Annotated in this window: 114 protein-coding genes (1 of these 114 only partly in view); 67 read left to right on the forward strand and 47 right to left on the reverse strand. The window is 53.0% G+C overall.

Annotation, left to right across the window (positions count from 1 at the left end; genetic code table 11):
- Nucleotides 1–35 precede the first annotated feature (35 nt).
- The gene (gene rne / locus VH187_RS13700) at nt 36–3413 is read right to left on the reverse strand and encodes a ribonuclease E (protein ID WP_329702004.1); all 3378 of its coding nucleotides are present in this window, start codon (nt 3411–3413) and stop codon (nt 36–38) included.
- A gap of 552 nt (nt 3414–3965) precedes the next feature.
- Between rne and rluC the strand changes: the two genes are divergently transcribed.
- Nucleotides 3966–4928, forward strand: a complete 963-nt coding sequence (gene rluC / locus VH187_RS13705) for a 23S rRNA pseudouridine(955/2504/2580) synthase RluC (RefSeq protein WP_329702005.1) — start codon at nt 3966–3968, stop codon at nt 4926–4928.
- An 8-nt stretch (nt 4929–4936) separates the two neighbouring features.
- Here the strand turns inward: rluC and VH187_RS13710 are convergent, their stop codons facing one another.
- Nucleotides 4937–5518 (reverse strand): Maf family protein, encoded by a 582-nt coding sequence (locus tag VH187_RS13710; RefSeq protein ID WP_329702006.1) that lies wholly within the window; start codon nt 5516–5518, stop codon nt 4937–4939.
- A 141-nt stretch (nt 5519–5659) separates the two neighbouring features.
- Between VH187_RS13710 and yceD the strand changes: the two genes are divergently transcribed.
- The 14 genes from yceD (at nt 5660) to ptsG (ending at nt 18057) form a co-directional block, all read left to right on the forward strand.
- Entirely contained in the window at nt 5660–6181 is a 522-nt protein-coding gene (yceD, locus tag VH187_RS13715) for a 23S rRNA accumulation protein YceD (RefSeq protein ID WP_329702007.1), read from the forward strand.
- A gap of 16 nt (nt 6182–6197) precedes the next feature.
- The gene (gene rpmF, locus VH187_RS13720; protein WP_329702008.1) at nt 6198–6371 is read left to right on the forward strand and encodes a 50S ribosomal protein L32; all 174 of its coding nucleotides are present in this window, start codon (nt 6198–6200) and stop codon (nt 6369–6371) included.
- A gap of 79 nt (nt 6372–6450) precedes the next feature.
- Nucleotides 6451–7485 carry a phosphate acyltransferase PlsX gene (plsX, locus tag VH187_RS13725; RefSeq protein WP_329702009.1) on the forward strand — a complete coding sequence of 345 codons (1035 nt, stop codon included), beginning with the start codon at nt 6451–6453 and terminating at the stop codon, nt 7483–7485.
- Between the two features lie 6 nt (nt 7486–7491).
- On the forward strand, nt 7492–8445 hold the full coding sequence (locus VH187_RS13730) for a beta-ketoacyl-ACP synthase III (protein ID WP_329702010.1): 954 nt from the start codon (nt 7492–7494) through the stop codon (nt 8443–8445).
- Nucleotides 8446–8459: 14 nt separating this feature from the next.
- Entirely contained in the window at nt 8460–9389 is a 930-nt protein-coding gene (gene fabD, locus VH187_RS13735) for an ACP S-malonyltransferase (RefSeq protein ID WP_329702011.1), read from the forward strand.
- 19 nt (nt 9390–9408) lie between these two features.
- Entirely contained in the window at nt 9409–10143 is a 735-nt protein-coding gene (fabG, locus tag VH187_RS13740) for a 3-oxoacyl-ACP reductase FabG (RefSeq protein ID WP_329702012.1), read from the forward strand.
- A 210-nt stretch (nt 10144–10353) separates the two neighbouring features.
- Nucleotides 10354–10590, forward strand: a complete 237-nt coding sequence (gene acpP / locus VH187_RS13745; protein ID WP_000103754.1) for an acyl carrier protein — start codon at nt 10354–10356, stop codon at nt 10588–10590.
- A gap of 88 nt (nt 10591–10678) precedes the next feature.
- Nucleotides 10679–11920 carry a beta-ketoacyl-ACP synthase II gene (fabF, locus tag VH187_RS13750; protein ID WP_329702013.1) on the forward strand — a complete coding sequence of 414 codons (1242 nt, stop codon included), beginning with the start codon at nt 10679–10681 and terminating at the stop codon, nt 11918–11920.
- 113 nt (nt 11921–12033) lie between these two features.
- Nucleotides 12034–12849, forward strand: coding sequence for an aminodeoxychorismate lyase (gene pabC, locus VH187_RS13755; RefSeq protein WP_329702014.1), 816 nt, complete (start codon nt 12034–12036; stop codon nt 12847–12849).
- On the forward strand, nt 12846–13868 hold the full coding sequence (gene yceG / locus VH187_RS13760; protein ID WP_329702015.1) for a cell division protein YceG: 1023 nt from the start codon (nt 12846–12848) through the stop codon (nt 13866–13868). The genes pabC and yceG overlap by 4 nt, the downstream gene beginning before the upstream one ends.
- Nucleotides 13858–14499 carry a dTMP kinase gene (gene tmk / locus VH187_RS13765; protein ID WP_329702016.1) on the forward strand — a complete coding sequence of 214 codons (642 nt, stop codon included), beginning with the start codon at nt 13858–13860 and terminating at the stop codon, nt 14497–14499. Before yceG ends, tmk begins: the two co-directional genes overlap by 11 nt.
- Entirely contained in the window at nt 14496–15500 is a 1005-nt protein-coding gene (holB, locus tag VH187_RS13770; protein WP_329702017.1) for a DNA polymerase III subunit delta', read from the forward strand. The genes tmk and holB overlap by 4 nt, the downstream gene beginning before the upstream one ends.
- Before the next feature lie 26 nt (nt 15501–15526).
- Entirely contained in the window at nt 15527–16321 is a 795-nt protein-coding gene (locus VH187_RS13775) for a metal-dependent hydrolase (RefSeq protein WP_329702018.1), read from the forward strand.
- Between the two features lie 299 nt (nt 16322–16620).
- Nucleotides 16621–18057 (forward strand): PTS glucose transporter subunit IIBC, encoded by a 1437-nt coding sequence (gene ptsG / locus VH187_RS13780; protein ID WP_329702019.1) that lies wholly within the window; start codon nt 16621–16623, stop codon nt 18055–18057.
- Between the two features lie 59 nt (nt 18058–18116).
- On the opposite strand, the gene fhuE is transcribed toward ptsG, so the two are convergent.
- Nucleotides 18117–20303: a ferric-rhodotorulic acid/ferric-coprogen receptor FhuE gene (fhuE, locus tag VH187_RS13785; protein ID WP_329702020.1), complete on the reverse strand. Its 2187-nt coding sequence runs from the start codon at nt 20301–20303 to the stop codon at nt 18117–18119.
- A gap of 297 nt (nt 20304–20600) precedes the next feature.
- Between fhuE and hinT the strand changes: the two genes are divergently transcribed.
- The 8 genes from hinT (at nt 20601) to VH187_RS13825 (ending at nt 26667) form a co-directional block, all read left to right on the forward strand.
- Nucleotides 20601–20957, forward strand: a complete 357-nt coding sequence (gene hinT, locus VH187_RS13790) for a purine nucleoside phosphoramidase (protein ID WP_329702021.1) — start codon at nt 20601–20603, stop codon at nt 20955–20957.
- A gap of 4 nt (nt 20958–20961) precedes the next feature.
- On the forward strand, nt 20962–21336 hold the full coding sequence (locus tag VH187_RS13795; protein ID WP_329702022.1) for a YcfL family putative periplasmic lipoprotein: 375 nt from the start codon (nt 20962–20964) through the stop codon (nt 21334–21336).
- A 23-nt stretch (nt 21337–21359) separates the two neighbouring features.
- Nucleotides 21360–21989: a penicillin-binding protein activator LpoB gene (lpoB, locus tag VH187_RS13800; protein ID WP_329702463.1), complete on the forward strand. Its 630-nt coding sequence runs from the start codon at nt 21360–21362 to the stop codon at nt 21987–21989.
- Entirely contained in the window at nt 21970–22794 is an 825-nt protein-coding gene (gene thiK / locus VH187_RS13805; RefSeq protein WP_329702023.1) for a thiamine kinase, read from the forward strand. The genes lpoB and thiK overlap by 20 nt, the downstream gene beginning before the upstream one ends.
- Nucleotides 22795–22805: 11 nt before the next feature.
- Nucleotides 22806–23831 carry a beta-N-acetylhexosaminidase gene (gene nagZ / locus VH187_RS13810; RefSeq protein WP_329702024.1) on the forward strand — a complete coding sequence of 342 codons (1026 nt, stop codon included), beginning with the start codon at nt 22806–22808 and terminating at the stop codon, nt 23829–23831.
- A 37-nt stretch (nt 23832–23868) separates the two neighbouring features.
- Nucleotides 23869–24411, forward strand: a complete 543-nt coding sequence (ycfP, locus tag VH187_RS13815; RefSeq protein WP_329702025.1) for an alpha/beta hydrolase YcfP — start codon at nt 23869–23871, stop codon at nt 24409–24411.
- Between the two features lie 238 nt (nt 24412–24649).
- Complete coding sequence (locus tag VH187_RS13820; RefSeq protein ID WP_329702026.1) at nt 24650–25954, forward strand: NAD(P)/FAD-dependent oxidoreductase; 1305 nt, start codon at nt 24650–24652, stop codon at nt 25952–25954.
- A 173-nt stretch (nt 25955–26127) separates the two neighbouring features.
- The gene (locus VH187_RS13825; RefSeq protein WP_329702027.1) at nt 26128–26667 is read left to right on the forward strand and encodes a glycine zipper 2TM domain-containing protein; all 540 of its coding nucleotides are present in this window, start codon (nt 26128–26130) and stop codon (nt 26665–26667) included.
- A gap of 70 nt (nt 26668–26737) precedes the next feature.
- On the opposite strand, the gene VH187_RS13830 is transcribed toward VH187_RS13825, so the two are convergent.
- Nucleotides 26738–27373, reverse strand: a complete 636-nt coding sequence (locus VH187_RS13830; protein WP_329702028.1) for a TetR/AcrR family transcriptional regulator — start codon at nt 27371–27373, stop codon at nt 26738–26740.
- A gap of 244 nt (nt 27374–27617) precedes the next feature.
- Between VH187_RS13830 and bhsA the strand changes: the two genes are divergently transcribed.
- A complete protein-coding gene (gene bhsA / locus VH187_RS13835; RefSeq protein ID WP_329702029.1) occupies nt 27618–27875 on the forward strand; it encodes a multiple stress resistance protein BhsA in 258 nt (85 codons plus the stop codon).
- Between the two features lie 90 nt (nt 27876–27965).
- Here bhsA and ldtC read toward each other — a convergent pair whose 3' ends face one another.
- The 3 genes from ldtC to VH187_RS13850 all read right to left on the reverse strand — a co-directional run bounded on the left by ldtC (nt 27966) and on the right by VH187_RS13850 (nt 33705).
- A complete protein-coding gene (ldtC, locus tag VH187_RS13840) occupies nt 27966–28931 on the reverse strand; it encodes a L,D-transpeptidase LdtC (protein WP_329702030.1) in 966 nt (321 codons plus the stop codon).
- A gap of 149 nt (nt 28932–29080) precedes the next feature.
- Entirely contained in the window at nt 29081–32530 is a 3450-nt protein-coding gene (gene mfd, locus VH187_RS13845; protein ID WP_329702031.1) for a transcription-repair coupling factor, read from the reverse strand.
- Between the two features lie 110 nt (nt 32531–32640).
- Nucleotides 32641–33705, reverse strand: a complete 1065-nt coding sequence (locus VH187_RS13850; protein ID WP_329702032.1) for an acyltransferase family protein — start codon at nt 33703–33705, stop codon at nt 32641–32643.
- Between the two features lie 194 nt (nt 33706–33899).
- Here VH187_RS13850 and lolC point away from each other — a divergent pair, with 194 nt between their 5' ends.
- The 5 genes from lolC (at nt 33900) to cobB (ending at nt 38925) form a co-directional block, all read left to right on the forward strand.
- Nucleotides 33900–35099, forward strand: a complete 1200-nt coding sequence (gene lolC, locus VH187_RS13855; RefSeq protein WP_329702033.1) for a lipoprotein-releasing ABC transporter permease subunit LolC — start codon at nt 33900–33902, stop codon at nt 35097–35099.
- A complete protein-coding gene (gene lolD / locus VH187_RS13860; protein WP_329702034.1) occupies nt 35092–35793 on the forward strand; it encodes a lipoprotein-releasing ABC transporter ATP-binding protein LolD in 702 nt (233 codons plus the stop codon). The genes lolC and lolD overlap by 8 nt, the downstream gene beginning before the upstream one ends.
- Complete coding sequence (gene lolE, locus VH187_RS13865; protein WP_329702035.1) at nt 35794–37038, forward strand: lipoprotein-releasing ABC transporter permease subunit LolE; 1245 nt, start codon at nt 35794–35796, stop codon at nt 37036–37038.
- 140 nt (nt 37039–37178) lie between these two features.
- A complete protein-coding gene (gene nagK, locus VH187_RS13870) occupies nt 37179–38090 on the forward strand; it encodes an N-acetylglucosamine kinase (RefSeq protein WP_329702036.1) in 912 nt (303 codons plus the stop codon).
- Between the two features lie 13 nt (nt 38091–38103).
- Entirely contained in the window at nt 38104–38925 is an 822-nt protein-coding gene (cobB, locus tag VH187_RS13875; RefSeq protein ID WP_329702037.1) for a Sir2 family NAD+-dependent deacetylase, read from the forward strand.
- A 53-nt stretch (nt 38926–38978) separates the two neighbouring features.
- Here the strand turns inward: cobB and potD are convergent, their stop codons facing one another.
- From potD to potA, 4 genes are read right to left on the reverse strand one after another with little or no spacing between them, the layout of a single operon-like run.
- Nucleotides 38979–40013: a spermidine/putrescine ABC transporter substrate-binding protein PotD gene (gene potD, locus VH187_RS13880; protein ID WP_329702038.1), complete on the reverse strand. Its 1035-nt coding sequence runs from the start codon at nt 40011–40013 to the stop codon at nt 38979–38981.
- Nucleotides 40010–40801 carry a spermidine/putrescine ABC transporter permease PotC gene (potC, locus tag VH187_RS13885; RefSeq protein WP_329702039.1) on the reverse strand — a complete coding sequence of 264 codons (792 nt, stop codon included), beginning with the start codon at nt 40799–40801 and terminating at the stop codon, nt 40010–40012. Before potC ends, potD begins: the two co-directional genes overlap by 4 nt.
- Nucleotides 40798–41655: a spermidine/putrescine ABC transporter permease PotB gene (gene potB, locus VH187_RS13890; protein ID WP_329702040.1), complete on the reverse strand. Its 858-nt coding sequence runs from the start codon at nt 41653–41655 to the stop codon at nt 40798–40800. The genes potC and potB overlap by 4 nt, the downstream gene beginning before the upstream one ends.
- Nucleotides 41639–42775: a spermidine/putrescine ABC transporter ATP-binding protein PotA gene (gene potA, locus VH187_RS13895; RefSeq protein WP_329702041.1), complete on the reverse strand. Its 1137-nt coding sequence runs from the start codon at nt 42773–42775 to the stop codon at nt 41639–41641. Before potA ends, potB begins: the two co-directional genes overlap by 17 nt.
- Before the next feature lie 255 nt (nt 42776–43030).
- Here potA and pepT point away from each other — a divergent pair, with 255 nt between their 5' ends.
- The gene (pepT, locus tag VH187_RS13900; RefSeq protein WP_329702042.1) at nt 43031–44254 is read left to right on the forward strand and encodes a peptidase T; all 1224 of its coding nucleotides are present in this window, start codon (nt 43031–43033) and stop codon (nt 44252–44254) included.
- A gap of 44 nt (nt 44255–44298) precedes the next feature.
- Here pepT and VH187_RS13905 read toward each other — a convergent pair whose 3' ends face one another.
- From VH187_RS13905 to phoP, 3 genes are all read right to left on the reverse strand, one after another.
- The gene (locus VH187_RS13905; protein WP_329702043.1) at nt 44299–45420 is read right to left on the reverse strand and encodes a ribosomal protein uL16 3-hydroxylase; all 1122 of its coding nucleotides are present in this window, start codon (nt 45418–45420) and stop codon (nt 44299–44301) included.
- 93 nt (nt 45421–45513) lie between these two features.
- The gene (gene phoQ, locus VH187_RS13910) at nt 45514–46977 is read right to left on the reverse strand and encodes a two-component system sensor histidine kinase PhoQ (RefSeq protein WP_329702044.1); all 1464 of its coding nucleotides are present in this window, start codon (nt 46975–46977) and stop codon (nt 45514–45516) included.
- Nucleotides 46974–47648 (reverse strand): two-component system response regulator PhoP, encoded by a 675-nt coding sequence (gene phoP, locus VH187_RS13915; RefSeq protein WP_329702045.1) that lies wholly within the window; start codon nt 47646–47648, stop codon nt 46974–46976. Before phoP ends, phoQ begins: the two co-directional genes overlap by 4 nt.
- A gap of 468 nt (nt 47649–48116) precedes the next feature.
- On the opposite strand from phoP, the gene VH187_RS13920 reads away from it, so the two are divergent.
- On the forward strand, nt 48117–48347 hold the full coding sequence (locus tag VH187_RS13920) for a putative hemolysin (RefSeq protein ID WP_329702046.1): 231 nt from the start codon (nt 48117–48119) through the stop codon (nt 48345–48347).
- 116 nt (nt 48348–48463) lie between these two features.
- On the opposite strand, the gene purB is transcribed toward VH187_RS13920, so the two are convergent.
- The 4 genes from purB to VH187_RS13940 are packed head-to-tail and all read right to left on the reverse strand — an operon-like array spanning nt 48464 to nt 52131.
- On the reverse strand, nt 48464–49834 hold the full coding sequence (gene purB, locus VH187_RS13925) for an adenylosuccinate lyase (RefSeq protein WP_329702047.1): 1371 nt from the start codon (nt 49832–49834) through the stop codon (nt 48464–48466).
- A 3-nt stretch (nt 49835–49837) separates the two neighbouring features.
- Complete coding sequence (hflD, locus tag VH187_RS13930) at nt 49838–50479, reverse strand: high frequency lysogenization protein HflD (protein WP_329702048.1); 642 nt, start codon at nt 50477–50479, stop codon at nt 49838–49840.
- Between the two features lie 30 nt (nt 50480–50509).
- Complete coding sequence (gene mnmA / locus VH187_RS13935) at nt 50510–51616, reverse strand: tRNA 2-thiouridine(34) synthase MnmA (protein WP_329702049.1); 1107 nt, start codon at nt 51614–51616, stop codon at nt 50510–50512.
- Between the two features lie 41 nt (nt 51617–51657).
- Nucleotides 51658–52131 (reverse strand): NUDIX hydrolase, encoded by a 474-nt coding sequence (locus tag VH187_RS13940; protein ID WP_329702050.1) that lies wholly within the window; start codon nt 52129–52131, stop codon nt 51658–51660.
- Between the two features lie 114 nt (nt 52132–52245).
- Here VH187_RS13940 and VH187_RS13945 point away from each other — a divergent pair, with 114 nt between their 5' ends.
- On the forward strand, nt 52246–52743 hold the full coding sequence (locus VH187_RS13945; protein WP_329702051.1) for a methylglyoxal synthase: 498 nt from the start codon (nt 52246–52248) through the stop codon (nt 52741–52743).
- Here the strand turns inward: VH187_RS13945 and rluE are convergent.
- The gene (gene rluE / locus VH187_RS13950; RefSeq protein WP_329702052.1) at nt 52735–53391 is read right to left on the reverse strand and encodes a 23S rRNA pseudouridine(2457) synthase RluE; all 657 of its coding nucleotides are present in this window, start codon (nt 53389–53391) and stop codon (nt 52735–52737) included. The genes VH187_RS13945 and rluE overlap by 9 nt on opposite strands.
- A gap of 172 nt (nt 53392–53563) precedes the next feature.
- Here rluE and icd point away from each other — a divergent pair, with 172 nt between their 5' ends.
- The 3 genes from icd (at nt 53564) to VH187_RS13965 (ending at nt 56144) form a co-directional block, all read left to right on the forward strand.
- The gene (gene icd, locus VH187_RS13955) at nt 53564–54814 is read left to right on the forward strand and encodes an NADP-dependent isocitrate dehydrogenase (RefSeq protein ID WP_329702053.1); all 1251 of its coding nucleotides are present in this window, start codon (nt 53564–53566) and stop codon (nt 54812–54814) included.
- Between the two features lie 494 nt (nt 54815–55308).
- Entirely contained in the window at nt 55309–55572 is a 264-nt protein-coding gene (locus VH187_RS13960; RefSeq protein ID WP_329702054.1) for a hypothetical protein, read from the forward strand.
- A gap of 287 nt (nt 55573–55859) precedes the next feature.
- On the forward strand, nt 55860–56144 hold the full coding sequence (locus VH187_RS13965) for a superinfection immunity protein (RefSeq protein ID WP_329702055.1): 285 nt from the start codon (nt 55860–55862) through the stop codon (nt 56142–56144).
- A 123-nt stretch (nt 56145–56267) separates the two neighbouring features.
- Here VH187_RS13965 and VH187_RS13970 read toward each other — a convergent pair whose 3' ends face one another.
- Nucleotides 56268–56510, reverse strand: coding sequence for a DinI family protein (locus tag VH187_RS13970; protein WP_329702056.1), 243 nt, complete (start codon nt 56508–56510; stop codon nt 56268–56270).
- 196 nt (nt 56511–56706) lie between these two features.
- On the opposite strand from VH187_RS13970, the gene VH187_RS13975 reads away from it, so the two are divergent.
- Nucleotides 56707–57138, forward strand: a complete 432-nt coding sequence (locus tag VH187_RS13975; RefSeq protein WP_329702057.1) for a glycine zipper 2TM domain-containing protein — start codon at nt 56707–56709, stop codon at nt 57136–57138.
- Between the two features lie 97 nt (nt 57139–57235).
- Here VH187_RS13975 and VH187_RS13980 read toward each other — a convergent pair whose 3' ends face one another.
- The gene (locus tag VH187_RS13980) at nt 57236–57469 is read right to left on the reverse strand and encodes a YnfU family zinc-binding protein (protein ID WP_329702058.1); all 234 of its coding nucleotides are present in this window, start codon (nt 57467–57469) and stop codon (nt 57236–57238) included.
- A gap of 268 nt (nt 57470–57737) precedes the next feature.
- Between VH187_RS13980 and cspG the strand changes: the two genes are divergently transcribed.
- The 3 genes from cspG to VH187_RS13995 all read left to right on the forward strand — a co-directional run bounded on the left by cspG (nt 57738) and on the right by VH187_RS13995 (nt 58453).
- Nucleotides 57738–57950, forward strand: coding sequence for a cold shock protein CspG (cspG, locus tag VH187_RS13985; RefSeq protein WP_329702059.1), 213 nt, complete (start codon nt 57738–57740; stop codon nt 57948–57950).
- A 10-nt stretch (nt 57951–57960) separates the two neighbouring features.
- Entirely contained in the window at nt 57961–58149 is a 189-nt protein-coding gene (gene ymcF, locus VH187_RS13990; RefSeq protein ID WP_329702464.1) for a cold shock small protein YmcF, read from the forward strand.
- Between the two features lie 76 nt (nt 58150–58225).
- Nucleotides 58226–58453 carry a hypothetical protein gene (locus VH187_RS13995; RefSeq protein ID WP_329702060.1) on the forward strand — a complete coding sequence of 76 codons (228 nt, stop codon included), beginning with the start codon at nt 58226–58228 and terminating at the stop codon, nt 58451–58453.
- Nucleotides 58454–58518: 65 nt separating this feature from the next.
- Here VH187_RS13995 and VH187_RS14000 read toward each other — a convergent pair whose 3' ends face one another.
- Entirely contained in the window at nt 58519–58914 is a 396-nt protein-coding gene (locus VH187_RS14000; RefSeq protein WP_329702061.1) for a YidB family protein, read from the reverse strand.
- 63 nt (nt 58915–58977) lie between these two features.
- Between VH187_RS14000 and VH187_RS14005 the strand changes: the two genes are divergently transcribed.
- On the forward strand, nt 58978–59451 hold the full coding sequence (locus tag VH187_RS14005; RefSeq protein WP_329702062.1) for a DUF2534 family protein: 474 nt from the start codon (nt 58978–58980) through the stop codon (nt 59449–59451).
- A gap of 89 nt (nt 59452–59540) precedes the next feature.
- Nucleotides 59541–61028 carry a GGDEF domain-containing protein gene (locus tag VH187_RS14010; RefSeq protein WP_329702063.1) on the forward strand — a complete coding sequence of 496 codons (1488 nt, stop codon included), beginning with the start codon at nt 59541–59543 and terminating at the stop codon, nt 61026–61028.
- Here VH187_RS14010 and VH187_RS14015 read toward each other — a convergent pair.
- A complete protein-coding gene (locus VH187_RS14015) occupies nt 61004–62011 on the reverse strand; it encodes a GGDEF domain-containing protein (protein ID WP_329702064.1) in 1008 nt (335 codons plus the stop codon). The two genes, VH187_RS14010 and VH187_RS14015, sit on opposite strands and share 25 nt — an antisense overlap.
- A gap of 302 nt (nt 62012–62313) precedes the next feature.
- On the opposite strand from VH187_RS14015, the gene VH187_RS14020 reads away from it, so the two are divergent.
- Together VH187_RS14020 and VH187_RS14025 are read left to right on the forward strand one after the other, a co-directional pair.
- Nucleotides 62314–62556 (forward strand): putative hemolysin, encoded by a 243-nt coding sequence (locus VH187_RS14020; protein ID WP_329702065.1) that lies wholly within the window; start codon nt 62314–62316, stop codon nt 62554–62556.
- Between the two features lie 69 nt (nt 62557–62625).
- The gene (locus VH187_RS14025) at nt 62626–62931 is read left to right on the forward strand and encodes a hypothetical protein (RefSeq protein ID WP_329702066.1); all 306 of its coding nucleotides are present in this window, start codon (nt 62626–62628) and stop codon (nt 62929–62931) included.
- Here the strand turns inward: VH187_RS14025 and VH187_RS14030 are convergent.
- Entirely contained in the window at nt 62921–63271 is a 351-nt protein-coding gene (locus VH187_RS14030) for a DUF488 domain-containing protein (protein ID WP_329702067.1), read from the reverse strand. The genes VH187_RS14025 and VH187_RS14030 overlap by 11 nt on opposite strands.
- A gap of 165 nt (nt 63272–63436) precedes the next feature.
- Here VH187_RS14030 and VH187_RS14035 point away from each other — a divergent pair, with 165 nt between their 5' ends.
- Entirely contained in the window at nt 63437–64144 is a 708-nt protein-coding gene (locus tag VH187_RS14035; RefSeq protein ID WP_329702068.1) for a CTP synthase C-terminal region-related (seleno)protein, read from the forward strand.
- A gap of 41 nt (nt 64145–64185) precedes the next feature.
- On the opposite strand, the gene VH187_RS14040 is transcribed toward VH187_RS14035, so the two are convergent.
- Nucleotides 64186–65370: a CynX/NimT family MFS transporter gene (locus VH187_RS14040; RefSeq protein WP_329702069.1), complete on the reverse strand. Its 1185-nt coding sequence runs from the start codon at nt 65368–65370 to the stop codon at nt 64186–64188.
- 100 nt (nt 65371–65470) lie between these two features.
- Between VH187_RS14040 and VH187_RS14045 the strand changes: the two genes are divergently transcribed.
- Nucleotides 65471–66265 (forward strand): AraC family transcriptional regulator, encoded by a 795-nt coding sequence (locus tag VH187_RS14045; protein ID WP_329702070.1) that lies wholly within the window; start codon nt 65471–65473, stop codon nt 66263–66265.
- On the opposite strand, the gene VH187_RS14050 is transcribed toward VH187_RS14045, so the two are convergent.
- From VH187_RS14050 to VH187_RS14060, 3 genes are all read right to left on the reverse strand, one after another.
- Nucleotides 66249–66695, reverse strand: coding sequence for a DUF441 domain-containing protein (locus VH187_RS14050; protein ID WP_329702071.1), 447 nt, complete (start codon nt 66693–66695; stop codon nt 66249–66251). The genes VH187_RS14045 and VH187_RS14050 overlap by 17 nt on opposite strands.
- Before the next feature lie 112 nt (nt 66696–66807).
- Nucleotides 66808–68844 (reverse strand): glycoside hydrolase family 31 protein, encoded by a 2037-nt coding sequence (locus tag VH187_RS14055; protein WP_329702072.1) that lies wholly within the window; start codon nt 68842–68844, stop codon nt 66808–66810.
- A 15-nt stretch (nt 68845–68859) separates the two neighbouring features.
- Complete coding sequence (locus tag VH187_RS14060; RefSeq protein ID WP_329702073.1) at nt 68860–70194, reverse strand: glycoside-pentoside-hexuronide (GPH):cation symporter; 1335 nt, start codon at nt 70192–70194, stop codon at nt 68860–68862.
- Nucleotides 70195–70491: 297 nt separating this feature from the next.
- Between VH187_RS14060 and yoaI the strand changes: the two genes are divergently transcribed.
- Nucleotides 70492–70596, forward strand: a complete 105-nt coding sequence (gene yoaI / locus VH187_RS14065) for a small membrane protein YoaI (protein ID WP_329702074.1) — start codon at nt 70492–70494, stop codon at nt 70594–70596.
- A 9-nt stretch (nt 70597–70605) separates the two neighbouring features.
- Here the strand turns inward: yoaI and VH187_RS14070 are convergent, their stop codons facing one another.
- From VH187_RS14070 to yeaG, 3 genes are all read right to left on the reverse strand, one after another.
- Nucleotides 70606–71115: a YbaK/prolyl-tRNA synthetase associated domain-containing protein gene (locus VH187_RS14070; RefSeq protein WP_329702075.1), complete on the reverse strand. Its 510-nt coding sequence runs from the start codon at nt 71113–71115 to the stop codon at nt 70606–70608.
- Nucleotides 71116–71219: 104 nt separating this feature from the next.
- Nucleotides 71220–72500: a YeaH/YhbH family protein gene (locus tag VH187_RS14075; protein ID WP_329702076.1), complete on the reverse strand. Its 1281-nt coding sequence runs from the start codon at nt 72498–72500 to the stop codon at nt 71220–71222.
- A 132-nt stretch (nt 72501–72632) separates the two neighbouring features.
- Nucleotides 72633–74567, reverse strand: coding sequence for a protein kinase YeaG (gene yeaG, locus VH187_RS14080; RefSeq protein WP_329702077.1), 1935 nt, complete (start codon nt 74565–74567; stop codon nt 72633–72635).
- A gap of 429 nt (nt 74568–74996) precedes the next feature.
- On the opposite strand from yeaG, the gene VH187_RS14085 reads away from it, so the two are divergent.
- The gene (locus tag VH187_RS14085; RefSeq protein WP_329702078.1) at nt 74997–75746 is read left to right on the forward strand and encodes a MipA/OmpV family protein; all 750 of its coding nucleotides are present in this window, start codon (nt 74997–74999) and stop codon (nt 75744–75746) included.
- 81 nt (nt 75747–75827) lie between these two features.
- On the opposite strand, the gene VH187_RS14090 is transcribed toward VH187_RS14085, so the two are convergent.
- Both VH187_RS14090 and gapA read right to left on the reverse strand, forming a co-directional pair.
- On the reverse strand, nt 75828–76712 hold the full coding sequence (locus tag VH187_RS14090) for a D-hexose-6-phosphate mutarotase (RefSeq protein WP_329702079.1): 885 nt from the start codon (nt 76710–76712) through the stop codon (nt 75828–75830).
- A gap of 87 nt (nt 76713–76799) precedes the next feature.
- Nucleotides 76800–77795, reverse strand: a complete 996-nt coding sequence (gene gapA, locus VH187_RS14095; RefSeq protein ID WP_329702080.1) for a glyceraldehyde-3-phosphate dehydrogenase — start codon at nt 77793–77795, stop codon at nt 76800–76802.
- Nucleotides 77796–78134: 339 nt separating this feature from the next.
- Between gapA and msrB the strand changes: the two genes are divergently transcribed.
- Nucleotides 78135–78548 carry a peptide-methionine (R)-S-oxide reductase MsrB gene (msrB, locus tag VH187_RS14100; protein ID WP_329702081.1) on the forward strand — a complete coding sequence of 138 codons (414 nt, stop codon included), beginning with the start codon at nt 78135–78137 and terminating at the stop codon, nt 78546–78548.
- Nucleotides 78549–78590: 42 nt separating this feature from the next.
- Nucleotides 78591–78869 carry a YeaC family protein gene (locus tag VH187_RS14105; RefSeq protein WP_329702082.1) on the forward strand — a complete coding sequence of 93 codons (279 nt, stop codon included), beginning with the start codon at nt 78591–78593 and terminating at the stop codon, nt 78867–78869.
- Nucleotides 78870–78964: 95 nt separating this feature from the next.
- Here the strand turns inward: VH187_RS14105 and pncA are convergent, their stop codons facing one another.
- The 3 genes from pncA to sppA form a co-directional block, all read right to left on the reverse strand.
- Nucleotides 78965–79606, reverse strand: coding sequence for a bifunctional nicotinamidase/pyrazinamidase (pncA, locus tag VH187_RS14110; RefSeq protein ID WP_329702083.1), 642 nt, complete (start codon nt 79604–79606; stop codon nt 78965–78967).
- A 9-nt stretch (nt 79607–79615) separates the two neighbouring features.
- Nucleotides 79616–80632 carry an asparaginase gene (ansA, locus tag VH187_RS14115; RefSeq protein WP_329702084.1) on the reverse strand — a complete coding sequence of 339 codons (1017 nt, stop codon included), beginning with the start codon at nt 80630–80632 and terminating at the stop codon, nt 79616–79618.
- 139 nt (nt 80633–80771) lie between these two features.
- Nucleotides 80772–82625 carry a signal peptide peptidase SppA gene (gene sppA / locus VH187_RS14120; protein WP_329702085.1) on the reverse strand — a complete coding sequence of 618 codons (1854 nt, stop codon included), beginning with the start codon at nt 82623–82625 and terminating at the stop codon, nt 80772–80774.
- Nucleotides 82626–82787: 162 nt separating this feature from the next.
- Here sppA and VH187_RS14125 point away from each other — a divergent pair, with 162 nt between their 5' ends.
- The gene (locus VH187_RS14125) at nt 82788–83339 is read left to right on the forward strand and encodes an NAD(P)H nitroreductase (protein WP_329702086.1); all 552 of its coding nucleotides are present in this window, start codon (nt 82788–82790) and stop codon (nt 83337–83339) included.
- Nucleotides 83340–83384: 45 nt separating this feature from the next.
- On the opposite strand, the gene phoC is transcribed toward VH187_RS14125, so the two are convergent.
- A complete protein-coding gene (gene phoC / locus VH187_RS14130; RefSeq protein WP_329702087.1) occupies nt 83385–84131 on the reverse strand; it encodes an acid phosphatase PhoC in 747 nt (248 codons plus the stop codon).
- A gap of 258 nt (nt 84132–84389) precedes the next feature.
- On the opposite strand from phoC, the gene selD reads away from it, so the two are divergent.
- From selD to VH187_RS14145, 3 genes are all read left to right on the forward strand, one after another.
- Nucleotides 84390–85433 (forward strand): selenide, water dikinase SelD, encoded by a 1044-nt coding sequence (gene selD, locus VH187_RS14135; protein WP_329702088.1) that lies wholly within the window; start codon nt 84390–84392, stop codon nt 85431–85433.
- Between the two features lie 4 nt (nt 85434–85437).
- Nucleotides 85438–87381: a DNA topoisomerase III gene (locus VH187_RS14140; protein ID WP_329702089.1), complete on the forward strand. Its 1944-nt coding sequence runs from the start codon at nt 85438–85440 to the stop codon at nt 87379–87381.
- 86 nt (nt 87382–87467) lie between these two features.
- The gene (locus tag VH187_RS14145) at nt 87468–87740 is read left to right on the forward strand and encodes a YnjH family protein (protein ID WP_414713948.1); all 273 of its coding nucleotides are present in this window, start codon (nt 87468–87470) and stop codon (nt 87738–87740) included.
- Here VH187_RS14145 and VH187_RS14150 read toward each other — a convergent pair.
- Nucleotides 87700–88116, reverse strand: coding sequence for a pyrimidine (deoxy)nucleoside triphosphate diphosphatase (locus VH187_RS14150; protein WP_329702090.1), 417 nt, complete (start codon nt 88114–88116; stop codon nt 87700–87702). The genes VH187_RS14145 and VH187_RS14150 overlap by 41 nt on opposite strands.
- 78 nt (nt 88117–88194) lie before the next feature.
- Here VH187_RS14150 and VH187_RS14155 point away from each other — a divergent pair, with 78 nt between their 5' ends.
- Nucleotides 88195–88761 carry a carboxymuconolactone decarboxylase family protein gene (locus VH187_RS14155; RefSeq protein WP_329702091.1) on the forward strand — a complete coding sequence of 189 codons (567 nt, stop codon included), beginning with the start codon at nt 88195–88197 and terminating at the stop codon, nt 88759–88761.
- Nucleotides 88754–89365, forward strand: a complete 612-nt coding sequence (locus VH187_RS14160; RefSeq protein ID WP_329702092.1) for a CDP-alcohol phosphatidyltransferase family protein — start codon at nt 88754–88756, stop codon at nt 89363–89365. Before VH187_RS14155 ends, VH187_RS14160 begins: the two co-directional genes overlap by 8 nt.
- Before the next feature lie 39 nt (nt 89366–89404).
- Here the strand turns inward: VH187_RS14160 and VH187_RS14165 are convergent, their stop codons facing one another.
- The 6 genes from VH187_RS14165 to xthA all read right to left on the reverse strand — a co-directional run bounded on the left by VH187_RS14165 (nt 89405) and on the right by xthA (nt 95733).
- Entirely contained in the window at nt 89405–90712 is a 1308-nt protein-coding gene (locus VH187_RS14165) for a rhodanese-like domain-containing protein (protein WP_329702093.1), read from the reverse strand.
- A 75-nt stretch (nt 90713–90787) separates the two neighbouring features.
- On the reverse strand, nt 90788–91420 hold the full coding sequence (locus VH187_RS14170) for an ATP-binding cassette domain-containing protein (RefSeq protein ID WP_329702094.1): 633 nt from the start codon (nt 91418–91420) through the stop codon (nt 90788–90790).
- Nucleotides 91420–92955, reverse strand: coding sequence for an ABC transporter permease subunit (locus VH187_RS14175; RefSeq protein WP_329702095.1), 1536 nt, complete (start codon nt 92953–92955; stop codon nt 91420–91422). The genes VH187_RS14170 and VH187_RS14175 overlap by 1 nt, the downstream gene beginning before the upstream one ends.
- On the reverse strand, nt 92928–94091 hold the full coding sequence (locus VH187_RS14180; RefSeq protein ID WP_329702096.1) for an ABC transporter substrate-binding protein: 1164 nt from the start codon (nt 94089–94091) through the stop codon (nt 92928–92930). The genes VH187_RS14175 and VH187_RS14180 overlap by 28 nt, the downstream gene beginning before the upstream one ends.
- A gap of 2 nt (nt 94092–94093) precedes the next feature.
- Nucleotides 94094–94777 (reverse strand): TVP38/TMEM64 family protein, encoded by a 684-nt coding sequence (locus tag VH187_RS14185; protein WP_329702097.1) that lies wholly within the window; start codon nt 94775–94777, stop codon nt 94094–94096.
- Between the two features lie 149 nt (nt 94778–94926).
- Nucleotides 94927–95733 (reverse strand): exodeoxyribonuclease III, encoded by an 807-nt coding sequence (gene xthA / locus VH187_RS14190; protein ID WP_329702098.1) that lies wholly within the window; start codon nt 95731–95733, stop codon nt 94927–94929.
- A gap of 1042 nt (nt 95734–96775) precedes the next feature.
- Between xthA and VH187_RS14195 the strand changes: the two genes are divergently transcribed.
- On the forward strand, nt 96776–99967 hold the full coding sequence (locus VH187_RS14195) for an autotransporter outer membrane beta-barrel domain-containing protein (RefSeq protein ID WP_329702099.1): 3192 nt from the start codon (nt 96776–96778) through the stop codon (nt 99965–99967).
- A 39-nt stretch (nt 99968–100006) separates the two neighbouring features.
- On the opposite strand, the gene VH187_RS14200 is transcribed toward VH187_RS14195, so the two are convergent.
- A complete protein-coding gene (locus tag VH187_RS14200; protein WP_329702100.1) occupies nt 100007–101401 on the reverse strand; it encodes a mercuric reductase in 1395 nt (464 codons plus the stop codon).
- Between the two features lie 397 nt (nt 101402–101798).
- Here VH187_RS14200 and VH187_RS14205 point away from each other — a divergent pair, with 397 nt between their 5' ends.
- From VH187_RS14205 to ves, 7 genes are all read left to right on the forward strand, one after another.
- Complete coding sequence (locus VH187_RS14205) at nt 101799–103019, forward strand: aspartate aminotransferase family protein (RefSeq protein ID WP_329702101.1); 1221 nt, start codon at nt 101799–101801, stop codon at nt 103017–103019.
- On the forward strand, nt 103016–104050 hold the full coding sequence (gene astA, locus VH187_RS14210; protein WP_329702102.1) for an arginine N-succinyltransferase: 1035 nt from the start codon (nt 103016–103018) through the stop codon (nt 104048–104050). Before VH187_RS14205 ends, astA begins: the two co-directional genes overlap by 4 nt.
- Complete coding sequence (astD, locus tag VH187_RS14215) at nt 104047–105525, forward strand: succinylglutamate-semialdehyde dehydrogenase (RefSeq protein WP_329702103.1); 1479 nt, start codon at nt 104047–104049, stop codon at nt 105523–105525. The genes astA and astD overlap by 4 nt, the downstream gene beginning before the upstream one ends.
- Nucleotides 105522–106847 (forward strand): N-succinylarginine dihydrolase, encoded by a 1326-nt coding sequence (gene astB, locus VH187_RS14220; RefSeq protein ID WP_329702104.1) that lies wholly within the window; start codon nt 105522–105524, stop codon nt 106845–106847. The genes astD and astB overlap by 4 nt, the downstream gene beginning before the upstream one ends.
- A gap of 10 nt (nt 106848–106857) precedes the next feature.
- On the forward strand, nt 106858–107817 hold the full coding sequence (gene astE, locus VH187_RS14225; protein WP_329702105.1) for a succinylglutamate desuccinylase: 960 nt from the start codon (nt 106858–106860) through the stop codon (nt 107815–107817).
- 339 nt (nt 107818–108156) lie between these two features.
- A complete protein-coding gene (gene spy, locus VH187_RS14230; RefSeq protein WP_329702466.1) occupies nt 108157–108657 on the forward strand; it encodes an ATP-independent periplasmic protein-refolding chaperone Spy in 501 nt (166 codons plus the stop codon).
- 300 nt (nt 108658–108957) lie between these two features.
- Nucleotides 108958–109560 carry an environmental stress-induced protein Ves gene (ves, locus tag VH187_RS14235; protein ID WP_329702106.1) on the forward strand — a complete coding sequence of 201 codons (603 nt, stop codon included), beginning with the start codon at nt 108958–108960 and terminating at the stop codon, nt 109558–109560.
- On the opposite strand, the gene cho is transcribed toward ves, so the two are convergent.
- Both cho and nadE read right to left on the reverse strand, forming a co-directional pair.
- A complete protein-coding gene (gene cho / locus VH187_RS14240) occupies nt 109516–110388 on the reverse strand; it encodes an excinuclease Cho (protein WP_329702107.1) in 873 nt (290 codons plus the stop codon). The two genes, ves and cho, sit on opposite strands and share 45 nt — an antisense overlap.
- A gap of 145 nt (nt 110389–110533) precedes the next feature.
- Nucleotides 110534–111361 (reverse strand): ammonia-dependent NAD(+) synthetase, encoded by an 828-nt coding sequence (gene nadE, locus VH187_RS14245; protein WP_329702108.1) that lies wholly within the window; start codon nt 111359–111361, stop codon nt 110534–110536.
- A 221-nt stretch (nt 111362–111582) separates the two neighbouring features.
- Here nadE and osmE point away from each other — a divergent pair, with 221 nt between their 5' ends.
- The 4 genes from osmE to chbA form a co-directional block, all read left to right on the forward strand.
- On the forward strand, nt 111583–111921 hold the full coding sequence (gene osmE / locus VH187_RS14250; RefSeq protein WP_329702109.1) for an osmotically-inducible lipoprotein OsmE: 339 nt from the start codon (nt 111583–111585) through the stop codon (nt 111919–111921).
- A 296-nt stretch (nt 111922–112217) separates the two neighbouring features.
- Nucleotides 112218–112538, forward strand: coding sequence for a PTS N,N'-diacetylchitobiose transporter subunit IIB (chbB, locus tag VH187_RS14255; RefSeq protein ID WP_329702110.1), 321 nt, complete (start codon nt 112218–112220; stop codon nt 112536–112538).
- 90 nt (nt 112539–112628) lie between these two features.
- Nucleotides 112629–113987, forward strand: coding sequence for a PTS N,N'-diacetylchitobiose transporter subunit IIC (gene chbC, locus VH187_RS14260; RefSeq protein ID WP_329702111.1), 1359 nt, complete (start codon nt 112629–112631; stop codon nt 113985–113987).
- A 54-nt stretch (nt 113988–114041) separates the two neighbouring features.
- Nucleotides 114042–114117, forward strand: partial view of a PTS N,N'-diacetylchitobiose transporter subunit IIA gene (chbA, locus tag VH187_RS14265; protein ID WP_329702112.1) — the start only. It continues 272 nt past the right edge of the window; the window shows 76 of its 348 coding nt (coding positions 1–76); its start codon is at nt 114042–114044; the stop codon falls past the right edge of the window.

Here is a 114117-nt window from a genome sequence, read left to right on the forward strand (position 1 = left end):
CCGATTGGCGGGTTTTTTTATCGGAGCAGATTAACTTAATCGTTAACCGGCTGCGGTTTGGTTGCCGGTGCGGTGGCCTGGTTTGCTGCCGCATGACCACCCGCAGAACCTTTGCCTTCGAAGTTGAAGGAAGGGCGCTGCCAATCACTTTGCTGCTGCTGTTCCGGTACATAGTCCGGCGCAGGAGCCTTGGTCATTGGCGCAGTGGCGATGTGCTTATACAGCACATCTTGCACCGGCGCTGGTTGCTGTTGCACAACCGGCGCTTTTTCTTCGACCACTACCGGGGCAGCAACTTCCTGCACTGGTGCGGCTTCAACGACGGGCTCAACGAACACCGGAGCGGGTCCAGCGACAGTTTCTTCCGCAACGGTTGCTGCTGGAACGACTGGCGTTTCTTCAACCACTGGGGCAGGTTCAACCGCAGGGGCTTCCTCTACCACCGGTGCCGCTTCAACCACCGCGGTTTCTTCTACTACTGCAGGTACTGCAGGCGCTTCAGCAACCGGTGCTGGTGGAGTTTCTTCTGCCTGGGCAGCGATGACCGGCTCAGCGGCTTCAACAACCGGTTGGGCTGGTTCTTCTGCCGGAGTCACAACTTCTGGCTCGCTCACTGGCGCAACGGCTTGGGCAATAACCGGAGCGGCTACGCTGACGGCTTCCTGTGCCATGACGTTGTCGGCGGCGATCTCAACAGCTTCAGTCTGAACTTCTGCTTCTTCAATCACTTGCGCGGCTTGTGTGACAGGGTAACTCACCCATACCTTGCCGGAAGCCATTTCTGGAGAGGCGAAAGCACCTGCCAGCGGCATTGGGGACTGGGTAGGGTAACGCTCGTCACGGTAACGACGACGACGTTGACCGCTAACACGCAGGTGGCGCGGAGAACGACGTGAACGGCGTGGCATGCCGTTTTCGCCATTAGCGCGGTTGTCCTGTGCATCATCTTCGGCCGGTGCCTCAAGGGTTTCCGGCAGCAGTTTAACACTGTCTTCAACCTGGGCAGGCTTCACGTCCTGGGCTTTCTCTACCGGTGCTTTTGGCGCCAGCAGTTCTTCCGCTGCACGATGCAGTTCTTCTTCCGCAGACAGCACGCGAACTTTCTGCGACAGAGGACGACGCTGACGGCGCTGCATGTTCTGCATCTGACGTTCTTCGAGATCTTCGTCAACGCTGGCGTTGGCAGGGGTTGCGGTTTCTACGCTTTCCAGCGCGGCCACTTCCTGCTGAGCCTGACGTTTCTCTTCCTGACGACGACGCTGGCGATCGGCACGTTGGTCACGGCGCTGTTGTTGCTCTTCGCGCTGTGCCTTGGCGGCTTCTTCAGACAGCGGCTCTTCGGTTACGGCAGCAGTGGCTTGTGGCGCATTGCGGCGGTTACGACGCTGTTCATCACGCACTTCACGTGTTTCACGGCCTTCACGGTTGTCGCGAGGTTCGCGATTTTCACGCGGCTCACGATTATCACGACCTTCACCGCGCTCTTTACGCTCGCCACGTTCTGGACGATCGCCACGCTCACCACGTTCTCCGCGCTCACCTCGATCTTTACGACCGGTGCCCTGACGACGTTGACCACGACGATCCTGACGGCGGTTTTCACCGTTGCCTTCAGACTTCGGCGCCTCAACTACAGGCTTGGCTTCGACAACCGGTTGTTCTTCACCGGCAAACAGCGCTTTCAGACCACCGAACAGACGGCCCAACAGGCCCGGCTTGGCAGCGGCTGGCGCGGGTTGTTTGGTAGTAGTAGCGGCGACGGTAGCTTGAGCCACAACAGGTTCTTCTGCAGGTGGTGGGGCGTCTGCAGCCAGAGAGAATGAAGCCAGTGCCGGTTGTTCCGGACGCTTGCGCTCCATCGGTGCATCTTCCAGCGGCTGGGCCATCTCTTCTTCGTGCAGTTTCGGCAACAGGTAGCTCAGGGTTGGTGTTTCTTCGCCCTTACGCACGCGCAGTACCGAGTAGTGCGGGGTTTGCATCTGATCGTTCGGCACGATGATCGCTTTCACGCCACCCTGACGTTTTTCGATCGCGCTCACCGATTCACGTTTTTCGTTCAGCAGGTAAGAGGCAACCTGGACTGGCACGATGGCGTGAACTTCTTTGGTATTTTCTTTCAGCGCTTCTTCTTCGATCAGACGAAGAATGGAAAGTGCCAGCGATTCGTTATCACGGATGGTGCCGGTGCCGTTACAGCGCGGGCAGACGTGATGGCTGGATTCACCCAGTGATGGGCTGAGGCGCTGACGCGACATCTCAAGCAGGCCGAAACGGGAAATGCGACCGATTTGGATACGTGCGCGGTCCTGACGGACGGCGTCACGCAGACGGTTTTCCACTTCACGTTGATGGCGAACCGGGGTCATATCGATAAAGTCGATAACGATCAGGCCGCCAAGGTCACGCAGGCGCAGCTGGCGAGCGATCTCGTCCGCTGCTTCCAGGTTGGTGTTGAACGCAGTCTCTTCGATATCGCCACCGCGGGTTGCTCGCGCGGAGTTGATGTCGATAGCGGTCAGCGCTTCGGTGGAGTCGATAACGATCGAACCGCCGGAAGGCAGGCGAACTTCACGCTGGAAAGCGGATTCAATTTGGGATTCGATTTGATAGTGGCTGAACAGCGGGATTTCGCCGCTGTACAGTTTAATCTTGCTGCTGAAATCCGGACGGCCCAGGGCAGCGATGTGCTCTTTGGCCAGATCGAGAACTTTTGGATTGTCGATCAGGATTTCGCCGATGTCCGGGCGCAGATAGTCACGGAATGCACGCACGATAACGTTGCTTTCCTGATGGATCAGGAATGGCGCAGCGCGGCCTTCAGCGGCTTTTTTAATCGCTTCCCAGTGCTTCAGGCGGAATGACAGATCCCACTGCAGCGCATCGGCAGATTTGCCCACGCCCGCGGTGCGAACAATCAGACCCATGCCATCTGGCAGTTGCAGGGAAGAAAGTGCTTCTTTCAGTTCGGTGCGATCGTCACCCTCAATGCGGCGTGAAATACCACCGGCACGTGGGTTGTTCGGCATCAGCACCAGATAACTGCCGGCCAGGCTGATGAAGGTGGTCAAGGCTGCGCCTTTGTTACCACGTTCTTCTTTATCAACCTGAACGATCACTTCCTGGCCTTCGCGCAGCACATCTTTGATGTTTGGGCGACCATGAGAAGAGTAGTTACTTGGGAAATATTCGCGAGAGATTTCTTTAAGAGGGAGGAAACCATGTCGTTCGGCGCCGTAATCAACGAACGCTGCTTCAAGACTTGGTTCTATACGAGTGATTTTGCCTTTGTAAATATTCGCTTTTTTCTGTTCATGACCCGGACTTTCAATATCCAAATCATACAGCCGCTGTCCATCTACCAAGGCAACACGCAACTCTTCCTGCTGAGTTGCGTTAATCAACATTCTTTTCATCTTAACTTACTCGTTATTTTTACATTATCGACAAAGCTGCGGGCAAAATAACCTCATGGCCGGATTAAAACCGAAAACCCCGTGTCTTCTCGCAAAGCCGTCAACCTCACGGTTGTCGCCTGCATAGGGGCGCATTATCTCGGTAAGCCTGTATTTCTTTGTGAAAAACAGCACTTTTACTAGGGGAATAGCCTCTGATTTACGTCGACAGATCTGATTCCGTTTGCCGGCCAAGCTGCAACCCGCAGCCCGCTAATTGTTTGATTTCACATTACGTCTTACGCCATTGCTGCGTTTTTGTGCAATCAGACAAACTTTATAATTCCACAGTTTTCCCTGTTTAACGAGAATCAACGTGGAAAGTAAACGCATTATTCCACTGCTGATACTGTTATAGCAAGGTGACTTTTCCTTAACTGCGGTAGAAATCGCAAACGTTCAAACCGGCTTGCTGCCTTATTGTTCGCTGGGATTTCGCCTGCAGTCAGAGAGACAGTTAAGCACATAAAAAGAAGTGGCGCTATTTACGCGCTCTATTTAGAATCCTGCCCCATGAAAACGAACATTCCTGCAGTACAACTAATCACGATTTCTGACGACGAAGCCGGTCAGCGAATCGACAACTTTCTGCTTGCCCGCCTGAAAGGCGTGCCGAAGAGCATGATTTATCGCATCGTGCGCAAGGGCGAGGTGCGCGTTAATAAAGGACGTATCAAGGCGGAGTACAAGCTGGCGCCCGGTGATGTGGTACGTGTGCCGCCGGTGCGTGTTGCCGAGCGTGAAGAAGCGCCGGTCTCGGCCAAACTGGATAAAGTGGCCGCGTTGGCCAATTGCATTTTGTATGAAGATGACCACCTGCTGTTGCTGAATAAACCTTCCGGCACGGCGGTGCATGGCGGTAGCGGCCTGAGCTTTGGCGTCATCGAAGCCCTGCGTGCGTTGCGTCCGGAAGCCCGCTTCCTGGAGTTGGTTCACCGTTTGGACCGCGATACCTCTGGCGTGCTGCTGGTGGCAAAAAAACGTTCTGCGCTGCGCTCTTTGCATGAGCAACTTCGCATGAAAGGGATGCAGAAGGATTATTTGGCGCTGGTACGCGGTGAGTGGCAGTCGCATTGCAAAGCGGTGCAGGCACCGTTGCTGAAAAACATTCTGCAGAGCGGTGAACGCATCGTGCGTGTCAGCAGTGAAGGCAAGCCATCGGAAACCCGCTTCAAGGTGGAAGAGCGTTTTGAGCATGCGACGCTGGTCAAGGCCAGCCCGATCACCGGGCGTACTCACCAGATCCGCGTTCACGCACTGCACGCCGGCCATCCAATAGCCTTTGACGATCGTTATGGCGATCGTGAGTTCGATCGCCAATTGGCTGGCACCGGCCTCAAACGTTTGTTCCTGCACGCAGCGGCGTTGCGGTTCGAACATCCGGGCACCGGCGAAACCATGCGTATCGAAGCACCGATGGACGCAGAGTTGCGCCACTGCCTGCAGGTATTGCGCAAGCAGTCCAAACCGCAGTAAACCGTATTTTATGCCAGCGGGTTGATGCCTTCAGCCCGCAGCATCTCCAGTAGCGCGATCAGCGGCAGGCCGATCAACGCATTCGGATCCCGCCCCTCCAGTTTTTCGAACAGCGCGATGCCCAAACCTTCGCTTTTAAAGCTGCCTGCACAGTTGAGCGGTTGCTCAAGGCGAATATAGGCGGCGATTTCAGCGTCACTCAGCGCGCGGAAATGCACGTGGAAGGGTTCGCAAAGCACCTGCAGGTGTCGGCTATGGCTGTTGTATAACGCCAGGCCGGTATAAAAAGTGACCCTTTGGCCGCTGGCCTGGCGTAATTGCGCGCGGGCATTTTCTTCGGTGTGTGGTTTTCCGGTGATTTTACCGTCGATCACGCAGACCTGATCGGAGCCGATAATCAGGTGGTCGGGGTAGGCGGCGGCCAATGCCTGGGCCTTTGCCGTTGCCAATCGCAGCACCAGCGCTTCGGCGCTTTCCCCGGCCAGTGGGGCTTCATCGACCTGGGGAGCATCACAGATAAAAGGCAGATGCAGTTTTTCCAATAGCATCTTGCGGTAGGTCGAGGTGGAGGCAAGCAGGAGTCTTTGCATAATTTTTTTCGTAAACCGTAGCGTAAATAGAGTAGGCATTTTAAACTGTCCGCCGCTGAGGAAGCGAATATTGGTGAAAGGTGCCGTTTTACGGCCTTTTTCTTTGACTCTAAGTCGTTACAAAGTTAATATGCGCGCCCTATGCAAAAGGTAAAATTACCCCTGACTCTTGATCCGGTTCGTACGGCTCAAAAACGCCTTGATTACCTGGGTGTCTACACCCCGGAACAGGTAGAGCGTCTTACCGAGTTTGTAGTCAGTGTGGACAGCGACGTGGAATGCGATATGACATTCGCCATCGACAACCAGCGTCTCGCCGTTCTTAAAGGCGATGCAAAGGTTGCGGTGACTCTCGAGTGCCAGCGCTGCGGGAAACCGTTCCCACATGCCGTCTACACAACGTATTGTTTCAGCCCGATCAAAAATGATGAACAGGCCGAAGCACTCCCGGAAGCGTATGAACCGATTCAGGTTAACGAATTTGGTGAAATCGATCTGCGGGCTTTAGTAGAGGATGAAATCATTCTCTCTTTACCTGTAGTTCCGGTGCATGATTCTGAACACTGTGAAGTGTCCGACGCGGACATGGTTTTTGGTGAATTGCCTGAAGATGCGCAAAAGCCAAATCCATTTGCCGTATTAGCCAGCTTAAAGCGTAAGTAATTGAGGAGTAAGGTCCATGGCCGTACAACAGAATAAACCAACCCGTTCCAAACGTGGCATGCGTCGTTCCCATGACGCGCTGACTGCAGTTACCAGCCTGTCTGTAGACAAGACTTCTGGTGAACAACACCTGCGTCACCACATGACTGCCGACGGTTTCTACCGCGGTCGCAAGGTTATCGCTAAGTAATCACGCGCAAGCGTGATGAAGCTTAGTGAGGATTTCCCCGCGTAAGCGGGGAGACACCGAGCCGAGCGGCGACGAAACCTTGACACGTCTGACCTTAGCGTTAGATGTCATGGGGGGCGATTTTGGCCCTTCCGTGACGGTGCCTGCAGCACTGCAGGCACTGCACGCTAACCCACAACTCTCACTTCTTCTCGTCGGTGACACCGACACCATAACGCCATTACTCGCCAAAGCTGACTTCGAACAACGTTCACGTCTGCAGATAATCCCTGCCCAGTCAGTTATTGCCAGTGATGCACGTCCGGCTCAGGCTATTCGCAATAGCCGTGGCACCTCTATGCGTATTGCGCTGGAGTTGGTGAAAGAGGGAAGGGCGCAGGCCTGTGTCAGTGCTGGAAATACCGGGGCACTGATGGGACTCGCAAAATTATTGCTCAAACCCATTGACGGGATTGAGCGTCCGGCGCTGGTGACGATTCTGCCGCATCAGCAAAAGGGCAAAACCGTGGTGCTCGATTTAGGCGCTAACGTAGATTGTGACAGCACAATGCTGGTGCAGTTTGCGGTGATGGGGGCAGTGATGGCCGAAGAAGTAGTCGGCATTACAAAACCTCGCGTTGCGCTACTCAATATTGGTGAGGAAGAGAACAAAGGGCATGAGAGCATCCGTGATGCGTCGACGATGCTAAAAAATGTTTCTTCCATCAACTATATTGGTTATCTCGAAGCCAACGAATTACTGACCGGTAAAACAGATGTGTTGGTGTGTGACGGCTTTACCGGAAATGTCACATTGAAAACCATGGAAGGCGTTGTCAGAATGTTTCTCTCTTTGCTGAAATCGCAGGGAGAGGGGAAAAAGCGGCCGTGGTGGCTGAAAATTTTGAAACATTGGTTACAAAAAAGCCTCTCACGGCGATTCAGTCACCTCAACCCCGACCAGTATAATGGCGCCTGTCTGTTAGGATTGCGCGGCACGGTGATTAAGAGTCATGGTGCAGCCAATCAGCGCGCATTTAGCGTGGCGATTGAACAGGCAGTGCAGGCGGTGCAGCGTGAGGTCCCACAGCGGATCGCCGCTCGCCTCGAATCTGTATTACCACCAAAAGACTGAGCGTACATGTATACGAAGATTATAGGTACCGGCAGCTATCTGCCTGAACAAGTGCGTACGAACGCCGACCTGGAAAAAATGGTAGATACGTCTGACGAGTGGATTGTCACGCGCACAGGTATCCGTGAGCGTCGTATTGCCGCGCCAGATGAATCTGTATCCACAATGGGCTTCGAAGCCGCGAAACGCGCGCTGGAAATGGCTAACATTGATGCTGAACAGATTGGCCTTATTGTGGTTGCGACCACCTCAGCGACCCATGCTTTCCCAAGTGCGGCTTGCCAGATCCAGTCTATGCTGGGCATTAAAGGCTGCCCGGCGTTTGACGTTGCCGCAGCCTGTGCTGGTTTTACCTATGCGCTGAGCATAGCGGATATGTACGTAAAATCTGGCGCAGTGAAACATGCGCTGGTGATCGGCGCTGATGTGCTGGCTCGTACCTGCGATCCGACCGATCGCGGCACGATCATTATTTTTGGCGATGGCGCAGGCGCTGTCGTTCTGGGAGCTTCTGAGCAACCAGGGATTATTTCCACGCATCTGCATGCTGACGGTAATTACGGTGAATTGCTCACCCTGCCGAATGCCGATCGTGTTCACCCGGAAAACAGCGTTCACCTGACAATGGCAGGGAATGAAGTGTTTAAAGTCGCGGTGAGAGAGCTGGCAAACATCGTAGAAGAGACGCTGGCCGCAAACAATCTTGACCGTTCGCAACTGGACTGGCTGGTTCCGCACCAGGCTAACCTGCGAATTATCAGCGCAACGGCGAAGAAGCTCGGTATGTCGATGGACAACGTTGTGGTGACACTTGATCGCCATGGCAACACGTCGGCCGCTTCTGTACCTTGTGCACTGGATGAAGCCGTGCGTGACGGGCGTATCAAAGCCGGTCAACTGGTGTTGCTCGAAGCCTTTGGCGGCGGGTTCACCTGGGGTTCTGCGCTGGTTCGTTTCTAATTAAGGATTATAAGATGACGCAATTTGCATTTGTGTTCCCAGGACAAGGTTCTCAGACTGTCGGCATGTTGGCTGAAATGTCTGAGACTTATCCGGTTATCAAAGAAACTTTTGCTGAGGCCTCTGCAGCGCTGGGTTACGATCTGTGGGCTTTGACTCAACAGGGTCCGGCTGAAGAACTGAACAAAACCTGGCAAACTCAGCCTGCGCTGTTAACCGCTTCTGTCGCGTTGTATCGCGTGTGGCAACAGCAGGGCGGTAAAGCACCTGCATTACTGGCCGGTCATAGCCTCGGCGAATATTCTGCGCTGGTGTGTGCAGGCGTAATCGCCTTCGCCGATGCAGTACGCCTGGTTGAACTGCGCGGTAAATTCATGCAGGAAGCGGTCCCTGAAGGCACGGGTGGCATGTCTGCTATCATTGGTCTGGACGATGCCTCTATCGCTAAAGCGTGTGAAGAATCTGCCGAAGGGCAGGTGGTTTCTCCGGTGAACTTTAACTCCCCGGGGCAGGTTGTTATCGCAGGCCATAAAGAAGCCGTTGAGCGTGCGGGTGCTGCGTGTAAAGCCGCAGGCGCAAAACGTGCGCTGCCATTGCCGGTTAGCGTGCCGTCTCACTGCGCGCTGATGAAGCCTGCTGCTGAGAAACTGGCTGCTGAACTGGCAACTATCACGTTTAACGCACCGCAGATTCCGGTTATCAATAACGTCGATGTGAAATGCGAAACCGCCGCAGACGCCATTCGCGATGCGCTGGTTCGTCAACTTTATAGCCCGGTACAGTGGACAAAAACCGTTGAGTTTATGGCTTCCCAGGGCGTTGAACACCTGTATGAAGTGGGCCCGGGTAAAGTCCTCACCGGCCTGACAAAACGTATTGTTGACACCCTGACTGCTTCGGCCATTAACGAGCCTGCGGCAATGTCAGCGGCGCTTGAGCAATAAAAAGAGGAAAAGCAAAACCATGAGTTTTGAAGGAAAAGTTGCACTGGTTACTGGTGCAAGTCGCGGCATTGGCCGCGCTATCGCTGAAACTCTCGTCGCCCGTGGCGCGAAAGTTGTCGGTACAGCTACCAGCGAAAGCGGTGCTCAGGCCATCAGCGATTATTTAGGTGCGAACGGTAAAGGTCTGATGTTGAATGTGACCGACCCGGCATCTATCGAATCTGTTCTGGGAAATATTCGTGCAGAGTTTGGTGAAGTGGATATTCTGGTTAATAATGCCGGGATCACTCGTGATAACCTGTTAATGCGAATGAAAGATGATGAGTGGAACGATATTCTCGAAACCAACTTGTCATCAGTTTTCCGTCTGTCAAAAGCGGTAATGCGAGCTATGATGAAGAAGCGTCATGGTCGTATTATCACTATCGGTTCTGTGGTGGGTACCATGGGAAATGCTGGTCAAGCCAACTACGCTGCGGCGAAAGCGGGTTTGATTGGTTTCAGTAAATCGTTGGCGCGTGAAGTCGCGTCCCGCGGTATTACTGTGAACGTTGTTGCTCCGGGCTTTATTGAAACGGACATGACGCGTGCGCTATCTGACGATCAGCGTGCGGGTATTCTGGCGCAAGTTCCTGCGGGTCGTCTCGGCGATGCAAAAGAAATCGCCAGTGCGGTTGCATTCTTAGCTTCTGACGAAGCAGGTTACATCTCTGGTGAAACCCTGCACGTTAACGGCGGAATGTACATGGTCTGACCGTAGTTTGCACAAAAAGCTCAGGATCCGCACAGTCTGTGCGCTTCTGAGTAATATTTCGTGCAAAATGATTTGCGTTATTAGGGCAAACACCCTCAAAATAGCGTAAAATCGTGGTATGACCTGCCGGGATTTAGTTGCAAATTTTTCAACATTTTATACACTACGAAAACCATCGCGAAAGCGAGTTTTGATAGGAAATTTAAGAGTATGAGCACTATCGAAGAACGCGTTAAGAAAATTATCGGCGAACAGCTGGGCGTTAAGCAGGAAGAAGTTACCAACAATGCTTCCTTCGTTGAAGACCTGGGCGCTGATTCTCTTGACACCGTTGAGCTGGTAATGGCTCTGGAAGAAGAGTTTGATACTGAGATTCCGGACGAAGAAGCTGAGAAAATCACCACCGTTCAGGCTGCCATTGATTACATCAACGGTCACCAGGCGTAAGTGAACATCTCCAGGCGGTCATTCGACCGCCTGAGTTTTATCTTTTAGTCCCACATCTCTCTTTTTTATCCCTCCCTGGAGGACAAGCGTGTCTAAGCGTCGTGTAGTTGTGACCGGACTTGGCATGTTGTCTCCTGTCGGCAATACCGTAGAGTCTACCTGGAAAGCTCTCCTTGCCGGTCAGAGCGGCATCAGCCTAATCGACCATTTCGATACTACCGCCTATGCAACGAAATTTGCTGGCTTAGTAAAGGATTTTAACTGTGAAGACATCATCTCGCGTAAAGAACAACGCAAGATGGATGCTTTCATCCAATATGGAATTGTTGCAGGCTGGCAGGCCATGCAGGATTCTGGCCTTGAAGTGACGGAAGAGAACGCGACACGTATCGGAGCTGCAATTGGCTCTGGCATTGGCGGTCTTGGCCTCATCGAAGAAAACCACAGTTCTCTGGTTAATGGCGGCCCACGTAAGATCAGCCCCTTCTTCGTCCCGTCTACGATTGTTAACATGGTGGCCGGTCATTTGACCATCATGTTTGGTCTTCGCGGCCCGAGTATTTCTATCGCCACGGCGTGCACCTCTGGTGTACACAACATCGGTCATGCGGCACGAATGATTGCCTATAACGATGCTGATGCCATGCTGGCGGGTGGAGCTGAAAAAGCGAGTACGCCACTGGGTGTAGGCGGTTTCGGTGCAGCGCGTGCGCTGTCGACCCGCAATGACAACCCACAGGCTGCAAGCCGTCCATGGGACAAAGATCGTGATGGTTTCGTGCTGGGTGACGGCGCGGGCATTATCATGCTCGAAGAGTACGAACACGCGAAAAAGCGTGGTGCAAAAATCTACGCAGAAGTTGTCGGTTTTGGTATGAGCAGCGATGCCTACCATATGACCTCTCCGCCAGAAAACGGCGCAGGTGCTGCACTGGCAATGGTGAATGCTATTCGCGATGCGGGTATCAGTCCGAGCCAGATTGGCTACGTCAACGCGCACGGAACCTCCACGCCAGCGGGCGATATCGCCGAAACGCAGGCGGTGAAATCCGTGTTTGGTGACGCGGCGAGCCGCATCATGGTGAGTTCCACCAAATCTATGACCGGTCACCTGCTTGGTGCTGCGGGTGCTGTTGAGTCGATTTACTCGATTCTGGCGCTCCGTGATCAGGCTGTTCCGCCAACCATCAACCTGGATAACCCGGAAGATGGCTGCGACCTCGACTTCGTTCCGCACGAAGCGCGTCAGGTCAGCGGCATGGAGTACACACTGTGTAACTCCTTTGGCTTTGGTGGCACCAACGGGTCGCTGATCTTTAAAAAGGTCTGATGCTCCGTTTTCGATGAAAAAGGCCTGCCATGCAGGCCTTTTCTTTAAGGTTTCTCCTCTTGAGAATCACCGTTCCCCCTGCCAGACTAACGGGCCACTGATAAGGAGCCGCTATGTTCTTGATTAATGGTGTGGAACAGGATTCGCTCGCCGCCAACGACCGCAGTGTCCAGTTTGGCGATGGCTGCTTTACGACCGCTCGTATACGCAACAGCACCCCTGAGTTTTTTGAAAAACACCTCCAGCGCTTGCAGGCGGCTTGTCGTGCGTTAATGATCCCCTTTAACGAGTGGACGATGCTCGGCAATGAGATGCTGTCATTGGCGCAAAAGCATCACGACGGGGTGTTGAAAGTGATTCTGACACGCGGTAGCGGTGGGCGAGGGTATAGCCCTGCAGCTTGCCAGAATCCGACGCGGATCCTCTCGGTTTCTCCAGCACCCGCGCACTATTCCCTTTGGCAGCAGCAGGGTATAACCCTGACCCTGAGTCCGGTTCGACTTGGGCGCAATCCGATGCTTGCAGGTATAAAACACCTGAATCGCCTGGAGCAAGTCTTGGTCCGTGCGCATCTGGAACAGACCGATGCCGAAGACGCCCTGGTGCTTGACAGTGATGGGTGGGTTACGGAATGCTGTGCGGCGAATTTATTCTGGCGAGCAGGCGATACTGTTTTTACGCCGCGCCTGGATCATGCTGGCGTCAACGGCATCATGCGTCAGCACTGTCTTGCTTTGCTGGCACAAAGTCGGTTTCGCGTTGTCGAAATCAATGCGCGGGAAGAGGCGGTTCGCCAGGCTGATGAAGTGCTGGTGTGCAACGCGTTAATGCCCGTCGTTCCCGTCAATCAATTTGCTGACGCTCGCTATCTTTCACGCGAGTTGTTTGAATTTTTAGCCCCCCTTTGTGAGCCATCGAATAAGTCATGAAGAAAATGTTTCGATTTGTCCTCCTGCTGTTAGTGGCGTTTGCGGTTGCCGCAGGCGTTGGAATGTGGAAAGTCCGCGAGCTCGCGAACAGCAAAATCCTGATTAAAGATGAAACCATCTTTACCCTTAAAGCGGGTACGGGCCGTCTGGTGCTGGGTGATTCGCTTTATGCTGAGAAAGTCATTAATCGCCCGCGTGTGTTCCAGTGGTTGCTTCGTGTCGAGCCAGAGTTGTCGCACTTCAAAGCCGGGACCTATCGTTTAACGCCGGGGATGAGCGTGCGCGAAATGCTGCAATTGCTCGCTAGCGGGAAAGAGGCTCAATTCCCACTGCGCTTTATCGAAGGTATGCGGGTCAGCGATTATCTCAAACAGCTTCGTGAAGCGCCGTACGTCAAACACACGCTGAAAGATGATTCGTATGCAACGCTCGCAGAAGCGTTGAAAATGGAACATGCAGACTGGGTTGAAGGCTGGTTTTGGCCGGATACCTGGATGTACACCGCTAACACCACCGATTTGCAGATCCTTAAGCGCGCCCACCTGAAAATGGTCAATGCTGTGGAAGCCGCGTGGAAAGACAAAGCGGATAACCTGCCGTATCAAAATCAAAACCAACTGGTGACGATGGCCTCGATTATTGAGAAAGAGACTGCTGTTGCCGGTGAGCGTGACAAAGTGGCTTCAGTGTTTATCAACCGCCTGCGGATTGGCATGCGTCTGCAAACCGATCCGACGGTTATTTACGGCATGGGTGAGAGCTATAATGGCAAGCTGAGCCGCAAAGATCTTGAGACACCAACGGCGTACAATACTTATGTGATTGCCGGTATGCCGCCAGGACCGATCGCAACTCCGGGCGAAGCGTCGCTTAACGCGGCAGCGCATCCGGCAAAAACGCCGTATCTCTATTTTGTCGCCGACGGTAAAGGCGGTCACTCGTTTAACACCAATCTGGCGAGCCACAATCGTTCAGTACAGGATTACCTGAAAGCACTTAAGGAAAAAAATGCACAGTAAGTATATCGTCATCGAAGGCCTGGAAGGCGCAGGCAAAACCACCGCGCGTAATCTGGTGGTGGAAACCCTCGAGCAGATGGGTGTGCGTGAACTGGTGTTTACCCGCGAACCGGGCGGTACGGTGCTTGCGGAAAAGCTCCGCAGTTTGGTGCTGGATATTAAATCTGTCGGTGATGAGGTCATCACGGATAAAGCGGAAGTGCTGATGTTTTATGCGGCGCGCGTGCAGCTCGTTGATACGGTGATTAAACCGGCACTGGCAGAAGGCAAATGGGTGATTGGCGACAGGCATGATCTGTCGACACAGGCCTATCAGGGCGGCGGTCGCGGTATCGATCAACATTTGCTCGCCACTTTGCGTGATGCGGTGCTGGGCGATTTCCGTCCGGACCTGACGTTGTATCTGGATGTCACGCCGGAAGTGGGCCTTAAACGCGCGCGCGCGCGTGGCGATCTGGATCGTATCGAACAAGAGTCCTTTAACTTCTTCCACCGTACCCGCGCCCGTTATCTTGAGCTGGCAGCGCAGGATCCTTCCATTCGTACCATTGATGCCACCCAGTCACTGGAAAGCGTGGCACAGGCTATCCGCAGTACGCTGAAAACCTGGGTTGAGGAGCAGGGCGCATGAAATGGTATCCGTGGTTGCGCCCACCGTTTGAACAACTGGTCGGAAGCTATCAGTCCGGACGCGGCCATCATGCATTGTTAGTCCAGGCTCTGCCGGGCATGGGTGCGGACGCGCTGGTTTATGCGCTGGTACGCTTTCAAATGTGCCACACGCCTGACGGACAGAAAAGCTGCGGAAAATGCCACAGCTGCCAACTGATGCAGGCGGGAACACACCCGGATTACTACCATTTAGTGCCGGAAAAAGGCAAAAACACCCTCGGCGTCGATGCAGTGCGCGAAATCACTGAGAAGCTCTATGAGCATGCCCGCTTGGGTGGCGCTAAAGTGGTGTGGGTCAGCAATGCGGCATTGCTGACGGAAGCGGCGGCCAATGCCCTGTTGAAAACGCTTGAGGAGCCGCCAGAAAATACGTGGTTCTTCCTGCAATGCGAGGAGCCCGCGCGTCTGTTGGCCACATTACGAAGTCGCTGCCGTCATTTCCATCTGGCACCTCCGGCTGAAAACTATGGCATGGCGTGGCTTGGCAGGGAGGTGACAACGTCACAAGAAAACCTGCTGACAGCGCTACGCTTAACGGCAGGCGCACCCGCTGCCGCGCTGGAACTGCTGGCAGAATCGCGTTTTGCGCCACGCCAGCAACTCTGCGCTGCGCTTGATGCGGCACTGCAAAGCGGCGACTGGTTGTCACTGTTGCCTGTTCTTAATCATGATCAGGTTGCGGAGCGCCTTTACTGGCTTTCATCGCTACTGCTGGATGCACAGAAACTCCAGCAGGGTATAACGCTTTTGACCAATGTGGATGCATGGGCGCTGGTGCAGCGGGTGGCGAGTCACCTTTCCGCTGCGCGGTTACAGGCGATGACGCACGATGCCTGTGAGTGCCGTGAACAACTGCTCAACGTAACTGGCCTTAACCGTGAACTGATGCTCAACGATCGCTTATTACGCTGGGAGCACTGGCTGCAATCCGCAAGCCGGTTACCGATCCCCCATCCGTAAGACGTACATTTCTTAAGAGAAACAATATGCTTTTAGTCGACTCACACTGCCACCTTGATGGCCTGGATTATCAATCGCTGCATAAAAATGTGGACGATGTACTGGCGAAAGCCGCTGCGCGGGATGTGAAGTTCTGCCTGGCCGTGGCGACGACGTTGCCGGGTTACCGCTCGATGCGCGATTTAGTAGGGCAGCGCGATAACGTGGTGTTCTCCTGCGGCGTTCATCCGCTCAATCAGGACGAAGCCTACGCGGTAGAAGACCTGCGTCGGATGGCGGCAGAAGAGGGCGTGGTGGCGATGGGCGAGACCGGTCTCGATTATTATTACACGCCGGAAACTAAAGTCCGTCAGCAGGAATCTTTTGCAGATCACATCCGCATTGGCCGTGAACTGAATAAGCCAGTGATCGTGCATACCCGCGATGCCCGCGAAGATACGCTGGCGATTCTGCGTGATGAAAAGGTGACGGATTGCGGTGGCGTACTACACTGTTTCACTGAGGACACAGAGACGGCGGGGAAACTACTCGATCTGGGCTTTTATATCTCGTTCTCTGGCATTCTGACGTTTCGTAATGCAGAACAACTGCGCGAAGCGGCGCGCTATGTCCCGCTGGATAGAATCCTGGTCGAGACTGATTCACCGTATCTGGCGCCTGTTCCGCATCGCGGGAAAGAGAACCAGCCGGCGATGACGCGTGATGTCGCAGAGTATATGGCTGTACTGAAAGGGGTTACGCTCGAAAAACTGGCGCAGCAGACCACCGAAAACTTCGCCACGCTGTTCCATATAGACCCCGCCCGCCTGCAATCTGCCTGATTAGCCAGCTTATTTTAAAGCTCGTAATTAATAATCAAAGCGAGTAAAGTTCACCGCCGCAAAAGGGGTGGTGAACACTCTCTTTGTAACCAACAGAAACAACTTTTGTAAAATAGTGCAAGGTTTTCAGGATTTGCTAACCGAAGTGTGATGGTTATCAAACAAAAACAAATCGAATTATTTTACTCTGCGTAATAAATAAAAGGACACTTAGATGTCCTGTATACGGCAAGGTTCTCCCCCCTCGCCAATGCGTGAAGCGTAAAAAAAAAGCACAAATACTCAGGAGCACTCTCAATATGTTCAAGAATGCATTTGCTAACCTGCAGAAGGTCGGTAAATCGCTGATGCTGCCAGTATCCGTACTGCCTATCGCAGGTATCCTGCTGGGCGTCGGTTCTGCAAACTTCAGTTGGCTGCCAGCCGTCGTCTCTCATGTTATGGCTGAAGCAGGTGGTTCTGTTTTCGCAAACATGCCACTGATCTTCGCTATCGGTGTAGCCCTCGGCTTTACCAATAACGATGGCGTATCAGCCCTGGCTTCCGTTGTCGCGTACGGCATCATGGTGAAAACCATGGCGGTGGTTGCGCCTCTGGTTCTGCATTTACCTGCTGAAGAGATCGCAGCAAAACACCTGGCTGATACCGGTGTTCTCGGCGGCATCATCTCCGGTGCGATTGCGGCGTATATGTTCAACCGCTTCTACCGCATCAAGCTGCCTGAGTATCTGGGCTTCTTCGCGGGCAAGCGCTTTGTACCGATCATCTCCGGTCTCGCGGCTATCTTTACCGGCGTTGTACTGTCCTTTATCTGGCCACCAATTGGTACAGCTATTCAGGACTTCTCTCAGTGGGCTGCTTACCAGAACCCGGTTGTCGCGTTCGGTATCTACGGCTTCATTGAGCGCTGCCTGGTACCATTCGGTCTGCACCACATCTGGAACGTTCCTTTCCAGATGCAGATTGGTGAATACACCAACGCAGCCGGTCAGGTATTCCACGGTGACATCCCACGTTACATGGCAGGCGACCCAACTGCAGGCAAACTGTCTGGCGGCTTCCTGTTCAAAATGTACGGTCTGCCAGCTGCTGCGATCGCTATCTGGCACTCAGCAAAACCTGAGAACCGTGCGAAAGTGGGCGGCATCATGATCTCCGCAGCGTTGACCTCGTTCCTGACCGGTATCACCGAGCCAATCGAGTTCTCGTTCATGTTCGTTGCGCCGATCCTGTACATCATCCACGCGATTCTGGCTGGTCTGGCATTCCCAATCTGTATTCTGCTGGGTATGCGTGACGGTACGTCCTTCTCGCACGGCCTGATCGACTTTGTCGTTCTGTCCGGTAACAGCAGCAAGCTGTGGCTGTTCCCAATCGTGGGTCTGTGCTACGCAGCGGTGTACTACACCGTGTTCCGTGTGCTGATTAAAGCACTGGATCTGAAAACCCCAGGTCGTGAAGACGCGAGCGAAGATTCCAAAGGCGCAACTGCCAGCGGCGAAATGGCTCCGGCTCTGATCGCGGCATTCGGCGGTAAAGAAAACATCACTAACCTCGACGCCTGTATCACGCGTCTGCGTGTCAGCGTTGCCGATGTGGCAAAAGTTGACCAGCCAGGCCTGAAAAAACTGGGTGCGGCAGGTGTGGTCGTTGCAGGTTCCGGCGTTCAGGCTATTTTCGGTACTAAATCCGATAACCTGAAAACCGAAATGGATGAATACATCCGCAACAGCTAAGACGTGATGTTGGGGAGACTAAGGCAGCCGAATGGCTGCCTTTTTTATTGTCTGATTGATTAGAAATCGTAGCTGGCGGACACCGAGAAATTCAGCGGCGCGCCGTACACGAGGTAGGAACCCACGTAGTCGTAATACTCTTTGTCGAACAGGTTATTCACGTTGGCCTGCAGGGCAAAGTTCTTCGTGACCTGATAGCGGCTGAAGAGGTTAACCAGGCCGTAGCTGCCCTGATCGATATAATCACGGCCGCTCGGACCGTCACTCACATTGGCCCAGGTTTTATTCTGCCAGTTCATGCCACCACCCACGGAGAGTTCTGGCAGCATCGGCAACTGATAGCGAGTAAACAGTTTCAATGTGGTACGCGGCTGATCGGAGCTGACCGCATTGCCGTCTTTGTCTTCTGCCACGTAGCGGGTCGCGCCGAATGTCAGTTGCCAGTTATCGGTTAGTGCGCCGTTCAGTTCAAATTCCACACCCTGGCTGACGACACCATCAAGCGATTCGTAAATGGACTCACCGCTCGGCAGATAGGTGTAGGTATTGTTGGCAACGCTATCCTGTTCGATACGGAACACTGCCAGAGATGTCGTCAGACGCGTGTTAAACCAGTCGGCTTTAACGCCTGCTTCGTAACTCTTGCCCGTGGTGGGATCGAGATAGCGGCCGTCGGCATCGCGCTTGTCCTGCGGCTGGAAAATGTTGGTGTAGCTGACATACGCAGACCAGTCTTCGCTGATGTCATACACCAGCCCCGCATAAGGTGTAATGTCGTCTTTGGTGCTTTCCAGACGGGTATCCGGCGCTCCTGCCGGGTTGTATTTGATGTTGTAGTTGGTGTAACGCGCGCCGAGAATTAAGTGCAGCGGATCAGCCAACGAGAAGCGGGCTGAGGTATAAGCCGAAGATTGATTGATATCGTCTTTACTGTAGAGCTTCCACGGGGTCCATTGTGGATCGGCGATATTGCTGTTCCAGTTATTGAAGCTGCCGATATCAACCATGGCATACAGTGAATCTGGCAGTGAGTTATCGTAGTGATTTCGTTGCTGGCTGAGGCTGCCGCCAACCATCATTTCATGTTGACGACCAAACAGTTCAAAACCGCCGCGAACAAAGGCATCTACTGCATCTTGCTTGCGCTCACCACGGTTCCAGCCGCCGTAACCGACCATGCCGTTGCCGGTTTCTTTATCCGGATAGCCGTACATGTACATCATTTTGCTATCGAAGTTAGTGTCGGCGTGCATTCCGTTGATGTGCGCTTCCCAGCCATTATCAAAGCGTTGGGTAAAGTTGGCGAAGACTTTGGTGCTGTCTTTGTCGGAATAAGCCCAGTCCGGCGCTACGGTGTCACTGCGGTTGTAATGGGTTTTGCTGCCGTCGGCGTACCATGTTGGCAGGCCGCCCCAGGTCGGATCGGCAGTATTGCTTTCCTGGTATTCATAACCGAGTGAAAGGGTGGTGCTGTCGGTGAGGTCAGCATCGATCACGCCGTACAGGAATTTTTTGCGATAGTGATAGTTATCCATCCATGAGTCGTTGTCCTGATAACCGGCAATCACCCGTCCGCGTACGTTACCCGATTCCACCAGCGGTGCCTGCAAATCAAGAACGTAGCGCTGTTTATCCCAACTGCCGTAGCTGACGCTGGCATTGCCCTGGAATTCACGACTGTCGGCGTGTTTACGTACCATATTGACGTAAGCTGCCGGATTACCTGTTCCGCTCATCAAGCCCGTCGCGCCGCGTACGACTTCGATGCGGTCATAAATCGCGGTGTCGGTGGCGGTATCGCCAAAGTTCCATACTTCGCTGATCGACGTCGGCAAATCGTCATAGGCATAGTTGCTGACGAAGAAACCGCGAGAATAGAACACTGTGCGGTCACTGTCCTGAACCTGTGCCGTTACGCCGGTCGTGTTGGTCAACACCTGGCCGATGGTTTGCAGGTTCTGATCTTTCATACGCTGCTGGCTAATAACGCTCACGGATTGCGGGATATCGCGCGGAACCAGCAACAGTTTTGTTCCGGTGGTAGTGGTTTTTACGCTGTAGTCCTGAGCCTCAGCATTATCAGAAACGCTGTCGTCAGCGCCTTCAACCACGATAGTTTCTTCATTGTTTTTTTCTGCTGCATGAACCGCTGTGGGCAGTAAAGCGAAGGTGATACAAGCGGCGAGCAGTGATGGTGAGGCGAGCAGTCTTTGCTGCTTATGCCTGGTGTCAAAAGTGCAAGACATCAGTAAACCCTTATGTTGGCTGTTGTTATTGTTGCGGTTTTATTGCATGGAAATGCAAATGCGAAATATACGCATTCATATTATCGGTGTAAACAAATGTAAGGGGACATTTGAAACTTTGTTTCAGTCAGCGCAAAGGCGTGTGAGGGAAAGGAGTGTTCAAGCAAGCAGCAAAAATACATTAATGATGAAGAAAAAAGAGCGTTCAGGTTGAAAGAGATGAAGTAAGTCGCTCATACTCTTACGTTGTCAGATGACGACCTGCGTCATACGGTAATTTATAAAAAGGAACAAGCCATGGCAGAAGAAACGATTTTCAGCAAAATCATTCGTCGCGAAATTCCGGCGGATATTGTTTTTCAGGATGAACTGGTGACCGCCTTTCGTGATATCTCGCCACAGGCCCCAACGCATATCCTTATTATTCCTAACATCCTGATCCCAACGATAAACGACGTTAAGACGGAACATGAGCTGGCGTTAGGGCGCATGATGACGGTTGCCGCAAAGATTGCCGCCGATGAAGGCATTGCTGACGACGGTTATCGCCTGATCGTCAACTGTAATCGCCACGGCGGTCAGGAGGTTTATCATATTCACATGCACCTGCTCGGTGGCCGCGCATTGGGCCCGATGCTGGCGCATAAAGGATAATCAAATGAAAGGTGGCCGAATTGCCGCTCTGCTGGCGGGGATGTTACTTGCGGGCTGCGGATCCCATCCGGAAATCCCGGTGGGCGAACAACAAACGCTGGTGATGGAAGCCAATGTGCTGGCCTCCGGGATCAGCGCCGATAAACCCGAACTCACCACCTCTGAGATTCAGGCAACGGCATCCTCACCGCTTTATAACGAACGAACCATGCCGGTCACTATCCATTATCGTTTTTACTGGTATGACGCCAGAGGACTGGAAATGCATCCGCTGGAAGCCCCGCGTACGGTGACTATCCCGGGACGGTCTTCGGTCACGCTTTACGGCAGCGCAAACAGTCTGGGTGCGCATAAAGTCCGGCTTTATCTTTATCTTTGAGGGGTAAAAAAGTCATGAATAAATTGAGTCGCTATGCAGTTATCGCGGCAGTTGCTGTCTTCCTGGCCGGTTGCGTGGGAAACCGTGAACAGCCAGCACCGGTAGAAGAAGCAAAACCAACGCCAGAACAGCCACAAACGCCTCCACCGACAGTTCCGGCGGTGCCGACGGTTCCTGCCCAACCAGGCCCGATTGAAAGCGGTACTGTCCAACCGGAACAGCCCGCTCCGCGTGTTCGTCATTACGACTGGAACGGTGCCGCACAGCCACTGGTCGGCAAAATGTTGCAGGCTGATGGCGTAACCGCTGGCAGCGTGTTGTTGGTCGATAACGTGAATAACCGGACCAATGGCTCGCTGAATACGGCAGAAGCGACCACAGCGCTGGCGAGCGCATTAAAAGGCAACAACAAATTTACCCTTGTGTCGTCTGAACAGCTTGCCGTCGCCAAGCAGCAATTGGGGCTTTCGGCGCAGGACAGTCTGGGTTCCCGCAATAAAGCCATGGGCCTGGCGCGTACCGTTGGCGCTCAGTATGTGCTTTATTCCAACGCGACGGGCAACGTTAATACACCGACGCTTTCTATGCAGTTGATGATGGTTCAGACCGGCGAGATCCTTTGGTCAGGTAAAGGTGCGGTTGCGCAACAGTAATCTTTCGCGTGACGAATGCCTGTCACGCTACTTTCCCGGCTATCAACCCCTTGCTCACTCCGCTACGGCGGGGCTGAGTGGGGGAAGCACCATTATTGAACGTCAGGGGCATCGCATAGTGCTGCGCAAGCATCACGATCCCTCGGCCCCTAATTTTTATTTCCTGCGTCAGTATCGCGCACTCAGCGCATTGCCTGCCTCGCTGGCACCGGCTCCACTAGGCTATTTCCCTGGCTGGATGGCGGTTGAATTTCTTGAGGGTGCGATCCCTCCCACACTCCCGGATGCACACGCCACGGCGGCGTTGTTGTATCATCTGCATCAGCAAAAAAACTTCGGCTGGCGGGTATCATTATTACCTTTGCTGGAACGCTACTGGCAGTTCAGCTCCCCACGACGGCGCACGCTACGTTGGCTCCGTGCGTTGAAACGGCTGCGACGGCTGGGTGAACCGCAACCGCTGCGGCTGGCCCCGTTGCATATGGATGTTCATACGGGCAACATTATTGATACGTCAGCAGGGTTAAGGCTGATTGACTGGGAATATGCCGCAGACGGGGATATCGCCCTTGAACTGGCTGCGGTGTGGACGGAAACGGCTCAACAACAGGCGGCATTGATCACGGCGTATGCCAGAGTCGCCCATCTGGACGAAGATGTTTTGGCCCGACAGGTCAAAAAATGGCAGCCTTGGACGCAGATGTTGATGACCACCTGGTATGAATATCGCTGGCAACAGACCGGCGACCAACAATTTATTGCGCTGGCCGATGCAGGCTGGCGTCAGTTTTCGCACAAAGGATAAGAGAGGCAAATGTGGGCCCAGTGATGTTAGATGTTGAAGGGTATGAACTGGATGCAGAGGAACGGGAGATTCTGGCGCATCCATTGGTTGGCGGGTTGATCCTGTTCACCCGTAATTACCACGATCCGGCGCAGTTGCGTGAGCTGGTTCGTCAAATCCGCAGTGCATCAAAAAACCACTTAGTCGTCGCGGTCGATCAGGAAGGTGGGCGCGTGCAACGTTTCCGTGAAGGCTTCACTAGCCTACCTGCAGCCCAATCTTTTGCCGAACTGTTGGGAATGGAGCAGGGCGGCGAGTTGGCGAAAGCGGCGGGCTGGTTAATGGCATCTGAAATGATCGCCATGGATATCGACATTAGCTTCGCACCCGTGCTGGATGTCGGTCACATCAGCGCCGCGATTGGCGAACGTTCTTATCATGCGGACCCGCAGAAAGCGCTAGCGATGGCGCGTCATTTCATCGACGGCATGCATGATGCTGGCATGAAAACCACCGGGAAACATTTCCCGGGTCACGGCGCGGTAACGGCAGATTCTCACAAAGAAACGCCGCACGATCCGCGTGCAGAGGCGGAGATACGCGCCAAAGATATGGCGGTGTTCCAGACGCTGATCACTGAAAATCGCCTTGATGCGATTATGCCTGCGCATGTTATCTACAACGACGTAGACCCACGTCCGGCCAGCGGTTCGCCGCACTGGTTGAAAACCGTGCTTCGCGGAGAGCTAGGCTTTGACGGTGTGATTTTCTCTGACGATCTGTCGATGGAAGGCGCGGCCATAATGGGCAGCTACGCGGAACGTGGTCAGGCTTCACTCGACGCAGGTTGCGATATGATCCTGGTCTGCAATAATCGTAAAGGCGCAGTCAGCGTGCTGGATAACCTGTCACCGATCAAAGCAGAACGTGTTACGAAATTGTATCATAAAGGTTCATTTACCCGTCAGGAGCTGATGGATTCCGCTCGCTGGAAGACGGTCAGCGCGCAGCTGAATGAACTGCACGAACGCTGGCAGGCCCATAAAGCCGCTCAATAACCTCCCGAAACGGGATTGGCAGTGTTGTGAGGATGGAATGATAATTTATTTGCACGGTTTCGACTCGAACAGCCCCGGAAATCACGAAAAAGTGCTGCAACTGCAGTTCATTGATCCGGATGTTCGCCTGATAAGCTATAGCACGCGTCACCCGAAACATGACATGCAGCATCTGCTCAAAGAAGTCGACAAGATGTTGCAGCTGAGCGCGGACGAGCGTCCGTTGATTTGCGGCGTTGGCCTCGGCGGCTATTGGGCCGAGCGAATTGGCTTCTTGTGCGACATTCGTCAGGTGATCTTCAACCCCAATCTGTTCCCGGAAGAGAACATGGAAGGGAAGATTGACCGCCCGGAAGAGTATGCTGACATCGGTACAAAGTGCGTCAGTAATTTCCGCGAGAAGAATCGCGATCGCTGTCTGGCGGTGCTTTCCCGTCAGGATGAGGCGCTGAATAGCCAGCGTTCTGCCGACTTGCTCCATCATTACTATGAAATTATCTGGGATGAAGTGCAGACGCATAAATTCAAGAATATTTCTCCGCACTTGCAACGTATCAAAGCCTTCAAAACTCTCGGTTAATCCCGTTCTGCACCCGGTGACATCCTGCTCACCGGGCGCACAATCCTTTTGCGCATCAACTACACTTGCTCAACTTTTCAGCTGGAAAGCTTGATCCATATCAATTTTGGTATGACCAATGCACCTTGCGTGATATTCTTCAAATCAATCTTCGTTTTTGTACGGATAACTTGTTGTTAATTAAAGGCTATTTCGATAACTTTTAATTAACAATTGGTTAATAATTTAGGGGGTCACGTTGACTACGCCATTGAAAAAGATTGTGATTGTGGGTGGTGGTGCCGGCGGGCTGGAGTTGGCTACTCAGTTGGGTAGAAAGCTTGGCCGTGGCAAAAAAGCGAAAATCACGCTGGTGGACAGGAATCATAGCCATCTGTGGAAACCGTTGCTGCACGAAGTGGCGACCGGTTCACTGGATGAAGGTGTGGATGCGCTGAGCTATCTGGCTCATGCCCGTAATCATCATTTCCAGTTCCAGCTTGGTTCTGTTGTCGATATCAACCGTGACACCAAAACCCTGACCCTCGCAGAGCTTCGCGACGAGAAAGGCGAATTGTTGGTGCCGGAGCGTAAGCTGCCGTACGACACGCTGGTCATGGCGCTGGGCAGTACTTCCAACGATTTCAACACGCCGGGTGTGAAGGAAAACTGCATTTTCCTCGACAACCCACATCAGGCTCGTCGTTTCCATCAGGAAATGCTGAACCTGTTCCTGAAGCACTCCAGCAATCTGGGTGTCGACGGCAAAGTGAATATTGCCATTGTAGGTGGCGGGGCGACCGGGGTAGAACTTTCGGCAGAACTGCACAACGCTGTTAAACAGTTGCACAGCTACGGCTACAAAGGACTCACTAACGAAGCGCTGAACGTCACGTTGGTGGAAGCGGGCGAACGTATTCTGCCTGCGTTGCCGCCGCGAATCTCCAGTGCTGCACACAGCGAACTGACCAAAATGGGCGTGCGCGTTCTGACGCAAACCATGGTGACCAGCGCCGATGCGGGTGGTTTGCACACGAAAGAAGGCGAGTACATCAACGCTGACCTGATGGTATGGGCGGCAGGGATTAAAGCGCCGGACTTTATGAAAGATATCGGCGGTCTGGAAACTAACCGTATCAACCAGTTGGTCGTGGAGCCGACGCTGCAAACGACCCGCGATGCGGATATCTATGCCATCGGCGATTGTGCATCATGCGCGCGTCCGGAAGGCGGTTTTGTGCCACCGCGCGCACAGGCGGCGCATCAGATGGCGAGTCTCGCGCTGCACAATATTCTGGCGCAGATCAAAGGTAAACCGCAGAAGACTTACACCTATAAAGATCACGGTTCACTGGTGTCATTGTCGAACTACTCCACGGTCGGCAGCCTGATGGGTAACCTGATGCGCGGCTCAATGATGGTAGAAGGGCGTATTGCACGCTTCGTCTATGTTTCGTTGTATCGTATGCACCAGGTCGCACTGCACGGTTACTTCAAAACCGGATTGATGATGTTGGTGGGCAGTATTAACCGCGTTATACGCCCGCGTATGAAGCTGCATTGATTGTCACTGCCTGACCTACAAGGCCTGGACTCTGTCCGGGCTTTTTTGCTTAGGACTTTTCTGAATAAGGGGTTCTTCCCCCGTTGTTGCTCTCTTTTTGATCCCTTTTCTTATAGGCAGCAGGTCGTTGCCGTTGCAAAATTGTTACTAACAGCAACAAAGGAGGAATTCCCGTGAATAAATCTATGGTGGCGGGTATAGGGATTGGCGTAGCTGCTGCGCTGGGCGTGGCGGCAGTAGCCAGTCTGAATGTCTTCGATCGCGGGCCGCAGTATGCGCAGGTTATTTCTGCAACCCCGATTAAAGAGAGCGTCAAAACGCCGCGTCAGGAGTGCCGTAACGTCGCGGTTACCCATCGTCGTCCGGTACAGGATGAGAACCGTATCGCGGGCTCAGTGCTGGGTGCTGTAGCGGGTGGGGTGATTGGTCACCAGTTTGGTGGCGGTCGCGGTAAAGACGTGGCAACCGTCGCGGGTGCGCTGGGTGGCGGCTATGCCGGTAACCAGGTGCAGGGCGCGATGCAGAATAATGACACTTACACTACTACGCAGCAGCGTTGTAAAACGGTGTATGACAAGTCTGACAAAATGTTGGGCTACGACGTGACCTACAAAATTGGCGATCAGCAGGGGAAAATCCGAATGGATAAAGATCCTGGCTCTCAGATCCCACTCGACAACAATGGACAGTTGGTTCTGAATAACAAAGCGTAAAAAAGCATTGCTTACGTGTTAATTGGCCCCTCAATCGCTCAGGCTGAGGGGCCTTTTTTATGGCGCAGTGTCAGATTTTCAGCATCTGCGGCCACAAGCGCATCGTGGTATCCGTGATTTGCAGCAGCGTTTCAAGGCTTGCGCCTTCGCGTGCGCTGATCGACATCCCTTGCAGAATGCAGCTCAAAAACTGCGCCAGCTCGCTGATACATTTGTTGGCTGGGATCTCACCGCGCGCCTGGCGCTGAGTCAGGAATTCGCAGAGTGTTTTTTCCTGCATCGCATGACGCGATTTGATAGTGTGGGCTATCTCTTTCGACGAGGCAGCAAGCGTTGCCGATGTATTAATCATAAAGCAGCCCGCAGGCGTGTCTTTGCTGGTAAAGCAGGTGGCTACCGCGCTGAAATAGTCACGCAGTGCTGACTCCACTGATTTATCTTCGCAAAACAGCTGTGCTTCATGCTTATCCGCAAAACGCGAAATGTATCGATCCAGAACGGCCCGGAACAGGCCCTCTTTATTAACGAACTCCGCATACAGCGTCGGTGCTTTCGCCCCGGTGGCTTCGACTAAATCCGCGAGCGATGTCGCTTCATAGCCGTGCTGCCAGAAGAGTGTCATGGCCTTATCAAGCGCCACTTCCCTGTCGAACACTTTTGGTCGGCCACGGCTTTTTTTTGTGCAACTTGCTACTTCAGTTGTCATGTGCCGTTGTACCTCTGTGATGGTGTTGAGCCTTCATTATAAAAATAAACCCCCTGCATAACCAGCGGGTAATCGCACAAAATAAAATAATCCTATAGATATGAAAAATAAGAGATTAATAAATAATATAATAATCGTTATAAAAAGAATTTGACCTGTGATGAAGATCACATTATGATTTACCTATCGATCGTTAAGTTAATCATAACGACCACACAAATTCATCTGCATAGGTATAAAAATCATGAAAAGCATCAAAACCCTGGCCGTTGCTGCTGTACTCAGTTCTCTGTCATTCGCGAGCTTTGCCGCTGTAGAAGTCCAGTCCACCCCGGTTGACCAACATAAAGTGGGCGTGATTTCTGCTGACGCCGGCACCAACCTGGGTTCGCTGGAAGATCAACTGGCACTGAAAGCTGAAGCGGCGGGTGCTAAATCATTCCGTATTACCTCAGTTACCGGTCCTAACACCCTTCACGGGACTGCGGTAATTTATAAATAAGGCCCTCCTTATTTAACCCTCGGCAATGCCACTGCCATAAAAGAGCACCGCGACAAATGTCGCGGTGTTTTTTTTTGCTTTCGATTCTTATTACAGGTTCTGAATCGGTGGTTCAGCGTGACGAGTGACATTCACCGGCATGCCAGAACGGACTTCCATCACCTGTTCCATGACTTGCGCATCTGTCTGTGGTGATTCCTTAAAGGCCGTCATGGCGCTATTCAACATAATGGGGAGTACCTGCGGATCGTCATCAAGTTGTTTTGACAATGGCTGATGGACTTCAACCAAATGCACGCCGCCAGGTTCTATCGACGCTTTGATTGGCGTATTGATAATGTTCACTTTGGTGCCCGGTGTGACCTGCTTAAACAGAGTTTCGATATCACCGTCGCGCAGACGAATACAGCCTGAACTTACGCGCATCCCGATGCCAAAATCGGCATTAGTACCATGAAGCAAATACACGCCGCCGTAGGCCGACAAGCGAATGGCGTGATGACCCATCGGGTTGTCTGGCCCGGCAGGGACAACGGCGGGTAAATCAATGCCGTTGGCTTTATAGCGCGCGCGAATATTCGCGGTAGGTGTCCAGGTCGGGTTTGCGCGTTTATCGGAAACCGTAGTCACCATGGTTGGGGTCAGCGTATCGCCGCCGAGCTGACCAATGCCAATCGGGTACACGGTGACGCTGTTTTTACCCGGCGGATAGTAATAGAGACGCAACTCCGCAAGATTCAGGACCATGCCTTCACGCGGCACATCTGGCAACAACGTTTGCAGCGGGATCGTCAGAACGCTTCCCGCACGGGGAACGTAAGGGTCAACGCCCGGATTGGCCTGAAGCAGCGCTAAAAAACCGACGTTGTATTTCTTAGCGATATCCTCAAGTGAACCGCCATTGTCTTCGACAACATGTACGCGGTTTTCACCTACCAGACGGCTGCCGGTAGGGGGAAGAGGCCAGGTATTGGCGCGAGCAGGGAGCGCCATTGCGACGGTCGCGAGTACAGACAGCAAAGCCAGTAAACGCAGGAAACGCGATTGAATCATCATCACAGCACATCCATAACGGTGATTGAGCAGGGAAAACCCTCATTATGGCGGCTGTGCGTGTCTGGATGTTTCAGCGGTTTGCAAAGAGTGTGTAAATTACGGCGAAGCGGCAAACCCGGCGACGAACGCCGCCGGGGCAAAGCAAGAGATTACGCGACCGCGTTTTCTTCCAGTTGCTGCATAAAGTTGCGCACCCACTCCATCCGGGTTTTGCGCTCGGCCAGTTCCTGGAAGAACTTCAGTCGGGTTGGCCCATCAAGGCGATAATGCTGCGGCTGTTTTTGTAACAGGCCAATCAGCCACGCCGGGTTAACGTGATTTTTCTCATTGAATTCAATCACGCCGCCTTTTTCGTTGCCTTCCAGCTTACGAATGCCTAACTTTTGCGCTTGCTGGCGAAGACGGGCGATATCCAGCAGATTGCGCGCTGCATCGGGCAGCAGGCCGAAGCGGTCGATCAGCTCCACTTTCAACTCATCCAGCGCCTGTTCGCCTTTGGCGCTGGCAATACGCTTGTAGAATGACAGCCGCGTGTTCACATCGGGGATGAAATCGTCCGGCAGCAGCGACGGCATACGCAACTCGACTTCCGTTTGCTGGCTGGTCAAATCTTCAAGAGACGGCTCGCGTCCGGCTTTCAGTGCATCCACCGCGTTTTCCAGCAGTTCCATGTACAGTGAGAAGCCGATGGTTTCCATCGACCCGCTCTGATCTTCCCCGAGCAGTTCACCTGCACCACGGATTTCCAGATCGTGCGTTGCAAGCGCGAAACCAGCCCCTAAATCTTCCAGAGAGGCGATGGCTTCGAGGCGTTTTTGCGCGTCGGTGGTCATCGCTTTCGGGTGTGGCGTCAGCAGCCATGCGTAAGCCTGATGATGCGAACGTCCGACGCGACCGCGCAACTGGTGCAATTGCGCCAGGCCGAAGTGATCTGCGCGCTCAATAATAATGGTGTTGGCGGTCGGAATGTCGATCCCGGTTTCAATAATGGTGGTACACACCAGCACATTAAAGCGCTGGTGGTGGAAATCATTCATCACCCGTTCCAGCTCGCGTTCACGCATCTGGCCGTGACCGATGGCAATGCGCGCTTCTGGCACCAGTTCAGCTAACTTATCAGCCGCTTTCTGAATGTTTTCAACGTCGTTAAAGAGGTAGTAAACCTGGCCGCCGCGCAGCACTTCACGCAGGATAGCTTCACGCACGACCAGATTATCGTATTCACGAACGAAGGTTTTGACCGCCAGACGACGGGCAGGCGGCGTAGCGATAATCGACAGGTCGCGCATTCCGCTCATCGCCATATTCAGCGTGCGTGGGATAGGCGTGGCGGTTAACGTCAGAATATCAACGTCAGCACGCATCGCTTTGATGCGTTCTTTGTGACGGACACCGAAACGGTGCTCTTCATCGACAATCAACAGGCCCAGATCGCGCATCTTCACATCGCTTTGCAGCAACTTGTGGGTGCCAATCAAAATGTCGATTTTGCCTTCACTTGCCTGCTCGAGAATTTGGGTTTGTTCTTTCGCACTGCGGAAACGTGAGAGCATCTCAATGCGTACCGGCCAGTTGGCAAAACGGTCGCGGAAGTTGTCGAAATGCTGTTGAGCCAGCAGGGTGGTGGGCACCAGCACTGCTACCTGTTTGTTATTTTCGACCGCAAGGAATGCCGCGCGCATGGCGACTTCGGTTTTCCCGAAGCCGACATCACCGCATACCAGCCTGTCCATCGCCAAAGGCTGGCACATATCGCTCAATACCGCATTGATGGCTTGCGCCTGATCCGGCGTGGTTTCAAACGGGAAAGTGTCGCAGAACAGTTGATATTGTTCGCGGTCATGCTTGAATGCAAAGCCCGATTTCGCTGCGCGTTGAGCGTAGATATCCAACAATTCTGCCGCCACGTCACGTACTTTTTCTGCCGCTTTTTGTCGAGCCCGCGACCAGACGTCACCGCCCAATTTATGCAGCGGGGCGTTATCTTCTGCGCCACCCGCATAGCGGCTAATTAGATGCAAAGACGAAACCGGCACGTAAAGTTTGGCATCGTTGGCGTAGATCAGCATCAGATATTCAGCAGTGATCCCTCCGGCTTCCAGGGTTGTCATCCCGGCATAGCGGCCCACGCCGTGCTCCAGATGCACAACCGGCTGGCCTTCATGCAGTTCCGCGAGATTGCGGATCAGCGTATCCGGGTTGATGGTGCGACGTGAATCCTGACGACGACGCGCCACACGTTCACCGAGCAGATCGCTTTCGCAAATCAGCGCCCGGTTACGTAGCGAATCAATGTAGCCATGTTCGGCGGAGCCGATCATCAGGTAGCGGCCTTTACCATCACATTCATCCAGACGCTGAATGCGTTTTGGTGCGACTTTAATACGCGACAACAATTCGCCAAGCGCTTCACGGCGGCCTTCACTTTCTACCGAGAAAATCACCGGGCCGTCGAAGGCTTCAAGGAACCGACGCAGATTATCCAGCGGTGCTTTCTGCTGCGCTTGTACGGCCAGATCCGGCAGGGTGTGATAGCCGAGATTAACGTTTGCCGCTTTATCGGCTAACTGCTCGGTTTTCAACTGTACGCGCGGCCATTTTTTTAGCTCGCCGAACAGTTCATCGTGACGCAACCACAGCAATTCAGGCGCAAGCAGGGGGCGCATCGGATCAACACCGCGGTTCTCAAAACGCGCACGGGTGTCGGTCTCAAAACGTTGGGCGCTGGCTTCCAGATCGCCGGTATTGATAAGCAACGTATTGGCCGGGAAATAGCTGAATAGCGGCGGCAGCGGCTCGCTGAAGAACAACGGTTGCCAGTACTCGATTCCCGCAGGCAGCGTCCCTTTGCTCACCTGCTGATAGATATGTTCGGCTTCGCGTTTGACGTCGAACTTATCGCGCCACTGGCTGCGGAACAGTTCGATGGCGGTTTTGTCGGTCGGGAATTCGTGGGCGGGCAGCAGATTGATGGCCTCGACCTCTTCCAGCGTGCGCTGCGTGTCGGCGTCAAACAGACGCAAACTGTCGATTTCATCATCGAAAAAATCCAGACGGTAAGGCTTATCGCTCCCCATTGGGAACAGATCCAGCAGCGCGCCACGCGTGGCATATTCGCCGTGCTCCATAACCTGATCAACGTGACGATACCCGGCGCTGTCGAGTTGCGCACGCAGCGCATCACGCGACAAGCGCTGGCCTTTTTGCATCACCAGCGCGTGACCGTGCAAATAGCTGTGCGGACAAACGCGTTGCATTAGCGTATTAACGGACACAATCAGTACACCGCGCTGCATGGTGGGCAACTGGTAAAGCGTCGACAGGCGCGAAGAGATGATTTCCTGGTGCGGAGAGAAGCTGTCGTACGGCAGCGTTTCCCAGTCGGCAAGATTCATCACCAACTCATCGGTAAACTGGCTGATTTCGTCGTGCAGTCGCAGGGCATTTTGCATGTCCGGGGCGATGAGCACCACCGGGCCGCGATGGCGCTCGACAATCTGCGCAACTTCCGTTGCGCAGGCCGCTCCGGTGAGTTCTCCAAGCAGACGCTGTTCGCCCGCTTTGGCCGGTAGGGCGTATCGTTGTTGTGCTTCAGGCATAGATAATGTCGGGGTCCCGTAAAGGTTTACCCCTAATTATGGGGGCAAACCGCCGCTCTTCAATGACGTTATTATCCTTGAAAGGCCGACATTAGCAAATGACAAGCGGGCTATTGACGCGCAGATGCCAGAGCAGGCGGGGAAAAGAAGATATCTCCCGCCAGACGCTGCGACAGGCTCCGAGCCAGCATCCCTGTGGCGATACAAAGCAACAGGCTGATGAACGGGTAGATCAACAAAATCACAAATTCTACCGACGGAGAACGGGCCTGAGCACTAAACCAGCCGATCAGTAACAAACTGAATATTTCGACCAGGATCCGGTGAGTGGTATAGATAGCGATGGTATTCGAACCCACCACATTCAGCAGTGAACGTTCCGATGGCGGGTAGCGACGGCCCACCGCGTAGAACACTTTCATGATCGCGAAAATCGACAGCAACGAGAGAAACAGCGGGGTGCGCTTAAACCAGAGCGCAACGGCAAAAAGTGCAAATCCGGACAGCAGCAGCCAATGGCGGCGAACATTGAACGCTTTCATCCACGCCATCAACGACGTGCCGTACCAGGCACCCAGCGCATAATAGATGACGTTACGCAACACGCTGTTCATGCCCCACCACGGCGTGGGCAGGAAATTGATGGCAATGCTGAGCAAGGCCAGAGCGCCGATCATAACGGCTTTGCCACGAGAGGTAAGTTTACAGAACACGAAGTAGGCAATCAGCGCGTACAGATACCACAAGCTGGTGCTGGCGGTGAGCATCGCCTGCACAAATTCGCCAAAGCTATCGGCATAGGCCGCGTTAGCGCTGGTGCTGACATCACGTTCTGGTGCCAGCCACGCGGTGATATGACTCAACGCCTGCCATTGCAACACGCCCCAAAGTGCCAGTACCCAAAGGATATTACCGACCCGTTTACCGAGGCTGTCACGCCATGAAACGCCGTCGATATAACGCTGGATCAAAAAGCCAGAGATAAAAAAGAACACGGGCATGCGAAACGGTGCCAGATAGAGATTGAAGTACACCCAACACTTCGACAAGGTTTCTGACCAAGGGTGCTGGAAGGCACTGAGCTGCGGGTAAAAGGTGATCACCGAGTGGTAAAACACCACCAGACAGATGCATAGCCCCTTGATTTGATTGATCCATAGCGATTTTTCTTTCATGACGAACCACATTTTTCATTACTGATAACAGAACGCTATCCTCAGGGGCTTTATCCGCAGAGTAACGGGTAACATTCTGTATTTGATTCATTTTCGGAAAAAGATCAGGGTGCGGCTATCTGACTTCACGCATTTACGCTCCGCGCTTTCGCTTATATACTCGGGCTCTAGCTAACAGCAACCAGACGGATTACATGTATCAACCTGTCGCACTATTCATTGGCCTGCGTTATATGCGTGGGCGCGCAGCGGACCGCTTCGGTCGCTTTGTCTCCTGGCTCTCGACCATTGGTATCACGCTTGGCGTGATGGCACTGGTGACCGTGCTTTCGGTCATGAATGGCTTTGAGCGCGAGCTGCAAAACAACATTCTTGGGCTGATGCCACAGGCGGTGCTGAGCGCCGAAAAAGGGTCGTTGAATCCGCAGCAAATGCCGGAAAGCGAAGCCAAATTGAAAGGCGTGACTCGCGTGGCACCCCTCACGACAGGCGATGTGGTTATCCAAAGCCCGCGCAGCGTGGCGGTGGGCGTGATGCTCGGAATCGATCCGAACCAGAATGATCCGCTGACGCCGTATCTGGTCAACGTCAAACAAACCGCGCTTGAAACCGGACAATACAACGTCATTCTTGGCGAACAACTGGCAGGCCAGTTGAGCGTAAAACGTGGCGATCAAATTCGTATTATGGTGCCGTCTGCCAGCCAGTTCACACCGATGGGCCGCGTGCCGAGTCAGCGTTTATTCAACGTGATTGGCACCTTTGCGGCGAACAGTGAAGTGGATGGCTATCAGATGCTGGTCAACATTCAGGACGCCTCGCGCCTGATGCGCTACCCACTCGGCAATATCACCGGCTGGCGTTTGTGGCTCGATAAGCCGCTGGAAGTCGACACGCTCAGTGCGCAGAAATTGCCAGAAGGCACCCATTGGCAGGACTGGCGCGATCGCAAAGGTGAACTGTTCCAGGCCGTGCGCATGGAAAAAAACATGATGGGGCTGTTGCTGAGCCTGATTGTTGCCGTCGCCGCGTTTAACATTATTACGTCGCTTGGTCTGATGGTGATGGAGAAGCAGGGCGAAGTCGCCATTCTGCAAACCCAGGGGCTGACGCCGCGTCAGATCATGGCGGTGTTTATGGTTCAGGGCGCAAGTGCGGGTGTGATAGGCGCGTTGCTCGGCGCACTGCTTGGCTTGCTGCTCGCCAGCCAGCTAAATAACTTGATGCCGATCATTGGCGCGTTTGTAGATGGCGGCGCGTTGCCTGTTGCTATTGAACCGCTGCAGGTCGTCATTATTGCGCTGGTGGCGATGCTGCTGGCGCTGCTTTCTACGCTTTATCCTTCTTGGCGCGCTGCCGCCACCCAACCCGCTGAGGCTTTACGTTATGAATAAGATCCTGTTGCAATGCGACGACCTGTGCAAACGCTATCAGGAAGGCACTGTGCAGACCGACGTGCTGCACAACGTCAGTTTCAGCATTGGGGAAGGGGAGATGATGGCGATTGTCGGCAGCTCCGGTTCCGGTAAAAGTACGCTGCTGCATTTGCTTGGTGGGCTCGATACCCCAACATCCGGCGACGTCATTTTCAGCGGGCAGCCGCTGTCGAAAATGTCACTGGCAGCGAAAGCCGAATTGCGTAACCGCGAGCTTGGCTTCATCTATCAGTTCCACCACTTACTGCCCGATTTTACCGCCGAAGAGAACGTGGCAATGCCGCTGCTGATTGGCAAAAAGAAACCGGCTGAAATTCAGGAACGCGCTCGCGCGATGCTCGCGGCAGTGGGCCTCGATCATCGTCGCACACACCGCCCGTCTGAACTTTCTGGCGGCGAACGTCAGCGTGTGGCGATTGCTCGCGCGCTGGTCAACAACCCGCGCCTGGTGATGGCAGACGAACCGACAGGGAACCTGGATGCCCGCAACGCAGACAGTATTTTCCAGTTGCTCGGCGAACTGAACAAACAGCAGGGCACCGCATTCCTGGTGGTGACGCACGATCTGCAACTGGCGAAGCGCATGAGCCGCCAACTGGAAATGCGTGACGGTCATCTGACCGATGACCTGTCCCTGATGGGAGCGCAGTAAATGGCGTCTCCGTTATCCCTGCTAATCGGCCTGCGCTTTAGCCGTGGGCGTCGTCGTGGCGGCATGGTCTCGCTGATTTCCGTCATTTCCACCGTTGGCATCGCCCTCGGTGTGGCGGTGCTAATCGTCGGGCTAAGTGCCATGAACGGCTTTGAACGTGAGCTGAATAACCGCATTCTGGCGGTGGTTCCGCATGGCGAAATCGAACCGGTTAACCAGCCCTGGAATAACTGGAATGACGCGCTGACTAAAGTCGAAAAAGTGAAAGGCGTGGCCGCTGCTGCGCCGTATATCAATTTCACCGGCCTGATTGAAAGCGGCAGCAACATGCGCGCTATTCAGATCAAAGGCGTCGACCCGAAACAGGAAGGCGAACTCAGCGCGCTGCCAAAATACGTGCAGAACAATGCATGGGCTGATTTTAAAGCAGGCGACCAGCAAATCATCCTCGGCAAAGGCGTGGCTGATGCGCTGAAAGCCAAACAGGGTGACTGGGTGTCAATTATGATCCCTAACTCTGATAAAGAACATCAGTTGTTACAGCCTAAGCGCGTGCGTCTGCACGTCGCCGGAATTTTGCAGCTTAGCGGTCAGCTCGATCACAGCTTTGCAATGATCCCCATCCAGGACGCCCAGCAGTATCTCGACATGGGCAGCAGCGTGACCGGGATTGCTATCAAGGTGAACGATGTTTTCAACGCCAACAAACTGGTGCGTGACGCAGGCGAAGTGACCAACAGCTACGTGTATATCAAAAGCTGGATCGGGACTTACGGCTATATGTATCGCGATATCCAGATGATCCGCGCCATCATGTATCTGGCAATGATTCTGGTGATTGGCGTGGCCTGTTTCAACATTGTCTCCACGCTGGTAATGGCGGTGAAAGATAAGAGCGGCGACATCGCCGTGCTGCGTACGCTTGGGGCCAAAGACGGCCTGATCCGCGCGATTTTCGTCTGGTATGGTTTGCTGGCGGGTCTGGTTGGTAGCTTGCTCGGCGTGGCGATTGGCGTGGTGTGTGCGCTGAATTTAACAGGAATTATCAATGGCATCGAAAAACTGATCGGCCACCAGTTCTTGTCCGGCGACATCTATTTTATCGACTTCCTGCCATCAGAACTTCACTGGCTGGACGTCTTTTATGTACTGGTCACGGCACTGGTGCTGAGTCTGGTGGCAAGCTGGTATCCTGCCCGTCGAGCCAGCCGTATTGATCCTGCCAGAGTGTTAAGTGGCCAGTAATTTCGTGGATTGTGGGTAGGCCATGTCTGCCCTTGTTTTGTCGGTTCTGACCTTGTAGGCCCGTGCAAGCCAGTCCGAGAAAATTAGTCAGCAATCCACTCTTTATGTCCTGACCAATTGGTCAGTAAAGAGGAATTACTATGTTCTACGGATTTGATATTGGCGGCAGCAAAATTGCCCTTGGGGTATTTGATGGACAGCGGCGTTTGCAGTGGGAAAAACGCACCGCAACACCGCGTGACAGCTATGAATCATTCCTGAAAGCTGTCGGTGAACTGGTGGCCGAAGCCGATGAGCGCTTCGACGTAAAAGGCAGCGTCGGCATTGGTATTCCAGGGATGCCGGAAACCGCTGACGGCACGCTGTACGCCGCCAACGTTCCCGCCGCAAGTGGTCAAAAACTGCGTCAGGATCTCTCTTCTCGCCTCGAACGCGACGTGCGTCTCGATAACGATGCCAACTGTTTTGCCCTCTCCGAAGCCTGGGACGACGAATTCACCCAATATCCTTTGGTGATGGGGCTTATTCTCGGCACGGGTGTGGGCGGCGGTTTAGTGCTGAATGGCAAATCGATAACCGGTCACAGTTACATTACGGGCGAATTCGGCCACATCCGTTTGCCGGTTGATGCGCTGGAAGTGGTCGGACGCGATTTTCCTTTAACCCGTTGTGGCTGCGGCCAGTTGGGCTGTATTGAAAACTATCTTTCCGGGCGCGGGTTTGCCTGGCTGTATGAGCATTACAACCAGCAGGCGCTGAGTTCACCGGAGATTGTGGCCCTGTGGGAACAGGGTGACGCAAAAGCCCGTGAGCATGTCGAACGTTACCTGGATTTGCTTGCGGTGTGCCTGGGAAATATTATGACCATTGTTGATCCGGATTTACTGGTGATCGGCGGTGGATTGTCTAACTTTACAGCGATAACAGAAGGACTGGCAGCACGATTGCCGCGCCATCTGTTGCCAGTGGCGCGCGTGCCTCGTATTGAACGCGCGCGTCACGGCGATGCCGGAGGAATGCGCGGTGCCGCATTCCTGCATCTTACGGATTAAAACAGGGGTTCTTATGCAGTCGCGTCGCTTCCATCGACTTAGCCGTTTTCGCCTGACTAAACGCCGCCTGCACGATCGCCTGCGCCAGCGGGTTTTCTTCAGAGACAGGATCGTGCCAGAAGAAATGGATAAACCCAGAGTGGTGGTGTTAACGGGGGCAGGGATTTCGGCTGAATCCGGGATCCGCACTTTCCGCGCCGCAGATGGTTTGTGGGAAGAGCATCGCGTAGAAGATGTGGCGACGCCGGAAGGCTTTGCCCGCGACCCGGCTTTGGTGCAGGCGTTTTATAATGCCCGTCGTCAGCAGTTACAGTTGCCAGAAATCCAGCCCAATGCGGCGCATCTTGCGCTGGCCCGGCTGGAAGAGGCGCTGGGCGACCGCTTTTTACTGGTGACGCAGAATATCGACAACCTGCACGAACGCGCAGGGAATCAGCGTGTGTTACACATGCATGGTGAACTGTTGAAGGTGCGCTGTGCGTCCAGTGGTCAGGTGCTGGAGTGGACCGGCGACGTTACGCTTGATGATAAATGCCACTGCTGCCAGTTTCCGCAGCCGTTGCGTCCGCACGTCGTTTGGTTTGGCGAAATGCCGTTGGGCATGGACGAAATCTACGAAGCGCTGGCGATGGCAGATGTCTTTATCGCGATAGGCACTTCCGGGCATGTTTATCCGGCTGCTGGGTTTGTCCATGAAGCAAAATTGCAGGGCGCTCACACTGTCGAACTCAATCTCGAACCGAGTCAGGTCGGCAGTGAATTCGAAGAGAAGCACTACGGCATGGCAAGCACAGTGGTGCCTGAGTTTGTTGAGAAGCTGCTGAAAGGGCTATAAACCTGGTTTTACCTGTAATAAAAAAGCGGAGCCTTTGCTCCGCTTTTTCGCTTTTATCGGCCTGCTTTTAGCTTCTGGTAATACTCTTCATAAATCCGGCTGGCATCGCCAACGTCGTTTTGCCATTCACCCTTCTTAATGGTTTCGGCGTCCGGATAGAGCGTTTTATCGTTCGCCACTTTCGGGTCTAACAGCTTGCGTGCCGCGAGATTTGGCGTCGGGTAGCCGATAGTTTCCGCCACCTGTTTGGCGACATCCGGGCGCAGCAGGAAATTAATCAGCTTCAGCGCGCCGTCGACGTTTTTGGCATTAGCAGGAATGGCGAGGCTGTCCATCCAGAAAATACCACCTTCTTTCGGCCAGACAACGTCCAGCGGCGTGCCTGCCTGACGGGCGACAAACGCGGAACCGTTCCACACCATCCCCAGGTTCACTTCACCTTCCATATACGGGTTGGCTGGGTTGTCGGAGTTGAAGGCAGCCACATTGGGCATCAGTTTTTGCAGCTCTTTATACGCAGCTTCAATATCTTTTGGATCGGTGGTGTTGCCGGAATAACCCAGTTTACGCAGTGCGATCTGGAAAACCTCACGGGCATCGTCGGTCAGCAGCAGGCTGCCTTTGTATTCCGGTTTCCACAAGTCGGCCCAGCTTGTGACGGCTTTCGGGTCGATGGCGTCACTGTTCACGCCAAGCGCCGTTGCGCCCCAAATGTAGGGAATGGAGTAGTCGTTGCTGGGGTCAAAAGGCTTATTCAGCATTTCAGGGTCGAGATTACTGAAGTTAGTCAGCTTACTTTTGTCGATTTTCTGGATCATGCCTTCTTTGCGCATTTTGTCGACAAAATAGGTTGAAGGCACGACCAGATCGTATGCGCCGTCTTTATACGTTTTCAGCTTGGCGTACATGGTTTCATTCGACTCGTAAGTCGAATAAATAACCTTTATTCCGGTTTCTTTGGTGAACTGTTCCAACAGGCCCGGCGGCACGTATTCTGTCCAGTTATAGAAGTAGAGCGTTTTGCTGTCATCGGCATGCGCTGCACCCATTCCGAGCACCAGCGCCGCTGCGGCAAGCATTTTCTTCATTTCGATGTCCCCTGAGATTTCGTTTTATCACGAGCAACAATCTGGCTGGCAACCACCATAACCAGAGAAAGCAGTAACAGGATCGTTGCCAGCGCATTCACTTCCGGTGAGACGCCAACTTTAACCATAGAGTAAATTTTGAGCGGTAAAATTTCATAGCCAGGACCGGTGACGAACGACGACACGACGACATCGTCCATTGACAGGGTAAAGCTCAGCAACCAGCCAGCGGCAACGGCAGGCATCGCCAGCGGCAGAATGATTTTACGCAGAATGGTTAACTCGCTGGCCCCGAGATCTTTCGCCGCTTCCAGCATCCGAACGTCAAAGCCTTTCAGCCGTGAATAAACGGTGACCACCACAAACGGCAGGCAGAAAGTAATGTGCGAGAACAGCAGCGACCAGAAGCCGAGCTGGACGCCAATCAGCATAAACAGCACCAGCAGTGAAATCGCCATCACGATATCCGGCGACATCATCACCACGAATAACATGCCGCTGACGAACGGCTTGCCACGAAAGCGGTAACGATACAGCGCAACGGCGGTCAGCGAGCCAATTAGCGTGGCGAACGTCGCGGAAAACACCGCCATCGCCAGTGAGTGCTGAGCCGCCTGCAACAAGCTGTCGTTGTTCATCAGCAGGCTGTACCACTTGGTAGTAAAGCCTTGCCAGTTGATACCAAAGCGCGAGCTGTTAAAGGAGTTGACGATCAAAATAATGATCGGGATATACAGATACGCGTAAATGGCGGTCATAAAGCCGCCGCGAAACAGGCGACCGATCATTCGAGTTCCACCTTTTTATTCAGCAAACGCGCCGCACGCCAGTACACCAGCAGCATCAATCCCATCACCAGCGTCAATGTGATACTGGTGGCGGCACCAAACGGCCAGTCGCGAATGTTGAGGAACTGACTTTTGATGACATTGCCAATCAGCAGATTTTTCGCGCCACCCATCAGATCGGACACATAGAACAAGCCCATCGCTGGCAACATCACCAGCAAACATCCCGCGATAATGCCCGGCATGGTCAGCGGAACAATGATGCGCATAAATGTCTGGAATTTATTCGCGCCCAAATCACGCGCGGCTTCCAGCAGCGGTTTATCGAGCTTTTCAATACTGGAATAGAGCGGCATTACCATAAACGGCAGCAGAATATAGACCAGGCCGATGATCACCGCGCCTGGCGTATACATAATGCGGATCGGCGTATCAATCACCCCAAGCCAAAGTAAAAACGCGTTCAGGTAGCCTTTGGTGCTGAGGAAAATTTTCAGGCCATAAATGCGGATCAGTGAATTGGTCCAGAAGGGCACAATCAGCAGAAAGAGCAGCAAGGGGCGAACACGTTCCGGTAAGCGAGCCAGAAACCAGGCGAAGGGATAGCCCAGAATCAGGCACGCGAGCGTGGCAAGCAATGCCATGTTTAACGAGTGCAGCAGCACGTCGAAATAGAGGGGATCGAGCAGGCGCGTGTAGTTGTCCAGCGTGAAGACCATTTTGACGAAACTGGCGTCGTCGCGGGTCAGGAAGCTGGTGGCGATGATCATCAGGTTGGGCAGAAAGACAAACACCACCAGCCACCCGACAATGGTGGCGATCACCACTTTCTGGAATTTACTGGTGTTCTTCATCAGCCAGCACCACCTCCCAGCTTTCGACCCAATTGATGGCCATTTTTTGATTCAGCGAGTGGTCAAAATCCGGGTCATCTTCGTTGAAGAATTCGCTGACCATCACCATTTTGCCATTTTCCAGCTCGACGACAGATTCAAGGGTCATGCCTTTGTAATTGCGTTCGCGCACGTAACCAATCAGACCTTCGATGTGATCGTCGTGGTTGATTTCATCGACGCGCAAATCTTCCGGGCGTAGCAGCACATGCAGCTTTTGGCCTTTTTCCACCGCGAAGTTGACGTAGATATTGCATTCGCGGCCTTCCACGTCGGCGCGAACGCGCTGTTCATCCAGACGCTCAATCACGGTGGCATTGAACATATTAATTTCGCCAATGAATCCGGCGACAAACAGGTTCTTCGGCTCTTCGTAAATTTCACGCGGCGTGCCGTCTTGTTCAATTTTACCATCACGCATGACCACGATACGGTCGGACATGGTCAGGGCTTCTTCCTGATCGTGGGTGACGAACACAAACGTAATGCCGAGCTTGCGTTGCAGGGCTTTTAGCTCGTTCTGCATCTGCTTACGAAGTTTGTAATCGAGCGCCGAGAGCGATTCATCGAGCAATAATAAACGGGGCTTATTCACGACCGCACGGGCAATCGCCACACGTTGTTGTTGGCCGCCAGAAAGCTGATGCGGTTTGCGTTGGGCAAACGCTTCAAGCTGAACCATGTGCAGGCATTCTGTGACGCGTTGCGTGATTTGATCGGCAGGCGTTTTCTGCATCCGCAGGCCAAACGCGACGTTCTCAAACACGGTCATGTGGGGAAATAAGGCGTAACTTTGAAAGACGGTGTTAACGTGACGGTTTTCTGCTGGCACATCGGTGATATCGATGTCTTCAAGATGAATGCGGCCGGTATCGACATTTTCCAGACCCGCGATAAGGCGCAGCACGGTCGTTTTACCGCAGCCAGAAGGGCCAAGCAGCGTAACGAATTCACCGTTATTGATGGTGAGATTTAGATTTGAAATGACTGTTTTACCATCAAAGCCTTTGCCAATCCCCGCCAGATGTACCAGCGGTGAAAGCGAACGCGATTGTGTATTCAATGTTTTACTCTGTCCCATGCAAACGTAATGGGTAAAGCGCCATTACGGGGTGTGTGGTTAACCACCTTAAAGGTTCGACACATAATTAAGGGCTGGCATTCTACGGCAATCCCCTGAAATCGCCAATCATTCTGCGCCCTTGTGGGCTACCTTTAAACCATTCATGTACATGATAGAAAAAAATGAGCAATTGCCGGGCCAAAAGTGACCTGACGCAATATTTAGGGATCGGGGCTTACTGATAATGTTGTCACAAAAAATGAGGGCGACGACATGGATAAATTACTTGAGCGTTTTTTGCAGTACGTTTCTCTGGATACGCAGTCGAAGCCTGGCGTGCGTCAGGTGCCGAGCACCGAGGGGCAGTGGAAATTATTACGCTTGCTCCAGGTGCAGCTCGAAGAAATGGGGTTGGTCAACGTCACGCTGAGTGAGAAGGGCACGGTGATGGGCACGCTGCCGGCTAACGTCGAAGGTGATATTCCGGCCATTGGCTTTATTTCTCACGTTGATACGTCACCGGATTTCAGCGGAAAAAATGTGAACCCGCAAATCGTGGAAAACTATCGTGGCGGTGATATTGCGCTCGGCATCGGTGACGAAGTGCTCTCCCCGGTGATGTTCCCGGTGCTTCACCAGTTGTTAGGGCAGACGCTGATTACCACCGATGGCAAAACGCTGCTTGGCGCTGATGATAAAGCCGGGGTTGCCGAAATCATGACCGCGCTGGCGGTGATGAAAGCGAACAATGTGCCACACGGCGACATTCGCGTGGCGTTCACACCGGATGAGGAAGTGGGCAAGGGGGCAAAACATTTCGACGTAGAGGCGTTCGACGCCCAATGGGCCTATACCATCGACGGTGGCGGCGTGGGCGAACTGGAATACGAAAACTTTAATGCGGCGTCGGTCACCATCAAAATCGTCGGCAATAACGTGCATCCTGGCTCCGCAAAAGGCGTGATGGTTAACGCTTTATCGCTGGCATCTCGCATTCATGCCGAAGTGCCTGCCGAAGAAAGCCCGGAGCAGACAGAAGGTTACGAAGGCTTCTTCCATCTGACCAGCATCAAAGGCACCGTCGATAGTGCGCTGATGCATTACATCGTCCGCGATTTCGACCGCAAGCAGTTCGAAGCTCGTAAGCGCAAGATGATGGAAATCGCCAAAAAAGTCGGCAAAGGATTACACCCGGACTGTTACATCGAACTGATCATCGAAGACAGTTATTACAACATGCATGAAAAGGTGATGGAGCATCCGCACATCATCGAGATAGCGCAGCAGGCGATGCGTGATTGCGATATCGAACCCGACATGAAACCGATTCGTGGTGGCACCGACGGCTCACAGCTTTCCTTTATGGGATTACCCTGCCCGAACATTTTCACTGGCGGCTATAACTACCACGGCAAACATGAGTTTGTGACGCTGGAAGGGATGGAGAAAGCGGTGAAAGTGATTGTACGGATAGCCGAACTTACCGCGAAACGGTAGTTAGTATTTTGCCCGGGAGCGCATAGCCGCCGGGCAATTCTGCATTAATCCTCGAAGAACCAATACCCGCTGTTGACCAGCGCAGAAAGCATTGCAAGGAAGGACGGATCTTCCAGCGCGTCGCCAAAATGCTCTGCGTTCAACACGATATGGCTCGCCAGCGCTTCTAACGCCGGGCGATGCGGCGAATCAATCTTCTCACCGTTGACGAACACTTCGCCGTCAATACGCAGCACGCGTAATCCACCCAGACGCACCAGTTTATCGCCTTGCTGGATCGCATCGTAGATTTCATCGGTCTGATACGGCGGCTCCGGTGGGGAGACATCCAGCTCGTGGCGCGTCTGGCTGATGAACTCGCCAAACCACTGCTTGAAGTGTTCCGGCTGGCTGATAATGCCGAGCATCATCTCGCGCAGTTTATCGAGTTCCTGTGGCACGATATCCGCCGGATGTTCGCGCGCAGGCACGTCCGGATCGGTGTAACGATGTGTGCCTAACTCGCGCTGCAAGACATAATCCGCGAAACCGCTAATCAGTTCTTTGCCGCTTGGCGCACGGAAACCGACGGAATAGTTCAGCGAGTTTTCCAGCGAATAGCCTTCGTGCGGGAAACCCGGTGGAATATAGAGGATATCGCCGGGTTCCATCTCTTCATCAATAATCGCCTCGAACGGATCGACCTGTAACAGGTCCGGGTGCGGGCAGTGCTGTTTCATCGGCACTTTTTCCCCGACGCGCCAGCGACGACGGCCTGTACCCTGGATGATGAACACATCGTATTGATCCAGGTGTGGGCCAACGCCACCGCCGGGTACGGAGAACGAGATCATCAGATCGTCAATACGCCAGTCGGGCAGGGCGCGGAAAGGACGCATCAGCGCGGCAGTCGGCTCATGCCAATGGTTCACCGCTTGCACCAGCAGCGACCAGTTGTTCTCACTCAGGTGATCGTAGCTTTCAAACGGCCCGTGACTGACCTGCCATTTACCTTCGTGATGGCTGACGAGGCGGCTGTCGACTTCGTCTTCCATGGCAAGGCCTGCCAGTTCATCCGGAGAGATAGGATCGACAAAGTCGGTGAAGCCACGTTTTAACACCACCGGGCGTTTTTGCCAGTAGCGTTCGAGAAAGTCGGGCCAGTTAAGCGATAAGTTATAATCCATGAGTTTTATTCCACAGGCAGGTTTCTGTTGCGATTATAACGGATGCCGCCGCTCTACGATGTAGGCGACGGCAAATAACGGCAAATAAATGACTTAAGTCTCTTTGCTTTCCGGGTGTTGACGCCCAAAAATGACTTCCATTTTGGCTCCGCCGAGCGGACTGTCGCCAGGAATGATTTTGCCATCATACTGTTCGGCGATTTCACGCGCGACAGACAGGCCAACGCCCTGACCTGGACGAAGCGTGTCGGCACGCTGACCGCGGTCAAACACCAGATCACGTTTACTCTGCGGAATACCGGGGCCGTCATCTTCAACAAAAATCTGCAAATGGTCGTCCGTCTGTCGCGCGGAGACTTCCACAAACTCCAGACAGTATTTGCAGGCGTTATCCAGCACATTACCGAGTACTTCCATAAAATCGTTTTGTTCGCCGACAAAACTGATTTCCGGTGAGATATCGAGCGCAATATTCACGCCTTTGCGCTGATAGACCTTATTTAACGCTGAGGTGAGGTTATCCAGCAACGGGGCCACCGGATGCAATTCACGGCTCAACAACATGCTGCCGCTGCGCATACTGGCGCGGTGAAGGTAATAGCCGATTTGCTGCGAGATGCGGCTGATTTGCTCCAGCATGACCGGTTCGGCATCTTCTACGCTGAGCTTGTTACCACGCAACGAGCGTAATGTACTTTGCAGTACAGCCAAGGGCGTTTTCAGACTGTGCGTCAGATCGGTCAACGTTGTGCGGTATTTGTCGTAACGCTCGCGCTCGCTTTTCAGCAGGCGATTCAGGTTTTGCACCAGGCTTGTCAGTTCGCGGGTGGTTTCCGGATTCAGCGTATCGCGGTGATGTTCTTCCAGTTCACGCACTTCTTTTGCCAGTGATTCTATAGGCCGTAAACTCCACCAGGCCGCCACCCAAAGCAAAGGGATGACCAGCAGCAGGTTCGCTGCCAGCACGTAAATAAACCAACTCCACACCATATAAGAGCGTTTTAGCTCAATGGGAATGGTATCGACCACCACGATGGTCATTTGCGGGATATGTGCCGTAGCGGGATAGATATTGACCGCCACCGAATGCGTCATTTCAGAATCGTCATCCTGCTGGCGAATTTGGTCTAACTGGCGCATCACCTCATGATCGTTATGCAGTAGCATACTTGACGAGCCTACATCGGCTTCGATTTCGTGGAAGCCGTTGGCTTTCAGCCACTCCGGGCGAATGCGTTTCACAAGCCACGGCACGTCGCGCTGCATCCACATCAGCTTGCCGTCTTTGTCGTAAATCATTGCCATGGTGGGGCTTTGCAAATTGAGATTCTCGGGGATCTCAACGCTAATCTTATTGTCTTCCCAGCGGGCGAGGGTATAGAACAAATTGCTCTCGCCGCGCAGCAGACGGAAGGTGGTTTTATCGAAGCTGACGCTATAGCCAACCAACGCTACCATGCCATAAGCCAGCGATAGCACAAGGACCACCGCCGCTGTCGCCAATAGAAAACGAACGCGGAGGGAAAGGGGTAAAATATGCCTGAGCACGTTTTTCATCCGCGCAATTCGAACAGGTAGCCCTGGCCTCGCACGGTGGTAATCACATCCTGCGGGTATTGGGCCTGAATTTTTTTGCGCAGGCGTCCCATCAGCACGTCAATGGTATGACTCTCGCGCAGCTCTGCGTCGGGGTAGAGTTGCAGCATCAAAGAATCTTTGCTGACCACTTTGCCGTTATTGCGGATAAGCGTCTCCATGATGGTGTACTCAAATGCCGTCAGTTTAATGACTTCATCATTTACCGACAGCTCACGGCGGGAAAGATCTACCTGGAACGGGGGAATCGAGATCAACTGAGAAGCCAGACCGCTGTTGCGGCGCAGTAGCGCCTGCATACGGGCCACCACTTCTTCAATGTGGAACGGCTTGGTCACGTAATCGTCTGCGCCTGCACTTAGCACTTCGACTTTGTCCTGCCAGCCTTCACGGGCGGTCAGCACCAGAACCGGGAGGGAAACGTCATGGCTACGCCAGCGGCGAATCATCGTCAGACCGTCTTCATCCGGCAGTCCTAAATCGACAATGGCGATATCCGGCACGTGTTCACCCAGATAGTAATCTGCTTCCTTTGCGTCTTCCGCAGCATCAACCTGATGGCCCAGTTCCTGGAGCTGGACTTTTAAATGGTGACGCAGCAGGGCGTTATCCTCAACAACGAGTACACGCATGCCTTTACTCCCTTTTCATAGACGATGTGAACAGTTTAGCGTTGATTCGGTGAAATCAGTACAACGTGATGAAATCAAATAGTTTTCTCTGGGGCTTTTGGCCGTGAAACAACGTAATACCGAGCCTGAATATTAACTGACTCCTGTTTATGAGCTTAAGCATTTCTGAGAAAACAGCCATCTGTTTATTGACTGTTGAGGGCGTAAGGTCTGCTTCACGGTGAAGACAAGCACGCTGTTACTGACATTCAAAGGAAAATAGGGGCAGTAGAATCGTTAAGATAAACAACAGAAAAGTGAATGTTCCTTTAATCCGTCGAACCTGTTTTATTGAGAGGATCTTCCTGGATTTTAAGCGTAACGAAGACTCGCTTGAATAACTCAAGTAGAGTGATATCCCTGCGAAATGGTGTGCTCATAAAATCAGACGTAATTGTCGTATTTTGAATGGATGTAAAAGGGGATGTTATGAAAAAAATGATTATTGCGACAGCAGTGGTAATTCTCGCAGGATGCTCAACTCAGTCAGAACAGAATCCACCTGTTGGGCTGGCAAATCCAGCGTCTATCTACTGCATTCAGCAGGGTGGCAGACTCGATATTGAAAAAACAAGTAATGGCGAAGTTGGGTACTGTAATTTGCCTTCGCATGAGCGCATTGAAGAGTGGACGCTTTATCGCCGTAATACTGGCAAATAATGTCCCGGCAATGTAAGAAATTAAATGTGAAGACCTCGTTTCGACGAGGTTTTTTTATGGCTGAATTTCAGTAAGCTCGCCTCTCTTCCCGGATGAAAAGAGAGGCGGGGGAACATTTACTTCAGTTCGTCAACCATGGTGGTTGCGCGACCGATATAGTTCGCCGGGGTCATGGCTTTCAGGCGAGTTTTCTCGTGCTCTGGCAGCGCCAGCCCATCGATAAATGCCTTCATGCCTTCGGCATCAACACGTTTGCCGCGAGTCAGTTCTTTCAGCTTCTCATACGGTTTTTCGATGCCGTAGCGACGCATCACGGTCTGAATCGGCTCTGCCAACACTTCCCAGTTGTTGTCTAACTCTTCCAGCAGACGGGCGCGGTTCACTTCCAGTTTGCTCACGCCTTTGAGTGTCGACTGATAAGCAATCAGTGCATAACCGAGACCCACGCCGAGGTTACGCAGTACGGTGGAGTCGGTCAGATCACGCTGCCAGCGGGAAACCGGCAGTTTGCTCGCCAGATGTTGCAGCACGGCATTGGAGAGACCCAGGTTACCTTCGGAGTTCTCGAAGTCGATCGGGTTTACCTTGTGCGGCATGGTGGAAGAACCAATTTCGCCCGCGATGGTTTTCTGCTTGAAGTGGTTGAGTGCCACATAGCCCCACACGTCACGGTCGAAATCGATCAGGATGGTGTTGAAGCGCGCGACGCAGTCAAACAGTTCAGCGATGTAATCGTGTGGCTCAATCTGCGTGGTGTACGGGTTCCACTGGATGCCAAGCGAGGTCACGAACTCTTCGCTGAACTGATGCCAGTCGACTTCCGGGTAAGCGGCGATGTGGGCGTTATAGTTACCGACCGCGCCGTTGATTTTGCCGAGAATTTCCACCTGATTCAGTTGGCGATACTGACGCTCCATGCGGTACGCGACGTTCGCCATCTCTTTACCCATGGTTGACGGCGTGGCTGGCTGACCGTGGGTGCGGGAGAGCAGTGGGATGTCGCGATACTGTACCGCCAGGTCTTTCACCGCATCGATAAGTTTACGCCAGTACGGCAGCACCACTTCGTCACGGGCCGTTTTCAGCATCAGCGCGTGGGACAGGTTGTTGATGTCTTCAGAGGTGCAGGCGAAGTGAATGAACTCAGACACCGCGTGCAGAGCAGGGACATCCGCCACTTTCTCTTTCAGGAAATACTCAACCGCTTTTACGTCGTGGTTGGTGGTGCGCTCGATGGTTTTGATGCGCGCGGCGTCTTCTTCGTTAAAATCAGCGACGATTTTATCGAGGAAACCGTTTGCGTCGGCAGCAAAAGCTGGAACTTCCTTGACAGCTGTGTGCGCGGCCAGCTTTTGCAGCCAACGAACTTCAACCTGCACACGGAATTTCAGCAAACCATATTCGCTGAAAATGCCGCGCAGCGCGCTGACTTTATCGCCGTAGCGTCCATCGACAGGGGAAACGGCGGTCAGTGAGGATAATTCCATAGATCACAACTCCGGAGTAATATTAGCAAGAATTTGTTTGGCCTGAGTAGTCAGGCGATTACGGGAAAACATAAGTTGCAGACGACCGCCACCGACCTGATGCCATAGCACCGCGGCGCGGATCCCGGCCAGCAGACCGGCACGGACTTTGGCCTGCACCTGCGGACTTTGCAGCACAGCAGGGGAGCCCGTCACTTGAATGCGTGGGCCTAAAGGGCTGATAACATCGACGTAAATCGCGGCCATTGCACTGAGCAGTGTTTCAGACTGCAAATCAAAATGGTCGAGCTGGCGCTGGAGCCCGGCAATGCGTTCGCCGAGTGTGTCCATCGCGCCTTTGGCGGCAAAGAGTTTACGCTCCAGCACCATCAGACTTAAGGTGTAGCGCGTCAGTTCTGCATTCAGACCCTGGCGACTGCTGGCGTTGAGCACGCCGAGCAGCGTTTCCAGACCGAGGCGAAGATTGGCTTCACTGCCACCGAATACGCTAAGCGTCGAATCCGGGTTAAGATCGATAACGCTGTTCAGCGCCACGTGCAGGGCATCGTTGTCGCAATGACCCTGATGCGCTAACTGCTGAACCAGACGGGCTGACTGGCAAATTCCCGCCAGTGCCAGCGTAATATCGTAATAGTTCTTCGCCACGAAAACTCCTTTCGGTGTGCAGTCTGAGTCTTAAACCGGCAACGGTAAACGCTGTTCGATAATGCCGCCGCCAAGGCACACTTCGCCGCAGTAAAATACAGCGGACTGGCCAGGCGTAACGGCTGCAACAGGCTCGTCAAAGCGAACCTCAATTCTGTCTTCATCCAGTGCAGTTACGGTGCACGGAATATCGGTCTGACGATAGCGGGTTTTCACCGTGCAACGCAGAGTACCGGTCAGTGTTTCTCTGTCAACCCAATGTAACTGCTGGGCAATCAGGCCAACCGACATCAGGCGCGGGTGATCGTGACCCTGAGCCACCACCAGAATATTGTTTTCGACGTCTTTATCGACGGTGTACCACGGCTCTTCGCTGCCTTCTTTCGTGCCACCAATGCCTAAACCTTTACGCTGGCCCAGCGTGTGGTACATCAGCCCCTGGTGTTCGCCAATGACGTCGCCATCAACGGTGACGATTTTGCCCGGTTGGGCAGGCAGGTAGCGAGCAAGGAATTCGCGGAACTTGCGCTCGCCGATAAAGCAGATACCGGTGGAGTCTTTTTTCTTCGCGGTGATGAGATCCAGCTCTTCGGCAATGCGGCGCACTTCCGGTTTTTCCAGCTCGCCGACCGGGAACAGGCTTTGCGCAATCTGTTCGTGACCCAGCGTATAGAGGAAGTAGCTCTGGTCTTTATTGCTGTCGAGCCCGCGTAGCAACTGGCTTTTGCCATTGACGTCTGCGCGGCGCACGTAGTGACCGGTGGCGATGTAATCGGCACCTAAATCTTCGGCGGCAAATTCAAGGAAGGCTTTAAATTTGATCTCTTTGTTGCACAGGATATCCGGGTTCGGCGTGCGGCCTGCTTTGTACTCTTCGAGGAAGAGTTCAAAAACGTTATCCCAGTATTCTGCGGCAAAGTTAACGGTATGCAGTTCAATGCCGAGTTTGTCGCACACGGCTTGTGCATCAGCCAGATCGGCGGCAGCAGTACAATATTCCTCGCCGTCGTCCTCTTCCCAGTTCTTCATGAACAGGCCTTCCACTTTATACCCTTGCTGTTGCAGCAGGTAAGCAGAAACGGAGGAATCGACACCGCCGGACATGCCGACGATCACTTTTTTTGGGCTTTCTGACATTGGAATACTCACGACATTGAACTTCAAGGCGGCATATTCTATCACGCAGCCCCCGCGTTGCCACCCTTTGTGAAGGGCCAGTTAAATTCGCCAATGATTTCCAGCGGTAGGCGTTGCCCGTTCTGCCAGCAGCGAATGCTTTCGGCTACTAAAGGGGAGCGCAGATGACAGGCGGTGAGGATCTCCTCGGCGCTCAACCACAGGCAGCGGTCGATATCACCGTCTTGAGGTTCTGTGGCACAAACGTCATCCAGTTCGATAGCAAACAGAAAGCGCAGGAAAGGCGTGTTATCCGGGGCAATCCATTGATGCATACGGATCAGATGCTGCGGCGTGGCGCGAATACCGGTCTCTTCCCATAACTCGCGCTCGGCGGCCTGTACAAGCGTTTCATCGGCTTCGAGATGCCCGGCAGGCTGATTCCAGGTGGCTTTGCCGTTTACGGTTTCTTCAACCACTAAAAACTGACCTTTGGCGTGAACGACGCAGGCAACGGTGACGTGAGGCTTGAACATAGTTATCTCCTGGCGGCATGATGAGTATATTTTTATGATATGGATCACATTTTTTTGTGTGCACTATACTTCTGTTCGGGTGTCCTCCCGGACATGCGAACAGAGGTAGTCATCATGCAGCTTACGACTCGTACTATGCCAGTCCGCAAACGCGTGGCGCTGGTGGCACACGACCCTTGCAAAGCATCGTTGCTTAACTGGGCTGTCGCCAATCAGCATACTCTCAATGAACATGTTATCTACGCCACGGGAACCACCGGGCGAATGTTGCAGGGGCAGACCTGCTTATCGGTGCTAAGTCTGATGAGTGGTTCGATTGGCGGCGATCAACAACTGGGCTACCTGATAGCCACAGGACAAATTGATATCCTGATTTTCTTCTGGGATCCGCTAAGCGCCGTGCCGCATCATTCTGACGTGAAAGCGTTGATGCGCCTGGCGACCGTCTGGAATATCCCGATTGCCAGCAACCCCACCAGTGCCGACTTTTTACTCCATTCCACGCGTTTTAGTGAAGCGCTGGAAATTGTCGTGCCCGATGGCGACGCTTTCCTTAACAGCCGCGTTTCTCACATCACTCAAGAGGGCGCGGATCTTGGTGTATTACTCTGAGACCGCATCGCGCCACTGGCCGTTAGCCAGATTGTCCAGAGTGTATTGTCCCATCGCGTAGCGGATCAGGCGTAGGGTAGGGTAGCCCACATGCGCAGTCATGCGTCGCACCTGCCGATTACGCCCTTCATACAGCGTGACTTTCAGCCAACAGGTGGGGATGGCTTTGCGCTCACGGATGGGCGGGTTACGTGGCCACAGCCATTCCGGTTCGGCCACTCGTTCAATGCTTGCCGGTAAAGTCGGACCATCGTTCAGCGTCACGCCGTTACGCAGTGCGTTCAGTGCTTCGTCATCCGGTTCACCTTCCACCTGCACAAAATAGATTTTTCCGGTGCGTTTGCCCGGTTGCGTCAACTGCGCTTGTAACGCGCCATTGTTGGTCAGCACCAGCAGGCCTTCACTGTCGCGGTCCAGACGACCAGCGGCATACACGCCCTGCACATCAATGTAATCCTTCAGGGTGCTGCGGCCGGCCTCATCAGTGAACTGCGGCAAAACATCGTAGGGTTTATTGAACAGAATGACCCGTTTTGGCTGGCTTTCTTTACGTTGTCTGGCGACTTGTTGTGAGCTGGATCGATTAAGGCGGTGATTTCTATAAGAAGTTTTATTCATGGTGTTTTCAGACCGAGGCAATTGCCGCATTATAGCCTAATTACGAAGACCTTTCATGGAACCCAACATTCAGGTAGTATCAACCAACTCATTACAAATCATTAACAAAAAAATTGCTCACACTATTCGCGTCGCGAAAGCGCTTCGCACCCAAGGACGCGAACGGCACGAGCAGTCACCAGAAGCGCTCGAAGGAGAGGTAATGGAAAGTAAAGTAGTTGTTCCGGCGGAAGGCCAAAAAATCACCCTGCAAAACGGCAAACTCAACGTTCCTCATAACCCGGTTATCCCTTTCATCGAAGGTGATGGTATCGGTGTGGACGTGACGCCACCGATGATCAAAGTAGTGAATGCCGCCGTAGAGAAAGCTTATAAAGGCGAGCGTAAAATCTCCTGGATGGAAATTTATACCGGTGAGAAATCAACTCAGCTGTATGGCCAGGACGTTTGGCTGCCAAAAGAAACGCTGGATCTGATTCGTGATTACCGCGTTGCCATCAAAGGCCCACTGACCACGCCAGTGGGCGGCGGTATTCGTTCTCTGAACGTTGCTTTGCGCCAGGAGCTGGATCTTTACGTTTGCCTGCGTCCGGTACGTTACTACCAGGGCACCCCAAGCCCGGTGAAACATCCAGAACTGACCGACATGGTCATCTTCCGTGAAAACTCAGAAGACATCTACGCAGGTATCGAGTGGAAAGCAGACTCTGCTGACGCTGAGAAAGTGATCAAATTCCTGCGTGAAGAGATGGGCGTGAAGAAAATTCGCTTCCCTGAGCACTGTGGTATCGGCATCAAGCCATGCTCAGAAGAAGGGACCAAGCGTCTGGTTCGCGCCGCGATTGAGTATGCTATCACCAACGACCGTGACTCTGTGACCCTGGTTCACAAAGGCAACATCATGAAGTTCACCGAAGGCGCTTTCAAAGACTGGGGCTACCAGCTGGCGAAAGAAGAATTCGGCGGCGAGCTGATCGACGGCGGCCCGTGGATGAAAATCAAGAACCCAAACACCGGCAAAGAAATCATTGTTAAAGACGTGATTGCGGATGCGTTCCTGCAACAGATCCTGCTGCGTCCGGCTGAATACGACGTCATCGCTTGTATGAACCTGAACGGTGACTACATCTCTGATGCGCTGGCAGCCCAGGTTGGTGGTATCGGTATCGCTCCGGGCGCAAACATCGGTGACGAATGTGCACTGTTTGAAGCCACCCACGGCACCGCACCAAAATACGCAGGCCAGGACAAAGTGAACCCAGGTTCCATCATCCTGTCCGCAGAAATGATGCTGCGTCACATGGAATGGTTCGAAGCTGCAGACCTGATTGTTAAAGGCATGGAAGGTGCAATCGCTGCCAAGACCGTGACCTATGACTTCGAACGTCTGATGGAAGGCGCTAAGCTGCTGAAATGTTCAGAGTTTGGTGACGCGATCATCGCGAACATGTAATCGCGAAGATTGTTAAATCCATTAACGGGAGCTTAACGCTCCCGTTTTTTTTGGGATAATCGACTTACGGGTATCCAACGTTTATCTAAACCCCGCCCAAAAAATCGTCATATTTTTACCTGTATCCCGCAATGAACCGAAAGCTGAAGTGTAAAAACGGGCCGAGAGAGCCTGTCGTTGTCTGAATCTACGTTGATGACGCTCTTTGGGCTATAAAAGGCCAACAGCTGACATAATCAGAAACTCATATGGCTTATACCTCCGTCTTCCAGGTGAATAATGATTTTGCGCCGCAGAGTGTAATAATAAACGTTATTTTTACGGTTTTTATTATGATTTTATTATTATAGTTCAGCCACTAACAACATGTGCCCTATTTATATTGGGGCTATTTCATAAAGGCGATATTATGAAAAAAATCATTCTGACTTTAGCTTTATCAACGGTAACACTTCCCGCGTTTGCTAACCATCCAGTTGCCCGGGCGGCTGCGGTTGCTTCGTCTGACCACCCTGTCGCGATGGCTGCTGCTACCAGTGGCAGCGGAGCACACCCTGTTGCTCGGGCAGCTGTTGTCGCTAATTCTGATCATCCTGCTGCGATGGCTGTGGCCACTGGGAACAACGGTCGTCACCCTGTTGCAAGGGCTGCAGTGGTTGCTACATCCGATCACCCGCTCGCCGCCGCTGCTGTTACATCACATTGATATAGAGCACTTTCGGGGCGCGTTGAAATACCGCCTTATTGGTGTCGAGTAATGTCATTGCACCCGCACTCATGTGCGGGTTTTCATTTCACGTCAAAATGACGGCGATATTCGCAAGCTGCATTGTATCTGTACATCTGTCATATTGGTGACCCGATATATGTTTATTTGCATACGACAACATAGATTGCATATGAATGGGAGCCTTTTGATTCCCGTTTTTTATGGTGGAACGAGATTTGAATAGTAGAAATCACTGCAATATTTAATTTTCTGGTTCTTTGTGTCGCTTAGTGATTGTCACAGGGTGTATTTTCTAAAAGCAGGAGTATGGCTTTCATGGACGTTTTGATGTTTTTCATCGGGATGGGAAGAGTACTGGTGACGGAGCCGTTTGCCGGGATTTGCCTCTACATTGTCCCTCTTGCTCTCGCGCTGCTTTCCAAAAAGAGAAATGCATTTCCCATCGTTATTATCAACGTCCTGACGGGATGGTTTCTACCTGCATGGATCTTACTCTTTTTATGGGCTATTTTCGGTGAAAAAGCGATGAGTGGCACGACTTCGCAGATATCAGGTTTAAAATTCTGTGGACTCTGTAATGTCTGCCAACCCGCCGACTAATATGACGCCATGTCCTTAATGAGACAACGAATGGGCGGGGGGTTACGCGGTGGGTGCAGTTATCCTGCAACGGGAGCGTGTTAGCTCCCGCTCGCATCTAAGAAATACTTTCTATCGCGTCATTCAGTCTTCCATCATCCACATATCGGCTTCTTCAAACATCTCCTGCACCGCTCTACTGATTTGCTCTTTTTCATGTTTGCTGGCATCTGTGTTAATGCCGGGCAGGGTCATCATTGGCTTAACGCGAACGTCAGCTTCCGGGAAAATGTGATTTACGCGGCGGGTAAGCTCGTTGAGGATTTTTTCGCGCGCGCCTGGCAGGCCTTCAAAATTGCGTTTGTCATAGATGAGTTCGACGAACATGACTTCTTCCTTAGTACTTGTAAGATGAGTAGTTTTATACTGTATGCATGAACAGTGTCAAGTGTGACAACTCAAGCTCCATCATTCAGAACACAGGAACTCACCGAAAAGAGTGGCGCAGCATTAATCACTTAGAGGAATTAATCTGAGACTGGCAGAATCATGCGTACTTCTGAAACGACAATAAGTTGCCATCATGAAAAAAAGTGCACTCTTCGCAATCAGTTTTATGCTCTTCGCCAGCCAGTCCAGTTTTGCAGGGACAAAAACGCTGGTGGAATATGGTGTGGTTCAACAAAGTCACATCATTAGCGACAGCAACGGACGTTATCATCCCTTGCGCACAGCAGCAGCTGGCGCCTTAGGGGGCGTTGTGGGGCATCAGTTCGGTAATGGTAAAGGAAAAACCGCAATGACTGTCGCGGGTGCAGCGGCAGGGGCCAGCGCTTCTCGCTATCGCCAGAGTACGCAGCAAGCTCCGCAGAAAGTTGATCTACTGATCAAAACCCAATCGGGGGCGACCATCGATGTGGTGCAGGATTACAACGGCGGGATTGTGTTTAATCCGGGCGATAAGGTCCGCATTCTGACCCAGGGCTCGAACACCAGCGTTGATAAATCGCTTTAATGAGCGGATAGCAGGCATAAAAAAGGGAACCTCAGGGTTCCCATTTTTTCGCTTGCGGCCCTGCGTGGAGTCAAAAGCGTACTGCCGCAGCGGTAAATTATCTGGCGGACAGTTGCGACGCTGAAAAGAGCGTGCCGCAGTAAGGACAAAGCAAAGGACTATTTTTTTTAATTCGGGAAGGGCTGTGCATCGACTGTTTAGCACATTTAGGACATGTACATTCTGCAGGTTGGGAAGGGCGAAGTGCACGATTTTTACGTTCAGCCATGTGTATTCCTTTTATGTTGGCGCAAAACAATAACTCAAAGGCTCCTGAAAAGCCCTCATTCATTTTTTTATTTTTAACATTCAGACTTTTTCCCGACCCTGACAAAACAATCCGAGATAAACCTTGCTAAGTAAAGTTAATCATGCGTTAATGCGTCATCGGTTTGAACATACGCGTTATCTGAAACAGTTCTCTTAAGTCGTTCTCATCATTTTCTCTCCTTGATGTCCTTCTTCAGTTTTCTTAGCTTTTAGCATCGTTTCTTAGACTCAACAGTTTTTTCAAACCAGCACTGCCTCCGGGCGAAATAAAAAATAAAAGGTAAATATATATGTCTACTAAAATGACTGGTTTAGTAAAATGGTTTAACGCTGATAAAGGCTTCGGTTTTATCACTCCAGCAGACGGCAGCAAAGATGTCTTCGTACATTTCTCTGCTATTCAGAGCAACGATTTCCGTACTCTGAACGAAAATCAAGAAGTTGAATTCTCCGTTGAAGCAGGTCCTAAAGGTCCTTCAGCTGTCAACGTGGTACCGCGTTGAGGGCCTGAATATTACTGATTCAATTCACTTCCGCTGCCCTTGCTGCCACGGTTCACAATATCGGACTTCATCGTTCGATGTTTCTGAAAAAAATCCGTTTGGTGCGAAATGTATTTTTTGCAAATCGGCAATGGTCACCTTCGATAATATTTACACCTGGCAACGTCCGGTCTCTATTTCTGCTGAAATCAGAAAATAAAATACAGACTGTCGTTCTCAGATAAAGAATATTTTTAGGGCAGGTGACGGACTTTTCTTCCTCATCCGGAGAACGAATGAAAAAAGTGCTCGTGTTTTTTAACGCTGAACCGCTTGTCGTCGTTTCCGTGATGCCTGATGAAACGTCAATACGTCGTGAATATCCGAATGGAGAGGAGGCAACATTGAAAATTATGTCTGCCAGTTTTCCTTCTCTGACCGGTGATCATAACGTTATCCACGTCGCCACAGACAGAGAACTTGCTGCAGAAGATATTCTCAAAGCAGCAGAAAAGTATCTGTAAAACCTGTGTGTCCTGTGAACCGCCCAATGGGCGGTTTTTTTATGCCTGTTTGCCGGGCAAATCTCTCAGCTCGAAAGCTTACCTTTAAGCAGGTTAAGGCCTTCTGAAAGCAGATCCTGGTTGTCGTTGACTTGTCCATCAGGGGAAAGCGTGTCGACCACTTTAGGCAGATGTTCAGCAATCAGGTTCGACGCGGTTTGCGGATCGATACCCAGTTTAGCGGCGAGATCGGCGACAGCCGGAGAGCCCAGCGCATCCGTTATCTGATCGCCAGAAACAGGCTGATTGGAACCCGTGCTTATCCAGGACTCGACAATCGCACCCAATCCCCCTTGCTGGAATTTGGCGATAAGCCCGGACACGCCGCCTTGCTCGTTGATCCAGGCGAGAATGGCCTGATAGTTGACTGCCTGTCCATCCTGTCCGCCGAACATGCCCGCCACCTGGTTAAATAAACTCATAATGGTATTCCTCACTGTTCACTGCGTGAATTCATCGGCTTAAACCAAAATGTGTTAAGCGCAATGAAAGAAACTGATGTGAGAGGAACCTCACAACCCTTAATTATAAATCACCGAAAGGGCTTTTGTTTTTCTTTACCAGGCGCAGGTGTGTCGCGTGTTTACGCAGTTTTCGCACAAAAAAAGAACAGGTTCAATTCAGGACCAAAAACTGATATCCGCAGGGTGAGTTTAATGTTAAAAATACGGCGGAAAATCCCATCAGAGAAGTCTGTAATGCAGCTGGAACAATACAAAACAAAGAAAGGGAAACGCTTTATTTTGGCGCTGGTTGCCATTTTTGCCGTTGCACTGATGCTTGTCGCCTATTCATCATTTGGCACTGCGGTACAGCCACCTGATTTTCCCTACAACACCAGTTCAACCTCCATGCTCGTTATGCAAGCAGCAAAGGTACTGGTTTATAGCATCGTCTTTACGCTGCTCAGCGCCATTCCACTGGGGCAATTACTGTTAGATCCCGTCCGCGAGCCTTAAAATTTAAGCTGTTGCGATGATGGCGCTCGTTTTCATTCTCCGCTAAATTGTACCTGAATATTAAGACTATTTTTGTCAGTGGTGCTGTTGTGAAGAATGTTCAGGATGCGTTGCGAAAACGACAGGCACTGCTGATTTCGGCGGCTATCACGCTGCTGTGCGTTTCTCTTTACGTTGTTTTTGCTCATCAAAAACGGATGGCAGAAGTCAACGAACGCATGAGTGTCCTGGTCACGCAGATGATATCGGTCTTTAATGACAATGAAATGATTGCCGATGCAACGGGCGTGCGGTTTCAGCAAATCCGTGGTACTCGCGAATGCGGTGGGCTCTCCGCTTTTACGCCACGTGATGGCGAAAATTGGGCCATCAACGGTGATTCGCATCAACTCAATCCCGCTTCCGGCACGCTTGTATCCCGTAATCAGGATTTGAACGCCAGCTGTATGTTCGCGGCTGCCGAATTTATTCGTCATAAAATCAACGCCATCAATCCCGGACGCTTCGACGCTCATCGCTATATTATTGCCCATGATGCGAGCTGGTTTTATTGGTTTGATGCGCGGGACTCGATTCCTTTTCATTTCAGCGACTCGAAAATGGCGAGCGATCCGTCAGCCTTCTTTAAGCCGCCAGAGTCGTTCTATGACCGTTTACTGCAAAAAGATGTCAGTAAGCGAGCGGAGAGTTCGTCCGATATTTATCTCGATCGCATTACCGGCGAAAAGGCCTATAGCGTCATCAGCTACATCTATGATTTGTCAGGAGCAGGTGTTTCTGACCGTATCGTGGGCTATCTGCTTTACGATCACTCCCTGAGCGAAATTCGGGCAGCGATGCTGGAGTCGTTTGGCGGACAACTTCCTCCGGCGCTGATGGTTGAACTGATCAACGCGCATACGAAGAGCTCGTTATGTCTGACGAAAACCTGTTTCTGGCTAAGTGAAGCCTTAACTCGCCCCATGTCGGACAAATATCAGTTCCGCTATGCGCTGCCGGTCTATTTGTTTGTGCTCAACGATCCCCAGGGCAGAGCGGCGGTACTTCTTGCTCCCTTCATCTTCTTGTTGATGGCGCACATGCTGCGTCGCCGTTTCAATCAGAACGATATTCGACATTATACTGACCCGCTCACACGCTGTTTTACGCGCAAAATCCTCGAGATTGTGCGTGAACGTATCAATGCTTATCCGGTGGTTATCCTGATGGACTGTAACAAATTTAAATCCATCAATGATACCTGGGGGCATGGCGCAGGCGACAGGGCATTGCAGGTCATCGCACAGCGAATGATGTCAAACGTTCGGGATGAAAACGATTTGGTTATCCGTACCGGAGGGGATGAGTTTGTGATCCTACTGCATTTGACAGATTTTGATACCGCCCGCCGTATTGCTGAGCGAGTGGCGCAGGATATTGCCGCGCAGGATTTTAAGGCCAGTGGCCACGCGTTACCGCTGTCGGTTTCTTGGGGCGTCGCACAATTCCGTGATGATCTTGACGCCACCATTCAACAGGCCGATGCGGATATGTACCGGATGAAGCAGGCGCGTCAGGACGCGACAACGATTCGCTGACGGGCTTTTTTATCAAGATACATCGCGGCATCCGCTGCCTGAATTGCGCTTTCAGCGTCCATCTCATGTGGGCTGACGTCAATCGCGCCGATACTCGCGCCAGGGTAATGCAGGCTGTGACCGCCAATGTGATAATGGCCTTGGATCTGACGGCGTAACTGCTCGATAAACGGCAGCTTCTGACCACTGGACGTTATCTCGCAGGCGACCAGAAATTCATCGCCACCCAGACGACCCACAATATCTTCGCCGCGCATTACCGATGCGAGCCGCTGACCGACCTGAATTAAAAACGCATCTCCGGCCTGATGGCCGTGAATATCGTTGATCTCTTTGAAATCGTCGAGATCGATAAAGGCGATCAGCACGCGTGAATGGTTGCGACGTGATTGCTCAAATAACGCATCGAGATGTTCATAGACAGCACGGCGATTGGCAAGACCGGTCAATGCGTCGGTGTAGGAGTGGGCGATGAGCGCTGCATTGGCTTCACGCAACTGCATAACCAGCGACTCTTTTTCAATGTAACGGGCAATCAGACTGGCAAACAGCTGTAAAACATGTTCGCTATTGATGTTGTAGCTATGTCTGTCCCGGCTCGATGCGCAAAGCGTGCCGTACAACGATCCATCGGTCAGATGAACGGGCGTAGTGAAAAACGTGTTGATGCCTAGTGACTGAGCCGCTTCGCAATCCTGCCAACGAGTATCCACGTCATTGCTGAAAAAGTGTTGTTCGTCGACCGCGCGTTTGCACAGCGCGTCATCCCAGGGCAGGGAAAAGCCTTCGGGGATCTGCATATCGCTGCTGTTACGTGCGTAGACGATATGCTGCAAGCGTGTGGCGCTGTCGATTTTGGTCAGATACGTCGATTCCATATGCGTAACCAATTCAAGCATTTCCAGCAATTGGCGCACGAGACTTTCGAGTGATTGTTCGGTGGCGAGGGTCTGTGAAACGCGGGCGAGAATAATATCTGACATGACCTGAAAACTCCCGTGCACTAACAGCGAAAGGCTGCACGCTATGCTGAAAATATCAACTATCTCACCATAGTAAACCATGAATACATCAAATTTTATACATCAAAAGGGCGAGAATGAGATGAGTTTGCAACATAAAAAAAGCCCCGCCGGGGAAGACGGGGCAAAACTCATTGATTATGGAATGATGTGTTCTCTGGTCAGTGTGAGAACGCTCCTAATTTAATTTGCAAAAGTGCAGTTAAAATGAAGAAATAGTGAAGATTAAGGCAAATCAGCCGCATTAAAAGGATCCTATCTCAATGAAATACGCCGGATTATTACTCCCATTGGTACTGGCAGGTTGTTCCCACGCAAAAGAAAACGATGCGCCGCCACCGCCAAACATGGGAATGGCAAACCCTGCGTCAGTCTACTGCTTGCAAAAAGGCGGGACGGAAGTGCCGGTGCAAACGCCGCAGGGCGTGCGAACCGACTGCAAACTGCCTAACGGCGAAGTAATTGACGAATGGACGTTGTACCGTCGCGACCACTCGCACTCGTGACAGCACGCTGCTCTCCAGGATACAATCAATGATAAGATTAATCTTAAAATTAGATGGTGTGAGAGCAGCATGTTTCAGCTTAAACCGGGCACCCTGGCGATGATCATCGCGGCCCGCACGCCCGCAGGCCGGGCCAATATCGGTAAATCCGTATCGTTATTTGCATTGTGCCAGCCGGGCGATCGTCTTCTGAATCCGGTGAATGGCGTGGTGACTGAATTACCGCGTGAAGCTCAGCGCGCGCTGTGGCTGGTGACCGGGGATATTCATTCCGTTGACGGCCAGGCCGGGTTTGCGTTTGTTCGCCCTGAACATTTGATGCCGCTTACGCCAGATATACTGCCAGCCGATGAACTCGAAAAAGTTACCGGGTAAGACCGCGTAGCCACTCTGCCAGCACCAACGCATGATTTTGTTCGGTGTTTTTGGCGCCATAGAGCAGGGTGACGGTTTGCCGTTGTGCCAAGTGGGCAAGGCGCTCACCTTCTGCATGGTTTGGCGCTAATTCGGCCCGATAAAGCTCGCTGAAACTGGCGAAATCTATGGCTTCGCCGTGGAAGGCTTTACGCAGTTCTGTTGAGGGTGTCAGCGTTTTGCACCATTCGTCATAAGCCAAATTCTCTTTTTTGATGCCGCGCGGCCAGAGTCTGTCGACTAACACCCGATAACCATCTTCTTGCGCAGCCGCGTCATAAACACGTTTACACTGAATCATTCGTCCTTTTCCTCTGCTTACGAAGCTCATTTAAAGGGTAATACGTTCCGTAAAGAGATGAAACGATCGCCACCTGCTCGTTCAGGGGATTGTTCTCTGGGCAAAACCCCGGTAGTCTGACATTCCTTATGTAGTCCGTAAACTGCACAGCATAAGGATCCCTGCATGGAACTCTCTTCGAATAATAAAACTCTGCGTATTGCACTGGTTGGCGATTTCAATCCTGAGGTCACCGCGCATAAGGCAATTCCTCTGGCGATTGATGATGCCGCCGCCGTTCAGGACCTGACTGCCGATTACGATTGGGTTGCCACAAGCGATATTACCAGCGCTGACGATTTGGTGGGCTACGACGCTATCTGGCTGGTTCCCGCAAGCCCATATAAAAATGCCGAAGGGGCGTTCATTGCCATCCGCTACGCGCGTGAAAACAGCATTCCTTTCCTCGGTACTTGCGGCGGATTTCAGCACGCCATCATCGAATATGCGCGCAACGTATTAGGCTGGAGCGATGCTGCGCACGCAGAAACAGACACCGAAGGACGCATGGTGATTGCGCCGCTGAGTTGTTCGCTGGTGGAAAAATCAGATGTGATTGAATTGCGCGCAAACACGCTGATTGCGAAAGCGTATGGCCGGATGAGCATTGAAGAGGGCTATCACTGCAACTATGGCATTTCACCGGAGTTTGCCGCGCAGCTTGAAGAAGGGGCGTTGCGTGTCACCGGTTGGGATGAAGAGGGCGAAATCCGTGCGGTAGAACTGATCACCCATCCTTTCTTTGTCGGAACGTTGTTCCAGCATGAACGCAATGCACTGGAAGGACGTCCGGCACCGTTGGTTTATGCTTTCCTGCACGCGGCTGCGAACTGACAAAAACCCGGCAGCGAGAACGCTTGCCGGGCATTGGGTTATTATCCGCTGATTTCCCGATCGCGTCCGGCAAGACCACCAAACACCGCCATAATCAGCGAGATAATGGCCACCGCGATCAGCGGAATGTGCCAGTCGCCGCTGGCGTCATGAATTTTCCCCATCACTGGCGGCCCACAAGCAGCCAGCAAATAACCCACGGATTGCGCCATCCCTGACAGCGCTGCCGCCTGATGAGCAGAACCTGCACGCAAACCGATAAACGTCAGGCCCAAAATCATCGTCGCACCCGAACCAAAGCCGAAAATCAGCGTCCACAGCACCGCCTGCTGCGGCAGTAGCCAATAACCGAGGGCGCTGACGGCACACATCAACGCCACGCCAATTGCAATCCCGCGCTGATCTTTCAGTTTGTGCAGTACCAGTGGGATCAGCAGACCCGGTGCGGCAGTCGCCAACTGCAATAAGCCATGCAATGAACCGGCTTGCGCTTCGCTGTAGCCGTGGCTGATGAGAATTGCCGGCAACCAGCCGATGATGACGTAATACACCAGTGAGTTGATCCCAAGGAACAGCGTCACCTGCCAGGCCAGCGATGAACGCCAGATACCTCTGCTGTGCAGGCTGCGCGCCGTTGTGACGGTTCCCGGCGTATGATTGCGCAGTTGGGGTAACCAGACAATCAGGCCCAGCAATGGGAAAGCCATTAGTGCCAGCAGTGCACCATGCCAGCCCGCGCCGCTCATGGCAATCGGCACGACTAAGGCAGATCCCAATGCCGCCGCCGCACCCATAGTCAGAGAATAAGCGCCAATCATTTTGGCGACATGCCCGGCAAAATCACGTTTGATAAGCCCCGGGAGCAGTACGTTACCCATCGCAATACCGCAGCCAATAATTGCCGTGCCGACGAACAAGAACGTGGCTGACGGTATAGAACGAACGGCGATGCCAGTACATATCAGCAGCAATGCGCCAAGCAGACTGCGCTCCATACCGAAACGGCGTGCGATGCCTGCCGCCAGAGGGGAAAACAGCCCAAAGGCCAGCAGCGGCAGCGTGGTTAACATGCCGGTTTGGGCGGTAGAGAGGCCAAAGTCGGCGCGAATACTATCGAGCAGCGGGGCTGCCCCGGTGAACGTCACGCGTAACGAGGTGGCGATAAGCAGGATCCCGGCAATTAACAATAGGCTCTGTCGGCGGGAAGTCAGGGTAACTGTACTCATGATGTTCTCAGTCATTCTCAGGAGTGCACAGGATAGCGGTTTTTCGCGATGATGAAATCAAGCTACAATGACAAATAATCTCTCAAATAAGACAAAATAAATGACGACAGGTCTGGGTCTTGCCGGGTATGAACCCGATAGCCAGTCAGAATCGGCCGTGGCCTTTCGCGTTCAGGTGCTGGAAGACGAGCAGTTTATTCCGCAGCATCGGCATCGGAAAGGGCAACTGATTCTGGCACTTCATGGGGCGATAACCTGTGAAGTCGAGAACGCGATGTGGATGGTGCCACCGCAATATGCGGTGTGGATCCCCGGAAGGGTGCCGCACAGCAATCGCGCTACGCCGGGTGCACGGCTCTGCTTTCTGTTTATCGAACCAGGTGCGGCGGCGATGCCTGAGCACTGTTGTACGTTGAAAATCTCCCCGCTGGTGCGCGAACTGATCCTGACGTTGGCCGTGAGAAAGAAAGGGCAGGGAACATCTTTAGCGTTGCAACGACTGGTTCAGGTACTTTTCGATGAGCTGCCGCAACAGCCACAGCAGCAATTGCAATTACCGGTCTCGGCCCATCCGAAAATTCGTATGATGGTCGATACCATGGCCGCTGAACCGGCTGTCTGGCAGACACTAGGTCAGTGGGCCGACCACTTCGCCATGAGCGAACGTAATCTGGCGCGGTTGGTGGTGAAAGAAACGGGCCTCAGTTTTCGTCGCTGGCGACATCAGTTACAGCTTATTCTCGCGCTGCAGTTGCTGATCAGAGGTCACAGCGTACAACAGGCCGCGCATGCGCTAGGTTATGACTCCACCACGGCGTTCATCAACATGTTCCGCAAAGGACTGGGCCAAACACCGGGACGTTATCTCAGCGGCCTGACTACCCCTTCCCAATAAACAGCGACACGATACCTGCGGCAATAAGCGGCCCCACCGGCACGCCGCGAAACAGGGCGACGCCGAGTACGGTGCCGACCAACAGGCCAGCCACTATTTGGGGTTGAGTGCCCATTAACTGAACGCCTTTCCCGCCGAGCCACGAGACAAACACGCCGACCGCAATCGCCACTAACGACTTCCAGTTAACGAAAGAGTGCAACAGCGTGGAGGGGGGCAGCGTGCCACTAGCGATAGGCGCCATCACGCCAATCGTCAGTACAATTATGCCAATGCTCAGCCCCTGTTTTTCAATCCAGGGAAAGAAGGTATTGAGCGGCGTGACGCGCACGATAATCAGCACCAGAATCGAAACCGCGACGGTGGTGTTATGGCTGATAAAACCGAGCGCCGCCAGCCCTAACAAAATCAAAAGGGTGGTGTCAAACATGGGTATCCTTGCCAGAAGTAGAAAAAAGTAAGCCTGCTTACTTTACGCATAAATACGCGAGTAAACAGGCTTTTATCAACAAATGGCATTTTTTTGGGCTACTGCCCGAACGTCAGTTCAGCAGCGTGGTGACCAGGTCGCTGTTTTCACGGATGAAGACCGGAATACTCTCCAGCGGGGCGTCGACGGTTATTGATTCACCGCCGCGATAACGCTCGCCATTCAGTGCAATCCAGTTTGTACCAGCAGGTAACCAAACCTCGCGTTGCCGCTGTCCGGCATGTAATACCGGCGCAATCAGCAAATCTTCGCCAAACAGATATTGATCTTCGATTTCCCAGCTCTGCTTATCTTGCGGATAGTGCCAGAATAGAGGACGCATCAGCGGGTCGCCGTGCTGATGGGCATTGTCATACAGCGCATCTATGTACGGGCGCAGCTTTTCACGTACTGTCAGCCAGTGCTGCATGATGCCGAAATTGGCCTCACCGTAGCTCCAAAGCTCATTCGGTGAACCGCTGTTACACTGTGGAATGCCATTTCGGTAGCTTTCAGGCGGTTGGATCTGCGGTTCGCGGTAACCATGCATCCGCAGCACCGGGCAGAATACCGCCCACTGGAACCAACGGATCAGCAGCTCGTGAAATTGCGGGTCGTTGACGTTTCCGCCCTGGAAGCCGCCAATGTCGGTAGTCCACCATGGAATGCCCGCCAGCCCCATGTTCAGCCCGGCAGCAATCTGGTTGCGAAACGCATGGAAGGAAGAGTGCACGTCGCCAGACCAGGCCAGCACCCCGTAACGCTGGCTGCCCGCCCACGAGCAGCGAACCAGGTTCACGATGTCTGTCTCACCGTTAGCCTGCAAACCGTCGTAAAAGCCCTGCGCAAAATCACGCGGATAGCGATTGCCAACTTCTAATACCGGGCCTGCGTGATAGCGATAATTGTCAAAATCGTAGGCGCGATATTCCGGTTCTGCTTCATCCAGCCAGAAGAGTTTAATACCGAAATCGTAGTAATTTTTCTTCACGGTTTCCCAGACAAATTGGCGAGCCTGAGGATGTGTGGCATCGAAGAAGGTCGTGTTGCCCATGAAGTCCAGATTAACCTGGACACCGCGTTCGCTGCTGACCAGCCAACCTTTGGCTTTCATCTGCGGATAGAGTGGGCTACGTGCTTCCACGGTAGGCCAGACCGAAACCATCAGCTTGATGCCCAGGTCGCTAAGTTCATCAACCATCGCTTTCGGGTCGGGCCAATCTACGGGGTCGAAACACCAGGTTCCCTGATTTGGCCAGTGGAAGAAATCGATCACCATCACTGAGAGTGGAAGGTTGCGGCGGCGATATTCGCGAGCGACCTCCATCACTTCCTGCTGAGTGCGATAGCGTAATTTACACTGCCACAAACCGCTGATGAACTCAGGAGCCGGTGGCGGTGTTCCGGTAGCTTTGGCGTACTGGCGAGTGATCTCCGTAATGCTGCTACCGGCGGTGATCCAGTAGTCCATTTCGCCGGTTACGCGAGCACACCATTCGGTCTGGTTTTTGGCGAAGCTGACTTCGCCAATGGCCGGATTGTTCCACAACACGCCGTAGCCCAGATTCGACTGCATAAACGGTACGCTAGCCTGCGAGTTGCGCTGCGCCAGTTCCAGTGTACAGCCCTTAAGATCAAGCCAGGGTTGTTGATATTGGCCCATGCCGTAAATTTTTTCATCGGGGCGTGATTCAAAGCGGACTGTTAGCTGATATTTTCCGCCTATCAGCGGTTTAAATTCACGACCATCCAGTTTCAGGGCGCTGACGTATTTATCCTGACTTTTTTCGCTGGCGCCAATACCGACGGTCGAACGCTGACGCCACATCTCTTCCAGCAACAGTTCTCCGTGCTGATTATAAAACGCCAACTGGCCTTTCAAATTCAGCGTGGCGGTAATATTACCGTTACGCAGACTCAGGCTCTCTGCACTGGCGATTATCTCTGCGTCACACATGTCAGGGGTCAGCAGCGCCTGGAGATTCTCACTAAAGGCGGGTTCACAGGTGGCACGAACGCGAAGGCTGTTTTTGCCCCAGGGTTCAATGCGCAGGATCTGGCGTTCAAAACGCCACTCAATGCTGTTCGGATGCTGCAAGAGTTCACTCATGGTAAAAATGTCCTTTTACGGAAGGCTGTGTCGGGCGAGATTGATGGATTTCATCGTGCTGTCGTCGAGTTTGTACCAGCGCAGGGTGGCGAAGGCGGCGAGTGACAACAGGCCTGGGACTGCGGTAAAGAGGGCGATGATGCAGTACATGGCAGTAGAGGTTTGCTCTGGGGCATTGGCGATGTAGCCGCTAAAGCCAAGCGTCCAACCAACAATGGCACCGCTGATTGCCATCCCCAATTTCAGCACCGCGAGGAAGGTTGAGAAAATCACACCGTCCATGCGTTTGCCCTGTTTCCATTCGGCGTAATCTGCCACGTCTGCCATCATCACCCACATCAACGTGGTGGTGGCTTGATAAAGTGTGGAGATAACAAAAGTGAGTGGCACCAGAATAAACACCGATTTAGGCGCGAAGAACAGGGCGATGCTGAGCACGCCCGCAAGCACAGCGCAGTAGCCGAACATTTGCACTTTGCTGTAATTGTGCGTCAGACGTTTTGCCAGCGCGCTGCCTGCCGCTTTACCGAGAATGTGAGCCCCGAGCATCCACATAAAATAGCTGGCGCTGCCCAGGTAATAGGTGACGAAATACATCATCGCACCGAGGCGAATAACCCCAAAACCAATATTGGTTAACACCAGTATCGCGACCACACGCCATTGGTCGTTGCGTAATAAATCCCGTAATTCAGCAAGGTAATTATTATGCGTAGCGGGGGCGTTAATACGTTCACGGGTGTTAGCGAAACAGAACCAGAACATGACGACGGCCACGGTTGCCATTATTCCCATTGCCCAACGATAGCCTAATAATTTATCGTCCCCACCAAGAAACTCAGCTAAAGGCATCATAAAGAAGGTGGATAATGCTCCGCCCAAAGTGGCGAGAAAGAAGCGATAAGATTGCAGAGAAATACGCTCATTGTTATCGGGGGTAATGACCGCACCCATTGAGCAGTAGGGAATATTAATTGCCGTGTACATCAGCATCATGACCGTGTAACTGATGGTGGCGAAAATCATTTTCCCGTGCAGATCCAGGGATTCCGGCACCGCATAAGTCAAGAGGCAACTGGCTCCAAAGGGTAGCGCTAACCACAGCATCCACGGGCGAAATTTCCCCCAGCGGGTGCGGGTGCGATCAGCCAGATAGCCCATTGCGGGATCGATAATGGCATCGGCGGTACGCGCCAGCAGGAACATGGTGCCCACGAAGGCGGCAGGTAAGCCAACGACATCGGTATAATAAAAGGTCAGAAAGATGATGACGTTATCCAGACCAATATGGCTGGCCATATCGCCCAGCCCATAACTGATTTTTTCTTTACGGGATATTATCTCGGTCATGTATTCACCCTGCCAGTGTAAGGTTTTTAGTTGTGAATGCTATGACAGTGATGGTTAACCAGGTCTTTAAAGTTAACAATTGCGAGATTTGGCTTCGGAGTTATGGAAACTCTTTTCCGTGATACCGGTAACAGTTATCGTTTTCTAATATTTAATGATCGGAAAAGGTAGGGTGGTGAATATCACTTTAAGTGAATCGTGTCAGTGTTGAAAATATCAAACAGAAGTTATCTTTAAAATGTCATGCGGTTGTCATCAAGCGTCGCTATAAACAGAAAAACAGCCGGAGGATAAAACATGCATGATCCACTGTTTATTGAAGCACTCATTATGCTGTTCTCATTCTTGTCGGTGGGCGCGGTTCTGGTGGCATCTGTCCTGTTGCTGGAAAGATACCACTAGCACCTTCGACTATTCGGCATGCTGCTCGCGACGAAACGTCACCAATTCCGGCTGAGCAATACGCAAATAATCCTGTGTATCCATCACGATGGATTTTTCCAGCAGCCCTGCGTTAAACGCGATTTCATCGAACCGTTCAAACAATAGCGGATCGGCAATTAATTTCAGCGAAGGGTGGAAACTGAACGGCGGGATCGCGCCGAACACACAGGCGGTGAGTTCATCCACTTCGGCAGGGCTTGCCAGCGAGGCTTTAAGTCCACCGATATGCGATGCCAACAGTGACAAGTCAGCCTGCTGATCGGCCGCCAGAATCGCCAGCACGTGTTGTTTTACGCCGTTGCCTTTCACTTTGCACACCAATGCTTTTGCTCCTTGTCCCAGCGCCGTGCCGCGAATTTCTGACACCGCTTCGCACTTGCCAATAGCAGCATGTTCCATCACACGAAAGCGGGCCTGCTGTTGATTCAGCACGTTCAGCAAATGCTGGTGAACGTCGCGGGAAGGTAGTTCAGACATAGTGACTCCATCAAAAGAAACGGGAAATCAGCATAGTCTTTGCGATACGGCGGGGCAAGTCATGGGATGAGTCAGCCAGATAAACATACCTGGCTGACGGAGGATTAGCTGGTGGTGGTGCCTTGCTTGTGGAACAGCTCTCTGAATACCGGGTAAATATCATCCTGATCGCGGATATGCTGCATCGCAAAGTTCTCAAATACCGATTGCAGATGCTCATATTCACGCCACAGGGTTTGGTGCGCCCGACGGGTGATTTCGATATAGCTGTAGTAACGCACTACCGGCAGAATTTTCTTCGACAGGATCTCATGGCACAGCGGTGAATCATCGGCCCAGTTGTCACCATCCGACGCCTGAGCCGCATAGATATTCCACTGCGCAGGGTCGTAGCGTTCTTTTACCACTTCATCCATCAGCTTTAAGGCGCTGGAAACAATGGTGCCGCCGGTTTCCTGTGAATAGAAGAACTCATGCTCATCGACTTCTTTAGCCTGCGTATGATGGCGAATATACACCACGTCGACGTTTTTATAGGTCCGGCTGAGGAACAGATACAGCAGGATATAAAAGCGTTTTGCCATGTCTTTGGTGGCTTGATCCATCGAGCCGGAGACATCCATCAGGCAGAACATCACCGCCTGACTTGAAGGTTCCGGGCGTTTCTCGTAGTTCTTATAACGCAGGTCAAAGGTATCGATAAACGGCACGCGTTCAATCTTGGCGCGCAGTTCAGCAATTTCCTTACGCAGACGTTCTTCTTCCAGCAACTGCGCTGGCTCGCTTTTGGCGACGGTATCAAGGCTCACTTCCAGCTCACGCAGTTCGCGGCGTTTCCCTGCGGTCATTGCGGTGCGTCGCGCCAGCGAATTCTGCAAAGAGCGCACCACGCTGATATTGGCGGGCACGCCGTTAGCGGTATAGCCGGCGCGGTGTGTTTTGTATTCTGTGAGCTGACGATGCTGATTTTTCTTCAGATTAGGCAGAGCCAAATCCTCAAAAAGCAAATCGAGATATTCGTCCTTTGAGATCTGAAACACGAACTCATCCTGACCTTCACCATCCGGGCTTGCCTGGCCTTGACCGCTGCCACCACCACCCCCGCCGCCTTGCGGGCGTTCAATGCGGTCGTTCTGCACAAAATGATCGTTACCAGGGTGCACACGATGGCGCTGGCCGCCGCGACCCTGATGGAACATCGGTTCGCTGATATCGTCCGTTGGAATGGAAACCGACTCACCGCTGTTAATATCTGTCACCGAGCGTTTGTTAATGGCCTCGGAGATCGACTGTTTTATCTGCGCCTTATAGCGGCGCAAAAAGCGCTGGCGATTCACCGCGCTTTTATTCTTACCGTTCAGGCGTCGGTCTATGAACCAGGTCATATGCCCCTCCCGTACTGCATTTGCCAACCTTGCGGTGTTCCGAAAATGCCGGATGGCGCTGGGCTTATCCGGCCTACATATAGCTGTTTTTGTAGGCCCGGCAAGCGAAGCGCCGCCGGGCTATTTCCGATATCAGGACGATTTACGCACGCGCAGATACCACTCACAAAGCAGGCGAACCTGTTTGCGGGTATAGCCTTTCTCCATCATGCGATCGACAAAATCATCGTGTTTTTTCTGCTCGTCGGTTGACGTTTTGGCGTTGAACGAAATCACCGGCAACAGCTCTTCGGTATTGGAGAACATTTTTTTCTCAATGACCGTGCGCAGTTTTTCGTAACTGGTCCAGTTCGGGTTATGCCCGCTGTAATTCGCTCTGGCACGCAGCACGAAATTGACGATTTCGTTACGGAAGTCTTTCGGATTACTGATCCCGGCAGGCTTCTCAATTTTTTCCAGTTCCGCATTCAGGGATTCGCGGTCAAACAGCTGACCAGTGTCCGGGTCGCGATACTCCTGATCCTGGATCCAGAAGTCCGCATACGTGACGTAACGGTCGAAAATGTTCTGTCCGTATTCGGAGTAGGATTCGAGATACGCAGTCTGAATCTCTTTGCCGATGAACTCGGCGTATTTCGGGATCAGATAGCCTTTCAGGAATTCGAGATAACGTTCGGACTGCTCCTGCGGGAACTGCTCACGTTCAATCTGCTGCTCCAGCACGTAGAATAAATGCACCGGGTTGGCGGCCACTTCGACATGATCGAAGTTGAACACGCGGGAGAGAATTTTGAACGCAAAGCGTGTCGACAGCCCGTTCATCCCTTCGTCTACGCCCGAATAGTCGCGATACTCCTGATAGGATTTCGCTTTCGGGTCGGTGTCTTTCAGGCTTTCACCGTCATACACGCGCATTTTCGAGTAGATGCTTGAGTTTTCAGGCTCTTTCAGGCGTGACAGAATCGAGAAGCGAGCCAGCGTTTCAAGGGTGCCAGGAGCACACGGCGCGTGGGTCAACTCACTGTGGTTAAGCAGTTTCTCGTAGATTTTGATCTCTTCAGAGATCCGCAGGCAATAAGGTACTTTGACGATGTAAACACGGTCAAGGAACGCCTCATTATTCTTGTTGTTACGGAACGTCACCCATTCTGATTCGTTGGAGTGCGCCAGAATAATGCCGTTGAACGGCAGGGCGGAGATCCCCTCGGTGCCGTTGTAGTTCCCTTCTTGCGTGGCGGTCAGCAGTGGATGCAGCACTTTAATCGGTGCTTTAAACATCTCGACGAACTCCATCACGCCCTGGTTGGCACGGCACAGCGCGCCGGAATAGCCGTATGCATCCGGATCGTTCTGCGCATGGTTTTCCAGTTTGCGAATGTCGACTTTACCGACCAGAGCCGAGATATCCTGGTTGTTTTCGTCGCCAGGTTCCGTTTTGGCAATCGCAATCTGCGCCAGAATCGACGGCCAGACTTTGACGACGCGGAATTTGGTGATGTCGCCGCCAAACTCGTTCAGCCGTTTTGCTGCCCACGGCGACATAATGGTGCCGAGATAACGGTTCGGGACGCCATACTCTTTCTCAAGAATTTGGGCATCTTCCTGCGGATTGAACAGGCACAGCGGGTGATCGTTGACCGGGCTGCGTTCGCCGTTGGCGCTGAGCACGTAAATCGGAACGCGTTGCATCAACGCTTTAAGCCGTTCAGCCAGTGAAGATTTACCGCCACCGACAGGGCCGAGCAAATAGAGGATCTGTTTCTTCTCTTCCAGACCTTGAGCAGCATGTTTCAGGTAGGCGACGATCTGTTCGATGGCGTCTTCCATACCGTAAAACTCTTCAAACGCCGGGTAGCGTGCAACCACCCGATTCGAAAACAGACGGGATAGCCGTGGCTCATGGGCAGTATCTACCATCACAGGCTCACCAATAGCCATCAGTAGACGTTCTGCCGCATTGGCATAAGCACTGCGATCTTGCCGACAAACGGTAAGAAATTCCTGCAGTGTGAACTCTTCGTCCTTGGCAGCCTCATAACGCTGGCGATAGTGATCGAATATATTCATGGCATGCCGTCCTTTCGTTTTTTAGCACAGGAAAAGAGCCGTTCGTATGAATAATAGAGGCTCCTGAAAGCGGTAAGCTGAACGACGCTCGCTCAATCTCCAGCAACCCTTATGCCAGGTTGGTGGCGCTGAATACATAACGTGCCCCGCAATTACACCTTCTGAATTTAAGCGTAGATGGCATTTGGAAAACTTGCATGGAGTCAAAAGTCAATTTCAATGACATATCAATAACTCATCAAAAAATACCGCGACTTAAAGGCGAAGAAAATTCAGGGCTTCATTGCGCTGTCATCTGTTGGTAAGCGGAGTGTCATCACAAGGTGGCAGTTTGGTCGGTTAATTTGTGTAAGTGAAAGTAAAAAAATTGAGGTAAACGGAGCGGGCGCGTAAACTTTAGCCGCTTGTATTTTTAAAGGGATATGCAACGTGAAGACAATCACATTTTTGACAACGGGTCTGCTTTTCGCAACAGCAGCCACCGTTGCACATGCAGCCGACAGCAAACTTACGCTGGGCGCTGGTGTAGGCGTGGTAGGGCATCCGTACAAACAGTACAGCAGTGATGTTTACCCTGTGCCTGCCATTGATTTTGAAAGCGATAACTTCTGGTTCCATGGTCTGGGGGCAGGGTACTACCTGTGGAATGACACTGCCGATAAGCTCTCCATCACTGCTTACTGGTCGCCGATGTATTTCAAACCGGGCGACAGCGACAACAACCAGTTGCGTAAGCTTGATCGTCGCCAGTCAACGATGATGGCCGGCCTGTCGTATATGCACTTTACGCAGTACGGTTTCCTGCGCACCACGCTTGCAGGCGACACGCTCGACAAGAGCAACGGGATCACCTGGGATATGGCATGGCTTTATCGCTATAACGCGGGGAACCTGACCGTGACGCCGGGGATTGGTATGCAGTGGAACAGTGATAACCAGAACGAATACTACTATGGTGTTTCCAAAAACGAATCGCGGAAAAGTGGCCTGCGCAGCTACGATCCCGAAGACGGCTGGAACCCGTATGTAGAATTGTCGGTTAACTATAAGCTGAACGATGACTGGAGCGTGTACGGCGTGGGGCGTTATTCGCGCTTGTCCGATGAAATCACCGACAGCCCGATGGTTGATAAAAACTGGACCGGTTTACTGTCTACCGGGATAACTTACAGTTTCTGATAACGCACTATGAGAGTGCAAAGTGTGCAACAAAACAGGGCGGAAACGCCCTGTTTTGCATTTTGTTGGTGCGGAAATATTTTAGCGTTTCGCTACGCGAATCGATTGCGAGAGGCGAGACGGTTTTTCTTCCGACGCTATCTGCGGTGTTGTCACGCAAGCGGTTTCCACACATACGAAGGTTTTGTAACCGTCGTCAGGCATATCACCCATGCTGACAGACAGTGCAGGGCCAGGGTTCCAGCCAACCACGTTGCTGTGATGACCGTGAACGACGTCGATATTGCGATTTAATGCACCGTCGTGGATCACGCTGCAGGCTTCCGCATTCAGGTATACACGGTCAGTGCGATCCGGGAAGGTCTGCACGCCGTCGGTCAGCGCGCCAACTTCTGCGTTTTTCACTTTATCGATATAACGATCGCCAAAGCCGCTCACTTTCACCGCGCTGATCTCACCGACGCTAAAGTAGGTGTGCAGGGCAGAAGTGGTTTCGAATTCGCCGTGGGCTTCCAGTTCAATTTCGCAGGTTTTGCCGATTTTGAAACGCGCGTACAGCGTGAAGTCATGCGGCCACAATTTCTGCGTTTCTTCATTGTTTTGCAGTTCGAAAGTGAGAACCACGCCGTTGTCATCTTCGTTATGCGCTTTTAACGTCCATGGAAGATTACGAGCAAAGCCGTGCGCTGGCAGACCCTGCTGTTCCGCCGGACCAAACCATGGCCAGCAAATCGGTACGCCACCGCGAAGGGCGACGCCGTTTTTAAATGCGGTGTTGTTGCTGAGCCACAGAACTTCCTCTTCGCCTGCAGGCTTCCACGAGAGCAGGTGAGCGCCCTGGAGTGCAAAGGAGGCTTTAGCCTGTGGATGATCGACAACAATCAGTTCAAGGTCGTCAAGCTGACAGCGGGAAAGTACAGGAGTAAGTTGTTCAACTACCGGGAGAGCAAAAATTTTGTTAATCATGGTGCAATCCTAAAGGTGAGCCGTACATGTAGAGCTATAAAAAAAGGCGACCGAAGTCGCCTTTATTGATCAGTTTCTCATCTCAACTTATTTGGAGATGTGAGCGATCAGGTCAAGAACTTTGTTAGAGTAACCGGTTTCGTTGTCGTACCAGGAAACCAGTTTCACGAAGTTGTCGTTCAGTGCGATACCGGCTTTAGCATCAAACACGGAAGTGCAGATTTCGCCGTTGAAATCGGTAGAAACAACGTCGTCTTCGGTGTAACCCAGAACGCCTTTCATTGCGCCTTCAGAAGCCGCTTTGATTGCTTTCTTGATTTCTTCGTAAGACGCTGCTTTTTCCAGACGAACGGTCAGGTCAACAACGGATACGTTTGGAGTAGGAACGCGGAACGCCATACCGGTGATTTTACCGTTCAGCTCTGGCAGTACAACGCCTACTGCTTTAGCAGCACCGGTAGAAGATGGGATGATGTTCTGAGCTGCGCCGCGGCCGCCGCGCCAGTCTTTGTGAGACGGGCCATCAACGGTTTTCTGAGTCGCGGTGGTCGCGTGAACGGTGGTCATCAGACCTTCGATGATACCGAAGTTGTCGTTGATAACTTTCGCCAGCGGAGCCAGGCAGTTGGTGGTGCAAGATGCGTTAGAAACGATATCCTGGCCAGCATATTTTTCGAAGTTGGCGCCTTTAACAAACATTGGAGTCTTGTCTTTAGAAGGACCAGTCAGAACCACTTTCTTAGCGCCAGCGGTGATGTGTTTACGAGCAGTTTCGTCGGTCAGGAACAGACCGGTTGCTTCAGCAACAACGTCAACGTTAACTTCGTTCCACTTCAGGTTAGCCGGGTCACGTTCTGCGGTAACACGGATAGTTTTGCCGTTAACAACCAGGTGGCCGTCTTTGACTTCTACAGTACCGTTGAAACGACCGTGGGTTGAGTCGTATTTCAGCATGTAAGCCATGTATTCAGCGTCTAACAGGTCGTTGATTGCAACGATCTCGATGTCAGAACGTTCCTGAGCAGCACGGAAAACAATACGGCCGATACGGCCAAAACCGTTGATACCTACTTTGATAGTCATATATTCCACCAGCTATTTATTAGTGAATAAAAGGTTGCCTGTAAAATTACAAAAACCTTACGCAGCGTCAAGCGGAATCGTGTCAATCATTGCGACAAATCAATCCTATGCACAACCTTTGCACGACTGAATGTCTCACTCATCCTTTTGCCCGATTTCCATATGGGGGCTGCGCCGGGAATTTTAAAGGCCATAAGAGATAAAAATGTGATTTGCGTCACAATTACCTGGCTGCCCTTTCGCAACGAATAAGTTTAGAACAAAAGTTAGCACTTCATTGTTAATGTTTTGTTAGAATCGTGGCAGAAGTGGTCCCTAAATACAGTGAGATTTGAGCCAATGACCAAGAAACCTTCCCCCGAAGAGCTGCAAGGCTCTCTCAGCGAAATGCAGTTCTACGTGACGCAAAAGCATGGCACGGAACCGCCATTCACCGGGCGTCTACTGCATAACAAGCGCGACGGCATCTACCATTGTCTGGTGTGTGATACCCCGCTGTTTACCGCTGAAAGCAAGTTTGATTCTGGTTGTGGCTGGCCGAGTTTTTATGAACCGGTAAGCGACACGGCCATTAAATACCTCAACGATTACTCCCACGGTATGCAGCGCACGGAAATCCGCTGCGGAAATTGTGATGCACATCTCGGTCACGTGTTCCCGGATGGACCACAACCCACAGGTGAGCGTTATTGTGTGAACTCGGCTTCCTTGAGCTTCACCGATGAGCAAAATGGCGACCAGACGAAAGGCTGAAGAAACGATTCAGCAAATTATTCCTGAGGAGTGGACCGGATCGTGGAAATCGAACAAATTATCGACGGCATGACAGAGGATGTTTACCAGCGTCTGGCGACAGCCGTAGAACTGGGAAAATGGCCGGACGGCGTCGCGTTAACGCCGGAACAGAAAGAGAATTGCCTGCAACTGGTTATGCTGTGGCAAGCACGCTACAACACAGAGGCGCAGCACATGACCATCGACACGAAAGGGCAGATGGTGATGAAAAGTAAACAGCAACTGAAAGAAGATTTCGGCATCGTGCCAAAACCGATTGCGACGTTGAAAATGCAGTAGCGTTTTTGGTCAGAAAGCGCCCACGCATTGAAAATGCATGGATTTTGCCGACCCGGTCAGCATAAGTGCTACCGGGCAATAAGCCTGAGTCAACGTCAGCCCTGCGTTTCCTGCCAGTCGTCGAAGGTATAGAGCGTTGCACCCTCAGCGGCCATCTCCATAAATGCCTCAACGCTATCTTGCGGATTTAGGTTTACGCCGCGACAGCCATCGGTAATCACATTGACTTCGTAACCGAGTTTTAACGCATCCAGCACGGTGAACTTCACACAGTAATCTGTCGCCAAACCCATCACGATAAGTTCGGACACGTTGTGCGCTTTCAGCCACTCGTCGAGGCCGGTTTTCTGGCGATGCCCGTTATCAAAGAAGGCACTGTAGCTGTCGATATTGACCGCTTCGCCTTTTGGAAACACCAGGTCGATAAACTCACTGTTGAGCATTGGGTGCAACTGTGCGCCGATGCTGTTCTGTACACAGTGATCGGGCCAGAAGGTTTGCGGTAAGCCGTCAAGCATGCCTTGCGAGTAGGGCTTCACGCCTTGCTGACGGGCAAAACTGCCATGATCGGCTGGGTGCCAGTCCTGGCTTGCGACAACCGCTTCACCGCGAACCACACACCAGTGGATCATAGCATTCGCCACGTCTACCGTGCTGTCACCCTCCGGGACCGCGAGGGCGCCACCGGCACAAAAATCATTCTGGATATCAACCAGTAACAGGGCTCTTGCGTTCATTGTTGCTCCTTACTCGTCTGGCGTCAGTTCGCCACGCAGGTTTTGCTGCATCGCGGTACGCACCGCATCGACATCCAGCCCCTGCGTTAACAGATAGTGTAGTTTGGTCAACGTTGCTTCCACGGTCATATCAAAGCCGCTCACCACGCCCGCATGGGCGAGGGCGTTACCGGTGGCATAGCCGCCCATATTGACCTTGCCAGACATGCACTGGGTGAGGTTGATGACTACGATGCCGCGGTTACTGGCTTCAGCCAGTTCTTTCAGGAACTGCCCATTCTGAGGGGCATTACCGACACCGTAAGAGCGCAAAATCAATGCTTTTACCGGCTGGAGCAGGAAGTTGCGCACCACATCGGAGGAAATGCCTGGATAAATGGTCACTACGCCAATCGGCTGGGGGGTAATGCGGTGCACGATCAGCTCACCGGTTCCGTGGGGTGCTGGCGGTGTGCCCAAACGGCGAATGTGGATCCCCGCTTCCAGCAGCGGTGGCAGGTTCGGTGAAGCAAACGCATCGAAGCCATCGGCATGGGCTTTGGTGGTGCGGTTGCCGCGATACAGACGATTGTTGAAGAACAGCGTCACTTCGTTAATCGGGTAATTAGCCGCCACGTACAACGCATTCAGCAAATTGATTTGCCCGTCGGAACGTAACTCCGCCAGCGGGATTTGTGACCCTGTCACAATGACCGGCTTGCCGAGGTTTTCCAGCATAAACGACAGCGCCGAGGCGGTGAACGCCATCGTGTCGGTGCCGTGCAGGATCACGAAACCATCGTATTCATCATAATGAGCCTGAATATCTTCCGCGATATGCTGCCAGTCATCCGGCGTCATATCGGAAGAATCCATCAGCGGGGCGTATTCATGGATGGTGAAATCCGGCATTTCCGGGCGATGAAACTCAGGCATCAGCGCCAGCTGGCGCTGGAGGTGGCCAGAAACCGGAATGTAGCCCTGCTCAGAGCGCTGCATCCCGATGGTCCCGCCCGTGTAGGCAACGTAAATCGATTTCTTTTGCATGGCGTCGTTTGGGTTATGTATTTATCGGCGCAGTATATCCGGTTACACAACAACTTGCAGGTGGGGATGAAGGCATAAACAGAAGCGGAGGGAGAGATAGGCCGGGCAGACGCAGCGCGCGCCGCCCGGCAAGTCTGGATTAACGCACGTTCGCGCAGGTCAGACAGAACGAATAACGATTCTGTGGATCGTTGAAGGCGGCGAGTTTATCGCTTTCCGCTTTCATCACTGTTGCGGCACTGACCAGCGGCGCAGGCAAATAAGCCTGCAACGCTTCTGGCAGCGCGGCGCGCACGGACCCACTCAGGCTGTCGATAACCGAGTTAAAGAACGTTGGCTCTTGCTGATAATAATCAATGTGCCATTGTTTGAGCTTCGCCAGTTCAGCGGCCTTAGCAACGGCATCATCGAAATCACCGAGGCTATCGACCAGACCGTTGGCTTTCGCATCCTGACCGGTCCACACGTGGCCCTGAGCGATTTTATCCACTTGTTCCGGCGTGCTGTGACGAGACTGTGCCACCAGGGTGATAAAGCGTTTGTAGCCGTTCTCAATGCTGAGTTGCATCATGTCCTGCACTTCCTGCGGCAACGCTTTGGTCATCGAAATATCCGCCAGCGGAGACGTTGATACACCATCGGTATGCACGCCAATCGTGTCCAGGCTGTTTTCCACGGTGTTGATGACGCCAAAGATCCCGATAGAACCCGTAAGGGTGCTGGCGTTCGCCACAATGTAATTGGCCGGAGTCGAGATCCAGTAACCGCCAGAAGCTGCCATGCCACCCATTGAAACGACGACCGGTTTTCCAGCATCGCGTGCAGCAGCAAGTTCTGAACGAATGACCTCAGAGGCGCTGACGCTGCCGCCCGGGCTGTTCACACGCAGAACAATGGCTTTCACTTTCGGATCAAGACGCGCATCGCGAATTTGTGACGCGGTAGTGTCACCGCCAACATTGCCCGGCGTTTCGTCCCCGTCAATGATAGCGCCATTGGCGAAGATAACCGCGACGCTGGAACCTGTATCTGCCGGGGTTTTCAGCGAGTAGTCGTAGTAGCTAACGGCACGATAATCGTTATCCGCTTTGCTCCAGCCAAACTGTTTGGTCAGCGCTTTTTCTACTTCTGCGCTGGACGCCAGAACATCCACCAGTTTGTTATCAAGCGCGTATTTGGCGGTATCGCCGTCGACTTTACGCAGGCCGTCGAGCATGCCTTGCGCGCCAGGGAAAATTTGTTCCGGTGTAGTCTGACGGTTTGCGGCAACGGTGTTGAGGTAGTTTTGCCACAATTCGCCAATCCAGCGGCTGTCAGCTTCACGGGCAGCAGGTGACATATCGTCACGAATGAACGGTTCAACGGCAGATTTATAGGTGCCCACACGGAATACATGCGTCGTCACTTTCAGCTTATCGAGCAGCGATTTGTAATACAGCCCGTTCGTGGCAAAACCGTGTAAATCGACGCTGCCTTGCGGCGAAAGATAAATCTTGTTGGCGAAGCTCGCGAGGTAGTATTGACCCTGAGTATATTCATTGCCCACGGCGTAAACCGGCTTGCCACTGTCGCGGAATTCGCGCAGCGCTTTACCGATGTACTGCATCGAAGGCTGATCGGCCCCGGCGAAGTTTTTCAGGTCCAGCACGATACCGGTAATGTTGCGGTCGTCTTTCGCCTGGCGAATGGTCTGCACAATGTCGAACAGCGAGTTTTCCTGCAAACGGTCAGAGCTTGCGCCCAACAGCTGGCGGCCAATCGCGCCCAGTTTGCTGGTAGAAGACGGTTTATCGACCACGACGCCGGTCAAGTCCATCAGCAACGCGCCGCGTCCTGAGCTTTCCGTTGTGGTGTTACTCAACTGCATCCAGATGCCTGCGCAAACGAGCACCAGCAGAATAAAGAACAGGTTCAGCACCAGTTCACGGATGAAGTTCAACAGACGCCACGTCCATTTAAAGAATCCGGCAATGAATCGCCAAAGGGTTCGCATGTTTACTCCCTGCCTGAATGAATAGAGGTCCGCCCACAAAGGCGCGACGTGTGGCTATCCTAATGACACCGCCGCCGCTTGTCAGCAGGAATCACTACCGGCGCTGTAACAAATTCTGCTGTCATGTTAATTTTATGAAAACCCTATGACAGGAGATCTCTAATGGATGCACTCGAACTACTGGTCAATCGCCGCAGCGCTTCCCGCCTGGCAGAGCCTGCGCCGCAAGGCGAACAGCTGGAAAACATTCTACGTGCGGGCATGCGCGCGCCGGATCACGGCACATTACAGCCGTGGCAGTTCTTTGTGATTGAAGGTGAAGGGCGTGAACGTTTTAGTCAGTTGCTGGAAAAGGGCGCCATTCAGGCCGGGCAGGATGAAAAAGCCATCGACAAAGCCCGCAATGCGCCGTTTCGCGCCCCGCTGATTATTGCTGTTGTGGCGAAATGTCAGGAGCAGCATAAAGTGCCGGTGTGGGAACAAGAGATGTCTGCCGGCTGCGCGGTGATGGCGATGCAAATGGCGGCAGTGGCCCAAGGTTTTAACGGTATCTGGCGCAGCGGTGCGCTGACCGAAAGCCCGGTGGTTCGTGATGGTTTGCAGTGTCGCGACCAGGATAAAATCGTCGGTTTCCTGTATATCGGCACGCCGCAGCTAAAAGCCTCTACGACCGTTTCCGTGCCGGATACGGCACCGTTTGTGGTGCGTTTCTGATTATTTACATGCCCGGCGAACAGTTACCGCCGGGCAATGCGCAACTTATTTCTGCGTCTTCGCAAACTCGTCTTTGGCTTTCTGCAACTGCTGCTGGAATGCCGGGCTGGTGTGTAATGTTGCTACAACCGCTGAGCCGACGATACGCGCGGCATCTACATCGCTCTGCCAGTGATAACCACAAATCACACGGCTTTCACCTAAATCGTACCCGCGCTTGAGAATGTCGTTCTGACGCGCCGGATTCACTTCGGCTAACACCAGCGCCGTTGCCCAGCCGATGGACGTATGGCCGGACGGGTAAGAGCCATTTTTCGCCAGTTCATCTTGCTCTTTGGTGTTGCAGGTCGGCACGCCATAGAATGCAAACGGGCGCACGCGCATATATTTTTGCTTCGCTGAACGAGTCGCCAGATCGCCTGCATCTTCAATCATATTGGTCAGCAGTTTGTGCAGTTCCGGCGTGTCTTTAGCGGTAATGGGCGAACCAAAAGCGCCAGAAAAAGCATTCGCTACGCCGCCGCTGCTGAGGTTGGCATCTTCCGCTGCCTGCTTTCCGCGTTCGGTGGAGCGCAGCAGACGCCCTTGTTCATACATCGCCTGATCGTTCAGAAACGCGATGCTGCCCACTTCCGGTGGTGGCGGAAGCAAGGTCAGACTGTCGATAGCCTGGGCATTTTTTAAATAATAGAGGTCAGGTTTGGTGGTGGCATCATTCCCGGAGGGAACCAGCGCAAAGGCATTGACGGAAAACAGGCTGGCAACGCAAAACGCGAGGATACTTCTCTTCATTGATGATTCCTTTTTTATGAAAGTCGTCCAGAGTAACGCTGTCATATTTCTGTCATAAATGAGCGCAGAAAAAATTGCGGTGGCTCGCAAAATGGCTGATTCATAAATTATGTGAATGAATTAATGCCGGGGAAAGAGCGCCGTCGTCGCACTCAATTGTGCGGATAGTGAGCAACAGTGCGCGAAATCAGACTGTCTCACTTATCACTGATGCAAATGGGCGCTACCATAGCGATATTGCAATGACAGGAGATGTCCATGAGCGAGCAAGCTATTCGTTTGACGCAATACAGCCACGGAGCCGGTTGCGGTTGTAAAATTTCACCCAAAGTGCTGGAAACCATTCTTCATAGCGAACAGGCGAAGTTTGTCGACCCGAACCTGCTTGTCGGCAACGAAACCCGCGATGATGCGGCGGTGTACGATTTGGGTAACGGCACGTCGGTTATCAGCACCACCGACTTCTTTATGCCGATCGTCGATAACCCGTTCGATTTCGGGCGCATCGCAGCAACCAACGCCATCAGCGACATTTTCGCGATGGGCGGGAAGCCGATCATGGCGATTGCGATTCTGGGCTGGCCAATCAACACGCTCGCGCCAGAAATTGCGCGTGAAGTGATCGAAGGCGGGCGTTTTGCCTGTCAGCAGGCGGGCATTGCATTGGCGGGCGGTCACTCGATTGACGCGCCGGAACCGATTTTTGGCCTCGCGGTCACGGGCATCGTACCCACGGAGCGAGTGAAGAAAAACAGCACCGCCGAAGCGGGATGTAAGCTCTTTCTCACGAAGCCGCTCGGCATTGGCGTTTTAACCACTGCCGAGAAAAAATCGCTGCTGAAACCTGAACATCAGGGTTTGGCGACGGAAGTGATGTGTCAGATGAATATTGCCGGCGCGGCGTTCGCCAATATCGACGGTATCAAAGCGATGACGGATGTCACCGGTTTTGGTCTGCTCGGCCATCTCAGCGAGATGTGTCAGGGCGCAGGCGTTCAGGCACAAATCCGTTTTGCCGATGTGCCAAAACTGCCGGGCGTAGAAGATTACATCGAGCAGGGCGCAGTGCCGGGCGGAATCTCGCGTAACTTTGCGAGCTATGGTCATCTGATGGGCGAGATGCCCGAAGCGTGGCGTAATCTGCTGTGTGATCCGCAGACTTCCGGCGGCCTGTTATTGGCGGTGTTGCCGGAAGCGGAAGCAGAAACCAAAGCCATTGCGGCGGAATATGGCATTACGCTGACCGCTATCGGTGAACTGGTCACTGCACGCGGTGGTCGTCCGATGATTGAGATCAGCTAACCGCATGCGCTTGTTTATTGCGGAAAAACCGAGCCTGGCACGTGCCATCGCCGACGTATTGCCGAAACCGCATCGTCGCGGTGATGGCTATATCGAGTGTGGTAACGGTCAGGTAGTCACCTGGTGTATCGGTCATTTGCTGGAACAGGCGCAGCCGGATGTCTACGACAGCCGCTACGCGCGCTGGAATCTGATGGATTTGCCGATTGTGCCGGAGAAATGGCGGCTACAACCCCGCCCCTCGGTCACCAAACAGTTGAACGCCATCAAGCGTCTGCTGGACGATGCCACTGAAGTTATCCACGCAGGTGACCCGGATCGCGAAGGACAACTGCTGGTCGATGAAGTGCTGGACTATCTCGAGATGCCAGCGGAGAAACGTCGCCAGGTTCAGCGTTGTCTGATTAACGATCTCAATCCGCAGGCGGTTGAACGCGCCATTTCGCGTTTACGTTCTAACAATGATTTTATCCCGTTATGTGTTTCTGCGCTGGCCCGCGCTCGTGCCGACTGGCTCTATGGCATTAACATGACTCGCGCCTACACGCTGCTCGGGCGTAACGCGGGCTATCAGGGCGTGCTTTCGGTGGGGCGAGTGCAGACTCCGCTCCTCGGGCTGGTTGTGCGCCGTGATGAAGAAATAGAAAATTTCGTCGCCAAAGATTTCTTCGATGTGAAGGCGCATATCGTCACGCCTGCCGATGAGCGTTTTACCGCCACGTGGCAGCCAAGCGAAGCCTGCGAACCTTATCAGGATGAAGAAGGGCGTTTGCTGCATCGCCAGCTTACGGATCATGTCGTGGCGCGTATTGCCGGACAACCGGCGGTCGTCATGTCGTATAACGACAAACGCGATTCCGAAATGGCCCCGCTGCCGTTTTCGCTTTCAGCGTTGCAGATTGAGGCCGCGAAGAAATTCGCCTTTAGCGCGCAGACCGTGCTGGATATCTGTCAGAAGTTGTACGAAACCCACAAACTCATTACCTATCCGCGTTCCGATAGCCGTTATCTGCCGGAAGAACATTTCGCCGGACGTCAGGCGGTGCTGAATGCCATTAGCGTTCATGCGTCCGGATTGCTGCCGCAGCCGATAGTGGATCCGGAAATCCGAAACCGCTGTTGGGATGACAAAAAGGTCGATGCGCACCACGCGATTATTCCGACTGCGCGCAGTTCTTCGGTGAAAATGACCGATAATGAAGCGAAAATTTACGAACTGGTAGCGCGTCAATACCTGATGCAGTTTTGCCCGGATGCGGTGTTCCGCAAATGCCAGATTGAACTCGACATTGCCAATGGCAAATTCATCGCCAAAGCGCGTTTCCTTGCGGAAGCGGGCTGGCGTACGTTGCTCGGCAGTAAAGAGCGCGATGAAGACAACGATGGCACCCCGCTGCCAGTGGTGGCGAAAGATGATGTATTGCTATGCGAAAAGGGCGAAGTGGTCGAACGACAAACGCAGCCGCCGCGCTATTTCACCGATGCCACGCTGCTTTCGGCTATGACCGGCATCGCGCGTTTTGTACAGGACAAAGATCTGAAAAAAATCCTGCGAGCGACGGACGGCCTGGGCACCGAAGCGACGCGAGCCGGGATCATCGAATTGCTGTTTAAGCGCGGTTTCCTGGTCAAAAAAGGGCGTTACATCCACTCTTCGGATGCGGGAAGGGCGCTAATCCACTCGCTGCCGGAAATGGCAGGACGTCCGGATATGACCGCGCACTGGGAATCGGTACTGACTCAAATCAGTGAAAAACAGTGTCGCTATCAGGACTTCATGCAGCCGCTGGTCGGCACACTGTTTGATCTTATCCAGCAGGCGCGCAACACTCCGGTAAAACAGTTCCGTGGCCTGGTGGCACCAGGCGGTGAGCAGCCGAAGAAGAAAACCTTTAGCAAAGCGCGGAAGAAAAAACCTGCTGAGCCAGAAGCGCCTGCGGCGGGCTGAGGGACCAAAAAATAAGGCCGAAGAAATTTAAGAAAACGGCGTCCGGGTCGATATAGTTATCAGAGAACCTTAAAAAAGGAATAACGATGAAACGATATCTGATCGCGGGGCTGTTGCTGGCAATGGCGGGCGGAGCGCAGGCTGAGCGTTATGGATCCAGTGTCGAAGTGAACGTGCCGCCGGAAGTGTTCAGCAGCAGTGGACAACGTGCGCAGCCTTGTTCCCAATGCTGCATTTATCAGGACCAAAACTACAGCGAAGGCGCAGTGGTGAAGGCCGAAGGCATTTTGTTGCAGTGCCAGCGAGACGAAAAAACGATCAGCACAAATCCGCTGGTCTGGCGTCGCGTAAGGCAATAAACGCGTCCAACAGCGGGATGTCGGCAGGGGCGAGATCCCACTGGAATGCCTCTTCCGGTTTCACCCACACCAGCTGACTGTGTTCATGCGCGGTCAGCTCGCCTGTAAATTCAGGCACGTGCCAGGCATGCAGATGAATCAAACGCCCGGACACTTCCCGCTGATGGCTGGCGATATACGCGAGGGGCAGGGCATGAATGCCTAACTCTTCATGCAGCTCGCGGATCAACGCTTCGGATTGCGATTCTCCATTTTCTACTTTACCGCCAGGAAACTCCCACATCCCCGGCTGGTCGGCATGCGCAGGCCGCTGAGCCAGTAAAATCAGTCCATCTTTTTCGATAATGGCCGCCACCACATCAATTGTTTTCAGCATAGAGGTCAAGGTTCCTGTTCGGGGCGTGCCATACTATCTCTGCCTTTGATAAATCTAAAGTTCTGCAGGAGTTTCTGGGTGAAAAAACATCAGCCATGGGTGCCGCCACTGGGGAAAATACCGACATCGCTTGCGCCGATTGTCAAAATACAAAAGAAACACTACGGCGATGTGCTGAACCCCACGCGCTGGTGGGGGCGAATGCCGCGTCTATTCTGGCTGGTGGCATTGTTTGTTGGCTGGCTGGAGCGTAAAAAAGCGCGCCTATCGCCGGAACTGCGAGCGATACTGATGACCCGCGTTTCTCAACAATGTCACTGCGCGTTTTGTATTGATGCCAATAGTTTGCGATTGGCGCAGCGTTGTAATGCGATGGAGAAAGTCCAGGCCGTCGCACATTGGCCGTGTTCGACGCTGTTCAGTGAGGCCGAACGTGCCGCGCTTGATTATGCCGACGCGATGACTGCTACGCCGCCAATGATAACCGATCAACAAAAAGCGACGCTGAAATCGTTCTACGATGACGACGCTATCTGCGAAATGACCGCGCTGGTAGCGTTTCAGAATCTTTCGGCACGTTTTAACGCCGCACTGGATATCCCTTCGCAAGGGTTGTGTGATGTGAAGAGGAACCCCAATGCTTGACCGCCATCTCCATCCACGCATTAAGCCGTCATTAAACCGGCTGGCTCAATGGCTCGACAGACCCGGAGTTTCGCCAGATGGCGTGACGCTTGTTGGCTTTGCCATCGGCGTGCTGACATTGCCGTTTCTGGCGCTAGGCTGGTATCTCCCGGCGCTGGTGGCGATTGTGCTGAACCGTTTGCTCGACGGACTGGATGGCGCACTGGCGCGGCGGCGTGGATTGACTGATGCGGGCGGCTTTCTTGATATCGCGTTGGATTTTCTGTTTTACGCGCTGGTGCCGTTCGGCTTTATTTTTGCCGATCCGCAGGCCAATGCGTTGGCGGGGAGTTGGCTGCTGTTCGCATTTATCGGAACCGGCAGTAGTTTTCTGGCTTTTGCGGCGCTGGCGGCGAAGCACAACATCGACAATCCCGGCTACGCACATAAATCGTTTTACTATCTCGGTGGATTTACTGAAGGCACAGAAACGATCGCACTGTTCGTGCTGAGCTGCCTGTTTCCGCAGTATTTCGGGTGGATGGCGTGGATTTTCGGTGGGCTGTGTTGGTTGACGACATTGACGCGGGTGTGGAGCGGGTATCTGACGTTGAAATGTATCTGACTTTTGCCCGGCGTCGGCGTCGCCGGGCAACTCAAACAATTAAAACGATGAATCCGGGCCGCGCTCACCGTGGCTCACCGGGTTTTTCGCGTTCTGACTCCACTCGTACCAGCCGCCGTCATACACCGAAATATTTTTCCAACCCATTGCGCGGGCATACATGAAGGTTTCCGATGCGCGCCAGCCTGTGCCGCAGTAGAACGACACCTGTTGCGACGGCAAAATATGCCAGTTGGCCCACATCGCGGCGATATCATCGGCGCTGCGCATGGTACCGTCCGGGTTGTGGAAATCTTCCATGTGCGTCGAATCGCTTCCCGCGTGGCCCCAGCGCGCTCCGGCGATGTCACCTTTTGGCTTGATGTAGCTGTAGCCGCTGGTGGTGCCGATAAATTCAGGCCACGACCGGATGCTGACCAGAGACGCATCTTTGCGATGCAGCAAACCGCGTGCCTGTTGTTCATCCAGCATCAGCTGCGGCTGACCCGGGATCGTCGCGCCGAAATCGGGTGCCGGTGCCACTTTGCCTGGCGTACCCCGTTCAACGGGCAGACCCGCATCGGACCAGGTTTTCCAGCCGCCGTCGAGCAGACGCACGTCTTTCACTCCCGCATACAACAGGATTTGTGCCACGCGCGCAGCGGCGTAAACATCACGGCCATACAAAATCACAGTAGTGTCGTGACGAATGCCTTGTTTAGCGAGCAGCGCTTTCAGTTTGTCGTCGGAGACCTTGTTCCACAACGGCTCACTTTCGATGTCATTGGTGTCGATATAACCGGCTGCGGGGATATGACTCAGCAGGAATAATTTTGGCGCGCCCCAGGCGGCTTCAATCACTTTCCAGTCGCCTTGTGGCGCGGCAGTGACCGCTTTACCTTGCTGTAAATCATGTAGCCACTGCGGATAAACCAGTTGCTCAAAATGCGGCAGCTTTTGCAGACGATCGGGTTGCTGGAGGGCGTCACTTAGCAAGCTGATGTGCGTGATGCCTGATTTTTTCAGACGTTCAGCCACTGCCGCGTTATCTTTCTCTGCGCCATACAGCGCTACAGGCGTGGAGGGCATGAGCTGATGCTGCTTCATCCAGTCGGCAAACTGCGCGTCGTTCATCGCCGAAAGCCAGCTAGCAGAAAGGTTCAGCGCAGCGGGTTCATGACCTTCTGGCCCATTCAGCGCCTGCGGCCAGCCGTTGTAAAACGCGCTCAGGCGCGTATCAATGGCGACGCCTTTCTGTGCCTGCAATTGGCTAAAACTGAGAGAAGAAAGCATCTCAGCGGCGAAAGACACGGAGGAAGACAGCCCGATCAGCAGGGCCAGCGCGGTCAGTTGAGAAACACGTTTCATCGAATTGCCCGTCAGAAGAAAATTGAAGCGCCATTCTGAACTCCCGTTTTAGGAAAAACCTTGCGCTGGCGCAGTTTAGCCCCAGCTTTCAAGCCGCAGGCAGCGCCCATTGTGAGGAATATCTTCCACGTCATGCGTCACCAGAATCACCGGAATGTTGCGCTGTTTTACTTCTGCGAACACCCACGCGCGAAAACTGTCGCGTAGCGCGGCATCCAGCCCGCTAAACGGTTCGTCGAGCAGTAGGGCTTCTGGCTGTGCCAGCAGTGCACGCAGCAGGGCCACGCGCGCCCGTTGGCCGCCAGAAAGTGTCGCAGGATCACGTGCGTAAAACCCACTCAGTCCTGCGTTATCAAGTGCCGCTTCTGCTGTCTCTCGTCGCTTACAGCGCGCCACGGTGGCCGGGATTGCCAGCAACAGATTTTGTCCAACGCTAAAGTGATCAAACAACAGTGCATCCTGAAACAGAATTCCGATGCGCCGAGCTTCTGTCGGCAATTCATCACAGCGCTGGCCATTCAGCCATAATTCGCCGTTCGCCTGAAATGGACTGTCCAGCGCCCCGGCCAGCCATGCTAATAGCGTAGACTTTCCGCTACCCGAAGCGCCCATAAGCGTCAGAATTTCACCCTTAACAACATGAAAACTGACATCGCTGAGCAATGGCTCTGTGTGACAGTGTAACGTAAGTGCATTCACTTTGAGCATTAACGAAGTCCTTGCCTTAGATGACCAGTCAGCCTTAGCAGCAGGGCGATGAGCAGGAAAAAAATGCCGGGCAACAGCAATTGCCACAACGCCTGAGTGGCGAGCAGAGAGATATTGCCGCCGCTACTGAGCGCTACGGCATCGGTGGTCAGCGTGGTGACGCGTCCGGCTCCGAGCCATAGCGTTGGTAAATATTGCGCAATGCTGACCGAAAAACCCACCGCCAGTGACGCCAGTACGGGGCGAAGTAACAACGGGCATTTTACCTGCCAGAAGCAGCGCCAGCGTCCCCAGCCAAGCGTGCGGGCGATAACCAGCAGGCGTGAGTCGATCCGTCGCCAGGCGGGTAACAGAATAAACAGCATCCATGGCACTACCCACAGTAAATGGCCCCAGAGTACCGTCAGCCATTCCCCGTCCTGCCAGCTGTACAGCGCCAGTTGATATTGTCCGGCGACAAGCGGCAGAGCGGGCAGAATTAGCGGCAGCCAAATCCACGCGGTGAAACGCTGCGGGCCATATTCCAGCCACAGCAGACACAGCAAGGCGCTGATGAAGGTTGAACCGAGCGCCAGCCACACACTGTTGCTGATGCTTTCTGTGTTAGCGGATTGCGCGTCAGCCAGCAGCGCCAGCGTTGCCACACATAACAAACCGCAACAGGGCAGCAACCACGCAAGAACATGGCCCGGCAGGCTGAACGACTGCGGATGACGAACACCCTGAAAATCAGGCACTCGGGCACGAAATACGCACCAGACGAGTTGGGCCACGAACATCAACGCAGCCAGCAGCAATAAAAGCAGCAGGCACGCTAGCGAACCCTGAGCCTGTTGCAGCGTGTCGCCCTGCGAAAGCCATCGCCACGCCAGCACCGCCAGCGTCGGTGGATTTCCGGGGCCGAGGATCAGCGCCACATCGACCGCTGATAACGTCCACGCCGTCGTCGCCAGCAACACGATACGCAACTGCGGCAACAGTCGGGGAAGGACAATCCACGCCAGACACTGCCAGCGCCCGTAGCCCTGACTGCGCAGCGTCAGGCTTTGCTCCGCCAGCCGTTTTTCGCCGAGCAGCGCGAAAATCGCCCACAGTAAAAAGACGCTTTCTTTGACCGCCAGCGTCAGCCCAAGCCCGATGCCGTAGCGGTCGATAAACGGGGTAAGTTGCGGGAAGCATTGAAACAGCCAGCCTCCCTCGGCAAATAACAGTAATGCCGCCGTAGCGAAGGCCACATGCGGCAGTGCGAGCAGCAAAGGAAGGCGAGCGGAGAGCCACTGCCAGTGACGAGAAGGCCAGAGCGCGGCGACAACGGTTAAAGCGATAATCAACGCGCCAACAAGAGCGACCAGCGTCGAGATGAGCGTCGCCAGTGCCGCTTGCGGTAATTGCGGATCGCGAAAAAGCGCCAGCCAGTTAGCCGGGCTGAATGCGGGGGAGAAAAGCTGAACGGCGGCGGGCAGCAGGGGCAGATAAATCAGACCCATCGCCGCCCACAACAGCGCAATTAATGCGTGCCGTAACGGCGTAGCCATTCTTGCTCCAGCGCGTTAACCCAGGCGGCGTGCGGTTCAGCCAGTACAGGCGGTGTTTTTATCGGTTGCGCAGCAGACCAGGGTTCGGGAAGTTTGCTCAAATCCAACACAGTCGGATCGCCCCAGATGGCGGGATCGGCCTTACGTTGCTGAGCCGCAGGGGAAAGCAGGAAATTCGCCACAATTTGCGCGCCCGCCACTGAACGGGCGTTAGCCGGAATCGTCACAAAATGGACGTTCCCTAACATGCCCCGGCTGAAACCAAAGCTGTAGCTGTCTTTCGGCAGTTCGCCGCTGTTCACTTTCTGACTGGCATGCATCGGGTTGAATGTCAGCGACAGGCGCAATGTGCCACTGGCAAACATCGCGTCCATCCGTGCCGGAGAGACCGGGAAATCGCTGCCTTTGCGCCAGAGCTGCGGATGCAATTTATCGAGATAGGCCCACAAAGGTGCAGTTACAGCAGAAAAAGAACTGTTATCCGGCGGTTGTTTTAGCGCGTCAGGCTGGTCGGTGAGACTCAATAACAACTGTTCAAGAAACGCAGTCGCAGTGAAGTCAGGTGGGCGTGGATACGTCACCGTTCCCGGGTGCGCGGTGGCAAAGTCGAGCAGCGCCTGTGGGGATAAAGGCGGCTGTGGCGTTTGCTCCCGACGCGCGATGAACGTCAACTGGGCGCTGCCCCACGGTGATTCAGCTCCTTGCGTAGGAACCGAAAAATCTTCCAGCACCGGCTTTTGCTGATCAACATAACGCCAGTTCGGCAATGTCTGTGCCCAGTCGGTTTTCAGCAAATTAGCCTCTTTAAGGGTGCGGAAATTTTCGCCGTTGACCCACAATAAATCCACCGAACCGCCCTTGGTTCGCCCAGCCGTAGACTCGGTTTGAATGCGTTTTACCGCGTCGGCGGCATCCGCGAGATGCACGATTTTAAGCGTTACGCCGTATTCGCGTTTCACTTCACCGCTAACCCAGTCGAGATAGCTATTAACTGCCTGGTCGCCGCCCCAGGCGTTGAACCACACGGTTTGCCCGCGAGCCTCCTGTTCTGTTTGCTGCCAGGACGTTGTACAGAGCGCAAGTGGGCTGGCGGTAAACAGCGTTATCCATAGCAAACTGCGGGAAAGCATGCGCATTTTCAGGGCCTCTTTTGGCGTTCAAGATAGATTTTTTTAGCCATCACAATGAAGATAGCCAGGGCAAAGACAATCAGCAGTCCGGTCACCAGCCAGTATGTACCGCCCACCAGCAAACTGCCGACGCAGGAATAAAGGATTGTGGCGGGTAATTGCCCCAGGCCGGTGGCGAAAAAGAACTGACGAAAACGCATCGAGGTCAGTCCTGCGGCGTAGCTAATCGGGTCAAATGGCACAAAGGGTAGCAGACGACAAATTAAAATGGTGTGCTTACCGTAGCGCGCAAAAAAGCCGTCCATGCTTTCAAGCACCGTTTTGCCCGTCAGCTTTTCCACGGCTCCACGCCCCAGAATTCGTGCGATGTAAAAACAGAGCGCCGCGCCTACCATCGAACTGGTCCACGACAAGACGCCGCCCCAGAATGCGCCAAACAGCGAGGCGTTGGCGAAGGTAATCAAAAAAGCGGGGAGCGGGGCGACAATCGCTTGCAGGATCATCAGAAAGAATGAGACAGCGGCGGCTTGCGGCCCCCATGACTGAATGAACCGTTGGATCGCAGATTGATCGAGCGTAGTGAATGCCGCGAGACTGGCGTCGAAAAACGTTTTCACAGCCGGCAGCAGCAAATAAGCGGCAAGCAGCGCACAGGCCGTTATCAAAAGCAGCGGGAGTTTCAGCGCTTGCACGGTCAGAACTTCTTTGGCATCCAGGCTCTCCGTGTCGGCGGGGATTTGAGGAGGCGCATTTTACCCTGCGTCAGCCGGGCCACGTCTTTGATATTACGCAAGTAAAGCGGAAAACGCCCGACGCTTGCGGACAGCGTCAGGCGGGGAGATTATTTTTTGAACGTTGCCCAGATTGGCGCATGGTCTGACGGTTTTTCCATGCTGCGAATGTCGTAATCGATCCCGGTTTCGACGCAGTGCGGTGCCAGACCCTCGCTTGCCAGCAGCAGGTCGATACGCAAACCACGGTTGTCATCGAAGCCTTTCGAGCGGTAATCGAACCACGAAAAGCGATCCTGCGTTTCCGGGTTAGCGTGACGGAACGTATCCACCAGTCCCCAGCCCATCAGGCGGTCCATCCACTCGCGTTCTTCCGGTAGGAACGAGCATTTCCCGGTACGCAGCCAGCGTTTGCGGCTGTCTTCGCCAATGCCGATATCCAGATCCGTCGCGCTGATGTTCATGTCACCCATGATCAGCACCGGGTTCTCTTTTTTCAGTTCGCTGGTCAGGTAATTTTGCAGGTTCTGGTAGAACAGCTCTTTGGCCGGGAATTTGGTCGGATGGTCACGGCTTTCGCCCTGCGGGAAGTAGCCGTTAATCACCGTCAAATTGCCGAACGCAGAAGGAATTTCTGCCATGATGATACGGCGCTGGGCCTCTTCGTCATCGCCTGGAAAACCACGGCGCACGGAAATTGGCGTCTCTTTGGTCAACAGTGCCACGCCGTAGTGGCCTTTCTGACCATGATAAAACACGTTGTAACCCAGCTTCGCGACATCTTCCAGCGGGAACATGTCGTCGTGAACCTTGGTTTCCTGCAAACCAATCACGTCAGGCTGATGCTTTTCGACGATGGCTTCCAGTTGATGTGGGCGGGCGCGCAGGCCGTTGATATTAAAAGAAACAAATTTCATAGTCGCTGCCACTGTGTCAGATGAATGATGCACGGATGTTAGCAGAATTTAGAGCGGATGACTTCTGCGGATTCGTGCGTTGTGCACGCCGTGTGGAATCAGGAACGGTCTTGCACCCAAGATCTATTTAAATAACAGTCGAAGCGTAGTCCTCTTATTAATAGATTACTTAACTAATGCCCTTATTCAGTGATTAAGAGAATAATTATTAATACGTGATGTATTATGCCTGATATTGCCGGTCAATAAATATTGGTCTACATATTTGTTTGTATTTCTATTTTGGGTTGCTGAAGTTATACCAGATAACACACTTCGGTATTTCCTGCGTTAATCATATAGAGATGTCGATGAATAATATATGGAGGTGTAATATATGGATTGTAAACGTACGATTGTTGCGAATGTCATATTGTCAACGCTTGTGGGTGGGAGTGCGTGGGCGGACAGCACTCACCACATTTCAGACGGGGAACATATCTGGGATAGCGGATTGACAATTAATGGCGCTTCTGGCGACGGTATTCGCGGGGACGGACATTTTCATGCGGAGATATCGGTAAATGGTGATATCGATTCCAGCGCGAACCACAGCGGAATTTTTATTTCGGGTAACGCATCCGTCAGTTTCACTAGCACCGATCCAACAAAATCATTCACCGTTACCGGAAATCGCTGGGAAGGCATTCTCTCAGAGTCGAATGCCATGTTGAATATCGATGGTATGACAGTTAAGTCAAATAATAATGGCAGTAAAGACAATGGCGATGGTAATGGTCTGCGAGCCAATTCAGGTGGGAAAGTAAATATTACTAACACAGCCCATGCTGAGTTTAATAAAAACAAAGAAAAGGGGATCTTTGCCTACAGTAAAAACAGTGATGAGATAAGCAGTATCAGCATATCAGGAAGAGAGGGTGGAGGATCCACATTGCATGTGAATGGAAATGGCGAAGTTGGAATACAGTCTGAAGATAACGCTCTCATCAACATATCAAATATGTCTATGGAGGTTAATGAGAATGTTCAGGCAGGGATCAGAGTGCAAAGCCAGGGGCAGGTAGCCATTAGCGGGAGCAGCGGTCAGCAGCTTACCGTGACAGGTAATGGTTTAGAAGATGACAGTAGTGGTAGCGGTATCCTCGTTAAAGATTATTCCCTATTGAACGTGGAGGGAATGAATATTGTTGCCAGTAAAAATGGCCCCTACGGTATTCGCGCGACTGACGGTGGCGTGATCAATATTACCGGTAAGGAAAGTAATACGCTGACCGTCTCTGAAAATAACAGCGCTGATAAGAACAGAGGCGATGGTCTCTCAGCTGATTCTGTCGGCAAAACGGGTCACCGTTCCGAGATTAACATCCAGGGGATGGACATTCACGTCAAAGACCAGGCTTATCAGGGTATTGCGGCGCGTAATGGTGGCTTAGTGCAAATCATTGGCAGCGATGAGGCTAACCAGTTAGATGTGTATAACACCAGAATGAAAGACATTCAGGGTGACGGTAATGATGCCGGAAAAGGTATTCACGCCAGGGATTCTGACAGTGAAACCGGGAAGCAATCGATTATTGCCATCAAGGATATGAATATCATCTCCAATAGTAACGAACGTGAGGGCGTTGTTGCGGCGATGAGTGGCATTATTTCCATTGAGAGCACGTCCGGAAATAACACCTTAGTCGCTAATGAGAATAAGCAATTCCACTCAGCGACGCTTGAGCAATGGGCTTATGGTTCAGGATTACTGGCACACGGTACTTCGGATGGTTCCCCGGACGAGCAAGCGGCAATTATTATTAAAAACATGCATGTAGAAGCCAATAACAATGGGTTATATGGCTTATACGCTCGTGACGGCGGGATAATCAGTATTACCGGCGATGGAAGCCAAAAATTAACTCTTACAGGCAATAAATCAACCGAGTCAGCGTCATGGGCTGCTGGTATTGCGGTGGATGGTTTGCATGAAAATGGCACCTCCAAAGACCCTGCGACAATCTTCATCAAAGATATGGACGTGACCGTCAGTGACAACGGTCGTTATGGCATTGACGTTGCTAATGGCGGGCAAATGGCAGTCAGCAGCACCACGGGCAACACCCTGACAATTTCGGGTAATCAAACGGGGAGCGCCGAAAAGAAAGAGGGGATCGGCATTCATGTCGCGGGGGTGTTTGATACGACGCAGTCCCGGCTGGATATCTTTGATATGGATGTTCTGATCGATGGTAGCCCGGATGCGGGCATTAAGGTGAGTGACGGCGCGCTGGTCAATATCGTCAGTTCAAAGGGAAACCACACGCTGAAAGCCAACAGCAACGACAATCACGGCACCCAATATAACGAAGGCGCCGGTCTGTTCGCTTTTGATTCGAATGGCGATGAAAATTCAGCGGCTATGCTGAATATCGCCGGGATGAATGTTGAGGCCAACAATAACGGCTCCTACGGTGTGTTATCGGAAGGCGGCCAAATCCATATTCAGGGCAATGGTTCGCACACGCTCAATGTCGATGGGAATGGGCGCTACGGCGTGCTCGCAAAAGACGGTGGAAGCATTGAGATTGCAGGCATGAAAGTCTCCGGCAATTCACTCGATCATACGCTGGTCGGTATTGAACGGGAAGGGCATATCTCATTTACCCATAGCATTTTAACCACTGACAACGATAATTTGTTTTACGCGTGGAGCGACAGCGACACCCAGACCAGCCGAATCACGTTAGAGGAATCCGTCGCCATTGGTAATGGATCGAAACTTGCGTGGTTTGACGCCCATAATGGCGTGCTTACAGCCACCCATTCCTGGTTAGAAAACGCGATTGGTACGAGTGCGCAAGCTGGCGTGGCCTCCACTGTGGCGTTGAAAAACTCCACCTGGCTGATGCGCGACAGCAGTAACATCACGCATCTGAGTATGGATAACGCTCTGACGGACATGCGTAATAAAGAGGGCTATAACACCCTAACGGTGAACAGCCTGACGTCAGATAACTCGACTTATCTTCTCAATACGTATTTTGATTCACCCGGGCTTACGACGGACAAAATCATCGTCGATGGCGGGGCGAGTAAGGGTGAAAATAACGTGCTGAAAGTGTATTCAACGGGTTATGCCACTGACACCCGAGAAATTAACGGCTACGGTATTCAGGTGGTTAATCTGGATAACGCCACCGATAAATCTGTCGACTTTTCGTTATACGGCGGTGTGGTAGACAGCGGTGCCTGGAACTATCACCTTTACCGCGCCGTGGACGATAACTACTACCTGCAAACGGACTACACTCCGACCACAACAGCTAAAGTCATCACCAATATTCCGGCCGTTCAGCTGTCGATCATCAAATCAGGACTGAACGAATTCCGCCATCGCATCACGGAATTACGCGAACAAGACATTTTCCAGCCAAATGAAGTCTGGGTGCGTTCCTGGGGTAAACATTTGAAAATCGATGACACTATCGATTCGAAAATGAATCTCTATGGCATTGAGCTGGGATATGACAAAGAGATCTACGAGAACGAAGAGAACAAATATTATGCCGGTATTATGGTGGGCTACATGTACGCCGATAATATCAAGCACCACAATGCCGGTTACCCCGATGGTAGCGCGAGCGCCAACACGCCTGGCGTCGGGTTATACGGCGTGTGGGATAACAGCGACGGCTGGTATTCCTACGGTACGTTGCGTTATTTCTGGTCGAAAATGAAAGCCCAGAACTACACCTCTGCCGGGGAGAAAATCACCTTTAATCCAGACCGAAATTACTTTGCCGCGACCGTTGAACTGGGGAAACAGTTTGAGGAGATTATCGATGAAAAAAGTAAATGGATTTTTGAGCCAAAAGCCGAACTGGGTTACGCCTATTCGGCGAGTAAAAGCTTTAAAACCAACATGAACGCCGACGTTCGTTACGGTAAAAGTGACAGCTTCACTACCCGGGCCGCATTATTGCTGGGATACAACAGTGAAGCAGAATCGGGTTCCATTTATGAACCGTTTGTTGAAGTCGGTGTGAACCAGGAATGGTTGGGGAAAACCGATGTCACCTATGCCGGGGGCCGTTTTAAGAGCGACCAGCAAGGGGCTGGGTTCGATTTGTCGGTGGGACTACGTGCAAGAACCAATGAAAACTGGAGCTTTATCGGCAATCTTGGCTATGAAAAGGGCGAAGTGACGCAAGGCTTCGGCGCGCAGTTAGGCGTCAGGTATAGCTGGTAAACCCTGTTAGCCCCGGTCTGTTGGCCGGGGCTGATAACCCTACAATTTCCGTAACCGTCCTAACACCGTTGGCAAAAACTCTGCCACCGTAGGGTGCACGGGCAAAGCCTGCATCATTAGCCGATAACTGGCTCCCGTCGCCATATAGTTGGAAATGACCGACACGATTTCATCCCCACCGATCCCGAGAAACGCCGCGCCAAGAAAGCGTTCGCTTTGGGCATCGACAATCAGGCGAATCATGCCATACGTTTCACTCTCTTCCTTTGCGCGGCTGACGTCTGCCATGTTAATTTCGGCCACCAGAATCTGCTGCCCTTGTGCGACAAGTTCGCGCGCTTGTGTGAGCGTAATGCCTACGCGGCCCAGCGGCGGATCGGTAAACATCGCGTAGCTCAGCACTCGCTTATCGGCGTCGTGCCATTGCCCATCTGGCTGCTGACCGTCGATTTCCGCCAGTACGATTTGATAGTCATGAAAGCTGGTGTGCGTAAATGCGCCGCGCCCGTTGATATCGCCCAACGCTTTAATGCCCGCCACGTTGCTATTGAAATGTGCATCGGTACGCACAAATCCTCGTTTGTCGGTTTCGACGCCGATGGCAGCAAGATTGAGTCGTTCGGAATTAGGCTGGCGACCGGTGGCAAATAGAATGTGGCTGCCGCTTAACGCAGTGCCGTCTGCTAACTGCGCAGTCAGGCCATCGGCATTGGGCGCAAGGCTGCTGACGCTATTATTGAGATAGAACTTGATGCCTTCGGCACGCATAAATTCGGCGATCTGCTCACTAATATCCTCGTCTTCACGTTCGGCAATTCGGCCCGCGCGGTGAATAATCGACACCTCAGCGCCAAGACGACGGAATATTTGTCCCAGCTCCAGGCCAATATAGCTGGCACCGACAATAATCAGGTGCGCAGGGCATTCGGTGAGCGCCAGCAAACTGGCGTTATCGAGATACGGCACGCTGTCGATGCCGGGCAAATCGGGAATAAAGGCGCGAGTCCCGGTATTGAGATACACCTGCGCAGCAGAAAGCGTTTCGCCGTTAACCTCAAGCAGAAAATTGTCGCCATCACGCCCCTGAAAACACGCCCAGCCGTGGATCGTTTCCACATTATCCGTCGCCTCAAGCCAACCGACTAAGCCGTTGCGGGACGTTTCTACACGCTGGCGCATCCGTAACATTGCAGCAGGAAAATCGACGCTGACCGGCCCGGTGATAACGCCAAATTCAGCGGCTCGTCGTGCCATATGCGCCACTCGCGCCGACTTCCGCAGTGTCTTGGTTGGCGTACAACCGAAATTGACACAGGTGCCGCCAAAAAGATTGCCTTCAATCAATGCCACACGTTGTCCACGCGCTGCCAGTTCCACTGCCAAAGAAGGTGCTGCCTGACCCGCACCAATCAGCACTGCATCAAAATGCCGCATTGTGTTTCCCCATAAAGCCTGCCCGTTAAATGAACAAATTGAGCGTAGCGCAGGGGGAGAGTGGCGACAAATATTGCCCGTTCAGTGTGCATTACGCCCCGTTTTGGGGCGCAGAATGACAACAAATGTCGCAGCCTTCACACTTCATGAATTAAGTTTTATTAATGCATAACATTGCTGTTATTAGCGCTGCTAATGGCGTTAACAGATTATTTATTCACTTTATATGCAATTAATGTGAATAGCGATAGGTTGTAACTCATTGATATTTAGTTGGCTCCTTCCGTTTATGCAGTTTTGTCGCTGGCTGGCACGATGCGTGCAATATACATTTACAGCACAAATACTCATATTTATTAACATCACAATAACGGAATGTTTACCGGAAGAGGTTGCTATGACTCACTCAGTTACGCGCGGAAATTTTGACGATTGGATGATGCCGGTTTACGCCCCGGCGCCTTTTATTCCGGTACGTGGAGAAGGCTCTCGCCTGTGGGATCAACAGGGCAAAGAGTACATTGATTTTGCAGGCGGAATTGCAGTGAACGCGCTGGGTCATGCGCATCCGGCGATGATCCGTGCGCTGACCGAACAGGCAGGCAAGTTCTGGCACACCGGTAATGGCTACACGAATGAACCGGTTTTGAAACTGGCGAAACAGCTGATTGACTCCACCTTTGCCGACAAAGTGTTCTTCTGTAACTCCGGTGCGGAAGCCAACGAAGCGGCGCTGAAACTGGCGCGTAAATACGCCCACGACAAATTTGGTCCGCAGAAAAGCGGCATCGTGGCATTCAAAAATGCCTTCCACGGACGCACGCTGTTTACCGTCAGCGCAGGCGGTCAGCCTTCCTATTCACAGGATTTTGCGCCGCTTCCGCCGCAAATTCAGCACGCCATTTATAACGATATTGATTCGGCTCGTGCCCTGATCAATGACGACACCTGTGCGGTAATTGTCGAACCTATCCAGGGCGAGGGCGGCGTAGTACCTGCGACACCTGCTTTCCTGAAAGAGTTGCGCGAACTCTGCGATCGCCATAACGCCTTGCTGATTTTTGATGAAGTGCAAACGGGCGTTGGTCGTACCGGTGAGCTGTATGCCTATATGCATTACGGCGTGACGCCAGATGCACTGTCGACGGCGAAAGCGCTTGGCGGTGGTTTCCCGATTGGTGCCTTGCTGACCCGGGACGAATTCGCCAGCGTGATGGTTGTCGGTACGCATGGCACCACCTACGGTGGCAACCCATTGGCCTGTGCGGTTGCCGGGGAAGTGCTGTCTATCCTCAACACCAAAGAAGTGCTGAATGGCGTGAAGCAGCGCAATCAGTGGTTCTCCGAGCGCCTGACTGCTATTAATGCCAAATTCGGCCTGTTCGACGAAGTTCGCGGCATGGGTTTGCTGATTGGCTGCATACTGAAAAAAGAGTACGCCGGGAAAGCCAAACAAATCAGCCAGCTCGCTGCGGAAAACGGTTTGATGGTGCTGATTGCCGGGGCTAATGTGGTGCGTTTCGCGCCTGCGCTGATCATCAGCGAAGAAGAGGTGAAGTCGGGCCTCGACCGCTTTGAGAAGACCTGCGAACGCTTTGTCTCTGAGGTGTCATCATGATGGTGATCCGTCCGGTCAGGCATGAGGATCTGCCTGGCCTGCTGGCTCTCGCAGGGAAAACCGGCGGCGGTTTAACGTCGCTTCCCGCCGACGAAACGACACTGTCGGCACGCATTGAGCGTTCCATCAACACCTGGAACGGAACACTGGAAAAAGGTGAGCAGGGTTATGTGTTCGTGCTGGAAGACAGTGCGACGGGCAGCGTGGCGGGGATTTGCGCCATCGAAGTGGCTGTTGGCCTGCATGAGCCGTGGTACAACTATCGCGTCGGCACGCTGGTTCACGCCTCGAAAGAGCTGAATGTTTATAACGCGCTGCCGACACTGTTCCTCACCCACGATCACACCGGTAGCAGTGAACTCTGCACGCTGTTCCTCGACCCGGATTGGCGCAAAGAGGGCAACGGCTATCTGTTGTCAAAATCCCGCTTCCTGTTTATGGCGGCGTTTCGTGACCACTTTAACGAAAAAGTGGTGGCCGAAATGCGTGGCGTGATTGACGAGCACGGTTACTCCCCGTTCTGGGAAAGTCTGGGCCAGCGCTTCTTCTCAATGCCATTCGCTCGTGCGGATTATCTGTGCGGCACCGGGCAAAAAGCGTTTATCGCCGAACTGATGCCAAAACACCCGATCTACACCGATTTCCTTTCCCCGGAAGCGCGTCGCGTCATTGGCGAAGTACATCCACAAACCGCGCCTGCGCGTGCGGTGCTGGAAAAAGAAGGGTTCCGCTACCGTAACTACGTCGATATTTTCGACGGCGGCCCCACGCTGGAATGTGACATCGACCGCGTGCGCGCGATCCGTAAAAGCCGTCTGGTGGAAGTGGGTGAAGGCCAGCCCGCGCCGGGCGAACTTCCAACTTGTCTGGTGGCTAACGAGCAATATGAACACTACCGTGCGATGCTGGTGCAGGCCGACCCGCACACCGACAAACTGTTGCTGAGCGCAAAACAGCTTGATGCCCTGAAATGCCACGCGGGCGACCGTGTACGGCTGGTTCGTCTTTGCCCTGAGGAGAAAAAAGCATGAGTTTATGGATCAACGGTGACTGGGTCACCGGGCGCGCAGAGGCACGCAGCAAAACCAATCCCGTCACTCACGAAGCCGTGTGGCAAGGCAATGATGCCGACGCCGAACAGGTGGCGGAAGCGGTAAAAGCCGCTCGCGGCGCTTTCCCTGGCTGGGCGACACAGCCGTTTAGCGTGCGTCAGCAGATTGCAGAAAAATTTGCCGCGTTACTGGAAACGAATAAAGAAGCGCTGACCGAAGTCATCGCTCGTGAAACCGGCAAACCGCGCTGGGAAGCGGCGACCGAAATTGGCGCGATGATCAACAAGATTGCGATTTCGGTGAAAGGCTATCACAGCCGTACCGGCGAGCAGGAAACACCGATGCCAGACGGCACGGCAACGCTGCGTCACCGTCCACACGGCGTGCTGGCGGTGTTTGGCCCTTACAATTTCCCCGGCCATTTGCCGAACGGGCATATCGTGCCTGCGTTGCTGGCGGGCAACACCGTTGTGTTTAAGCCAAGCGAATTAACGCCGATGAGTGGCGAAGCGGTGGTAAAACTGTGGGAACAGGCCGGTTTACCCGCGGGCGTGTTGAACCTGATTCAGGGCGGCCGTGCGACAGGCGAGGCGTTAAGTTCTCAGGCTGATTTGGACGGCCTGCTGTTCACCGGCAGCTCCAACACTGGTTTTACGCTGCATCGCCAACTGGCAGGTCAGCCGCAAAAAATTCTAGCGCTGGAAATGGGCGGCAATAACCCGCTAATTATCGATGAACCGCAGGATCTCGATGCGGCTGTTCACGTGGCAGTACAGTCAGCGTTTATCACCGCCGGGCAGCGCTGCACCTGCGCGCGTCGTCTGCTGGTGAAGCGCGGCGAAGCGGGGGATGCTTTCCTCAAACGGCTGGTGGATGTCACGCGGCGCATTATTCCGGGCAGTTGGAACGCTGAGCCGCAACCGTTTATTGGCGGTCTGATCACCGAACAGGCGGCGCAAAACGTGCGCACAGCCTGGCTGCAACATGTTGCCAATGGCGGCGTGACCTTACTTGAACCTCGTCTGCTGGAGCCGGGAACGTCACTGGTAACACCGGGCATTATCGACATGACCCATGTGCAGAATGTGGTAGATGAAGAAGTGTTTGGCCCGCTGCTTTGCGTATGGCGTTATGACGATTTCGATGAAGCGATTGCGCTGGCGAATAACACGCGCTATGGCTTGTCCTGTGGTCTGGTCTCTGCCGAGCGCGACAAATTCGACCAGCTATTGCTGGAAGCGCGCGCCGGGATCGTCAACTGGAATAAACCGTTGACCGGGGCGGCGAGTACCGCGCCGTTTGGCGGCGTGGGTGCATCGGGCAATCATCGTGCTGGTGCCTGGTATGCGGCAGATTACTGCGCGTGGCCGATGGCAAGCCTGGAGTCTCCGGCGCTGTCGCTGCCGGGCACGCTCAATCCGGGTCTCGATTTCTCCTCTGAGGTGACATCATGAAAGCCTGGGAAGTGAATTTTGATGGGCTGCCGGGTTTGACGCATCACTACGCCGGGCTGTCGTTTGGCAATGAGGCATCGACGAAGCACCGTTTCCGCACCTCGAACCCTCAACTGGCGGCGAAACAGGGCCTGCTGAAAATGAAAGCGCTGGCGGATCTCGGTTTTAAACAAGCCGTGTTGCCGCCGCAGGAACGCCCAAATGTGCCGCTGTTACGCCAGTTAGGTTTCACCGGCAGCGATGAACAAATTGTCGAGAAAGCGGCGACACAGGCTCCGCAACTGCTTTCGGCTGTTAGCTCGGCTTCATCAATGTGGGTGGCGAATGCAGCGACGGTATGTCCGTCAGCCGATGCGCTGGATGGCAAAGTGCATCTGACGGTGGCGAACCTAAACAACAAATTCCATCGCGCCAGCGAAGCACCGACCACCGAAGCGGTGCTGCGCGCGATTTTCAATAATGAGCAGGCGTTTGCGGTCCACGGCGCGCTGCCGCAGGTGGCGATGTTTGGCGATGAAGGGGCTGCGAATCACAACCGTCTTGGCGGCGATTATCATCAGCCCGGCGTGCAGCTGTTTGTCTACGGGCGCGAAGAGGGCGGACATCAGCAGCCGCAGCGTTACCCGGCGCGTCAGACACTGGAAGCCAGTCAAGCTGTGGCACGGCTGAACCAGGTTAACCCGCAGCAGATTATTTTCGCTCAGCAGAACCCGGCAGTTATCGATCAGGGTGTGTTCCATAATGATGTGATTGCGGTCAGCAACCGACAGGTGCTTTTCTGCCATGATCAGGCGTTCCTCAATCAGCCACAGTTATTGGCGCAACTGCGCGAACGGGTGCCACACTTCACGCCGGTTGAAGTGCCGACGTCACGCGTTTCGGTAAATGATGCGGTATCAACGTACCTGTTCAATAGCCAACTGCTGAGCAAACCGGATGGCAGCATGATGCTGGTATTGCCGAAAGAATCTCAGGAGCATACGGGCGTGTGGTCGTATCTGAACGATGTGCTTGCGCAGGATAACCCGATCAACGAGCTGAAAGTGTTCGACTTGCGTGAAAGCATGGCAAACGGCGGCGGCCCGGCCTGTTTACGTCTGCGCGTGGTACTGAATGAAGCAGAAATTCAGGCGGTAAACCCGGCGGTGCTGATGAACGACACGCTGTTCGATACCCTGAATACCTGGGTTGATCGCTACTATCGCGATCGTCTGACCCAGGCAGATTTAGCCGACCCGCAGTTATTGCGCGAAGGGCGCGAGGCACTGGATCAGCTGACGCGGATCCTCGGTCTGGGTTCGGTCTATCCGTTCCAGCAATAAAGGAGGCAGCATGCAGGACTTTCTGGCTCTGACGCTTGCGGGCGATAAACCGAACCAGACGCGCGGCGAAACGGCACAGTTTCACTGGCAATGGCATGACAACGGCATTCTGGAACTCACGCCGTTTGCGCCTTGTTCGCAGGCGCTGGTGCTGTCGGCGGGTATTCACGGCAATGAAACGGCCCCGGTTGAAATGCTGGATGCGTTATTACGCGGCCTGATGAGTGGCGAATTATCGCTGAGTTGGCGATTGCTGGTGGTGCTGGGCAATCCTCCGGCGCTAACGGAAAACAAACGTTATCTGCACAGCGACATGAACCGGATGTTCGGCGGTCGCTGGCATGAGTTTGTACCGTCGCTGGAAACAGCCCGTGCTGCGAGGCTTGAACATGCGCTGTCGCAGTTTTGGCAACCGCTGGATTCCCTGCGCTGGCATCTTGATATGCATACCGCCATTCGCGGCTCGCATCACGTGCGCTTCGGCGTACTGCCGCTGCGCAAAGAACCCTGGGAAGAGGCATTTTTGCATTGGCTGGGGGCGGCGGGGCTGGAAGCGCTGGTGTTTCATCAGAGTGCTGGCGGCACATTTACCCATTACAGCTGCGAACGGTTTAGCGCACTGTCCTGCACGCTGGAATTGGGTAAAGCGCTGCCATTTGGGCATAACGACTTAAGTCAGTTTGCCGTCACACAGAAAGCGCTGGCGCAGCTGCTTGGCGGGGAAGTAGCGTCTGCGCCGCTGCCGCTGAAATACCGCGTTGCGCAGCAAATCACCCGTCATGACGACCGCTTCCGGTTGCATATGTCCAATGAAACCCTGAACTTCACGCCTTTCAGTGAAGGGACGCTGCTTGCTGAAGAGGGAGAAGCACGGTGGGTGGCGAAGCAGCAAACGGAATATGTGTTGTTCCCTAATCCGAATGTGGCTCCAGGGCTGCGGGCAGGGTTGATGCTGGTGCGAGACGAATAAATTCTCAACACGGCGATGTGAATTTCCTCATCGCCAATTTTTTATTTTTCAGATCAACCATACCCTTCCTCCAGAATTGCGGAGTATTCTTATTAAGTGCTTTTTAATTAGACAGGCTTGCGCTACACTTCTTCATAATCTCTTCCAGAACAGCCAGTTATCTATTTCTCCTTGCAACTCTCCACACTTTTTCCTTATTTCCTCCACAATTGGCGAGAAAGTCGTTTTTATACTTTCACTGTTTTACGTTTGCTCTGAATCATTGACGTTTAACCCCGTAAAGTTAATCACGTCAACACGGCAACACGCCGTAAAAAATAAACTGAAAGTAAGGTATATATTATGAAAAAGATGACATCTTCCCTGATTATCGCTTCTGTTCTGGCTCTGGGCGCCGCTAACCTGGCACATGCTGTTGAAACCACCACCGCAGGCACCACGGGCACCGCTGACAACACGGCGATGATGCACCATAAAGGCAAGCCGGGTATGCATCATGACATGATGTTCAAAGGCCTGAACCTGACCGATGCGCAGAAACAGCAGATCCGCACCATCATGAAAGAGCAGCACAGCAAAATGCAGCGTCCATCCCTCGACGAACGTCGTGCGATGCATAACCTGATTGCCAGCGATTCCTTCGATAAAGCAAAAGCCGAAGAGATGGTGACCAAAATGGAAGCGCAGCACAAAGACATGGCCGTTTCCCGTATGGAAACCCAGAACAAGATCTACAACATCCTGACGCCGGAACAGAAAAAGCAATTTAATGCCAATTTTGAGAAGCGTCTGACAGAACGTCACGCGCTGGAAGGTAAAATGCCTTCTACTGCTGAGTAATTCAGCCGCACTGACTTAAAGACCGCCGGTCTTGCCCACATCAGCGAAAAGCCGTGGGCAGGCCCGGCGGTTTTTCTTTGCCTGCCTCTTGCCAGTTGCCGCATTCCCGGTATTCTCCTTAGCAACCACTTGTAGACTCTTTTCTCACGGATATCATGCCGTTACCGACTATTTGCGCCAATAAATGCAGAAAGCTGCTAAGGCTCTGCGTGCCTCGTGCCGATAATCCGTCTGTGGTGAATAACTGATAATAAACATGGCTGCCACCGATGCAGCCTGAGTGGTTCTTCAGGAGTGATGATGGAATATTTCGATATCCGCAAGATGCCGGTTAGTCTGTGGAAAAATGGCGCAGGCGAAACTCGCGAGCTTTGCTGTTTTCCGCCTGCAACCCGCGATTTTAACTGGCGTGCCAGCATTGCGTCGATTGCGGGCAACGGCGAGTTTTCTGCATTCCCCGGCGTCGATCGTGTTATCACGCTGCTGGAAGGGGGCGAAGTGACGCTCGACGGCGGTACGGCTTTCCATCACACGCTAAAGCGTTTTCAGCCGTTCGGTTTTGCTGGAGAGCAAACGGTGCGGGCGCAGCTTTCAGAAGGGCAAATGTCAATGGATCTCAACATCATGACCCGGCGCGAACGCTGCCAGGCGAAAGTGCGAGTTGCCGACCGGACGTTTACGACTTTCGGCGCACGGGGCGGGATGGTGCTGGTGTTGAGTGGGGCGTGGCAATTGGGTGACAAACTGTTGACGGCAGATCAGGGCGCATACTGGCAGGATGAACATCACACCCTTCGCCTGCTGAAAGATGAAGGTAAAATCCTCTACAGCGAAATCAGTTGGAACCCGGCATGGCCGCTAGATGCAGTCAGCCAGGTCGATAATCTCAGCCTTGCCGGATAACAACGGCTTGCACAGAATTTTGTAGCCGTCGTGGTCGAACCCCGCGGGTAAGCGACGCAGTTCCTCGGCGGCATTCAGACTCGTGACCGATCCCAGCCATAGCCAGTTATGGATGATATGGTATTCGGTCATGTCATTTGCGCGCTCTTGCAGGGCGATTGCGCCTTGCCAGGGCCAGCAGGTCAGTTGCAATTTTGCGAGTGCCGATAGCAGTCGCTGGTGATGGGCTTCCAGGCTTTCCTTACCGCAGCACGCCCCGGCGCAGCGTTTCAGCGCTGAGCGAAAACAGCCACGTCCACGCGTGACGCTCTCCAGACCCAACAATCCATAACAAAGCTGATGTTCATCGGCGATGGTTTGCAACGCCTGAAGCGCCGCGCGGCGGTTGGCAAACAGGCCAAACAATCCGGGCTGATGGGCAAAATCAATCTCTTTGGCGTACACCACCTGTGGCTGCGTCTCTTTCAGCAGCAGCGAGCAAAGTTGACGATTCCGTCGCAGACGTTTATTAAACAGCGGCTGTCGCTCTTTGATGAGTTTCGCTTCCAGTAACAGCGCGCCGATCTCTCCGGCAGTGCGAACCCAACTGATTCGCCGCGACTGGCGCAGCATAGCGGCTTCGTCTGGCGTGCGCAGATGCGACAAAATGCGGCTGCGCAGATTGATGCTTTTACCGATGTACAACGGCAAGGTTTCGCTTTCGCCATGAAAGGTATACACGCCGGGCAGGGAAGGCAGCGCTTCCAGCGAGGGACGCAGATGTTCGGGATATTCGTAGATTGCCGCCGCTTCAAATTCAAGACGCGGGGCGGATTGACGCCGGGCCACATTCACTCCTGATGCTGTTTATCCGTACAGTGTAGCGGCGCGGCGAGAGAATTGCATCAAAATTGTACAACGATGGGGGGCTTATCTGGCTGTCAGAGAGAGTGAAGCGGCCCGACAACGGCATAGTCGCCGGGCGTAAAACGAATTAACGCTTCCAGAAATCGTCAAAAACCGTGATCGGTGGGCGACGCTTATGTTCAGTTTTCAAATACCAGCCCTCGATGATTTTGGCGATGCCCGCGTCAACCGGTTTGCCTTCAAGATAATCATCGATGTTGTCGTAGGTTACGCCGAGTGCTGCTTCATCTGGCAGAGAAGGGCGGTCGTCTTCTAAATCGGCGGTCGGGGCTTTCTTATACAGATGCTCCGGGCAGCCGAGGGTGGCTAATAGTTGTTTGCCCTGACGCTTGTTCAGACGGAAAATCGGGTTGATGTCAGTGCCGCCGTCGCCGTATTTGGTGAAAAACCCGGTGATCGCTTCTGCTGCGTGATCGGTGCCGACCACCACGCCTTTGGTCATCCCGGCGATGCTGTACTGGGCTTTCATGCGCTCGCGTGCTTTTTCATTGCCGCGAATGAAATCACTCAACTCAATGCCGGCTTCACGCAGCGCTTCTTCGCTGGCGAGCACCGCGCCTTTGATATTGACCGTCAGAACACGGTCTGGCTGGATAAATTCGATGGCGTCCTGGCAATCCTGCTCATCGGCCTGAACGCCGTATGGCAGGCGCACGGCAATAAACTGCAGGCTGGCGTCACCGGTTTCTTTACGCAGTTCGCTGATGGCAAGCTGGCACAGTTTTCCGGTCAACGTGGAATCCTGACCGCCGCTGATGCCGAGCACCAGTGACTTAATAAATGGATAGGTTGTGAGATAAGACTTCAGGAAATCTACGCTACGGCGGATCTCTTCTTCGCTGTTGACCTGCGGCTTAGCGCCCAACGCCGCGATAATCTCTTGTTGCAGAGCCATTTACCCCTCCCCGAAAAGGTTGTCGTGTATCCGCTAAAGCTACCTCTTTGTGGATAAAACGACAAGGATCACAGTTTTGACTGACGGAAAAACCCCCGATTCAGCAGCATAGCGCATTATTACCAGAGTTATCCGAAAGTTACGGTAAATCACTCGTTGGGTTGAAAAATAGCACTATTTATTCCAGGCTTATAACACACTGATAAAAAAGAGGACGGAATATGAACAAGAACGTAGCGGGAATTTTAGGTGCAGCAGCAGTACTGACCATGTTGGCGGGTTGTACCGCCTACGATCGCACTACCGACCAGTTCACACAGCCGGTGGTGAAAGATGTTAAAAAAGGCATGAGCCGTGAGCAGGTCATGCAGATTGCCGGTAAGCCTTCTTCTGAAATTACGATGATTCATGCCCGTGGTACTTGTCAGACTTACATGCTGGGTCAACGGGATGGTAAAGCACAAACCTATTTTGTCGCACTGGATGACACCGGTCACGTAGTCAATTCTGGCTACCAGACCTGTGCTGAGTACGATACTGACCCGCAGGCTGCTAAGTAACCGAATCACACATTCTGCTGAGTCCTGAGCAAGCCCGGCCTTTTGGTCGGGCTTTTTGTTTGGCTCAAGCTGCTTATTTAATTGCGCGAATTATTTGCCAAAATGTGAGGGTAGTCATAACCGAAGGTCAAGGAGAGACAATTTAGGTCTACCAGGAATTATCTTGCCGTAGTGCGATGCCGTATACTCACCTCATAAACACAAAGTAACAATTCGTTACCGCCATAATCCCGCCCCGTTGCGAACAGGATGCATTCCCCGGCGGCGGTTAGAAAATACACATTGAGGAAGCGAGTATGGAAAAGAAACATATCTACCTATTCTGTTCTGCGGGCATGTCCACCTCACTGCTGGTGTCGAAAATGCGCGCACAGGCTGAGAAATACGAAGTGCCAGTGGTGATTGAAGCCTTCCCCGAAACCCTTGCAGGTGAAAAAGGTGAAGCCGCCGACGTTGTATTATTAGGCCCACAAATTGCGTATATGTTGCCAGAGATTCAACGTCTGCTGCCCAATAAGCCAGTGGAAGTTATCGATTCTATTTTGTATGGCAAAATAGATGGTTTAGGCGTGCTGAAAGCCGCCGTCGCTGCTATTAAGAAAGCCGCAGCACAATAATTTTTTAATTTTGATTTAATTTTCCCGTCAAAGAGTAATTTCACACACAATCGCCGTAATATTTTATTACGGCCTTTAAGGGTATTTTCTATGAGTAAAGTTATTAGCTCTCTTGAAAAGGTACTCCTTCCTTTTGCTGTCAAAATAGGAAAGCAGCCGCACGTCAATGCGATTAAAAACGGCTTTATTAAGTTAATGCCGTTGACCCTCGCAGGGGCCATGTTTGTTCTTATCAACAACGTGTTTTTGAGTTTTGGCGAAGGCTCGTTCTTCTTTTCTATGGGCATTCGGTTAGACGCTTCGACCATTGAGACCCTGAATGGTTTTAAAGCCATCGGCGGCAACGTGTACAACGGTACGTTGGGCATTATGTCGCTGATGGCGCCTTTTTTCATAGGCATGGCGTTAGCTGAAGAACGTAAAGTCGATCCGTTCGCGGCGGGGCTGTTAGCCGTCGCGGCATTCATGACCGTTACACCGTACAGCGTGGGCGAAGCCTATGCCGTCGGTGCGAACTGGCTGGGTGGGGCAAACATCATCTCCGGGATTATTATCGGCCTGGTGGTGGCAGAAATGTTCACCTTTATCGTGCGCCGTAACTGGGTGATTAGACTGCCAGACAGCGTGCCGGGCTCGGTGTCTCGCTCGTTCTCTGCGGTTATTCCAGGCTTCATTATTCTGTCCATCTTCGGCGTTATCGCCTGGGCGTTGACGCACTGGCAGACCAACTTCCACCAGATCATCATGGATTCCATTTCTACGCCGCTGGCGTCGATGGGTGCGGTGGTGGGTTGGGCGTACGTTATCTTTACTTCGCTGTTGTGGTTCTTTGGTGTGCACGGTTCTCTGGCGCTCACCGCGCTGGACAACGGCATCATGACCCCATGGGCGCTGGAAAACATCGCGACGTATCAGCAGTACGGTTCTGTGGAAGCGGCGCTGGCAGCCGGTAAGAGCTTCCATATGTGGGCTAAACCGATGCTGGATTCCTACATCTTCCTCGGTGGTACGGGTGCGACGCTGGGTCTGATCATCGCCATCTTCATTGCTTCTCGCCGCGCTGACCATCGTCAGGTTGCGAAGCTGGCGCTGCCTTCAGGCATCTTCCAGATTAACGAACCGATTCTGTTTGGTCTGCCGATCATCATGAACCCGGTGATGTTCATTCCGTTCATTCTGATTCAACCGCTGTTGGCCGCGATTACCATGTCCGCTTACGGTTTAGGGATTATCCCACCGATCACCAACCTGGCTCCGTGGACGATGCCAACTGGTCTGGGCGCATTCTTTAACACCAACGGTAGCGTCGCCGCTCTGCTCCTGGCGTTCTTCAACCTTGGCGTATCGGTGCTGGTTTACCTGCCATTCGTGGTGGTGTCGAATAAAGCACAGGCCGTGATTGATGAACAAGAGAGCGAAGAAGATATCGCTAACGCACTGAAATTCTGATGTAACGCGGTGCGGGGTTCACCCCGTACCGCCAGACGTAAAGAGGGAAAGAGTATGTTCGATCTGGAGAATATCGTGGCAGATGAGGCGCAGCAAAACGACCTCGAAGAAGTGGTGATGGGGCTGATTA

Origin of the sequence: Scandinavium sp. (assembly GCF_036271055.1) — a bacterium.
Taxonomy (GTDB): domain Bacteria; phylum Pseudomonadota; class Gammaproteobacteria; order Enterobacterales; family Enterobacteriaceae; genus Scandinavium.

Excerpts from the sequence above, each read along its gene's own strand:
- VH187_RS13795 (WP_329702022.1), top strand. The coding sequence starts at position 20,962 with ATGAAAGGTGGCCGAATTGCCGCTCTGCTGGCGGGGATGTTACTTGCG.
- VH187_RS13970 (WP_329702056.1), bottom strand. The coding sequence starts at position 56,510 with ATGTTCGTCGAACTCATCTATGACAAACGCAATTTTGAAGGCCTGCCA.
- gapA (WP_329702080.1), bottom strand. The coding sequence starts at position 77,795 with ATGACTATCAAAGTAGGTATCAACGGTTTTGGCCGTATCGGCCGTATT.
- yceG (WP_329702015.1), top strand. The coding sequence starts at position 12,846 with ATGAAGAAAATGTTTCGATTTGTCCTCCTGCTGTTAGTGGCGTTTGCG.
- selD (WP_329702088.1), top strand. The coding sequence starts at position 84,390 with ATGAGCGAGCAAGCTATTCGTTTGACGCAATACAGCCACGGAGCCGGT.
- VH187_RS13775 (WP_329702018.1), top strand. The coding sequence starts at position 15,527 with ATGCTTTTAGTCGACTCACACTGCCACCTTGATGGCCTGGATTATCAA.
- icd (WP_329702053.1), top strand. The coding sequence starts at position 53,564 with ATGGAAAGTAAAGTAGTTGTTCCGGCGGAAGGCCAAAAAATCACCCTG.
- VH187_RS14045 (WP_329702070.1), top strand. The coding sequence starts at position 65,471 with ATGACGACAGGTCTGGGTCTTGCCGGGTATGAACCCGATAGCCAGTCA.
- phoP (WP_329702045.1), bottom strand. The coding sequence starts at position 47,648 with ATGCGTGTACTCGTTGTTGAGGATAACGCCCTGCTGCGTCACCATTTA.
- VH187_RS14170 (WP_329702094.1), bottom strand. The coding sequence starts at position 91,420 with ATGCTCAAAGTGAATGCACTTACGTTACACTGTCACACAGAGCCATTG.
- VH187_RS14075 (WP_329702076.1), bottom strand. The coding sequence starts at position 72,500 with ATGACCTGGTTCATAGACCGACGCCTGAACGGTAAGAATAAAAGCGCG.
- xthA (WP_329702098.1), bottom strand. The coding sequence starts at position 95,733 with ATGAAATTTGTTTCTTTTAATATCAACGGCCTGCGCGCCCGCCCACAT.
- osmE (WP_329702109.1), top strand. The coding sequence starts at position 111,583 with ATGAACAAGAACGTAGCGGGAATTTTAGGTGCAGCAGCAGTACTGACC.
- VH187_RS13975 (WP_329702057.1), top strand. The coding sequence starts at position 56,707 with ATGAAAAAAAGTGCACTCTTCGCAATCAGTTTTATGCTCTTCGCCAGC.
- VH187_RS14050 (WP_329702071.1), bottom strand. The coding sequence starts at position 66,695 with ATGTTTGACACCACCCTTTTGATTTTGTTAGGGCTGGCGGCGCTCGGT.
- VH187_RS14030 (WP_329702067.1), bottom strand. The coding sequence starts at position 63,271 with ATGATTCAGTGTAAACGTGTTTATGACGCGGCTGCGCAAGAAGATGGT.
- VH187_RS13940 (WP_329702050.1), bottom strand. The coding sequence starts at position 52,131 with ATGTTCAAGCCTCACGTCACCGTTGCCTGCGTCGTTCACGCCAAAGGT.
- ptsG (WP_329702019.1), top strand. The coding sequence starts at position 16,621 with ATGTTCAAGAATGCATTTGCTAACCTGCAGAAGGTCGGTAAATCGCTG.
- astD (WP_329702103.1), top strand. The coding sequence starts at position 104,047 with ATGAGTTTATGGATCAACGGTGACTGGGTCACCGGGCGCGCAGAGGCA.
- fabG (WP_329702012.1), top strand. The coding sequence starts at position 9,409 with ATGAGTTTTGAAGGAAAAGTTGCACTGGTTACTGGTGCAAGTCGCGGC.
- VH187_RS14140 (WP_329702089.1), top strand. The coding sequence starts at position 85,438 with ATGCGCTTGTTTATTGCGGAAAAACCGAGCCTGGCACGTGCCATCGCC.
- VH187_RS13920 (WP_329702046.1), top strand. The coding sequence starts at position 48,117 with ATGAAAAAAATGATTATTGCGACAGCAGTGGTAATTCTCGCAGGATGC.
- VH187_RS13980 (WP_329702058.1), bottom strand. The coding sequence starts at position 57,469 with ATGAATGAGGGCTTTTCAGGAGCCTTTGAGTTATTGTTTTGCGCCAAC.
- chbC (WP_329702111.1), top strand. The coding sequence starts at position 112,629 with ATGAGTAAAGTTATTAGCTCTCTTGAAAAGGTACTCCTTCCTTTTGCT.
- cobB (WP_329702037.1), top strand. The coding sequence starts at position 38,104 with ATGCAGTCGCGTCGCTTCCATCGACTTAGCCGTTTTCGCCTGACTAAA.
- VH187_RS14040 (WP_329702069.1), bottom strand. The coding sequence starts at position 65,370 with ATGAGTACAGTTACCCTGACTTCCCGCCGACAGAGCCTATTGTTAATT.
- ves (WP_329702106.1), top strand. The coding sequence starts at position 108,958 with ATGGAATATTTCGATATCCGCAAGATGCCGGTTAGTCTGTGGAAAAAT.
- VH187_RS14200 (WP_329702100.1), bottom strand. The coding sequence starts at position 101,401 with ATGCGGCATTTTGATGCAGTGCTGATTGGTGCGGGTCAGGCAGCACCT.
- VH187_RS14055 (WP_329702072.1), bottom strand. The coding sequence starts at position 68,844 with ATGAGTGAACTCTTGCAGCATCCGAACAGCATTGAGTGGCGTTTTGAA.
- pncA (WP_329702083.1), bottom strand. The coding sequence starts at position 79,606 with ATGAACGCAAGAGCCCTGTTACTGGTTGATATCCAGAATGATTTTTGT.
- VH187_RS14070 (WP_329702075.1), bottom strand. The coding sequence starts at position 71,115 with ATGTCTGAACTACCTTCCCGCGACGTTCACCAGCATTTGCTGAACGTG.
- VH187_RS13945 (WP_329702051.1), top strand. The coding sequence starts at position 52,246 with ATGCAGCTTACGACTCGTACTATGCCAGTCCGCAAACGCGTGGCGCTG.
- potC (WP_329702039.1), bottom strand. The coding sequence starts at position 40,801 with ATGATCGGTCGCCTGTTTCGCGGCGGCTTTATGACCGCCATTTACGCG.
- chbB (WP_329702110.1), top strand. The coding sequence starts at position 112,218 with ATGGAAAAGAAACATATCTACCTATTCTGTTCTGCGGGCATGTCCACC.
- potA (WP_329702041.1), bottom strand. The coding sequence starts at position 42,775 with ATGGGACAGAGTAAAACATTGAATACACAATCGCGTTCGCTTTCACCG.
- cspG (WP_329702059.1), top strand. The coding sequence starts at position 57,738 with ATGTCTACTAAAATGACTGGTTTAGTAAAATGGTTTAACGCTGATAAA.
- VH187_RS13905 (WP_329702043.1), bottom strand. The coding sequence starts at position 45,420 with ATGGATTATAACTTATCGCTTAACTGGCCCGACTTTCTCGAACGCTAC.
- bhsA (WP_329702029.1), top strand. The coding sequence starts at position 27,618 with ATGAAAAGCATCAAAACCCTGGCCGTTGCTGCTGTACTCAGTTCTCTG.
- tmk (WP_329702016.1), top strand. The coding sequence starts at position 13,858 with ATGCACAGTAAGTATATCGTCATCGAAGGCCTGGAAGGCGCAGGCAAA.
- potB (WP_329702040.1), bottom strand. The coding sequence starts at position 41,655 with ATGAAGAACACCAGTAAATTCCAGAAAGTGGTGATCGCCACCATTGTC.
- VH187_RS14160 (WP_329702092.1), top strand. The coding sequence starts at position 88,754 with ATGCTTGACCGCCATCTCCATCCACGCATTAAGCCGTCATTAAACCGG.
- potD (WP_329702038.1), bottom strand. The coding sequence starts at position 40,013 with ATGAAGAAAATGCTTGCCGCAGCGGCGCTGGTGCTCGGAATGGGTGCA.
- VH187_RS13850 (WP_329702032.1), bottom strand. The coding sequence starts at position 33,705 with ATGAAAGAAAAATCGCTATGGATCAATCAAATCAAGGGGCTATGCATC.
- VH187_RS14060 (WP_329702073.1), bottom strand. The coding sequence starts at position 70,194 with ATGACCGAGATAATATCCCGTAAAGAAAAAATCAGTTATGGGCTGGGC.
- phoQ (WP_329702044.1), bottom strand. The coding sequence starts at position 46,977 with ATGAAAAACGTGCTCAGGCATATTTTACCCCTTTCCCTCCGCGTTCGT.
- VH187_RS14090 (WP_329702079.1), bottom strand. The coding sequence starts at position 76,712 with ATGATTAACAAAATTTTTGCTCTCCCGGTAGTTGAACAACTTACTCCT.
- VH187_RS13965 (WP_329702055.1), top strand. The coding sequence starts at position 55,860 with ATGGACGTTTTGATGTTTTTCATCGGGATGGGAAGAGTACTGGTGACG.
- VH187_RS14205 (WP_329702101.1), top strand. The coding sequence starts at position 101,799 with ATGACTCACTCAGTTACGCGCGGAAATTTTGACGATTGGATGATGCCG.
- nagK (WP_329702036.1), top strand. The coding sequence starts at position 37,179 with ATGTTCTACGGATTTGATATTGGCGGCAGCAAAATTGCCCTTGGGGTA.
- purB (WP_329702047.1), bottom strand. The coding sequence starts at position 49,834 with ATGGAATTATCCTCACTGACCGCCGTTTCCCCTGTCGATGGACGCTAC.
- nadE (WP_329702108.1), bottom strand. The coding sequence starts at position 111,361 with ATGGCTCTGCAACAAGAGATTATCGCGGCGTTGGGCGCTAAGCCGCAG.
- lolE (WP_329702035.1), top strand. The coding sequence starts at position 35,794 with ATGGCGTCTCCGTTATCCCTGCTAATCGGCCTGCGCTTTAGCCGTGGG.
- ansA (WP_329702084.1), bottom strand. The coding sequence starts at position 80,632 with ATGCAAAAGAAATCGATTTACGTTGCCTACACGGGCGGGACCATCGGG.
- VH187_RS14180 (WP_329702096.1), bottom strand. The coding sequence starts at position 94,091 with ATGCGCATGCTTTCCCGCAGTTTGCTATGGATAACGCTGTTTACCGCC.
- hinT (WP_329702021.1), top strand. The coding sequence starts at position 20,601 with ATGGCAGAAGAAACGATTTTCAGCAAAATCATTCGTCGCGAAATTCCG.
- mnmA (WP_329702049.1), bottom strand. The coding sequence starts at position 51,616 with ATGTCAGAAAGCCCAAAAAAAGTGATCGTCGGCATGTCCGGCGGTGTC.
- VH187_RS14035 (WP_329702068.1), top strand. The coding sequence starts at position 63,437 with ATGGAACTCTCTTCGAATAATAAAACTCTGCGTATTGCACTGGTTGGC.
- astB (WP_329702104.1), top strand. The coding sequence starts at position 105,522 with ATGAAAGCCTGGGAAGTGAATTTTGATGGGCTGCCGGGTTTGACGCAT.
- VH187_RS14025 (WP_329702066.1), top strand. The coding sequence starts at position 62,626 with ATGTTTCAGCTTAAACCGGGCACCCTGGCGATGATCATCGCGGCCCGC.
- ycfP (WP_329702025.1), top strand. The coding sequence starts at position 23,869 with ATGATAATTTATTTGCACGGTTTCGACTCGAACAGCCCCGGAAATCAC.
- ldtC (WP_329702030.1), bottom strand. The coding sequence starts at position 28,931 with ATGATGATTCAATCGCGTTTCCTGCGTTTACTGGCTTTGCTGTCTGTA.
- VH187_RS14165 (WP_329702093.1), bottom strand. The coding sequence starts at position 90,712 with ATGAAACGTGTTTCTCAACTGACCGCGCTGGCCCTGCTGATCGGGCTG.
- VH187_RS13730 (WP_329702010.1), top strand. The coding sequence starts at position 7,492 with ATGTATACGAAGATTATAGGTACCGGCAGCTATCTGCCTGAACAAGTG.
- VH187_RS13710 (WP_329702006.1), bottom strand. The coding sequence starts at position 5,518 with ATGCAAAGACTCCTGCTTGCCTCCACCTCGACCTACCGCAAGATGCTA.
- astA (WP_329702102.1), top strand. The coding sequence starts at position 103,016 with ATGATGGTGATCCGTCCGGTCAGGCATGAGGATCTGCCTGGCCTGCTG.
- lolC (WP_329702033.1), top strand. The coding sequence starts at position 33,900 with ATGTATCAACCTGTCGCACTATTCATTGGCCTGCGTTATATGCGTGGG.
- sppA (WP_329702085.1), bottom strand. The coding sequence starts at position 82,625 with ATGCGAACCCTTTGGCGATTCATTGCCGGATTCTTTAAATGGACGTGG.
- VH187_RS14175 (WP_329702095.1), bottom strand. The coding sequence starts at position 92,955 with ATGGCTACGCCGTTACGGCACGCATTAATTGCGCTGTTGTGGGCGGCG.
- mfd (WP_329702031.1), bottom strand. The coding sequence starts at position 32,530 with ATGCCTGAAGCACAACAACGATACGCCCTACCGGCCAAAGCGGGCGAA.
- yceD (WP_329702007.1), top strand. The coding sequence starts at position 5,660 with ATGCAAAAGGTAAAATTACCCCTGACTCTTGATCCGGTTCGTACGGCT.
- rluC (WP_329702005.1), top strand. The coding sequence starts at position 3,966 with ATGAAAACGAACATTCCTGCAGTACAACTAATCACGATTTCTGACGAC.
- VH187_RS14125 (WP_329702086.1), top strand. The coding sequence starts at position 82,788 with ATGGATGCACTCGAACTACTGGTCAATCGCCGCAGCGCTTCCCGCCTG.
- fabD (WP_329702011.1), top strand. The coding sequence starts at position 8,460 with ATGACGCAATTTGCATTTGTGTTCCCAGGACAAGGTTCTCAGACTGTC.
- lolD (WP_329702034.1), top strand. The coding sequence starts at position 35,092 with ATGAATAAGATCCTGTTGCAATGCGACGACCTGTGCAAACGCTATCAG.
- rluE (WP_329702052.1), bottom strand. The coding sequence starts at position 53,391 with ATGCGGCAATTGCCTCGGTCTGAAAACACCATGAATAAAACTTCTTAT.
- VH187_RS13830 (WP_329702028.1), bottom strand. The coding sequence starts at position 27,373 with ATGACAACTGAAGTAGCAAGTTGCACAAAAAAAAGCCGTGGCCGACCA.
- holB (WP_329702017.1), top strand. The coding sequence starts at position 14,496 with ATGAAATGGTATCCGTGGTTGCGCCCACCGTTTGAACAACTGGTCGGA.
- pepT (WP_329702042.1), top strand. The coding sequence starts at position 43,031 with ATGGATAAATTACTTGAGCGTTTTTTGCAGTACGTTTCTCTGGATACG.
- acpP (WP_000103754.1), top strand. The coding sequence starts at position 10,354 with ATGAGCACTATCGAAGAACGCGTTAAGAAAATTATCGGCGAACAGCTG.
- VH187_RS14000 (WP_329702061.1), bottom strand. The coding sequence starts at position 58,914 with ATGAGTTTATTTAACCAGGTGGCGGGCATGTTCGGCGGACAGGATGGA.
- VH187_RS14020 (WP_329702065.1), top strand. The coding sequence starts at position 62,314 with ATGAAATACGCCGGATTATTACTCCCATTGGTACTGGCAGGTTGTTCC.
- pabC (WP_329702014.1), top strand. The coding sequence starts at position 12,034 with ATGTTCTTGATTAATGGTGTGGAACAGGATTCGCTCGCCGCCAACGAC.
- yoaI (WP_329702074.1), top strand. The coding sequence starts at position 70,492 with ATGCATGATCCACTGTTTATTGAAGCACTCATTATGCTGTTCTCATTC.
- VH187_RS14015 (WP_329702064.1), bottom strand. The coding sequence starts at position 62,011 with ATGTCAGATATTATTCTCGCCCGCGTTTCACAGACCCTCGCCACCGAA.
- fhuE (WP_329702020.1), bottom strand. The coding sequence starts at position 20,303 with ATGTCTTGCACTTTTGACACCAGGCATAAGCAGCAAAGACTGCTCGCC.
- VH187_RS14150 (WP_329702090.1), bottom strand. The coding sequence starts at position 88,116 with ATGCTGAAAACAATTGATGTGGTGGCGGCCATTATCGAAAAAGATGGA.
- msrB (WP_329702081.1), top strand. The coding sequence starts at position 78,135 with ATGACCAAGAAACCTTCCCCCGAAGAGCTGCAAGGCTCTCTCAGCGAA.
- VH187_RS13995 (WP_329702060.1), top strand. The coding sequence starts at position 58,226 with ATGAAAAAAGTGCTCGTGTTTTTTAACGCTGAACCGCTTGTCGTCGTT.
- VH187_RS14005 (WP_329702062.1), top strand. The coding sequence starts at position 58,978 with ATGAAAGAAACTGATGTGAGAGGAACCTCACAACCCTTAATTATAAAT.
- rpmF (WP_329702008.1), top strand. The coding sequence starts at position 6,198 with ATGGCCGTACAACAGAATAAACCAACCCGTTCCAAACGTGGCATGCGT.
- yeaG (WP_329702077.1), bottom strand. The coding sequence starts at position 74,567 with ATGAATATATTCGATCACTATCGCCAGCGTTATGAGGCTGCCAAGGAC.
- VH187_RS14145 (WP_414713948.1), top strand. The coding sequence starts at position 87,468 with ATGAAACGATATCTGATCGCGGGGCTGTTGCTGGCAATGGCGGGCGGA.
- astE (WP_329702105.1), top strand. The coding sequence starts at position 106,858 with ATGCAGGACTTTCTGGCTCTGACGCTTGCGGGCGATAAACCGAACCAG.
- rne (WP_329702004.1), bottom strand. The coding sequence starts at position 3,413 with ATGAAAAGAATGTTGATTAACGCAACTCAGCAGGAAGAGTTGCGTGTT.
- phoC (WP_329702087.1), bottom strand. The coding sequence starts at position 84,131 with ATGAAGAGAAGTATCCTCGCGTTTTGCGTTGCCAGCCTGTTTTCCGTC.